Below are 115,343 nucleotides of genomic sequence, written 5' to 3'. Positions count from 1 at the left end.
ACTACTTCCTCCGCTGAACCACCCACGCTCCCGGTGGTCCTCCCGGGCCGGTACGAGCCGCTGTTCACCCGTACGACAGCCGCCTGCCCCGTCCACCTAAGCTGTCCCCACGCGGTGACCGGGGAGGGACAGCGGGTGGATCGGTACAACGTCACGAACACCATCGACGGGGGGACCCAGAAGACGGTCATCCAGGTCGGCCAGGTCGGCTCGATGACGGTCCAGACAGCCCCAGCCCCGGCCGGCACCGCCCCGTCGAGCGACCCGTGGGTCCGCGCCGTCCTGGACTCCGGAATCTGGGCCCACGCGGCGCAGCGCGACACCGAGCCCCACCGGCGACACGCCGCCCGGCTGGCCGAACGACTGGCCGCCGTCCGGGACGGCGCCGAGCAGCACACCGCCGGGGACCCGTGGGCCGACCCCGGGTTCGCCACGCGATTCGCGGACCGCGTGGAGTGGCTGCTCGGTGAGCCCGACGGCGCGCTCGACCTCTACCCGGCCGAGGCCGGGCTGCTCGTCCTGCTGCCCTACCTCTATCAGACCCACCAACTCCTGCTCACGACCTCCCGACTCGAGGCCGACCCCACCGACCTGCGGCCGCGGCGCGGAGCGACCGGATGGCGGGCCGGCTACCAGTCCTTCCTGGCCGGCCACGACCTGCTGGTGAACCGGGCCGAACTGCGCCCGCAGGCAGCGTCGGCGACCGGCTGGTGGCTGTACCGCCACTGGCTCGCGCAGGACGACAAGGGCATGGCGGCCCTGGCCGCCCTCGAAGCCGAACTCACCGCGGACAGCGGTCCGTTGACCGAGGCGGTGGGCATCCGGCGCCTCGCCAGAATCCTCGCCGGCCTACGGATCGGCGCCGACATCTGCAACCCCGAGCACCTCGGCCGGCTGGAGGCCGACGAACTCCTGCCCGGCCCCGGCCGCCAGCGCATCCGCGAACGGCGGGCCGGCCTGCTGCTGGCCGTCGCGTACGGCGCAGCGATCGAACCCGCCGTGCTCCCCGACACGGTGGTCGAGCACATCGGGGTCCCGAACCCGGTCGACCTCGACGGGCTGCGGCGGACCCTGGCCACGACGGCGTGGGGCGGCTCCCCCGAGCTGCCGGTCCTCAAGGCGGTCTGCGAGCACGAGGCCGTCGTGGAGGCCCTGCGCGAGCACGCGGCGCGCCTGGACGGGCTGCTCCTCGCGGTCGGGCGCGCCGTGCCCGACCGGATCGCCCAGCCCATGCCACCCCTGCCCGCGCGGATCTCCGCCGACGGCGTCGTCCCGGCGGAGGGGACCTTCACCAGCGGCGCACGGTTCCGACTCGACGACCGCCGGGTACGCGGCCTGCTGACCGGCACCCAGCTCTACAAGGACTGCGACCTCGCCGTACGCGAGCTGTACCAGAACGCCCTCGACGCCTCCCGCTACCGCAGGGCCAGAACCCAGTACCTGGAGCGCTCCGGCCGGCCCTTCCACCCGTACGAGGGCCGGATCGACTTCGTCCAGGGCGTCGACGAGGACGGCCGCGAGTACCTGGAGTGCACCGACGACGGCATCGGCATGGGCGAGGCGGAACTGCGCGGCGTGTTCTCCAACGCCGGCGCCCGCTTCGCCGAACAGCCCGACTTCCTGCTGGAGCAGGCGCAGTGGGAACGCGTCGACCCCCCGGTCCGGCTCCACCCCAACAGTCGGTTCGGAATCGGCGTCCTGTCGTACTTCATGCTCGCGGACGAGATCCGGGTGGAGTCCTGCCGCATGGGGCTCGACGGCATGCCAGGACCACTGGTCGAGGCGCACATCCTCGGGCCCAACCACCTGTTCCGGATCGGCGAGAAGGAGGAACACGGCAGCAGGCCCGGCACCCGGGTGCGGCTCTACCTGCGGGAGCGGCGCCGCTCCTGGTCCGGGCTGGACGCCCTTGCGAAGGTGCTGTGCATCGCCGAGTTCCCGACGGCGGCGCAGCACGGCGGGCGGAGAAGGGAGTGGGAGCCGGGGGTGTTCGGACCGTCGGGCACCGGAGCAACGGACGGCGCGGTGCACGACCACCTGGTGGAATGGACCGACAGTCCCGAAGGCGCGCAGGTGATCTGGTGCAGGGACGGCGGCCAACTGCTGGTGGACGGCCTTCGGATCGAACCGCACGAACGCATCGGGGTGCTGTCAGGCGACCGAGGTGTCGTGGTGAACCTGAGCGGGGACTACGCCCCGAGACAGCTCAGCACTGATCGCCTCACGGTGCTCGAGGACGTGTCCCCCCGCGTCGAGGAACTGCTGGCGGGCGCGGCACCCGCCCTGGTGGCGCGCGGAGCGAAGTTCTTCACCCCGATGTGGCTGGGGGAAGTCACCAAGAGCAGCCCGCGGACAGCGGATCTGGTGACGGAGGCGGTCTACCAGTCGGGAGCCGGCTTCGGTGAGTACTGGCAACCGAAGGCTCTCCCTGTGACCGGCTGGTTCCCGCTGGACCAGGCGATCCACAACGGCCTCCTGGCAGCAAACAGCCGCACGCCACGACCGACAGCGTCGTCCTTCCAGTCGCTTCCGGACCACATCCTGCTCTGGCGGACGTTGGCCCACGGAAGCACCGATCTTCTGCGTCAACTCATCGAACTGGTACCGGAGTTGGCCGAACCATACGAGGTGGCCAGGGCCTGGCCGTCGGACCTGGAGGTGCTCACGGGAACACGCGATTTCAGTGAAACCAATCGGTCGGACATGTTCGCTGCCGCTCGACGGCTCGGCTGCAGTCCGGCCGGCCCGGCGGAACGGCGGAGGCTCTTCGGAGTGGACGACCTCGTTGTCGCCGAGACTGCCGACTCGGACGACCGGGACGGTTCGGGCATGCGCTGGATCGACGACCGGCACGGTCGCCGCCGCTCGTTCAGGACGGTCGGTGACCTGCTGGAAGTCGGCGCGACGCTCGGAGTGAGCACGGCACAAGCGGCGGCACGACTGCGAGAGTACAGCATAACCGTCGTGCCCGAGGATCTGCCGGAAGGCACCCCTGACGAGATTGACCTCCAACTGCTCTACCAGGACGGCGAGATCGGCGAGTACAGGCAGATCTGGAACGACGGGCCCGTGCCACCCGGCCACGTGGCCCAGGCCGCTCTGCGGACCGGCCTGAGCCCGCTGGAGGTACGGCGTCGACTCGAACGCTATGGCCTGACAGTGGAGCCGTTCGAGTTCCCCAAGCGAGTGGACCACACGTATCTCAACTGGCTCAGCCAGGAACACGACGGGAGGTGGCCGTGGGCGAGTGCTGCCGGGCCACTTCCCCCCTGGCAGCTGATGTCCGCCCGGGAATGGTCGGGCCTGTCCGCCGACGACGTCCGAGCCGAGTACGAGCACCTCGGCTTCACCCTGCCGCCACAGCCGACCTGCCGGGAGTCACTGGACGACTTCGACCTGCTGGCCGGTGAGTGGGAGGTCGACTGGTCGCCCTTCCGGACGGACCGTGCCCCGACCTTCCACCAGCTCATGGAAGTGGCGGAGAACCTGGGGCTCAGCCTGCGGGTACTGACCAGCCGGCTGGCCGCGTACGGGGTGCGAACGGGCATGGTCCTGCCACAGCGCCAGACCGAACTCGATCGCGAGCTGTTCCGCTACGAGGACATGGCCCAGAGCATCTCGGACGAACTGCACGATGTCTGGTGGTTCTGGCTGAGCCCGGACGACGAGATCCCGTTCTACCTGCTGGTCCTGGCCGCCAGGGACCTGGGCCGACGTCCCCGGGAACTGGCGGCCCGGCTGCGCTCCTACGGTCTGCGCGTGTCCCGCGACGACCTACCGTCCGGTCTCACCCAGGGGGCGGCCCTGCGTCTGCTGACGGCCGACGGTCTGGTGATGCCCGGCCCGAAGGACTCTCCGATGCTGCTCGCTCATCTCGTCCGCATCGCCCGGTGTGTCGACCTGCCCGTGCAGGAGACCGCCCGGCACCTCCGCGACCTCGGCGTCCACGTCGGTGACCTCGCGGCCACCGTGCGGGCTGCTCTGGCACGGGTGCCGCTCGCCTGACCGGCCAGGACGTCCCCGGCGTAGCACCGCAGGCCCTGCGCAGGGACCGGCCGGACCCTGCCGAAGTCGGCGTTCGGTGGTGCCATGGAAGTACGGACGGCCGGGTCCACGGACCCGGCCCCGTACCGGGCCAGTCGGATACCGAGAGTCACCGACGGCAACGCCTCACCGGCCGAGGAGGACCACCATGACGTCCGCAAGCTCCGACGACCCCGACGACGCCGACGACGCCGGCGGTCCCGTCGTCCTCGGCGTCGACGCCCACGACACCGGCTCGATGGCCGCCGCCTGGGCCGCCGACGAGGCAGCCCGCAAGGGCCTGCCGCTGCGACTGGTGCACGCCGTGCCGTCGCTGTACCGGGAGTTCCGGCCGTTCGACGAGGGCCGCTACCACAAGGCCCTGCGCGAGCGGGCCGACCGGGCGCTCGACCGGGCCGCCGCCGTCGCCCGGGAGCGCCACCCCGGGCTGGCCGTGACCGCCGTCGTGGCCGAGGACGTCCCGGCGCCCACGCTGTGCCGGGAGTCCCGCCGGGCCTCGCTCGTCGTCCTCGGCTCCCGGCGGCTGAGCCGGATCGAGGAGGCGTTGAGCACGTACTCGGTGGCCGTCCCGGTCAGCGCCCAGGCGCACTGCCCGGTGGTCGTGGTCCGCGACCCCGAGCACACCACCCAGGACCCGCCGTACGTGGTGCTCGGCGTGGACGGCAGCCCGTCCTCGGAACCCGCCGTCGACTTCGCCTTCGCGTACGCGGACGAGCGCCGGGCCGCACTGCGCGTCCTGTGGGTCTGGCAGCGCCCGCCGGCCGGCAGCCCGGACGAGCCCGCCACCGAGCAGTTGCTGCACCGCCTGCTCTTCGAGTCCACCACGGGACGCCACGAGCACCACCCGGACGTGAACGTGACCCACGAGGTCGTGCACGGCCACCCGGTCGAGGAGCTGGCCCGCGCCGCCGAGCACGCCCTCGCCGTGGTCGTCGGCCGGCGCGGCAACGGCGGTTTCACCGGCATGCGCCTCGGCTCCGTGCCCCACGGCCTGCTCCGCCGCGCCCACTGCCCGGTCGTCACCGTGCCCGCTCACCCGCAGTGAGCCCGGATCGGCCGCGCCCTCCGTTCGGCCCCCACTCGCTCCGCCCCTTCCGCCCCTGAGGAGTCCGCCAGTGACCGACCACACCCGCACCCACCTGCTCACGGCCATCGACCTCGCGGCCTCCGCCCGCGCCCACGGCAACCACCCCTTCGGCGCCCTGCTGACCGACCCGTCCGGAGGCGTCCTGCTCACGGCCGAGAACACCGTGCTGACGGACCACGACGTCACCGCCCACGCGGAGACCAACCTGGTCCGGCAGGCCTGCCGCACCCTGGCCCCGCACCTGCTCAACGGGACCGTCCTGTACAGCAGCACCGAGCCCTGCGCGATGTGCGCCGGAGCGATCTACTGGAGCGGCATCCGGCAGGTCGTCTACGCGCTCTCCGCCACCGACCTGAACGCCATCGCCGGAGTGGACCCGGACGAACCGGTGCTCGACCTGCCCTGCCGCCAGGTCTTCGCCGCCGGCGGCAACACCGTGGAGGTCTCCGGCCCGCACCTCTTCGAGGAGGCCTCCGCCGTGCACACGGGGTACTGGGGCTGACGGACGACGGATCGGGAGACCAGCCCCCGGACGGCCGCCCGGGCCGGCGCCCGAAGTGGAAGAGCTTCCTGGGAATCCCGGCGCGGCGAGCGCGGGAGCGCCCGGTTGCCGTCGTGCCGGCCGCGGGCGGCGGCCCGGGTTCTCAGAGGACTCCCAGATTCTCTCCGAAGGCGGCCAGAGCGGGCTGAGAACGTCGGTGCCGGTTTTCCGATGATCGCCGACTGATGTGGAGCCTCGCTGTGGCCACGTTCCTTTCCAGGCTGGGCCGGTTCTCCTTCCGGAGACACTGGCTGGTCGCCCTGCTGTGGGTGGGACTGCTCCTGGGGACGGGGGTGCTGGCCGGGCGGGCCGCCGCGCCGCCGCCGAACGACTTCTCCATGCCGGGTACGCAGGCGCAGCAGGCGTACGACGTACTGAAGGAGGGCTTCCCGGAGCTGAACGCCGACGGTGCGACGGCCCGGGTGGTCTTCCGTGCGCAGGACGGCAAGGTCACCGATCCCGGCGCGAGGGAGGCGATCGGGAGGACGGTCGCGGCGCTCGGCGGCGATCCGCAGGTCGCGCGGGTGACGGACCCGTTCGCCGCCCGGTCGGTGAGCGGGGACGGCACGACCGCGTACGCGCAGGTCTCGTACCAGGTGCCCGCGTCGAAGCTGGAGGACGGCTCGCGGGGCGCGCTGCTGTCGACGGTCGAGCAGGCGCGCTCGCCGGAGTTGTCGGTCGAGGTCGGCGGCAACGCCGTCAACGCGACGCCCGGCGGGCATTCCTCGGAGGCGCTGGGCTTGGCGGTGGCTGCCATCGTGCTCGTCGTCACGTTCGGCTCGCTGCTGGCGGCCGGGCTTCCGCTGCTCACGGCCGTCCTCGGCGTGGGCATCAGCGGGCTGGCCATCCGGGTGCTGGCGCAGCCGCTCGGTCTCGGGTCGACCACGACGGGCCTCGCCACCATGATCGGGCTGGCCGTCGGCATCGACTACGCGCTGTTCGTGGTCTCCCGCTACCGTGCCGAACTCACCCGAAACCGAAACCGAGACCGGGACCGGGACCGGGACGGCGGCCGCAGCCGTGAGGAGGCCGCCGCCCACGCGGTGGGCACCGCGGGCTCGGCGGTGGTGTTCGCCGGTCTGACCGTGGTGATCGCCCTCGCGGGGCTGGGTGTGGTGGGCATCCCGCTGCTGACGCAGATGGGCCTCGCCGCGGCCGGCACGGTCGTCCTGGCGGTGCTGATCGCGGTCACGCTGATTCCCGCCCTGCTCGGGATCTGCGGCCGCCGGATCGGTCCGGCCCGCCCGCGGCGCCGGAGGGCGGAGGTGAACGGCGCGCCTCGGGCGTATCTGGGCGTGCGGTGGGCCCGGTTCGTGGTCAGGCGGCCGGTCGCCGTCCTGCTGGGCGGTGTCGCCCTCCTCGGCGTGATCGCGGTTCCGGCGGCCTCCCTGGAGATGGGCCTGCCGGGCGACGAGAGCAAGCCCGTGTCGACGACCCAGCGACGGGCGTACGACCTGATCTCCGAGGGCTTCGGCCCGGGCTACAACGGCCCGCTGACCGTCGTCGTCCAGGCCGACGGCGGTGCCGGCGCCGAGACTGCCGCGAAGGGCGTCGCCGAGGAGCTCGCGGGCAGGCAGGACGTCGCCGCGGTCGGGCAGCCGAAGCTCAGCGCGTCCGGCGACACCGCCGTCCTGAACGTCGTGCCGGCCTCGGCGCCGGGCAGCACGGAGACCGGCGACCTCGTCCACGCGCTGCGTGATCCGGCGCCGGCCGGAGACGGCGGCGCCCGCGTGCTCGTCGCCGGTTCGACCGCGATGAACGTGGACGTCTCGCAGAAGCTGTCCGACGCGCTGGTCCCGTACCTGGGGCTGGTGGTCGGCCTGGCGTTCCTGCTGCTGATCGCCGTCTTCCGGTCCCTGCTCGTGCCGCTCAAGGCGGCGCTGGGCTTCCTGCTGTCGGTCGTGGCCGGGCTGGGCGCGGTGGTCGCGGTGTTCCAGTGGGGCTGGCTGGGGTCCCTGCTCGGGGTCGCGGAACCGGGGCCGGTGATGTCGATGATGCCGATCTTCATGGTCGGCGTCGTCTTCGGCCTCGCCATGGACTACGAGGTGTTCCTGGTCACCAGGATGCGCGAGGCGCACGTGCACGGGCAGCCGCCGCTGGAAGCCGTGGTCAGCGGGTTCGAGCACAGCGCGCGGGTGGTGACCGCCGCGGCGGTGATCATGATCGCGGTGTTCGCCTCGTTCCTGGGCTCGGACGAGCAGATGCTCAAGACCATCGGCTTCGGGCTGGCCGCGGCCGTCCTCCTCGACGCGTTCGTCGTCCGCATGACGCTCGTTCCGGCCGTCCTGGCCCTGCTCGGCCGGCATGCCTGGCACCTGCCCGGCTGGCTGGACCGCCTCCTGCCCGACCTCGACGTCGAGGGCGAGCGGCTCGGACGGGCCCCGCGCGCGGCCCTGTCCGCGGCCTTCGAGGCGTCACCCGGCGAGAGCCCGGCCGCTGTCGTCGAAGCCTCCGGAAGCGGCAGCCACCGTCCGTCCGGTAGCTGAGCCGTCCGCTCCCCCTCCTCCGGCCGGGCTGCGCCGCCCGCCCGCTCCTCCGGCACGCCACCCCGAATCCCCACCCTCTCAGGAGGCCGCTCATGCCCGTCGCCCCGCCGCGTCCCGTTCCTCCCCGCACGCTCTGGCGCCACGTCCTCGAAGGAGCGCTGTCCACCGTGGCCGCCCTGGTGGCCATGGCCGCCGCCGCCTGGGCGGCACTGACCGCCCTCGGCGCTGGCGCGATCGCTCCGGCTTCCGGCCTGGTGCCCGCGCTCATGGGCATGGCCTTCGGCGGCGACATCACCGTGAAGTCGGCGGCCTCCGCCGGGTCGGGCGGCGACGGCGGGCTCGGCGGGCTCGGATTCGGCGGCGGCCTCGGCGGGTTGCTCGGCGGACTGGGCGGAGGTGGCGGTGGCGGCCTCAACCTCGGACTGACCGGCCTGGTGTCGATGACGCCCCTGACCCTGACCTTCCTGGGCACCGCCGTCCTGGCGATCGGCTTCTTCCGGCCCCTGTACCGGCGGCCGCAGCCCGCCTCGGAGATGCTGTGGGCCCGGTTCGGCGGCGCGGTGTCGGTCGCGGCGGTGGCCTTCCCCCTGCTGGCCGGCGCGGCCCACGGAACGGCCCGGCTGCCGGAGAGCGTGACGGAACGGTTCGGCAAGGGCGGCTCGTCCGGAGCGCTCGGCCGGTTCGGCGGCGCCGGTGGTGGCGGCAGCCTCACCTCGGGGCTGTCCTCGGTGGTCTTCGACACCGACACGGCGGTGACCGTCTTCTTCGGGCTGCTGTGGGTGTGCGCGGTCCTCGGCATCGGCTGCGTCGCGGCCCGGCGGACGACGCTGTCGCGCGCCCTCACCCTGGGCCCGGTGCGGCTGAGGTGGCACGCCGTCACGTCCACGGTGACGGGCATCGCGGCCGTGCTGTGCTGCACGGTCCTGGCCGTCGCCCTCGTGGCCGGGGTCGCGGCCCTGACCGGCCGGGAGCAGGCGGCCAAGGCCGCCGGGGCGCTGCTCCTCCTCGGCCCGAACCTGCTCGCCGTGCTGCTCACCTCCGGACTGGGAACCCCGTGGGAGGCGGGCACGCACCGCCTGAAGCCCCAGGGCGGCGGGATGTTCGGCATGTTCGGCGGGGCGGACCAGGGCGACGCGGCGGGCGCGGACAAGTCCCTGAGCGTCGGTGGCTGGTCGGGCGCGGGTCTGCCGGTCTGGCTGATCGGGCTGCTGCTCGTGCTGCTCCTGGCGGTGGTGGCCGGGTACGTCACCGCCGCCCGCACCCCGGCGCGCACCCGGCGGGAGGAGTCCCGGGCCGTGTTCAGCCGGCACGTCGAGACCGCCATGCGCCTGGGGGTCGCGCTCGGCCTCCCGTTCCTCCTGCTGCCCCTGGCGGCCGGCGGGTCGCTGCGGATCGGCGTCAGCCTCATGGGCAACGAGATGGGGGGCATGACCGCCGGTCTCGACGGACGTCCGGGGCTGTCGGCGCTCGCCGCCGTCGCCCTGGGCGCCCTCGCGGGCTACGGCGGCAGCCGCCTCCACGAGCGGCGGGCCCGCCGCCGCGACCTGGACACCCCTGCCCCCGAGGCCACGCCCCGGCGCGCCGCCCCCACGCCCGCCCGCTCGGCATCCTCCCGAAGCTCCTCCGAACCCGCCTCCTGAGTTCCGTGTGATCTCCTGGGAGAACCCCCACCCGACCCTGTCCCCGAAGGCGGCGATCCACCCCATGGCGGCACCGACACCCCCGGCACGACCCACGGGGGACCGACCGGACCACCTGCTCGTCGTCGACGACGAGCCCACCGTCCGGGAACTGCTGCGCACCGCCCTGCGCTACGCCGGCTTCGACGTCGACGCCGCCGGCACCGGGCGCGAGGCCCTCGACCTCGCCGCACGGCACACACCCGACCTCGTCCTGCTCGACGTCATGCTCCCCGACCTGGACGGCTTCGAGGTGATCCGCCGGCTGCGGGCCCAGCCCCGGGCCCCGCACCCCGGCCGCGGCGGCGACGTGCCGGTCCTCTTCGTCACCGCGCGCGAGGACCGCCAGGACGTCCTGCACGGCCTGAGCCTCGGCGGCGACGACTACATCACCAAGCCCTTCGACCTGGAGGAGCTCATCGCCCGGATCCACGCCGTCCTGCGACGTACCCGCGGCGAGCAGGCGGCCCGGATCACGGTGGGCGACCTGGAGATCGAGCCCGACAGCCACCACGTCACCAGGGCGGGACACAGCGTGCGGCTGTCGCCGACCGAGTTCCGCCTGCTGCACTTCCTGGTGACGAACGCCGGACGGACCGTGACGAAGAGCCAGATCCTGGAGAGCGTCTGGGAGTACGACTTCGGCGGTGACGCCGGCATCGTCGACACCTACATCAGCTACCTGCGCCGCAAGGTCGACACCGAGGAGCCCAAGCTCATCCACACCGTCCGCGGGGTGGGGTACGTGATCAGGGGGCCCCGCCCGTGACGCGGTCCGCACCGCCGTCCCCGGCCGCCGCTCCGGCCCCGGGACCGCGCCTGCCGTCCTCGCTCCGGCGCGGGCTGAACGGACTGTCGCTGCGCACGCGCCTGCTGTGCCTGTCCATCGCCCTGGTCGCCGTCGGCCTGCTCGGCACGGGCCTGCTCGTCACCTCCGCCCTGCACGGTTACCTCCAGGACCGGGTCGACGACCGGCTCGTCCTGACCGGCCAGGTCGCGGCCCGCATCTCGCCGCCCGCCGGCACCGGTACCCCGACGGGCGTGCAGGCCCTGGGCGTCATCGGGGACACCACCGTGACCTACCTCGACGAGGACGGCGCGACCCGCAGGGCGTTCGACGTGAGCCCCTCCCCACCCGGTGGCGGGCCCGAGCTCCCGCCGCTCGACCACGAGGCCGTCCTCGCCCACGGGGGCCGCCCGTTCACCGTGCCCTCGCACGATGGCGAGCACGAGTGGCGGGTGGTCGCCTTCACCCAGCCCGCCTTCACCCAGCCCGTCCCGCCGGACTCCGGTGGCCAGGGCAGCGTGGTCGTGGCGACCGCCCTCGACGAGGTCGACCGCACCACCGCCAAGGCCCGGAACCTCTCGCTGACCATGGGGGCCGCACTGCTCGCGGTGCTGACCGCCGTCGGCTGGTTCGCCGTCCGCTCCGGCCTGCGTCCCCTGACCCGCATCGAGGAGACCGCGACGGCGATCACCGCCGGCGACTACTCCCACCGGGTCCCCGAACTGGCCGCTCCGCACACCGAGGTGGGACGCCTGGCCGCCTGTCTCAACCAGATGCTCACCCGGATCGACACGGCGTTCCGGGCCCGCGCGGAGGCGGAGTCGAGGGCGCGGCGGTTCTTCGCCGACGCCAGCCACGAACTGCGCACGCCGCTGGTCGGGATCAAGGGCTACACCGACCTCTACGGCATGGGCGCGCTGTCCACCCGTGAGGACCTCGACCGGACCATGACCCGGATCGCCGCGGAGTCCCAACGCCTCACCCGGCTCGTCGAGGAGATGTTCCTCCTCGCCCGCCTCGACGAGGACACCCACAACGCGGCCGCCGGTCTCGGCCGGGCGCCGGCCCTCGCCCTCGACCTCGAACCGATGGACCTGCGCACCCTGGCCGCCGACGCCCTGCGCGACGTGCGCGCGCTGGACAAGGACCGCCCCGTCACCCTCACCGGCCCCGGTGGCGGGAAGCCGTCCAACGCCCCCGCCGTGGCCGACGAGGCCAGGCTCCGCCAGGTCGTCACCAACCTGATCGGCAACGCCGTCACCCACACCCCGCCCGGCACCCCGATCCGCATCGGCGTCGGCACCGCCGGTACCCACGCCGTCCTGGAGGTCGCCGACCAGGGCCCCGGCCTCACCCCCACCGAACGCGAACACGTCTTCGACCGCTTCTACCGCACGGACGACTCCCGCAACCGCGCCACCGGCGGCTCCGGCCTCGGCCTCGCCATCGCCCAGGCCCTCGTCGCCGCCCACGGAGGCCGCATCACCCTCGACACGGCCCCGGGCCGGGGCTGCACCTTCCGCGTCCTCCTACCGCTGCCCCCGGCGGCGGACCGTTGAACCGTGCCGCCGCCCTGGATCAGCCGGGCAGGGAGGCGAACGCCACGCTCGCGGACTTCGTCTCCGCGAGCACGAGCAGTTGCTTCGACAGCGTGTCGTAGCGCAGCCCGAGCGACGTGAGGGTGGGCAGCACCTCCTGGGGGACCTCTTCGAGGAGGTCCAGCTCCAGCGCGTCCGCGAGTTCGCGGACCGTGATGCCCGGGGTGCCCTTCCAGCGGGCGGTGAGGACGCGGCCGGTCGGATCCTTGCCGTAGTCGACGGTGAAGGTCAGGAGGTGTTCGGTGCCGTCGGCCAGCGGTACGGCCAGCCGCATCTCCCCGGTGACGACGGTGCTGCCCTTGGTCCGGTCGGCGATGACGGACACGACGACGGACAGGGTGCTGTTGCCGACGGCGACACTGGTGGCACAGGCGAAGGTGAAGTGGCCCTGGGTGTCGAAGGCCACGGCGAGTTCCTCGACGGTCAGGCTCCTGAGCTGCTCGGGCGCGGTGATGCCCAGGTGCTTCAGGAGGTCGGCGGGCTGGAGCCCGACCGCGTGGGCGGCGAAGGCCCACCCGGTGGCGGAGGACCACGTGCCCGTGACGTCCAGGACCCCGGTGCCGAGCCGCCATTCGGCGGTGACGCCGGCGTACTTGAGCCCCACCTGGTGCGAGACGGTGAGGACGACGGCGGCGAGTTCGACGCCGTCGGTGACCTTCCAGACCTCGGTGAGAGCGAGGTCCAGTCCGTAGCCCCGGTTGTTGGCGCCGGCGGCGAGTTCGGCCCACAGTTCGAGCTCGCTGACGGTCAGCGTCTTCGGGACGGGGATGCCGGAGAAGCGCTCCGCCACCAGTTTCCCGAGGTTCACGGGCTCGGCGAGGACGCCTTTCAACGAGCGCTCCGGTAGGCCCACTTCCACCTCGACCGCCACGCTGCCGGGGAACTCGACTCGGCCGCCGAGGGTGGTCAGCAGCTGGGGGTGGGAGAAGGGATCGAGCACGGAGAGGTCGGCTCGGAGGCCCTTCACGGTGACCCCCTCCACCGGTGTCCACTCCCGGCCCAGGATCACCGTCGGCTGGATCGCCAGGATCCGGTCCTTGCCGCCTCCCCCGGAGGTGCCGCCGTCGACGACGCAGCCGATCGCCAGTGCGGTGAGCGCCAGGCCCGCGCCGGGGGCCAGGTCGGAGGGCAGGTCGAATCCGCCCTGGGCCAGCGAGGCGAAGGCGCGGAGGGAGTCGAGCCCGGTGATGGCGACCGGGTCGAACGCGGCCTGGAGCAGCCAGATGTTCCCCTTGGCCGGCGGATACCCCCACACATAGGGCTTGGGGTGGGCCTGGGCGGTGGGGAAGTCGAGCTCGGCTCCCGCTCCGACCAGCGCCTGCTGTGTCCTGTTCACCCCCGGTTCGACGCCGAGTACCAGGTGGAGGGTGCCGAGGCCGAAGCGTTCGAGCGGGACCAGGCCCCTGCGCACCTCCTTCGGGAGTTCCGTCCCGGCGCCGGGAAGGGCGGCGTCGATCCGCACGCCGACCACCGTGGCGCCGGCCGAGTCGGTCAGGAAGCGGACCGTCGACGGTGCCGTGCTCCCGCCGGACAGCGACAGGGGGCCGGCGACCGTGAGCCCGTCGACTCGGACGGGGTCCAGCTGTAGCGCGCCGTCCTTCAGGTGGCTCTTGAACAGGTCGGCGGCCGGGGCGAGTTGGAGGTACTCGGGCTGCATGAGCAGCGAGCCCTTCTTCGCGGCGGCGGCCAGGGTCTCGGTCAGGCTCTTCACTGACAGGGGCATCTCGGGCCTCCTACTGGTAAGAGATCTCGTACGCGCCGGGCTTGTACGATCCGTCCGGTGCCCGGTCGATCCACAGGATCCAGTCCCGGCCGGTCCATTCAGTCGTGGCCTTACCGGTGGCGAATCTCTCTCCGCCGAAGGTGCTGAAGACACCCTTTCCGGTCGCATCCCTGTTCACGAAGCCAGACAGAGCCGCGGTGTTGTTCTGGTAGGTGTAGTCCCAATGCCTCTTGAGCGGTTTCTTCTGCGAGGTGACCTTCGGCTCCGGGATGTTGTGCCTGGTCCTGACGTCCTCCCAGTTCTTCAGGAGCTCCGCATTGAAGTTGCTGTCCGTGCAGGTCGCGCTCTTTCCTGCAAAAATGACCTTTCCGGTGCTGACGAAGAGCCCATCAGGGGTGACGTAGTCCAGCCAGGCCTTGCATGTCGAGGTCTTGCTGCCGTGGTGCCCGACCTTGAGCCACAGGTTTTTCTCTCGCTTCAACAGCCCGTTCGAGTCGTTCTTGATCAGACATTCTTCGTTCACTTTGAGGGCGTCAGCCATCAACAGAACCTTCTGCCGCTGCCCATTGCCGTCGGGTGCGCCGGTGACCAGGAAGACAAGGCTGTTCAGATTGGCGATCTTCTCTTTTGCGGAATGGACGTACTTGGTCCTGGTCGCAGAATCCCTCGAGGAGGGAAGAGCTCCCCCCGCATTCAGATGATAGAGATTCGGAGTGCCGGGAAGATTCGGGAAGAGCATTTCAGGATCCCCCTGAGTCGGCTTCAGCACCGGGTCACTCTCGACACTGTGGTCAGGACTCGCCAAGCTGTTGGGATCGTCAAGAAGCGTCTCCACGAACCGAACTTCGCTCCTCTCCTCCTTGTAGTCGACGGATGACATCGAGTGCCACACGTTCTTCACCGAGTAGCGCAGCTGATGCTCGGAGTCGAGGAAGATCTCCTCCAGGAGGTTGAAGTGGTCCTCATCAGGATGGCTGATGATCAGGTAATCCAGAACTCCGGGATTCTTCAGATCCATCAGACACTTGTCAATCTCTCGCTTCACGTGTTCCGTCATACGCCTCTTGGCGTCGCCCGTCGCCGACGCGCCCGCCGATTCCCGGGGCGCCACCTCACCCCCCGGCTTGGATCCGCAGTCCAGCAGTACGGCCGCATGCGCCTTGGCTGCGCCCGGCTCATAGAAGGTCATCAGCGTGCAGTCACCCTGCCCCACGTTCAAGAACACCACCTTGACCGGCATGTCGTTCCTTTCGCATCGGATTCGTGCACGAAAGACATCCTGCCCCTCGCAATCACACGCCACCCCGGGCATTGACAGCCCTCATCTATCCGACCGAGCCGGGAAACTCAAGTCACATCCACCGATCGGGTGATATCACCCGGCCAAGCACAGGTCGCGGGCAGACAATACGGGCCACGTCGACTACAAAGCGGTGGGGCCACAGAAGCCAACAGTTCGTATCGGATCAGCCTGGGCCATCGGCCTTCCCCCTGGAGGTGACCACGTGACCGACACGCCCCCGACGAAGGGCGGCGCCGCGCTGCGGCTCCTGCTCGTCCGGCTCAACCTGTCGGCCGGCCTGTCCAGCCTGCCCGTCGTGGGCTCGCAGGTGCCGGAGGAGGTCGACGTCCGGCTGACGGGACTGTGTGTCGACGTCGCCAACCGGGCGCTGGTCCTCACCGACGTCCAGCGGGTCAACGCGATGCTGACGGCGATGGGCGGACAGGGCACTCCCCTGCTGCTCGCCGAGGCTTCCTGGCCCGGCAAGGCACGGCTGGCCCTCGACGTGGAACTGGGCGGCAAGCAGCTGCAGTTGGGGACGCAGGACGGTTCGCCGCCGCCGTCCATGAGGGCGATCGGCCGGAACGACCAGGAGACGATCTCCACGCTCGACGGGAAGGACCTCAGCGGCACGCCGTCGACGGCCTGGTACACCGTCGACCGCGTCCTCGGCCCGGTGCGCCTGGACCGCCTCGGGGTGAGCTACGCCGACGGCACCGTGTGGCTCCTGATCGACGCGGGTGTCGACATGGGCGGGCTGAAGTTCTCCGGGAGGGGGATGGGCCTGGGCATCTCGCTGCACGACCCCGCGAGGATCACCCCCCGGCTCGACGGGCTGGGCATCGGCTTCTCCCGTCCGCCGATCGAGATCTCCGGCGCCCTCATCAACCAGGTCCGGAAGGGCTATCTCGTCTCCCTGCTGGGCGCCGCGGTGATCGACGTGCCGAGCTTCAGCCTCAGCGCCGTGGGCGGGTACGCCCAACGCGTCAACGCCCAGCCCTCGTTGTTCGTCTTCGGCCAGCTCGGCTTCCCCGCCGGGCAGGGTGTCGGGCCGCCGCCGTTCCGGGTGACCGGGGCCGCCGCCGGGTTCGGCTACAACAGCACCGTCCGGCTGCCGGACATCTCCGAGATCGACACCTTCCCGTTCCTGCCGTCCGCCGCGGGCGGCGGCACGGACGCGATGACGCTCGCCGACTCCCTCACCAGGTCGGCCGCCGGGAAGGCGCCCTGGGTCAGCGAGGCCCCGGGACGCGTCTGGCTGGCCGCCGGGCTGCGGTTCGACTCCTTCCAGTTCATCCACGCCCGCGCCCTGGTGCTGGGAGAGTTCGGCCTGACCGGCGGGTCGGACATCACTCTCGCGCTCCTCGGCCAGGCCGACGCCGACTTCCCGCTCAAGTCCACCGGCAGCAGCCGCTACGCGCACGTCTCCCTGGCGCTCATGGCGAGCTACACCTCGCGGGAGAACGCGCTGCGGGTGCAGGCGCAGATCCAGCCCGGTTCGTTCCTGGTGCACCCCTCCTGCAAGCTCTCCGGTGACGCCGCCCTCGTCCTGTGGTTCGGCCCGAAGCACGCCGGCGACTTCGTGCTGACCGTCGGCGGCTACCACCCGAAGTTCCAGGTTCCGCTCCACTACCCGGCCGCCAGGCGGCTCGCCATCGAGTGGGACGCCGGGCCCGTGTCGCTGCGCGGCGCCTGCTACGCGGCGCTGACCCCCTCGGCGTTCATGGTCGGCGCCGAACTCGACGTGGCGTTCCACGAGGGCCCCATCCAGGCCTGGTGCCGCGCCGTGCTCGACGCGCTGATCCAGTGGGACCCGTTCCAGTTCCGGGTGACGATGTCGGTGCGGATCGGCGTGCGCATCGACATCCTCATCCCCATCAGCGCGGAGATCGGCGTCGACCTCGACCTGTGGGGCCCGCCCACCGGTGGCATCGCCCACGTGTACGTCGCGTTCGGCTGGACCTTCGACCTCCGCTTCGGGGAGGACCCGCCATCCGAGCCCAAGTCCCTCGGCTGGAGCGACTTCGTCTCCCGGATGCTGCCCGGCCCCGTGGCGCAGGTGGTCGTCGAGAGCGGCAGGCTGCCCGCGGAGCCCGCCGACGGGGCCACCGAGAAGCCCGACGAGATCTGCGAGATGTCCCGCGACGGCTTCACCGTGCTGACCCGGGCGAGCATCCCGGCCTCCCAGGTCGTCCTCGTCACCCCCGGCCACACCGGGAAGACCGACACCGGCAAGACCATCACCGTACGCCCGGCCGGGGTCACGGCGACGTCCGTGCACAAGGTCACCGTCACCCACGACGGCGCCGTCATCGACCCTACCGAGGACCCGTACGGGTGGACGGTCGGCCAGGTCACCGGCAAGGTGCCGCTGGGCCTGTGGGGCGAGCCGCTCAAGTCCGCCGGCCAGGCCCCACAACTGCCGGTGCCCGCGACGAAGCCGGAGCTCGTCGACCGTCTGACCGGCACCCGGATCACCGCCCCGCGCCGTCCCCCCTCGGGCGGCACGGTGAAGGCCAAGGAGGCGGCCGTCGACCGCGAGGAGCGGAGGATCGACGAGAAGCCGCTCCTCGCCACCGCCCAGTCCGGCAGCGCCCCCACCAGGCCGTACGACCGGAGCACGCTCGCCGCCAAGCTCACCGGCACCGACCGCAAGCCCCTCCTGGAGGCGCTCACGGCGTGCGGGGTGGCCGTCCCGCCCGGCGGCAGCCTCACCGACTCCATCACCGGCTACGCCGGGCACATCCACTCCTACCTGCGCGCCGACCCGATGACGCGCGGCACCGAGAGCTGAGGCGGCTCCCATGACGACGGACACCACGGGGGCCGCCCGCGATCTGGCCCTCCACGACTACTGGCCGGGCGTGCCGACCGGCGAGTACGTCATCAGGGTCGAGCACACGGTCAAGGACACGACGAAGGCGCAGCAGGTCGACCAGACGTTCTCCGGCTCCCGCACCCTGCACGTGCGCGGTCCCCGCTTCGCGCTCACCCCGGAGCAGGTGCACGCCTGCTACCCGGCGTCCGGCGCGAGCGGGAACTTCGCCGACGTCCTGCCGCACGTCGTCCTCAGCCCGGCCGTCCTGCCCTGGGAACGCGTCCTCGCCAAGAGCCGGCCCGACGTGCCGTGGCTGGCGCTGCTCGTCCTCCACGAGAAGGACCTGCCCGTCGACGCGGCCACCGGGCGGGCCGACCAGACCTGCCCGGTCAGGGAGTTGCTGCCCGGCACGGGACACGTACAGCCGCCGAAGGTCCTGCTGCCCGCCCTCGCCGCGGAGAAGGACCCCAAGCACCCGGAGACGTGCCGCGTCATCGACGTACCCGTTGCCTGCTTCACCGACGTCCTGCCCCGCTTCGGTGAACTGCCGCTGCTCGGCCACGTCCGGCGCGTCTTTGGCCCCGGAGGCGGTGACCACGCGGTGCTGGTCGCCAACCGGCTGCCGCGCACCGACGGCCGGTACACCGCGCACGTGGTGTCGCTGGAGGGCTTCACCGAGGCCCAACTCTCCGGCAGCGCACCGCTGATGCCCGACCGGACTCCCGCCGAGAAGGTACGCCTGGTGTCCCTGTGGGCCTGGGACTTCACGGTCGAGAGGAAGACCGCGGCACCCGGCTTCCTCGCCGTGGCGCAGCAGGTCGCCACCGGCAGCGCGGGCAGGCTGCCGCTGCGGCTGCCCGACGGCTCCACCGGGAAGACGGCCGTGTCCAAGCGCCTGGCCGACGGCTACGTCCCGGTCGGCCACCAGCTGCCCGACGGCTCGCGCACCTACGCCTGGTACCGCGGGCCGTTCACCCCCGTCGTGCCGCACCCGCTGCCCGTCGACGCCAAGACCCTCGTCTCGGAGGCGCAGGCCCTGATCTACTCGCAGGCGCACGGCGTCTTCGACGTCAGCTACGCCTCGGCGTTCGCGCTGGGCAAGGCCGTCACGCTGGCCAACACCGACCTGGCCCGCTCCCTCGGCGAGATCCGCGGGGCCGCCGCCACGGCCGGCCAGGAACTCGCCAAACGCCTGGCCCGCGGGCTGGACATCAACACCGGCCAGGAGCCGAAGGAGGTGGCCGGCAGGTCCGGGACGGTCAACCCGGCGACCGCCGCCGGACCGCTCGCCACCGCCGCCTTCGCCCGGCTCGCCACGGGCCGCGCCCTGCTCGCCGAACCACCGGCACCCGCCGCGGAATCCGGGGCGGCCGGGGCGGTCACCGGCGAGCCGGACGCCCCGACGCTGGAGCCGGTGGTGAGGGCCACGACGGGCGACCACGCCCGGGCCGCCGTCCGCGCGGTCGTCGCCCAGCACCTCGACCGGGTCACCGGCGCCGGACTCGACCCGGCCAAGCTGCTCGCCGCCGTCCCCTTCGACCACCTGGTGCCCGACCCGAGGCTCCTGCCCGAGGAGAGCGTCCGCTTCTTCCACGTCGACCCCGGCTGGCTCGGGGCCCTGACGGCCGGAGCCAGCAGCCTCGGGCTCAGCACCAGCCTCGACCTTGCCCTGCACGAGGAACTCAACCACCAGGTGCTCGTCACCTCCACACCGCCGGTCGCGGGCATGCTGCTCCGCTCCGCCCTGTGCCGGGACTGGCCCGGCCTGCTGGTCGTCGCCCATCGCAAGAAGCAGGGCGGACAGGGGACGGAGGACGTGCTGAGCGGCTCGCCCCGACTCCTCGCCGCCGACCTCCTGCTGGCCTTCTTCACGGCGGCCCCCGAGAGCGTCACCCTCCGCCAACCCTCGCAGGTGCTCCACTTCGGCCTGGACGACACCGACCGGATCAGCCTGCGCTACGCCCGTTCCGGGGACGGAGAGGTGGGCTCCAGCATGGGCCGGGACCTCACCGGCATCCCCCTGCGGCAGCCGAAGGACCCCTCCCGTCCCCGCGAGGTGCTGGACACCGGCAAGCTCCGGACGGCCGTGCAGGACAAGCTCCGCGAGAGCCCGCCCCGGTGGGACGCCAAAAAGGACCTGCCGCCCTGCGTGCTCGGCCTGCAGCTCCTCAACACCCAGGCCCAACTGGTCATCGAGGCACCGAAGTGACGGCCGGCCGGCCTCCCCACGCCACCGACGAGGAACGCCCCACGGACAAGGCACGCCCCACGGACGAGGAACGCCCTGACGATGAGTGACCCCCAAGCCCTGCTCGTGCCGGTCGAGGTCTCGGCCATGGCCGCCACCGACAAGCTGACCAACGCGAGCGCGGACCCCTTCTACCGATGGGTCCCGAAGTTCTACAAGCGCGAGCGGCCCGCGAACCCGGAGCCGGAGCCCTTCATCACCACCTCCCTGAAGGGCGACGCGGCCCGCGGCGTCTACCTGCACTGGCGACTGCCGGACGCGCTGCTGCGCGGGCGGCTCGACCTCAGCACCGGCCGGGGCCCGGCCGCCTTCCCCGTCTTCCCCACCATCCCCAACCGTTGGCTGGTGCTGCGCCACTTCCGGCCCACGGACACCGGCGCTCCGCTCCCCGCGGCCGGCGGCTGGCTCGTCCACAGCGACTACCTGGACGCGTCGAAGGGCACCGTGCCCTACCTGCACGACAACAAGGCCACCAAACTCGGCACCAGCACCGACCTGGCCGCGCAGGACTGGACGGAGCCCGCGAACCCGCCAACGCCCTTCCTGACCGCCGCCGGCCCCGGACTGCCGGACTTCCCGGTCTTCCAGCCGTACAACGCCGACGTGCTGTCCTTCCACGACCCGCTGACCGGGCTCGTCACCACCGACGGCACGATCAGCTACCTGGTGGCCGGCTGGCACTCGGTGGAGGGCGAGGACCCGCTCTCCGTCCAACAGATCAAGAAGCTGCTGGACTTCCGCGGCGAGTACGGGCACCACACCACCGACCAGGCCAGGTTCGAGGCGGCGCTGGCCGCCCTCGGCTGGCAGTGCCCGGCCGGCACCAAGCCCGTGCACCGCTCCCTGTACGTCGGCACCGCCCTCGGCCTCGCCTGGCGGGTCGACGACCTGCCCGAGTCCGACCTGCCCACGGACCCCAAGGGCGCCCTGACCGTGGCGGTGGGCAACAGCGCCGCCGACGCCCGCTCGGCCCTGCGGGAGGGCGCCACCGCCGAGGACCGGCTGCTCCTGGAGGCCTTCGACCACGGCGTCCTCGACGAACTCGACGACGCCCTGACCGACCACGGGCGCGACATCATGGACGACGCCGCGCACCGGACCTGGTTCGCGCCCTCGCCGGCCGGGTTCAGCTGGCAGATCGTGAACCGCCCGGGCTCCCAGCCACCCCCGACGCCCCCGGCCGAAGCCGCCGCCGAGCTGGTGTGGCTGGCCCAGCTCAACGCCCGCCAGCGGAAGTTCGACGACGGCCTGCGGCGACTCGCCGAGCTGCGGCAACGGCTCTACGACCTGTGGTGGTGGACGTACGACCGCAAGAAGGAGAGCGAGGAGTTCAAGGCCTTCAAGGCGAAGAGCACCATCCAGCTCGACCCGGGCAAGGACGGCCTCGCCAAGGAGACCAGGGCGCAGCAGGAGCTGTGCTTCGGGACGGACGGCAAGGGCGGGCTCCGCGCGGCGATCCCCTGGGGGAACACACCCTCCGACCTGCAGACCGGCATCGACACCTACCGCCGGGACCACAAGCTGTCCACCGGCAAGCCCCTCGCCGCCCACCGCGAGATCAAGCGGACCCCGGCACCGCCCTACCAACGGCCGACCGACCCCGTCGTCCTGATCAGCGGCAAGGGCGCCCGCATGACGGCACCCCGCAGCGGTCCACTGCCCTGCCGCACCGAGAAGCGGCTGCTGAAGGCCGTCGCACTGGAGGGGAGCACCCCCGTCACACCGACGAAGGTTCCGACCGCCCCCGCCAAACTCGCCTCCGTCACCTCGCCGCTGACCTGGGCGCCGGTGACCGCCCTGCTCACCCACTTCGCCGTCCTCGAGGAGGCGGCCCGGCTGGTCTGGCCCACCGGCAGCCCCGACCACCGGCCGCGCGGCCCGCTGCACCTGCTGAAGCACGGGGGCAAGGCGCTGACGGTCACCGATCGCGAGGGCGACGCCGGGGTCTGGCCCGAGTACACCGACCTGTGGCGCCAGCCCTGGCAGCCGCTCTACCTGCTCTGGGCGGTGCGCTGCCACCCACTGCCCTACCGGACCGGCAGCGGGAGCACCGCCGCCACCCACTGGACCTTCGACGGCCGGGCGCACCACTGGGCCGGCGAGGCCCAGAAGCCCGGCCAGACCGTCAAGGGCCGCTCCCGGCTGTCGGCCCTGCCCGGGTTCGCGGTGCGCGGCAGGGCCGAGGAGTACATCAACCGCTACGTGACCGACAGCGCGCTGGCGAAGACGATCCGCGCTCAGGCCGACTCGGAGCACAACCGCAACCAGATCTCCCAGTCCCTCGACGGCCTCGACGCCTGGCTCGCCCAACGCAAGTCCGCCCACCACTTCGACCCGCTCGGCGGTACCGGCAAGGCACTGCTGACCACCGAACCCGTCGTCGCGAACGCCGAGACCGCCGCCTCCCTGCGGCACTTCGACCCGGTGCGCTCCGCCCAGTTCGTCATCGAGGAACTGACCCTCGTCGACCAGTTCGGCCGCGTCTGCAAGGCCGTCAACGAGACCACGGCCGGGCAGGTCCACCCCCGGCGCTCCGCCGCCGTCCGGCCCGACCCGGACCCGGCCCACCCCGGCAAGCCGCTGGTCGCCGACACGGCCGTCGCCGGCTGGGAGTACCGCTTCGTCCAACTGCCGCCCCGGCTCCACCAGCCCGCGCGCGCCCGCCTGGAATGGCTGCGCCGCACCGACGACGACCAGCCCGTACCGGTCGACGTGCTGCCCGTCGACCCCGCGCACAGCCCGGTGTGCGGCTGGCTGGTGCCCAACCCGCGGGAGCACTCGCTGCTGGTGTACGGCAGCGACGGCGCCGGCCTCGGCGAGCTGCACGTGGCGGGCCCCGCCGGCGCCGAACGCGTCGACTGGCTGCCGCTGCCCGGACCCCGCTGGCTGACGCGCGAACAGATCACCGCCACCCCCGACACGTTCACGGCCGCGCACCCGCACCTCGGCGGCCTGCTGCGTTGGCTGCTGAAGAAACCTCAGGGACAGGGCTCCGCCGAGGGGCCGCCCGCCTTCCGCGACCTGCTCGCGGTGATCGACCTCGCCCTGCACACCATCGCGCCCCCGGGTCAACACACCGACCCGCACTGGACGCTGCTCGCCGGGCGGCCGCTGGCCCTGGTCCGGGCGCGACTGCGGATCGAACTGGCCGCGCCGCCGCTGTACGACGCCACCTGGCAGCGACTGCCGGTGGGCCCACAGGCCGACGACGGCAACGTCCTGCGCTCGGCGCGCTGGCCGGTACGGCTGGGCGACGCGCACCGGGCCGGCGACGGCCTGGTCGGCTACTTCACGACGGACCCCGCCGAAGGCACCAGCAAGTCCACCCCGTACCACCGGCTGTTCACCGGACACCGGCCGGCCGACCCGGAGTCCTCGTTCCCGGTCGCCATCGACGCGGCGGCCGACCCGCGCGTCCTGGCCGCCCACGCCGAGGACTCCGCCGCACCGCCCGCCGCCGACACCGCCGCCTGGGCCACGCTGCTGATCGACCCGTGGGCCGCCGTACACGCCCACAGCGGCATCCTGCCGGTCGTCGCCGCCAAGCTGCCCGAGACGTTCGTACGCGGGCCCATGGCCACCCTGTCCCCCGCGCTGCGCACCGGCCCCGTGCTGGCGAGCCTGCTGCCGGGCGGGACGGTGCCGGGTGACGGGAAACCGTCCGGACCGTCCGTCGCCCTGCCCACCTCGGCGGCCTGGCAGGGCGTCTGGTCCTGGGCGGAACGTACTCCCCCGGGCCACGCCGGCCCCTGGGCGGACCTGCCGCTGTCCGACACCAACAGCGGCGCCCACCCGCCCGGCAGCGTGCCCGTGGCACGCACCGGATTCCTCGCGCTCACCCTGGAACAGCAACCGAAGGGCACGACGTGACCAGGACCGCCACCGGCGCCGCCACCACCGCCGCCCATCGGCTGGCCTGCGTCCTCGACACCACCACGGACGGCCTGGTGCACACCGGCGAGGCCCACGCGGCCGTGCCGAGCGCGCTGCGCCTGACGGTGGGCAACCCCGGCACCGAGACACTGCGGTGCGAGCGGATCACACTCTCCCTGCCGGTCGGCGACGGGCCCGACAGCCTCACCGCCGACCTCGGGCGGCTCCGGCTGGCCGAACCGGCGGGCGGCTGGCGGCTGCAGTCCACCGGGCCGTCCCAGGTCACCGTTCTGCCCGCCGCCGACGCCGGTACCGACACCGGTACCGGCGAGCTGGCGGCGGGCGAGACCCGCACGCTGCTCCTCGAAGGGCTGGCGCCGCACGACTCCGTGGGGGCCGTCGCCCTGGGCAGCACCGTGCACTGGACGGCCGTCGTCGGCGGGGGCACCGGCTCGGCCGCCGACACCTTCATCGTGACCAGGACCGACGTGCAGAGCCTGCTGAAGAACTTCCGGCCGAAGTGCTCCGGCATCAAGAACGGCGAGTCCGTCGAGATCAGCTGGAAGGGACTGCCGGAGAAGGACCGCCCGGTCTACCGCCTGTACTTCGACATGACGGAGATCAAGGCGGACGAGAAGACGTACATGGACAAGGACGGCAACGGGACGTACACCACGCCGGCGCTGACCAGGACCACGGCGTTCATGATGCTGGTCAAGTACAAGGGCACCGACTACGGGTGGACCATCGCCGTCACCGTCTCCGAACCCGACCTGACCGTCGGACAGCTCACCAGCAACGGCGTCGTACAGCTGTGGGGCGTGCCGACCACACTGCTCGGGGACACCTCGGGCGCCACCTCGCCCTTCACCAGGACGTACGAGACCGCCGAGACCGACGGCCTGATCGCGGCACGGCTGGACTGCGAGGAGGACGGGAAGGCCGTGGACTTCCACGCCTCCGTCACCTCCGGCTCACCCGCCACCACCCGGACCACCTCGGCCTGCGCCCGCGTGGCCGAGTCACCGGAGAACGTCCTGGTGCCCGTGCCCAAGGGAGCCAGGGTCACGCTGGGAATGAGGGCCGAGGCGGGCAGCTACGGCGGTCAGATCACCTGGTTCCCGCTGGGCACGGGCCGGTTGAAGAGCGAGTAGAGCACGTAGAGCAAGTAGCGAAGCAGACATCCCGACGAGGAGAGGACCGACCGCACATGACCGGCATCACCGCCGCCCTCAGCCTTCCGGCGTCCAGCGCGAACAAGGCGACCTGCTACCTGTTCCAGGGCACCTGGGCCGCCCGGTACGAACAGAACGGCGTCGCCTGGGAGTTCAGGAACCCCTTCGACCTGCCCCAGCACCTCACCTGGTTCTGGCCGGGCCTGGCCGGCACGGCCGGGCACCGCCCCTACCCCGCGGTCTTCGCCGCCAAGGGCGAGATCTACTTCCTGCGCCCCGACCACCTGGTCCGCTACAACATCGCCAAGAACGAGGTGCAGAGCGAAGCCGACGCCAAGCCGGAGAACACCTTCGACGTCGAGGAACTCCCCGACGACTTCCTCACCGGGCTCAGCGGCGCGATGGACACGCCGAAGGGCGTCTACCTCTTCAGCGGCCCGCGCTGGGCACTGTTCAAGCTGCAGGACGGCAGCCTCAAGAAGCACGGCACGCTGGAGAGTTCCCTGCCGAACGGCGTCGACGCCGGCTGCTGGCCCGACAAGTCCGCCAACGGCTACCTCTTCTCCGGCGAGAAGTACCACACGTGCACCACCGACGCCGGCGGCACACTGACGGCCGCACCCGGAGGAGCCATCACCGACCTGTGGCAGCACGCCCCCCTCAAGCGCCCGCTCGCGGACATCTACGCCTCCGGCCTGGGTATGCAGCCCGTACGCTTCCGCACCGCCATCGACCTGAGCACCGACACACTCCCCGGAAAGTCACCGATCACGGCGAAGGGCACCGTGATCAAGGGCGCCGACCTGAGGGCCACGGGCGACCGGTCGAGCTGGAGCATCTCGGGCGACGGCAGGCACGGCTTCCTCGTCAACGACACCAGGATCGTCGCGGTCGACCTGGCCGAGATCACCGGCGACGACCCGGTGATCCGGACGAAGAACATGGACAAGACCCTGTGGGACTGCGCGCTCAGCCGTGACGGCGAGCACCTGTGGACGGGCGGCTTCGAGACCAGGAAGCGGCAGAAGATGCTGCACCGGGTCGACGTCGGCAAGGTGGACTCCCAGGACCTCACGGTGACCTCGTACGACGTCCTGGGGGCGGTGTTCGGAGTCGCCCTGTCAGCGAAGAGCGACAAGGTCTACCCGGGTGTGCTCACCGAGACCAACAGCCTGCAGGTACCGGTGACGAACACCGTCGACGGCTCCCTCATCAACACGCTCTCCGGGGACAACGGGTTCGGCAAGCCCCTCGTGGCCGTCAGCGCGGACGGCGGCACGGTCGCGCTCGTGGTCGGCGACGGCGGCGGCTCGGTCAAGGCGTTCAAGGGGCAGGACGCACCCAGGACGATCCCGGTGGGCAACCAGGTGTACGGCCTGGCCGTGACGCCGGACGGCACCCTGTTGTGCGCGGTGGCCGCCAAGGACAAGTACTCCGCGGCCGTCGTGGACCTGAGCACGGCCACCGGTGAGGTCCGGCACATCGAACTGCCCGGCATCAGGTACCCCCGCGGCGTGGCCATCGACCCCAACGGGCGCTACGCCTACGTGGCCGGATACGTCTCCTCGGACTCCGGCAGCAAGGCGCGGCTCTGGGTCATCGACCTCCCCGTGGCCAAGCACTGCGCGACCGTCGAGGCCGACTGGGGATCGACGGAGACCGAGATCGACGACGTCGAGATCGCCTGGCGCTGGGAATAGCCGGACCACGACAAGCCGGACCACGACAAGCCGGACCACGACGAGCCGGACCACGACGAGAGGGCCCGCCCCCATGACCGACGACCAGCCGCTGCTCGCCTACGCGGCGCCCACCACGCCCTCACCCCTCCCGGTCTCCGTCGCGGGATCCGAGCCCGCCAAGGGAAGCCTGACCGTCACGGTCACCAACAGCTCGGACGCGGAACTCACCTGCAACTCCATCACCCTGGAGCTCTCCCTGGGAGAGGAGGCCGGCGACTTCACCCCGGTCCACAGAGCGGGTGGCATCAAGATCGACCACTCTCCCGGCTGGGCCGTCGAATGGGTGGAGGACGAGCCGGGCATCGCCACGGCGAGCCCCAACGACCAGGGCTCCGCCACCGTCCAGCCCGGAAGTCCGTCACTGTCCTTCGAACTGTCCAACATCGCGGTGAACACCGCGGAAGGGGACGCGAGACTCTCGATCGAAGAGGATCTAGAGGACGAGAACGGCGACAGCCGGACCGGACGAGTCGTCCTGTACTGCACGAAGGGGCCGTCAGGGCTGACCCTCGCCGACTTCCGGCCCCTCCGGCAGGTCGTGCCCACCACCGAGGACGCCGAGGTGGTCTGGCAGTTCACGCCCACCACCGGCAGCACGGTGGAACTGGAGTACTTCGACGCCGGAACCGGCAAGCCGAAGACCGTGGACGTCACCGGCAGCCGCAACCACAGAGTCCGGCTGTACCAGGACACCACCTTCGCCCTGCACGCCTACACCGGCGACAAGGACGCCCCCACGTTCGACTACTGGCTCTTCACCTTCGTGACCGTCTCCGAACCGTATCTGACCACCAAGGACCTGACGGTGGGCGGCGCCCTCTCCCTCCTCGGCCGGCGACAGCCGCACCCGACACAGGTGGAACTCGCGCCGCCACCCACGACCACCACCGTCAGGACCCGGAAGAAGTTCCGCGCGCGGACGGACGGGCTGCTCACCGGTTCGCTACGGACGTTCTACAGACACACCAACGCCAAGCTGACGGTGACCGTGGAACCTCCGGACGCCCCCGACACCGAGCCGCACGTCGCCCAGATCCACTGCGACGGCAGGGTGGACAAGCGGGTGTACGCCCCGGGACCGAGCCTGGCCGTGCCGGTGCCGAAGGGCAGCACGGTCACGATCAAGTGGGACCTGGTCAAGTCCGCCAAGTTCACCGAGCCGGAGAACACCTTCCTCTTCGCCGCGGACCTGCGGTGGCACCCCTTCGGGACCGGTGACCTGGTGCCGCTCTGACCTGCGGCACGAGTCGGCTCCGGCCACCCTCCGCGCCTCACCCGGATGGACTGCCAATGCTGCGGGCACGCACGACCAAGAGCACCGTCGACAGCAGGGGCCATCGATGCCCCACGGCCGGAGCCGCCCAACGTGAACCCCGTGGTTCGTTGCCGGGGAAACGCCTTACGCGGCCCGAGACCGCTCAGCGACGGCCGACCGCACACCCCCACAGGCAGTCGGCCGCACCCACCGCAACGCATGGCCGCAGCAACGCGTGGCTGCAAGGAGACGAGACGACCACGCAGGACCACAACATCGCCCCGGACGACAAGAAGAGCAAGATCGCCAGGATCTACACGGTGGCCGGAAACGGAAAGACCGGCTATTCCGCGCCGCTTCCCTGGCACACCATCATGGCGGCCTTCACCAACACCAAGGACAGTGAGGTCCTCACCCTGGAGATCGAGCGCGCGGTCAACAAAATCGACCAGACGCTCACCACCGGACAGCCCGGGAGGACCTTCACCGTCAAACACGGTGTGCCCTTCCAGGTCACCGTGCGCCGCGAAACCACCGTCCTCGGCCAGCCCGGCTCGCTGTACTTCAGGTATGACGCCGACACCGACAAGCTGAGCTTCGACGCGAAAGCGAGCCAACTGCCCGACGGAGTGACGTGCGACGACAGCTCCGGCAAGAACTTCTTCGGCTTCCTCTGGCACGGCCAGGGATGAGGACGAGGGGGCCCCGCCCGGCGGGCGGGGTCAGCCGAGGTCGAAGGTGTTCGGCAGGCCGAGGCGGTAGCGGGCCTCGTCGACCAGCTTGAGGGGCTCCAGCTCCGGGGGCCGGAACAGGCCCCGGATGTGGCAGCGTTCGGCGGTCGAACCGTCCGCGTCCAGCAGGGCGTTGACGGCGCGGCGCGCGGACTCGTTGGCGCCCTCCATGGTGGCCAGGTCGACCTCGGTGCGGACGTAGTCGCCGGCCAGGAAGAAGTTGCCCACGGCGGTCGTGGCGGAGGGCCGGCGGTAGAGCGTTCCGGCGGGGTGGACGAGCAGCTGCTCGCGGTTGGCCGGCGCGGGCCCGCCCAGGCCGGTGACGGCCGGGTCGAGGAACCACGAGTGCACGTCCGCGTCCGCCGGCCACCCGGCACCGGGCCGGTCGAAGGCCCGCCGGCACTGCGCCCAGACCTCGCGGGCCACCTCCTCGCGGGTGCACTCCTTGGCGGTGCGGCCGTAGAGGATCCCGGGCCGGTCCCACTCCGAGACGCAGACCGACAGGCAGTCACGCACCGTTCCGTCGCCGTAGGCGACCGCGAAGTCCCGGTCCCAGAACTGCGCCTGGCCGACCGCGGTGAGCGACCACGGGGAGTCCAGGCAGACGGCGTGGCCGTGCACCAGCCGCACCGGGCGGCGCAGGTAGAACTGGATGCCCGTCATCCAGTCCGTGCCGATCGCGTCGCAGCGCGCCAACTGCGGGTCGGCGGCGCGCAGTTGCGGACCCCAGGTGGCGCGGGCGTGCTCAACCGGCAGCGCGCTGAGGTAGTGGTCGGCCCGTACGGTCTCGGGGGCGCCGCCGCCGGCCGGTGCCACCCGGACCCCGGTGATCCGGCCCGCGGCGTACAGCACCTCCAGCACCTCGGTCCCGGTGCGGAACTCGACGCCCAGCGAGGCGAGATGGGCCGCCCACGGGTCGATCCAGGCCTCACTGGTGGGGCCGTTCAGCACCCGGTCGGGCTGTCCGTCGCCACCGCGCCCGAGCAGGCCGTTCAGCAGAAAGGCCTCGACGACGGTGCGGGCCACCGTACGGGTACTGGCCTGCTCGGCCCGGGTCGCGACCAGGTCCCGGGTCAGGCCGACCCCGAGCAGGCGCTGGTAGTCGTGGGACATCCGCCCGGCCCCGATGAAGTCCCACCACGGCACCCGCTCCCACTGCTGCTCGCGGCGCAGGTCACAGCTGGTCAGGTGGACCAGGAGCCGGTCCACGAAGTAGGCCAGCTCGTCGGCGGGCAGGTGCAGGACCTCGTCCAGAGCGCCGGCCAGGATCCGCCGCAGGGCGTCCGGGGCGAGGTCGCCCAGGTCGAGCGGCCGGGCGAGGGACCGGAACGGGAGCAGCAGGCCCGGGCGCGGGGCGTCGAAGGCCAGCAGCGCCTGGGTGGCGTCGCGCAGGTTGTCGTGGACGCCGCCGGGGTTACCGGGGACGGGGATGCGGCGCAGGGTGTCCGGCAGGTTGCGGTAGAAGCCGGGGAAGAACCGGAAACCGTGCTCCCCCGGCAGCGCCCGCCGGCCGCCGGCCGCACTGCCCGGCACGTCCATGCTCCGGGCCTTGCCGCCGAGCGCGCCGTGGTACTCGTACACCGTCACCCGGTAGCCGCGCTCGACCAGTTCGTGCGCCGCGCTCAACCCGGAGACCCCGCCGCCGAGGACCGCCACGCTCCGCCCCGGGCCGCCCCGGGCGCCGGTGCCCACCGCATGCGGGAGCGCGGCAGCCGCCTTGGGCGCCACGGCCATGGCGCCGCCCAACGAGGCGGCCCCAGCAAGAAACTGACGCCGCGTCTGCTCTTTCGCCGCGGCCTCCGGCAAGCCTTCCGCCAACCCCATGCTGCGCGCACCTCCCACTCCCTGGCCGCCCCGAACGGCGGGCGCGACCCCCGGTGTGCAACGACCGGGACCGCCGCCGGTCACCCGTCACCGGTCCGGGTGCGGGTCCGCGCTGTTCGCCACCGGGCCGGACGAGCCTCAGGCGGTCCGGCCGGCACAGGCCGCGGTGGTCACCAGGGTGGTGAAGGCGACCTCGGAGGCGTGCTGCCCGACGGGGTCGTACGGGTTACGGGAGAGCATGATCTGGCGCTGCCCGGTGTCGTTGCCGAGCATGACACTGCTGTAGCCGATGCCGTCGACACGGTGGCCCCAGAAGTCCCCGCACGGGGTGGGCGTGCGCTCCAGGCCGAGGCCGTAGTCGGCGCCGCGTCCGAGGCCCGTGGAGTGCTTCATCTCGGCGAGTTCGGCGGGTCCGAGGAGCCGCCCGGCGGTTCCGGCCGCGCCCTTCCAGAGGGTGCGGCCGTCCTCGCTCACCCGACCGAGCGCCGCGGTGGCACCGCCGGGCGCCACCACTGCCCGCAGGCCGGCGTCCAGCTCCGCCCGGTCGACCCGTCGCGACGGGTCCGCCGCCGCGCCTGCGGCGGTCGCGCGGCCTGTGGCCTGCGTGTTCGCCGCGCTCGCCGTCGTCGCCGCGTTCGCCGCGTTCGCCGCCGGCACTATGCCGGCCACCAGGCCCGATCCCGTCCCCGCGCCGCCGTACGGTTTACCGTCCCGGACGAGGAGGTACCGTTCGCCTGGGAACGGTCTGCTCGGGCGGTACGGGGAGCGCTGCGTGGGCCGGAGGCACCCGAGCGGAACTCTCGTCGAGGGGGCAGCGATGCCGACGACCGCCACCACCGGCAGGCCCGGCGCCGGCGAACTCGGGCGCCGGGAGCGCGAGGTGCTCCACGCGGTCGGCTGCGGGCTGAGGGACGACGAGATCGCCGCCGCGCTGGCCACCTCCGAGGACGCCGTGGCCGCGCACCTCGCACGAATCCTCGGGAAGCTCGGGCTGCGCGACCGGGCCGCCGCCATCGTCCACGCCTTCGACTGCGGGCTGGTCGCCCCGGGCCGCGGCCCCCGCGCGCAGCCGGTGCGCCCCGCGCCGCGGAGCGCCGCGAACGGGACGGCCGGACCCGCGGCAACGGCCGGGTTCACGGCAACGTCCGGGCCCGCGGTGCGGATCGCCGTGCTCGGACCGCTGCGAGCCTGGCGGGACGGTCGTTCCCTGGACCTCGGGTATCCGCGCCGGCAGGCCGTGCTGGCGGCACTGGCGCTGCGCGGGGGCCGGGCCCTGAGCCGGCAGGAACTGCTGGACGGCGTCTGGGGGTTGGAGCCACCGGTCGCCAATGTGGTGCCGGTCCACATCTACCGGCTGCGCAAGATCCTGCGCATCGGGGACAGCCCTGACTCGGTGATCGAGCACGACCGGGGCGGCTACCGGCTGGTCTCCGGCGCGGCCGAGGTGGACCTGACGCGGATGGAGGATCTGGTCACCGCCGCCGGGACGGCCCACCGGGCGGGCGACCAGGCCGAGGCGGTCCGCCTCTGTTCCCAGGCGCTGGACCTGTTCCGCGGGGAGCTCCTGGCCGGCCTGCCCGGCCCGCTCGCCGAGCTGGAGCGGCTGCGGCTCGCCGAGCGCCGGATCGCCGTCGCGCAGCGGAAACTGGAGTGGCAGCTGCGGCTGGGCCGGCACGCGGAGGCCGTCGACGAGCTGTTCGCCCTGTCCGCGGAGCACCCGTTGAACGAGCTGGTGGCGGCGATGCTGATGCGCGCGCTGTACAGCGGCGACCGACGGGCGGACGCCCTGGCCGTGTTCGACCGCGCCCGCCGACGGCTGGCCGACGACCTGGGGGTGCCGCCGGGCCGGATGCTGCGGCAGACGTACCGGATGGTCCTGCGCGGAGACGACGCCGGTCCCGACCTCACCGGAGTCGCCAGGTGAGGTCGGGTCGGGCGACTCGGGCGACTCGGGCGACTCAGGACGCGAAGGCCGTCTCCAGCCGGGGGATCAGGTCCCGGAGGTCCTGCTCCCAGCAGCCGCCGTTGTGGCCGCCGTCGCACTGGCTGCCCCAGGTGGAACCGTCGTTGTAGTCGACGTAGTGGTAGGGCATGCCCAGGGCGTCCATGGCGTCCTTGACGTGCTTGGCGGCGCCTTCGAGCCAGAACTCCGGTTGGGTGACCACGCCGCGCCCGTTGCCGACGTAGACGGAGACCCCGACTCCGGCGAGCCGGTCCATGTGCCGGGACGGGGCGACCTCGTTCCACCGCCAGTCCGCGTTGAGCACCGGATAGGGCGAGCCGAACAGGGCGTCGCTGTCCACGGCGGGCCTGTACGGGGAGTTCGCGGAGTCGCAGGAACCCGAGGACAGGCCGCAGATCACGCCCTGCCCGTCGACGAGGGAGGCGACCACGGCCAGCCTCAGGTCCATGGAGTCGATCGAGAGGTCGATGTCTCCGGACAGGGAGGCGGTCTGGCTGAACAGTTCGGGGTGGTCCTGGGCGTAGTGGAAGGCCCCGAAGCCGCCCATGGAGACCCCGGCAACGGCCCTGGCCTTCCTGGTGGCGACGGTCCGCAGGTTGGCGTCGATGAACGGGATCACCTGGCCGAGGTGGAAGTTCTCCCAGTTCTGGGCTCCGGCCGGGGTGTTCTGGTCCCGCCAGTTGGCGTACCAGCCGCGGGCGCCACCGTCCGGGATGACGGTGATCATCGCGTTCGAGGTGGTCAGCGCCGGGTAGGTCTGGTTGAGGGGGTTGTCGGGCGAACCGTGCAGGAAGTACAGCACCGGGTAGCGCCTGGCCGGGTCGTCGTCGTAGCCGCGCGGCAGGATGATCTTGAGGTGGTGCCTGCCCGCGACCTCGGGTGTGGTCACGGTGAGGTAGAAGTCGGTGGGCCCGCCCACGGCGGGGGCGACCTGAGTCAGGCCGAACCCGTCCGCCATCGGCGGCGGCGCGCCGGTGCCGCCGCCGGCCCTCGCCACACCCACCGCCGTACCGGCCGAACCCGTCGCCGTACCCGCCGTCGTGGCCACGGCCAGGGCGGCGGCCACCAGGGCCACCACCAGCCGCCACCGGCCTGCTGTCCTCGTCGCGGTGTTCACGGTGTTCCCCTCCATGAGCCGGCCAACCGAAGTCACCGGACGACCGTCGCAGCGGTCGATGACATCCCGATGACGCCTGCCGCCCGGGTCCACCGGTTTGCGTCGATTGACTGACGTATCGTCATACATGCGTCCGATCAAGGGAGTTCGGACGCGTCCGCCCCGGGGTGAGGTTCGGGATTCCCGCCACGCGGCCGGTGCGGTGGAGCTATGGTCGGCGCACCGACGAAACGCGTCCTGACGCGTGCTGCGAAGGAGCGAGCATGGTGGGCATGGAGCTGGCGGTCGGATTCCTCTTCGCGTGGGCGGTGCGCAAGGCGAAGCGGGTGGCGGGCCGGGTGGACACCGAGGTCGACCAGGCGCTGGACGCCGGGATGGACCGCCTGCACGAGGTGGTGGCGGTCCGCCTGGGCACCGACCCGGCCCTGGAGCGGATGATCGAGGAGGCCGATTCCGGCCTGCCCGAGCCGACCGACCGTACCCGGCAGCGGCTGCGGCTGGCCCTGGAGGAGGCGGCCGAGAACGACACCGGGTTCGCCGGGACGCTGCAAGAAGCCGTGGCGGAGGTCCAGGCCGCCGAGGCCGCCGCCGGTCCGGCCCACGGCGGGAACACGATGACCGGGAACACCTTCCACGGGCCGACCGCGATCGCGGTCGGTGACCACAGCCGCCAGGAGAACCACTTCGGGGCCTCATGACCGGTGCGGAGCCGGGCAGCGGACCGAGCCTCGTCTTCTACGGCCCGACCGCGATCCTGTCGGGCGCCAACAGTGTCCAGAACAACTACTTCACCCTGCGCTTCCCCGATCGGCTGGAGACCGCGGCGCAGCAGCTGGGAAACGTGGTGCTGGCGCAGTGGCGGCAGGAGGCCGCCCTGCGCGGCCTCCACGGGCCGGAGCCGATCCCCGTCCGATGGTGTGCGAGGCCCGGTGGGGAGTTCGGCGACCACCCCGACCTGACGGCGGGTCCCACCGATCCGGCCGGTCCCGCTGATCCGGTCGATGCCGCTGATCCGGTCCGTCCCGCTGATCCCGCTGATCCCGCTGATCCCGTCGAGGGAAGCATCGCGGACCTGGCCTCCTTCGCCGGCGCGTTCCTGCGCCTGCCGCAGCGCAGGTTGGTCGTGCTGGGCGGGCCCGGCAGCGGCAAGACGACCCTGGCCGTGCTGCTGGTGGTCGAACTGCTGCAGCGGATGCGCGAGGGCGAGCCGGTCCCCGTCCTGCTGCCGCTCGCCTCCTGGCGGCCCCGGGTGGAGCACCTGGCCGACTGGCTGGACCACCAACTGCTGCGCGAGTACCCCTACCTGAGCCTGGAGACGGCCCGGCTCCTGCGCCTCGGCCGACGCATCCTGCCCGTGCTCGACGGGCTGGACGAACTGCCCGCCGCCGAACAGTCGGTCGCCCTGGACAAGCTCAACGCCCTCGAGGACGGAACCCCCCTGGTCCTGACCTGCCGGACCGAGAACTACGCCGCGGCGATCGGCTCCACCGAAGTGCTCCGCTCGGCCGCCGTGGTCGAGGCCGAACCGCTGACCGCCGAGGAGGCCGCGCGGTACCTGCTCAGGAGCGCCACGCCCCAGCACCGGCACCGCTGGCGCCCGCTCGCGGACGCGCTGACCGGGGACCCGTCCTGCCCCGCGGCCGAGGTCCTGACGGTTCCGCTGATGCTGTGGCTGTGCCGCACCGCCTACCAGCGCCCGGCCCCGGACCGGCAGCCCGGCGACCTCGCCGACCGGTGCCTCTTCCCCACCCCCGAGGCGATCGAGAGCCACCTGCTGGACTCGCTGGTCCCGTCGGTGTACCCCTCCGGTCCGCTGCCGCCGCCCCAACCCGGCCGCAGGGCTTCGGCCAAGTGGTCGCGGGAGGAGCGGAACCGGGATCCGGAACGGGTGTCCCGCTGGCTCGGCTTCCTCGCCCGGCACCTCGAACGGAACGGCCGTCCCGACCTCGCGTGGTGGGAACTGGACGGCGCCATGCGGCTGGTGCCGCGCATGCTCCTGACCGGGCTCCTGACCGGGGCCTGTGTCGCCCTCGTCATCGGCGCCCTGGACGGGGCCGTCGCCTTCTACGGCAACGGGGACGGGCCCGCACGCGACCTCACGACCAGATTCGCGGACGGGTTCACCATCGCGGTGCTGGACGGACTGATCAACGGCCTTCCGGCCGTCCTGGTCTCCACCCTCGCGCACGGGATCGCCTTCGTGCTCCGAGACGGGGCCCTGCAGCCGTCGCGCGTCCGGATACGACTCGTCGGAAGGACGGCGGGAGCGGGTGCCAGGTCCGGCCCCGAGATCCTCGCGCGTGCCGGGATCGGGCTCGTGGCAGGGCTGGTGGCCGGGGCCGGGGTCGGCCTCCTGCAGGGGATCGGCAGAGCCCTGGCCTCGGGGGATGCGGCGTGGTACAGGGTCGGACCGGTGTACGCCGCGTTCTTCGGTGCCGTGTTCGCCCTCGCCGCCGCGCTCACCGGGGCGCTGATGGCCTGGGTCGAAGCCCCCGTCACCATCGCGTCCGCCCCCGGCCCCCGCGACCTGCTGGATCTGAACCGCAGGACCGTGCTCCTGCAGTGGCTCATGGTCGCGCCGGTGTTCGGATGCCTGGTCGGGCTCGGGAGCCGGCCCCTCCTCGCCCTCGTCCACAACTCCCTCTGGGGCATCCGGCTGATCTGGGATGCCGGGTACGCGCTCAGGTTCGGAGTCCTCGCGGCGTTCGCGATCGGGCTCGGCACCATGCTGAGCCTGACCGCGTGGGGCCAGTGGACGGTCCTCGCGCGGACCTGGCTGCCCCTGACCGGACGACTGCCCCTGGCGGCGATGACGTTCCTCGAGGACGCCCACGAGCGGGGCGTCCTGCGCAAGGTCGGCGCGGTCTACCAGTTCCGCCACGCCCGGCTCCGACAGCACTTCGCCCAGGCACCGGTCCGGCACAGCCGGACTTCATCGCACCATCGGACGACCTGACGAACCTATCCATCACGCCGGCCGGGCGCTAAGCTGCGGGCTTCCGAGCCGGCACCTGACGGGCCGTGCCCCGGTTGGCACTTCGGGCCGCCCCTCACCCGGATCCCGCCAGCCGCGGTGCATCCCGTCCTCTTCGGTGCCGGGGACTCTGAAGGGATCCGAAGGAGGGGCGGATGGAGTCGTATCTCGCACGGGTGGTGCGGTCCGGCAGACGCCGGGCCGACGTCTTCTCCCGCGGCTACCGGCGGGTGGCCCCCGTCGTACTGCGGGCCAGCGTCGGGCTGGTGTACCTCTGGTTCGGGGTACTCAAGTTCATCCCGGGGGCCAGTCCCGCCGAGGACCTCGCCACCCGCTGCATGAGCCTGCTGACCCTCGACCTGGTGCCGCCCGGCGTCTCGCGGCCGCTGCTGGCGGTCATGGAGGTCGCCATCGGGGCCGGCCTGGTCACCGGGCTGCTGCTCCGCGTCGTCCTGGCCGTGTTCTTCGTGCACATGGCCGGAGTGTTCGCGACGCTCGTCCTGCTGCCGAACGACGTGTGGGTGCACGGCGTCCCGCCCGTCCCGACACTCGAGGGGCAGTACATCCTCAAGAACGTCGTGCTGATCGCGGCCTGCCTGACCGTCGCCACCCGGGGAGAGGAGCGGACGCGGTCCGGCCCGGCCTTCAGCCGGGCGCCCGAGCCGGCCCCGCACGACGACGGCCGGCTCGCCGCCGTCACCCTGGCGGCCGCCGCGGCTCCCGGCCCCCGCGCGTCCGCCGTCGACCGTCTGACCTTCTCGCGGCCCGGCGCGTAGGGCCGGCCGGCTCGGCGGGTGACCGGCGTGCCCTCGACCGTTCATCCGTCACCTCCGCTGCGCCGAAGTTCCCGGGGAAGGCGAAAGGCGATCCGGCGCGGTGGCATCCCGCACGCGCGCCGGCGTGACTGAGAGGGCGGACGGATGTCCGGAATGACCCGACGGAGGCTGCTGGGATCGGCGGCCGGTGTGCTGGGGACGGCAGCGGCGGCGAACCTGCTGCCGCCGAGTGTCCAGCGGGCGGTGGCGGCGGGGGTGCCGAGGGCCGGTTCGCTGCGGGACGTGGAGCACGTGGTCCTGCTGATGCAGGAGAACCGGTCCTTCGACCACTACTTCGGCACGATGGCCGGCGTCCGCGGCTTCGCGGACCCGCACGCGCTGCGGATGGAGAACGGGCGCTCCGTGTTCCACCAGCCCGACAGCGCCAACCCGGACGGCTACCTGCTGCCGTTCCACCTGGACACCCGCACCACGAGCGCGCAGGCGATCCCGTCCACCAGCCACGCCTGGTCGGTGCAGCACCAGGCCTGGAACGGCGGGAAGATGGACCGGTGGCTGCCCGCGCACCGGGCCGCCGACGGCGTCAACGGCCCGTACGTGATGGGGTACTACACCCGGGAGGACATCCCCTTCCAGTTCGCCCTGGCCGAGTCGTTCACCATCTGCGACAACTACTTCTGCTCGGTCCAGGGACCGACCTGGCCCAACCGGCTGTACTGGATGACGGGCTCGATCGGCGCCGACGGCGGCCAGGGCGGCCCCGTCACCAGGAACTCGGCACCCGAGCCGCTGACCTGGAAGACCTACCCCGAACAGCTGGAGGCGGCCGGCGTCAGCTGGCAGGTCTACCAGGAGGCCGACAACTACGGCACCAACGTGCTCTCGCTCTTCAGGAGCTTTCAGCAGGCCGCGCCCGGCAGTGCGTTGCACCGCAAGGGCATGACGGCCCGGCCGGCCGGCACCTTCGAGGACGACGCGCGCAACGACCGGCTGCCGGCCGTCTCCTGGATCCTGCCGACCAGCCACCAGTCCGAGCACCCGGACTACCTGCCCGCCGCCGGTGCCGACTACGTCGCGTCCAAGATCGAGGCGGTCGCGTCGAACCCCGAGGTCTGGGCGAAGACGGTGTTCATCCTCGACTACGACGAGAACGACGGCCTGTTCGACCACGTGCCGCCGCCGGTGCCCCCGGCCGGGACCCCGGGCGAGTTCGTCGACGGCCTGCCGATCGGCGGCGGCTTCCGGGTGCCGTGCATCATCGTCTCGCCCTGGACGGTGGGCGGATGGGTCGCCGGTGAGGCCTTCGACCACACCTCGGTGCTGCGGTTCCTGGAGCGGTTCACCGGGGTCCGGTCGGCCACCGTCACCGACTGGCGCCGCCGCACCTTCGGGGACCTGACCTCGGCCTTCCAGTTCCATCGCGGCGTGCGCCGGGCCCCGGCGCTGCCCGCGACCGCCGCGCAACTCGAACTGGCCGAGTACGAGGTGGCGCACTATCCGGCGCCCACCCTGCCGGGCGCGGGCCAGCAGTTCCCCGTCCAGGAACCCGGCAACCGTCCGCACCTGCCCCATGGACCCCACGGGCCCCGGTAGCGCTCGACCGCTTTCGGCCCGGGGCGGGGCCCGGGTCTTGATCCGGGTCCGGACCCGGACCCGGGGCTCGGCTCGCACCGTGCCGCAGGCGTGGAAGCCCCTCGGTTCGCGGGGTGCCCGATCGTCAGTAGGCGGCGTTGGCGCGGTCGTTGAACCAGTCGGGCAGGCTTGCCCACCATTCACCCGCGCCCGCGTCGAACGTCATACCGTCGCCCGACAGGTGCACGACCTGCCCGGAGTAGGCGGCCCAGCTCCTGAGCGAGGAGACCTTGTGGTTGACCAGGACCGGGAAGACCGTCCAGGTCCCGATCTTGAACTCCCAGCAGTCGCCCGAGTAGTTGTAGTCGGTGAACACCTGCCCGTACCCGGCCTGCCCGTAGTGGGTGCAGTTGCCCGCCGCGTGGGCACCGGGCACGGCGGCGCCCAGCGCCGCCACGGTCGCCACGGCGACCATCCCCGCCTTGAGGCGGGGCAGTTTGAACGTCCGGGGCATCTCGGTCCTCTCGTGACATGGTGTCTGCCACAAGTGATGATGACGACGACGTCGGGCCCGCGACCAGTGGGAGGCCCGTACCGGTAGGAGTTCGTGATCCGACTTCGGCGGTTTTCGGACGGCTCTCCGGCCCGGTGTCGGCTCCCCGCCATCCGCAGGTGCCGGCCGGCCGGCTACGAGTCGGTGAGAGCGCCGTCGCTCCCGGCCTGGACGACGCTGGTGCCGAATCGCCACGCATCGATGTCGCGATAGCGGATCGGCCCGGGGCCACGGCCGATGTTGCTGCCGACCAGGTGGAGACGTTCGGTCCACCACGGCCGGCCCACGAACCCGGTGAGACCGGCCGCGGCCAGCGGAACGCTGACGGCGTCGTCGCGGCGGGAGCGTGCCAGCGTCAGATGGGGGCGCAGCGGCCGCTCCCTGAACTCGATTCCGCAGGACCTGACCAGGTCCCGGACGTCGGCGGCGAGCAGGTGCAGCTGCTCCAGGTCTCCGTCGATCCCGCTCCACAGCAGTCGCTGGTCGAAGTGGCCGCCGCCGCGCAGGCGCAGGTTCAGGGCGGGATGCGACGCGGCCGCACCGGCCAGCGCCGATCGCAACGGCGGCACCGCCGTGGACGGCAGCTCGCCGAGGAAGGCCAGGGTGATGTGCCAGTCCTCGATCCGGTTCCACCGCAGTCGCGGGTAACCGGCGTAGGCGGGTTGCAGGGCCCGGGCCAGCTCGTCCTTGGCGTCGTCGGGCGGAGCCAGTGCGATGAAGACGCGCAGGGTCGAGGGTTCGGGGTGATCGTCCACGAGGGGGGAGGGTAGCCGAGGGCGGGTCGACCGTGCTCGCTCCTGCCGGACGGGGCCCGGGCCCGGCCGTGATTCGGCTGGAGGACGGCCTGTCGACCCGGACCACGTCCTGCGTGATCCCGGGCGACGCCGGTAGGCCGCCGCCCGGGCGACGGTGGGCTGAGTAGATCAGCTCAGTAGATCAGGTAACCCGGACGGTGCCCTTCGTCGTCGATCTCCCCGGTGGCCTGGGTCCGCAGTTTGTGGGCCAGTTCCTCCAGGGCCCGGGAGGCCGCGACCTCCTCGCCGATCCTGGCGAGCGGACGGTCGTCCGCGCTCTTCGTGGACTCGCCGTGCGCGCTCAGGCCGGGCGCCCTCGCGCCGGTCAGCCTGGCCTCGCACGTCGTGTGCACGCCGTCTTCGTCGAAGTTCAGCTCCACGTCCCACTGGTTGTGCATGCCACACCTCCTGGCGGCGGCCCCCGTCGCGCTGTCCGGACCGGCACGGACGGAGACCCGCGGCGGCCGCTCTCACCAGCGTGCGCCTGCCCGGCCGATGGCGGCAAGCGCTGCCGGGGGCGCCCGGCGCCCGCCGCGCCGTGTCGTCGCGCGACCGGCCCGGGCACCGGCCCGGCGGTAGGCTGACGGGAGCGGCCGCGACGCCCGACCCACCCCTCGGACTCGTCGGCGCGGCGCGGGCAGCGACAACCTGGTGGTCCCTCCGTGGCGGTCTTCCTCCTCGCTCTCAGTGCGGCCTGCTGTCTGGGGCTCGGCTTCGTCCTCCAGCAGCACGCGGCGCAGCGAGCCCCGCGTTCCGATCTGCTGCACTGGCGGCTGCTGCTCGACCTGATGCGGATGCCGCAGTGGCTGCTCGGCACCGGGTTCATGGTCAGCGGGCTGATCCTCTCCGCGCTCGCCCTCAACCAGGGCGAGGTATCGCTGGTCGAGCCGCTGCTGGCCACCAATCTGATCTTCGCCATGGCGCTGGCCCGGGTGTTGACCCGTCAGACCCTGGGACGCTCCGGCTGGGCCGGGGTGCTGCTGCTGGCCCTCGGGGTGACGGCCTTCATCGTGGCCGGGCAGCCGACGGGCGGCGGGCCGCTCGCCGGGGAGCTGCGGCACTGGCTGGTGGTCGGAACGGTGGTCGGGCTGGTCCTGCTGCTGGTCTCGATGGCCCGGCGGCTGCCGCTGTTCGAGGAGGCGACCCTGCTGGCGCTCGCCGCCGGACTGCTCTACGGCCTCCAGGACGCGCTGACCCGGACCACCACCCAGCGCCTCGACCACGAGGGCCTGGCCGCGGTGCTGCGCAGCTGGCAGCCGTACGCGGTGGTGGTGGCGGGGGTGGTCGGGCTGCTGCTGGTGCAGAGCGCCTTCGAGGCCGCGCCGCTGCGGATGTCCCTGCCGGCGCTGACCGCCGCCCAGCCGCTGGCCGGGATCGCCTGTGCGGTGGGCTTCCTCGGCGACCGGTTGCGGGTGACTCCGGCCGCGCTGGCCTGGCAGGCGGCCGGGATGCTGGCGATCGTGGTCGGGGTGATCGTGATCGGCCGTCATCCGGCGATGCCCGGAACCGCCCGCGACACCCTGGAGAGCATCGGGGCGTTGCCGGAGGAACCGGAGAAGGTCAAGACGGAGGAGAAGGCGGAGGAAGCGGCGGGAGAGAAAGCGCAGGACGAGGCGCGGGGAGACGCGCGGGGAGACGCGCGGGGCGGGCCGGAGGAGAAGCCGACCGGCGATCCCCCGGAGAGCGGCCGCCCCGGGAGCAGCGGTTAGGCCGCGATGTGCTGAAGCGCGCGGGCGGACGCCGTGGCCGGCGGGGTGGTCGCACTCGCGGGGGTGGCGTGCCTGGTCCGTGCCCACCGGGCCGGCCGGCCCGAGCGTCTTCCGCTGGCCGCGCTCCCCCCGGTGCTGGGCCTGCACCAGGTGATCCCGTGTTCGTTCCCGCCGCCGTGTGGTGCGCGACCAGCGGGCCGCCCCGCCGGGTGCGCGCCGCACTCACCCTGCCCGGTGCGGCGGTCGCCGTCCCGCTGGCCGTGGCCGTCGTGTCCCGCCCGGTGACGGCCACCGTGCGCGGCCACACGCTCGGCTACGCGGTCGGCGTACCGAACCCGGCCCTTCTGCTGGCCGGTTACCTCCTCGCCACCATCGGCTGCTTCCTGGTGAGCGGCGACCCGCTGCTCCGCCGTCTCGGTCTCCTCACCGGTGCGGGTGCCGTCGCCTGTGCTTTGCTCCGGCGCCTCGCCTTCGTCTCCACCTGGTGTGCCCTCGCCGTCCTGGCCAGCCCGGTGCTGCTTCACTGGGCGGGCCATCGCCCGGCGGGCGCGCCCGCCCCCGCCACCGGCCGGGCCCGTCAGCCGCGCCGACGGGCGGCTTACGCGCTGTGCGCCGGTTCCGGCTCGGCCGCCGCACCGTCCGCGCTGCCCGCCTCGCCTGCGCCACCCACGTGCCCACGGAGGCGGTCCATCTCGCGCCACTCGGGGCGCAGCCCGGCCAGCGTGGTGGTGGCGAAGTACAGGGCTCCGCTGACGATCAGGCTGGGTATCAGCCCGACCATGGCGACCGCCGCACCGGCGACCAGCCCGCCGAGCGGGATGCCGGCCCAGGCGAGGGAGCCGCTGAGGGCCTGGACGCGGCCCAGCAGGTGGCGGGGCACTCGCTCGAAGAGCACCGCGCCGAGGATCGGGTTGAGGAAGCCCGCGCCGAAGCCGCCGATCGCGAAGACGGTGATCACCAACCACATCGGCGCGCCGAGGGCGAGCACCAGGAAGCGCGGTACGCCGCACAGCAGGAAGCCCGCGAAGAAGACCGTCCGGCGGGGCAGCCGGGAGGCGACGGCCGCCGCTATCAGGCTGCCGACGACGGCGGTGGCGCCCATGACGGCCGCCATCAGGCCGATGGCGGCCGGGCCGTTGCCGGACTCCCGCGCCCAGACGGGGACGAGAACGGTGGTGAAACCGGCGTCGATCAGGTTGGTGATGCCGACCATCACGGTGACGGTGAGCAGCAGCGGCTCCGAGCGCAGGAAGGTGAAGCCCTCGCGGAACATCCGCCAGTAGCCCGCGGGCTGCTCCTCCGCGGCCGGGTCGGCGGCAGCGGCGGGCACCGCCGAGCGCCCCATGCCGCGCGGGAGCGCGACCGCGATGATCAGCGACCCGAGCGCGAAGGTGCCCGCGTTGACCGCCAGCCCGGCGAGCGGGCCGACCAGGGCGACCAACCCGCCGCCGACCGCCGGGCCGACGGTGGAGGCCAGCCGCTCGGCGACACCCGACAGCCCGGTGGCGCGCTCCATCGGCACCCGGGCGCGGTCGGCCGCCTCCGGGACCATGACGGACTTGGCCAAGTCCCCCGGGCCACGCATCGCCCCGATCACCGCGACCATCACCAGCAGCACCCAGAACGGGAGCAGCCCCTGCGCGTGCAGCAGCGGGATCAGCCCGGCCGCGACCGCGCTGACCGCGTCCGTCGTCCAGGACACCGTCCGCGGCCCGAGCCGGTCCACCAAGGGCCCGGTCAGTGCCTTGACCGCCACGTACGGCGCCATCTCGGCGAAGGCGACCAGGCCCGTCATGGTGGCGCTGCCGGTGGTGGCCAGGACGAACCAGGGCAGGGCGATCGCCGAGACGCGGGTGCCCGTCACCGAGACGACGGAGGCGGTCAGCACCCCGGCGAGCGGGCGGAAGTTGCGCCCGGGTTCGTCGGTGGCGGTTCTCGTGGTGGTGGTGCTCGTCATGTGGTTCCCCCCTCGTCGGTGTCGTCGCGCACGTCCGGCAGGACGTGGACGACGACGGACACCTGCTCCGATCCCTCCGGGACCGGCCCCTCGGCGCCCACCCAGCGGTAGCGCCGTATCACTTCGCTCAACTCGCCGGACAGCTGCTCGGCCTCGGCGGGCGTCAACTGCAGTACCAGATCGCTCAGGTTCACCGCCTTGCGCCAAGGCCGCGGCATCGCCTCGAAGGCGTCCAGCGTGCGCTGGGCCGCCAGGGTGTGCGCGGCCAGCACGGACCGCAGGTACCCGGCGGCCTCGCCCAGCTGCTCGTCCGCCATGTCGTCCACCGTCCAGACCGTGAGCCGGTGGGCCGAACGCCACCAGCGCTCGCGGGCGTTGCCGCGCCCCTCGTCCTCCTCGACGAAGCCCGCGGCGGCGAGCTGGCGCAGGTGGTAGCTCGTCGCGCCGGAGTTGATCCCCAGCTCCGCGGCGAGCCGCGTCGCCGTGGAGGGGCCGTACTTGCGCAGCAGCCCCACCACCCGCAGACGTACGGGGTGTGCCATCGCCCGCATGCTCTCGGCGGTGAGGGCGACGGCGCGCTGGTCGTCGCTGTGCTTCCAGCCGTGCTCTTCGGTCATGGCAGGAGACTAGAACCGCAAAGAGTTCTTTGCAAAGGGTTTTTTGCGAAGAACTCTTTGCGGTTCGGCTCTGCGGTTCGACTCTGCGGTTCGACTCTGCGGTCCGGCTTCTGCGGTCCGGCTCCGTGCGGTTCGTCGAACGGGACCGCGCCCGGGCTCCGGCCCCGCCGGTCGGCGGGTACCCGGCCGGCCGCTCGGCGGGGGCCCCGGGACGGACCGCGGACCGGAGCGGGATTGTCACCCGGGCGGCCGAGGGCGCAGGCTGGCAGGAAGGGCCCGGAGGTCGGCCCGCCGCGGTCGGCCGCGGATCGGATGACGGCCGCCGGGGAGCACGAGGGGCAGGGCGATGGCACGCGGGAGGCTCTGGGGCTACGTCGCGTCGGGAGCCCGGGCGCTCGGCGCGCTCGGCGGCACCGTCGGGGCCGTCGGGGCGGGCGGCACCGGACGCCGGGGCGGGCCCGGACGGGTGGGCGCACGGGCGAGGGCCGAGGCCGAGGAGGGCCCCGGCCCGTACTCGCCGGGCGCGCCGGCCGCGCCCAGGGCGCTCAGCCGCACCGAGCTGGAGCGGCTGCGGTGGACCGGCCGGCAGGAGGGCTGCGAGCCGATGGCCCGGCACGTCCAGGTGGCCGAGGTGCTCCGCCGGGTGGTGCGCGGCGGCGACCGGGCGGCGGCCGTGACGGTGCGGGTGGCGCCCGGACTCCCGGTGGTGGCCGGGGACGCCCGCCGGCTGGAGGCCGCCGTCGCCGGCCTGGTCGACCACGCGATCCGGCGCAGCCCGCCGGGCGGCCGGGTGCTGGTCCGGGCCGACGTGGCGGGCGGCGCCTCCGTGCTGCGGGCGCCCGGCAGGACGGCGGAGACCCTCGGCCGGGTGGAGATCCGGGTCTCCGACCAGGGCGCCCACGAGCCCTCCGAGGCACGCGCGTGGCTGATCGGGGGCGGGCGGGCGGACGGCCCGGTGGGGCCCGCCCTGCGGAGCCTGGTGGTGGCCTCGGGCGCCCGGCTCGCGGTGGAGCCCACCCCCGGCGGCGGGCTCACCGTCATCCTGCTGCTGACCGTCGCGTACGACTGACCCCGGGACGACCGACGACCGCGACCCCCCTGTACGGACGCCCCCGGGAGTCCGCCCCCGGGAGACCGGCCCCGTACGACCCGCGGAGTACCGCCAGCCCACCTCCGCTCCACCCGGCGGAGCGCACACCCGGCGGAGCACACACCCGGCAGGCCCATGCCGCCGCCCCTAGACTTGCCCCATGCCCCGGCTCAACGACCAGGTCAGGGAACTGCTCCAGGAGTACGCCGACCTGATCAACATCACCGGCGGGGACGCCTTCCGGGCCCGCGCCTACGAGAAGGCCGCCCGCGCGGTCGGCGGCCACCCCGAGGACCTGGCCGACCTGGACGTCAAGGGCCTGCAGCAGATCCCCGGCGTCGGCAAGTCCACCGCCGAGAAGATCGCCGAGTACCTCGCCACCGGGACCATCCCCGCCCTGGAGGCGCTGCGCGCCGAGATCCCGTCCGGCGTACGGGAGATGATGGCCGTCCCCAGCGTGGGGCCGAAGCGCGCCCTGGCCCTCTACCGCGACCTGGGGATCGCCTCGGTGGACGAACTCGCCGCAGTCGCCCGCGCCGAGAAGCTCGCCGACCTGCCCGGCTTCGGCGAGCGCAGCGGCGAGAAGATCCTGCACGGCATCGATCTGATGCGGCAGTCCGGCGGCCGCACCCTGCTGGACACCGCCACCGAGCTGGCCGAGCAGCTGGTCGCCGCGCTCTCCGCCGTCCCCGGCTGCACCCGCTGCGCGTACGCGGGCTCACTGCGCCGGATGCGCGAGACGGTGGGCGACATCGACGTGCTCGCGACCGCCGAGGACTCCGCCCCGCTGATGGCCGCGCTCACCGAACTCCCGTACGTCGCCGAGGTGATCGGCAGCGGAAGCACCAAGACCTCGGTCCGTACCACCCAGGGCGTACAGGTGGATCTGCGGGTCGTACCGGAGGAGGACTGGGGAGCGGCGCTGGTCTACTTCACCGGTTCGAAGGCGCACAACATCAAGCTGCGCACGATGGCCGTCCGGGCCGGGCTGAAGCTCTCCGAGTACGGGTTGTTCGAGGTGGACGGCGGCGCCAAGGTGGTCTCGGAGACCGAGGACGAGGTGTACGCAGCGCTCGGCCTGCCGTGGATCCCGCCGCCGCTGCGCGAGGACCGGGGCGAGATCGAGGCCGCGCTGGACGGCGGACTCCCGGACCTGGTCCAGGAGTCCGACCTGCGCGGCGACCTGCACACCCACACCGACCTGACGGACGGGCTGGCCACCCTGGAGGAGATGATCGACACCGCCGCCGCCCGCGGCTACTCCTACTTCGCCGTCACCGACCACGCCCCGGACCTGGTGATGCAGCGGATGACGGACGAGAAGATGCTCGCCCAGCGCGAGCAGCTGCGGCAACTCGGCGACCGGCACAAGAAGTTGCGACTGCTGCACGGCACCGAGCTGAACATCGGCCCGGACGGCGGGGTGGACTGGCCGCCCGGGTTCCTGGCCGGCTTCGACGTCTGCGTCGCCTCCGTCCACTCGCACTTCGCCCTGGACCGGGCCGCCCAGACCCGTCGGCTGATCCGCGCCTGCGAGAACCCGTACGTGCACGTCATCGGCCACCTCACCACCCGCCGGATCGGCCGGCGCGGGCCGATCGACGTCGACCTGGACGCGGTGTTCGAGGCCGCCGCGCGCGCCGGCACCGCGATCGAGATCAACAGCTCCCCGCAACGGCTCGACCTGCGCGACGAGGACATCCTGCGGGCCAGGCGGCACGGCGTGCGCTTCGCCGTCGACAGCGACGCGCACGCCACCGGCCACCTCGCCTACCCGCGCTACGGCATCGGCACGGCGCAGCGCGGCTGGCTCACCGCCGAGGACGTGATCAACACCTGGACCTGGCAGAAGCTGAAGCACTTCCTCCGCAAGGACGCGGTGCCCAAGTAGCTCCGGGCCCCCAGTAGCTCCGAGCCCCACGTAGCCCCGAGGCCCGGGTGGCTCCGGGACGCCAGTAGCGCCGGGCCCGAGCGACCCCGGGCCCGCACCCGCGACCGCGCTCGGCGGAAGCCCGCCGAAACGTCACTCCCCGCCCCAGGAGGCACCGGGCGAGGCCAGCACCCGGGCCGCGCCGCGGTGCCCGAGCCCGACCGCGTGCCCGAGGTCCCCGGTGTCCAGGAAGCCGGCCAGGAACCCCGCCGCGAAGGCGTCCCCGGCCCCCGTGAGGTCCCGCACCTCGGCCACCGGCGGCACCGGCACCACGAGCAGCGGCTCACCGGGCACGTCGACGGCGGTCGGCCCGGCGCCCGCCTTGGTGACGACCGTGGTGACCGCCAGCCGGGCGCGCTCCGGCCCGGGCAGACCGTCCACCAGCAACCCGAGGAACTCCGACTCGGAGCGGTCGGCGAACACGAAGGTCGGCGCCAACCCGGCCAGCAGCGCGAGGAACCGCTCCCGGCCGAACCTCTCCAGCATGCCGGTCGAGGAGGCGTCCACCGAGGTGGTGCCGCCCGCCCGCCGGACCCGGGCGAGCGCGTCGACGGCCGTGCTGCCGACCGGCTCGCCGTCGAAGGAGTAGGCCGGCACGTGCAGGTGGGTCAGCCCGGTCAGCCACGCGTCCGGGACCCGCTCCAGCAGCGTGGCGGCGCCCCGGTCGGGCAGCATGGTCCGCTCGCCGTCCTGGTCGATCAGCACCACCACGCTGCCGGTCCGGCCGCGCCGGGAGACCCGTACGTCGACGCCGTGGCCGGTCAGTTCGGCGACGAGCCTGTCCCCGACCGCGTCCGCGCCGACGCAGCCGAGGAAGCGCGCCGGGTACTGCCCGGCGGCGAAGCAGGCGACGTTGGCCGCGCTGCCGCCGCGCCGGCGGAACACCCGGGCGCCGGAGTCGGTGCCGCGGCGCAGCGGGCCGTCGGCCCAGACCACGATGTCCTCGACGAGGTCACCGAGCACCCCCAGCACGGCTCAGGCCCCGGTCTCGGTGGGGACGGCCGAAGCGGTGCCACCGGCGCCGGCGGCCATGCCACCAGCACCACCCGCCGCCAGCGCGGTCGCGATCTCCCCGCCGAGCCGGACGTTGCCCCGGTACACCTCGACGTTGACCTCCAGGCTGCGCCCGCCGGTGTCCCGCCGGATGAAGTCGAGCAGGAACGGCGTGGAGGCCTTGCCGGTGACGCCCTGCCGCTCGGCCTCGGCCCGGGCGCGCGTCAGGATGCCGTCCAGCTCCTCCGGCGGCAGCTGCTTGCCCGGGTCGACCGGGTTGGCGATCAGGACGGCCTGCGGCAGGGCGAGCCGGTCGCGGGCCTCGATGACCCTGGCGGCCTGCTCGGGCGACTCCACACTGAAGTTGATCTCGTGGCCGGAGTCGGTGACGTAGAAGCCCGGGTACTTGCGGGTGCGGTAGCCGATGACCGGGACGTTGTGGGTCTCGAAGCGCTCCAGGGTGGCCCGGATGTCGAGGATGGACTTCACGCCCGCGCTGATCACGGTGACCGGGGTGGCGGCCAGGGTGGTGATGTCGGCCGACTCGTCGAAGCTCTCCGAGGCGCCGAAGTGCACGCCGCCCAGGCCGCCGGTGGCGAAGACCCGGATGCCGGCGCGGTGGGCGAGGAAGGCGGTGGCGGCGACGGTGGTGCCACCGTGCCGGCCGAACGCGGCGACCACCGGGAGGTCGCGCAGGCTCACCTTCTCCAGGCCGTCGGTGGTGGACAGTTCGGTGATCTGCTCGGTGCTCAGCCCGACCGTGGGCACCCCGGCGTGCACCCCGATCGTGGCCGGGACGACGCCCACCGCCCGCAGCCGCTCCTCCGCCTCCAGCGCGACGGCCAGGTTGCGCGGCCTCGGCAGGCCGTGGGTGAAGATGGTCGACTCCAGGGCGACCACCGGCCGGCCGTCGGCGAGGGCCCGGGCGACCTCCTCGGACACCTCGATGGCGGAGGTGGCAGAGGTGGCGGAAGCGGCAGGAACGGCGGGGCGAAGTCCGGTCATGATGCGAACTCTCTGTGAGGATGCCACTACGGCGGAGCAGGATGCCGCTCAGCGTATGGACGGTTCGCACCGGCAGCCAGGGTGCGTCCCCGGGGTCGCACTCGCCGGCCTCGACGAAAGCGGGCCGCCACGCCGCCGGAGGCGCGGCGACGGACGGACGCCATCCCTTGACGCTGGCATGCCACCCCCGGAAGGATTCCCGGATCATCCGACCGGCCCGCGGCACCCGTCCGCGGGCCGCCCGACCCCGGGAACCCGCCTTGGCCCTGCGCCCGTTGCTCCGCCGCGCCGCCGGTCTGGTCGGCGCCGCCGTCCTCACCCTGGCCGGCACCCTCACCGCCGCCGGTCCGGCCCACGCCGACTTCGGCACCGACTACCACGACCCGGTCACCGCCACCAAGCCGCTCACCCGCCCCGACACCCGCTCCTGCACCGTCGAGGTGATGCACGAGCGCGAGTTCCGCAACGGGTACGGCAACCCGCCGGACACCCCGTACACCACCACCCTCACCCCGCCCGCCGACTGCGCCGGCCCCTGGTCGGCGGTGGTCCTGGACCTCCACGGGCAGGTCGCCGGGCGGCAGTTCGACCGCATCTTCAGCGTCCGCGTCGGCGGCGTCCAGGTGCTGCTCTCCTCCACCCCGGAGCCGTCCAAGGACGGCATCGCCTGGAACGTCGAGCACGACGTCACCCGCTACGCCCCGCTCCTCGCGGACGGCCCGCAGGACTTCTCCTTCGACCTCGCCAACGTCACCGACGCCACCTACACGGGCGTCTTCACGATCAGCGCGAGCCTGAGCTTCTACACCGCGGACGAACACTGGCCGGCCGCCCACACCGCCGACCGGCTGCTCACCACCGGCCCGTTCGGGCTCACCCAGGCCGCACCCACCGCCGGACGGGACCTCACCTTCCCGCGGAACCTCGAACGCCTCACCGCCGAGGTCTACGCCCGAGGCGGCGGCGCCTGCGAGGAGTTCGCCTACGCCTCCGCGCCGGACGCCTTCGCCGCCGCCAACCCGGGCACCGGCATCTGCGGCAAGGGCCCGTTCCGCGAGCTGCGGCTCACCGTGGACGGCCGGGTGGCCGGAGCCGTCTGGCCGTACCCGGTGATCTACACCGGCGGCTGGGACCCGCTGCTCTGGCGGCCCGTGCCCGGTGTCTTCGCCTTCGACCTGCCCGCCTACCGGCTCGACCTCACCCCGTACGTCGGACTGCTGCTGGACGGCCGGCCGCACACCGTGGGCGTCACCGTGAACGCCGCCGAGGCGCAGAGCAACGACGTCTGGACCGGCCAGGTCAACCTCTTCGCCGAGACGGACCACGGCGCCGCCCGCACCACCGGACAGCTCACCGACCACCGGGTCGCCCCGGAGGCCACCGTCGCCACCGACCTCGCCGACCACGGCGGCGGCAGCGGCGACTGGACGGTCACCGCCACCCGGAACGACCTCGCCCGGGGCTGGGTGCAGACCTCGCACGGCCGGATCACCACCGAGGTCCGCGACGAACTCGCCTTCCGCTCCACCCAGCGGCTGCGCGACGGCGGCAACGACCTGACGCTGCGCAACGGCACCGATCTCACCCGCACCACCTCCACCTGGGGCGGCGGCCCGCACCGCACCACCACCGTGCACGAGGGCGAACCGCTGGACGTCTCCTACCGGGCGAACCGGGACGCGGCCGGCAACAGCGACCAGAGCACCGCCATGGAACTCGGCTACCACCGCGAGGCCACCGCGGCGACCGGCGGCCACGTCACCGAGCGCTCCACCGTCGACCACACCCTGCGCCCCACCGCCGTGCGGCACGACGGGGACCGCACCGTCCGGACCGGCAGCAGCACCGAGGAGTACCGCAGCACCGGGCCCGAGGGGCCGTACCAGCGGACGCTGAGCTTCGTGGACGGCTGGCCGCGTACCTGAAACCCGCATGACCGAAGCCCGCGCAGCCGAAGCCCGACTGCCCGGGTTGTGAAAATTGCCCGGATTCGTGCCGTACACCCCTGGTGCACGGCTCGTGGGAGGCGCATCATGGGAGATGGACCTGTGAGGCAGCTGAAATAGTTCGACCGCAGGAGGCAGTGGCGACAGATCGAGACGGATCAGGGTCTGCCGCTGGGCACTACCTCGGTCGACGATCGAACTACAGGCCGGAGGACACCACGTCCGGAGGCCACCCCAGTCTCACAGGTTCCACGCGTCCACGGAGCATCCCCTCGGCCCCGTGGACGCGTTCCCGTCCCTTCCCTTCCGTGGTCCCTCCCGTGGCCGTCACCGCGCCCGTGGCCGTTCCTGGGCCCGTGGCCGTTACCGAGCCGCCCAGCCCATCTCCCAGGCGTGCACCGCGATCCCGACCCGGTTCGCCACCCCGAGCTTGCGCTGGATGCTGGCGACGTGGGTCTTCACCGTGCCCGGTGAGATGAACAGCTCCGCGGCGATGTCCGCGTTGGTGCGGCCCGCCGCGACGTGCCCGGCGATCTCCACCTCCCGCTCGGTCAGCGACACCACCGGCGCCGCCTGACGGCGGTCCGGGCGGCGGTCCGGGCGGCGGTCCTGACGGCGCGGCACCGTCACGTGCCGCAGCAGCCGGACGGTGACCGACGGGCTGATCAGGCTCTCCCCGTCCGCGGCCGCCCGTACCGCCTCGGCCAGCAGGGACGGGCCGGAACGCTTCAGCAGGAAGCCGGACGCCCCGTGCCGCAGGGCCGGGTACACGTACTCGTCCAGGTCGAAGGTGGTCAGCACCACCACCCGCACCGGCTCCGCCACCCCCGGGCCGGCCAGCCGCCGGGTCAGCTCCAACCCGTCCATCCGCGGCATCCGGATGTCCACCAGCGCGACGTCCGGCCGCAGTTCGGCCGCCAGCTCCAGCGCGGCCAGCCCGTCCGCCGCCTCGCCCACCACCTCGATGTCCGGCTGGGCCGTCAGGATCCTTCGCACACCGCGCCGGACGGCCTCCTGGTCGTCCGCGATCAGGGTGCGGATCACCCGCCGGCCCTCGCCGTTCACACTCGTCACGCCCAGCAGTGTGGCGCACGGGTGAGCCGCGGGAAAGTTCACGCGGCGGACCGTGCGCGGTTCACCTTCGTCCGGTGGGCTGGCCGCCATGAACGAATCCAGTGGACGTCTCTCCGTCAGCCGCCGCGGCCTCCTGGCCGGTGCGACCGGCGTCGGCCTCGGTGGCGCCGTGTCCCTCTCGGGCCTCTCGGCCACCCCCGCCGCCGCCTCCCCGGTGCTGTGGCAGCGGCCGGGCCGCTCCGGCGCGCCGCGCGTGGCGGGCCTGCACCTCCAGTTCGGTTCGGACGCCTCGCGCGAGGTGGTGGTCTCCTGGCACACCACCAGCTCGGTCGGCAACCCCCGCGTGATGTACGGGACTTCGAACAACGGCTTCGGCCGGACGGTCCAGGCCGCGACCCGCACCTACCGGGACGCCGCCTCCGGCACCGAGGTCCGGGTGCACCACGCCCGGCTGACCGGCCTGCACGCCGACACGGACTACGTCTACGCCGCCGTCCACGACGGCGCCACCCCCGAGCTCGGCACCGTCCGCACCGCCCCGCGCGGCCGCTCCGCCTTCACCTTCACCAGCTTCGGCGACCAGGGCACCCCCACCCTGGGCAAGAAGACCGCCAACGGCTACGTGAACGACAACCTCGGCAGCCCCGCCGCCGGCGACACCACCGCCGGGGTCGAGCGGATCGCCCCGCTGTTCCACCTGCTCAACGGCGACCTCTGCTACGCGAACATCGCCACCGACCGGGTCCGCACCTGGTCCGACTGGTTCGAGAACAACAGCCGCTCGGCCCGCCACCGCCCCTGGATGCCGGCGGCCGGCAACCACGAGAACGAGAAGGGCAACGGCCCGATCGGCTTCGGCGCCTACCAGGCGTACTTCGAGCTGCCGGACGCCCGCTCCGACGCCGAGACGGCCGGCCTCTGGTACTCGTTCACGGCCGGCTCGGTGCGCGTGATCAGCCTCAACAACGACGACGTGGCCTACCAGGACGGCGGCAACAGCTACGTCCACGGCTACTCCGGCGGCGCCCAGCAGCGCTGGCTGGAAAGGGAGTTGATCGTGGCCAACGCCGACCCGGAGATCGACTGGATCGTGGTCTGCATGCACCAGGTGGTGATCTCCACCGCCGACAAGTTCAACGGCGCCGACCTCGGGATCCGCGAGTCCTGGGTGCCGCTGTTCGACAAGTACGGCGTGGACCTGGTGGTCTGCGGCCACGAGCACCACTACGAGCGCTCGCACCCGATCCGCGGCCAGCAGCCGACCGACACCCGCACGCCGATCCCGGTCTCCACCGACACCCGGACCATCGACACCACCAAGGGCACCGTCCACATGGTCATCGGCGGCGGCGGCACCTCCGCCCCGTCCAACCAGCTCTTCTTCGACCCGCCCAAGGCCCGGGTGATCACCGGCGTCGGCGCCGTCGACCCGGCCACCGGCAAGCGCCCGCCGGTGTACGTGATCGAGGACGCCCCCTGGTCCGCCTTCCGGGACGCCGACAACCCGTACGGCTTCGCGTCCTTCGACGTCGACCCGGGCGGCCACAACGGGCAGACCACCATCGGCGTCACCTACTACTCCGTCAGCGGCCCGTACGGGGACCTCGTCCCGGTCGACCGCTTCACCCTGACCCGCCCGCGCGGCACCCGCGGCGGCGGCCGGGGCCACTGACCCACCGCACCCGCCCCCGAGGCACGCCTCAGCGTCCCGGCAGGGAGCAGCTGACCCGCCAGCCCGCGGGCGTGCCCGGGCCGGCGGTCACCGAGCCCCCGTGGGCGGCGGCGCGGGCGGCGAGTCCGGCCAGGCCGGTGCCGCCGGCGCCGGGGCGGCGGCGCAGCAGCGGCCTGTGGGCGGGGCCGCCGCCGTCGGTGACGGTCAGCTCGACGGCGCCGTCCGGGCCGGGGGCTACCCGGACGGTGACCTCGGTGGCCTGCGGGGCGTGCCGGCGGATGTTGGTGAGGGCCTCCAGGACCACGGCGTACGCGGTCGCCTCGGCCTCGGCGGACAGCCGGCCGGCGGTGTCGGGTGCCAGGTCGGCGGTGGCCCGCAGGGCGCCGGTGGCTCCGGTGGCTCCGAAGCGGGCGACCAGCTCGGGGAGGTCGGTCAGGCCCAGCCGGCGGGTGGTCGCCACCGAGGAGCGCTCCCCCTGCCCCGGCCCGCCGCCCCCGCCGTCGGGCTCGCGCAGGGCGCCGACCATCTCGTCCATCGAGTCCAGCGCCCGCAGCCCGGCCTCCTCCAGTCGGCGCAGCAGCTCGGTGGTCTCCTCCGGTTCCTGGCCGGGGAGTTGGCCGGCCTGGGCCTCCAGCACGATGCCGGTGATCTCGTGCGCGACGAAGTCGTGCAGCCCCCGGGCCACCTCCAGGCGCTGCTCGCGCCGTGCCCGGGCGACGGCACGCTCCCGGCGGGCGTCCAGGACCCGCAGGTAGAGGGCCGCCGCCGCGACACCGAGCAGCGGCAGCAGCGAGAGCAGCACCCCGACCACCGGCCCGGCCGCGCCGCCCTGCGGCGTGCGCAGGGCGAACCGCAGCGGCAGCAGCACGGCCGCGAGCCCGACCAGGCCGCCGACCGGGCCGGCCCAGCGGTCGGGCAGTCGGCGGACGGCCCTGAAGAGCAGCCCGAGCAGGGCGAGCCACTCGAAGGGCAGCCAGAACGCGGGCAGCCGGTACGGCCCCGGGTAGACCACGTCGACCAGCAGCGAGACCGCGGCCACCACCGCGGCGGCCGGACCGAGGGTGATCCGCCCGGCCGGCCACGGCAGCAGCGCCGCCACCGCGGCGAGCACCGCCGTCAGGGCGAGCAGCGCGGCCGCTCCCCGGGCACCGGGCTGCGCCAGCAGGACGGGCGGCAGCAGGACGAGCGCGGAGACGGCGGCGAGCGGTCGGCGGATCCGGGCCGGCCGCGGCCGCACGGGGTCGGTGGCCTCGGAGCGGGCGAAGGGAGAGTCGGTGCGCACCCGGCCGAGCCTAAGGGCAGCTCTCCCGGGGGAGGCGGGCTCCTCCTCCGGAGGGAGCGGTCCGCCGCCAACTCCCCTCCGCAGCGGGAGGTCCGGCCGGTCGGGCGGGAGCAGGATCGGTGGCGCCGGAACAACGGCGCGGAACCAGCCGCGCCGGAACGCCCGCACCGAAGGGGAAACGAACCGCCATGAACCGCCGTCTTGCCACCACCGCCGTCTCGCTGCTCCTCCTGGCCGCGACGGCCGCCACCGCCGCACCGGCCGCCGTCGCCGCGACGACCCCCGCCGCACCGCCATCGACTGCGGAACCGGCCGCCGCCGCGAGCGACTTCGGGCCGGTCAGCGTGCGCGGCACCGGCAACACCGTCCTCACCGCCTCGTTCCACGGCTTCGAGGGCGACCCGGTGCAGATCTCGGTGGACGCCCGCGCCACCACCAACACCGACCCGCGCAGCACCGCGGGCCACTTCCACGTCCGCCACGTGCACACCGACGGCCGGCTGGTCGCCGACTTCGAGGGCGACATCACCTGCCTGGCCGTCGGCGGTCGGGAGGCGATCGCCACCGGGGTGGTCACCAAGGGCGAGGCTCCGTGGTTCCCGGGCCTGGAGCTGACCGGCCAGAAGGTCGCGCTCTCGATGGAGGACAACGGACGGCGCGGGGACCGGATGGGCTGGGTCTGGGGCGTGTTCGGCCAGCCGGTCTCGGACTGCCAGGGCACGGTACCGTTCATCCGCACGACCGGTGGCGACTTCTCCGTGCGCGGCTGACACCCGGCCGACCGGGCCTGCCAGGGCCTCTCGGATCCGACCGGGGCCGACGGGGGCCGCGCGCCACCGTCCGAGCACCCGCAGACCTGGAGGCACCGTTGTCCCTCGACCGCCCGACCGCCCCGTCACGCGCGGGAGCGGTGCTCAACGACCGCACAGGGGACGGCCGTTGAGCACCGCTCCCGACCGGCGACCGCCCGACTACGCCCGACTCGCGGCCGTCGGGCCGTACTTCGCACTGGACACCTCGCCGGACGGACGGCCGCCCGAGGGCTTCCGGCCGCTGGCCGAGCTGTACGGCACCGGGCCCGACGCGCCCTTGGCGGCGCGGCTGCCGGTGGTGGCACGGCGGCTCGGCACGGGCGAACCGCGGGTCGCCGCCTCGATCCTGCACCTGGGGCTGGCCGCCCGCTTCTGGTCGGTGGGGCTGGGCTCGGCCGTGCTGCTGGGTACGGTCCCGACGTTGGAGGACGCCTGGGTACGGATCCCGGACCAGGGCCCGCTCGACCTGTGGATCCCGCCGGAGCCCGCCCGGCCCGGCGACGGGCCGATCGGCGGACCGACCGAAGAACCGACCCCTGGGACGCTCGCCGACCGACTCCACGAGGCCGTTCTGCTCGGCCAGTTGGAGCCGCTGGCGGCGGCCGTCCGGGCCTTCGCCCCGCTCCCCCCGCGCCTGCTGCTGGGCAACGCCGCGTCCGCGCTGGCCGGGACACTGCGGGTGCTGGACGCCCACGCACCGGTCGCCGCACGGGCGTTGGCGGCGGAGCTGCTGGAACGTCCGCCGCTGGCCGGCGCGGGCACCCTGCGCACCGGGCCGCGCGGCACGGCGTTCCGGCGGAACAGCTGCTGCCTCTACTACCGGGTCGGACCGGGCGCCGGGCTCTGCGGGGACTGCTGCTTCAGCACGCCGCCCGGGCGCGGGAAGCGGAACGACTAATACCTTCACAAATGAAGGTCATACCGGACCCGGGGGCCGCACCGGTCAGCCCGCACCGGTCGGCACCGGTCAGCCGGCCCCCTCAGCCCCGCACCACCGTCCAGTTCGGTGAGTACCGCGTCGACGGCGGCGGCGACCTGCCGGGCGCACCGCCGGACGGCGGCGAGCCCGGGGGCGGCGGGCAGGGTGGCGCTGGACGCGCTGGTCATCGGGGGCTCCGGCGGCGGTGAGGGTTCCGGGACGGCGGTACGGCCCCCGGCTCAGCCGTCGTCCGCCAACTCCAGGTGGCGCCGGACCAGATGGTGCACACAGGCCACCGCGTGCGCCTCGGCGGCGGCCCGGGCGCCGGCCGCGTCGCCGGCCAGCACGGCGACCAGGATCTCCCGGTGCTGCTCGGCGAACCGCTCCTGGTCCGGCCCGTACGGGGCGGGCAGCCAGAGCAGCGGGCCGAGCTCGGCCTGCAGCCGGACGGCGAGCTGGGTGAGCCGCACCGACTGGGCGGCGACGGCGAGTTCGATGTGGAAGCGGGCGTCGGCCCGGCGCTGCTCGGCGGGCCCGGCGGCGTCCCGCAGGTCGTGCACCAGCCGGGTCAGCCTGGGGCCGAGGTCCGCCGGGGCGCGTTCGGCGGCGAGTCGGGCGGAGGTGCCGAAGACGGCCAGCTCCTCGTCGCCGAGGTCGCGCAGGTCGACGGTGGCGAGGTCGCGCAGCCGGGCGAGCTGGAGGTGCTGGGAGCCCTCGACGGGGGTGCGGACGAAGCTGCCGCCGTTGCGGCCGCGCCGGGTCTCGATCAGTCCGGCCTCGCGAAGCAGCGCGAGGGCCTCGCGGACGGTGCCGTTGGCGACGCCGAGTTGGTCGGCCAGGTCGTTCTCGCTGGGCAGTTGGTCCCCGTCGGCGACCAGCCCGAGGGCGATCGCCTCGGTGATCCGGCGGGCCACCGCGTCGGCGCGCCCGAGGTCGGCGAGCGGCGCGAGGACGGCGCTGAGCAGCGGGGTCGCACTGCCGATGATCGTCATGCCTGCCCCTCCTCGTTCACCGCCGCCGAGCCGCCACCAAGCCGCCGCCCGGTCGTCACCGGGCACGTCGCCCGGCTCGCCACCTGGTCACTGCCGAGTCGCCGCCGGTTCACCGTCCGACCGGATGTTTCCCGCAGGGTACCTCCCGGTCGAGCGCGCACTCTTGCCGCTAGAAACCCAATCTCGTATGTTTTCCCGCAACCTCGGCCCGCACAGCACCCCGCACCCCCGTAGCGCTCCCCACGCATCACGACACGTTCCCAGGAGCAGGTCATGACCGATGCCCGTGCCCGTGCCACCCTCCACTCCCCTGACCCGGACGCCGAACGGCTGGCCGCCCTCGGCTACACCTCCGAGTTCAAGCGCGACATGAGCCTCTGGGCGAACTTCTCGCTCGGCTTCACCTACCTCTCCCCCGTCGTCGGGGTGTACACACTCTTCGCCTCCTCGCTCCGGACCGCCGGGCCGCCGATGGTCTGGAGCTTCCTGATCGCGGGCCTCGGCCAGCTGCTGGTGGCCCTGGTGTTCAGCGAGGTGGTCGCCCAGTTCCCGGTGGCCGGCGGGGTGTACCCGTGGGCGCGCCGGCTCTGGGGCCGCACCTGGGGCTGGCTGACCGGCTGGGTCTACCTGCTGGCGCTGATGTCCACCATCGCGGCGGTCTCCTACGGCGCCGGCCCCTACGTGGCCGTCCTGCTGGGCGTCGAGCCGAGCACCGCGACGACCGTCTGGTGCGCGCTCGGCCTGCTGGCCCTCGCCACCGTGATCAACCTCAAGGGCACCCGGGTGCTGTCGGCTGCGGCGATGATCGGCTTCGCCGCCGAGCTGCTCGGCGCCCTGGCGGTCGGCGCCTGGCTGCTGCTGACCCACCGCTACCACGGCCTCGGCGTGGTCTTCGACCGCTTCGGCGCGGGCGGCGACGGCGACTACGCCGACGCCTTCCTGGCCGCCGGGCTGATCGCGGTCTTCCTCTTCTTCGGCTTCGAGGCCTGCGGCGACGTCGCCGAGGAGGTGCCCAACCCGGGTCGACAGATCCCCAAGTCGATGCGGCGCACCATCTACGTCGGCGGCGCGGCCGCGATCGGCGTCAGCCTGGCCCTGGTGATGTCGATCCGGGACATCGGGGCGGTGGTCTCCGGCGACGACACGGACCCGGTGGCCACGGTGCTGCACGAGGCCTTCGGCGCGGCCGGCGCCCGGGTGGTGATCGGCGTGGTGCTGATCTCCTTCCTGTCCTGCGTGCTGAGCCTCCAGGCGGCGGCGAGCCGACTCACGTACTCCTTCGCCCGGGACCGGATGATCGTGGGCAGCCGGCTGCTGGCCACGGTCTCGGACCGGCTGCGGGTGCCGCCGTACGCGCTGCTGCTCGCCGCGGCGCTGCCCGGCGTGATCATCGTGGGTGCCTCGGCGCTCTCCGAGGGCGCCCTCACGAAGATCATCTCCTTCTCCAGCATCGGCATCTACCTGGCCTTCCAGATGGTGGTGCTGGCCGCCCTGCGGGCCCGGCTGCGCGGCTGGCGCCCGAGCGGGGACTTCCGGCTCGGCCGCTGGGGCCTGGCGGTGAACGTCGGCGCGCTGGTCTACGGCGTCGCCGCGATCGTCAACATCTGCTGGGGCCGCACCCCCGACGCCGCCTGGTACGACAACTACCTGGTACTGCTCTCGGCGGTGGTGGTGCTCGCGGCCGGCGGCCTCTACCTGCTGCTGGCCCGCCCGCACCTGCGTGGCGACGCCCCCTCGGGCGACGCCACGGCCGCGGACGGCGCGACGGCCACCGCCGGAGCGACCGGGGGCCGGACGTGACCGGGCTCCCGCTGGACGGCGTCCTGGTCGCCGACTTCGGCCGGGTCCTCGCCGCGCCGTACCTGACCATGCTGCTGGCCGACCTCGGCGCCGACGTGATCAAGGTCGAGCAGCCCGGCACCGGCGACGACACCCGCGCGTGGGGCCCGCCGCACGCCCAGGGCGAGGCCACCTACTTCCTCTCCGTCAACCGCAACAAGCGCTCCCTCGCCCTCGACCTGCGCGACCCGGCCGACCACGCCCGCGCCGTCGAACTCGTCCGCCGCGCCGACGTGCTGGTGGAGAACTTCCGCCCCGGCACGATGGCCCGCCACGGCCTCGGCCCGGACCGCGCCCAGGCCCTCAACCCGCGCCTGGTCTACTGCTCGATCACCGGCTTCGGTTCCGGCAGGGGCGCCGAACTGCCCGGCTACGACCTGCTGGTGCAGGCGGTCGGCGGCCTGATGTCGGTGACCGGGCCGGCCCCCGGCGAGCCGGTGAAGACCGGCGTCGCGATGGTGGACGTGCTGACCGGGCTGCACGCGGCGGTCGGCGTGCTGGCCGCGCTGCGCGAGCGCGAGAGCACCGGCCGGGGCCAGCTGGTGGAGCTGAACCTGCTCTCCACGCTGCTCTCCGGCCTGGTCAACCAGTCCGCCGGCTACACGCTGGCCGGCGCCGTGCCGGGCATCCTCGGCAACCGCCACCCGTCCATCGCCCCGTACGAGGTGTTCACCGCCGCCGACCGCCCGCTGGTCGTCGCGGTCGGCAACGACCGGCAGTTCGCCGCGCTCTGCCAGGGCGTGGGCGCCCCCGAACTGGCCGACGACCCGAGCTTCGCCACCAACTCCGACCGGGTCGCGCACGTGACCGCGCTGGCCCGCGAGCTCACCGCCAGGCTCGAACGCCGCACCGCCGCCGAGTGGTTCGCCGTGCTCACCCCGCTCGGCGTGCCCTGCGGCCCGGTCAACGACCTGGCCGAGGCCTTCGACCTCGCCGACTCACTCGGCCTGCACCCCCGGGCGCCGCTGCCCGGCCCGGACGGACGGCCGCTGGACCTGGTCGCCAACCCGATCGGCCTCTCCCGCACCCCGCCCCGCTACCAGCTGCCCCCGCCCCGGCTCGGCGAGCACACCGCCGAGCTGGCCGCCTGGCTGGACGCCCCGTACGACGCGCCCGCGCACGACGGGCCCACGCACGACAAGGACCACCCATGAGCACCCCGCACAGCACCGGCACCGCCCTGGCCGACCCGCTCGACCTGATCGACTTCGCTACCCTGCTCACCGACGAGGAGCGCGAGATCCACACGCTGGTGGTCGGCCAGGCGCTCACCGGGCAGGCCGCCTACCGGTAGAACCCGCCCCAACCGGGCACCCGTTCGGCCGCCCGGTCGACGGAACCCGTCCGGGCACGTGCCGAGGCCCGCGTCCGGCTTGTCCAGAGCCGGGCGCGGGCCTCCGATCCCCACCTTCGGTGCCGATGCCCGTGGCACCGGGTGAAGCTCCTCCGAGGGGCGCGGTCAGACCGCGACCGCCTCCTCCATCTCCTCCTCGGCCTCCTGCGGCGTCTCCACCGGACGGCGCCCTCGGCCCTCGTACATCGCCGCGGCCACCACGGCCGCCCCGCCGAGCAGCAGCCAGACCAGCAGGGTCACGACGTTCCCGCCGAGGCCCGCGCCGCCGTCGAAGTACAGGACGCTGCGCGCGCCCTCCAGGAAGCCGGCGCCCGTCCAGAAGCCGTGCAGGCCGCCGAAGAACCCGTTCTGCAGCTCGGGCCGGTAGATGCCGCCGGAGGAGGTGAAGTTCAGCATCACGAAGAGCACCATGATGACCAGCGTGGTCCACTTCCGCAGGAAGCTGTGCAGACCGATGCCGATCAGCACGATGCCCGCCGAGTAGAGCCAGCCCAGCGCCCAGACCGCCGCGAGGTCGTGGTCGACCACGTGGAAGACCGGCCCGGCGGTGACGATCCCGATCACACTGACCGCCAGCGAGACCGCCAACCCGACCAGCGCCCGGACCTTCATGCTCAGCCCGGCGCCGGCGGCACCGATCACCGCGACGCTGGCGTAGGAGCCTATGCTCAGCGCGACCAGCAGGAAGAACAGGCCCTGTCCGGTCGGGTCGCCCTCGGCCGGGGTGGTCAGGTCGGTGACGTGCAGCGGTACGCCCTGCCGGTCGGTGACGTTGGTGAACACCGCCGTGGCGGCCACCACCGAGGTCTCCGAGTTCCCCTTGGCGACGATCAGTTCGGGGTTCCTGGCGTCCGGTACGAAGGCGCCCACCAGGTCCCGGTCGCGCAGCTGCTGCTCGGCGGCGGCCCGGTCGGCCACGGTGCGGACGTCGAGCGCATCCCCGGCCTTGCCCTGGATCGCCTGCGCCAGGCCCTGCGCCTGCTGGGTGGTGCCGACCACGGCCACCTTGAGGTGGTGCGGCTCGGGCTGGTGGAAGGCGCCCAGGTAGGCGAGTGCCATGCCCAGGCACATCAGCAGCGGGGTGATCAGGTGGATGGCCAGGTGCTTGAGCGAGTGCCCCAGGGTGGGCGCTGCGGCGGGGTTCCGGGGTGTGCTCATGGCGTTCGTACCGTCCTCCGGTGGTGTCTCTCGATGGCAGAAGGTGGCAAATGCAACCAATATGGGTGGTGAATGCAACCAACTATCGATGTAGCTTACAACCATCCGGCGATGATCGGAAGCCGGGCCCCGCACGCCGACCGACGCGGCCCGGCTCCCTCATCCGCACTCAGCCCAGGTCGAACACCCCGTACGAGAACCCGTCCGCCCGCAGCTCGCCGTCCGCGAGTCGCACGCCCTGGACGTCCAGCGGCCGGAGGCCCCCCGGCCGACCCGACGGGTCCGAGAGGCCCGACAGGCGCACGGAAGCCGGCTCCCGGCGCGGGTTGACCGCCACCAGGTACCGCCCGGCCCGGGTGTACACCAGCGGGTAGCCGGCGTGCCGGACCTCCACCCCGCCGGCCGAGCCCAGCCCCGGGTGCGCCCGGCGCAGCGCGATCAGCCGCCGGACGGTGTGCAGCAGCGAGGTCGGATCGGCGCGCTGGGAGAGCACGTCCGGGCGGTGCGGGTCCGGGTCCACCGGCAGGTACAGCCGCTCGGGCGGGGCACTGGAGAAGCCGGCGGTGGGGCCGGGCATCCACTGCATCGGGGTGCGTGAGCCGGCCCGGTTGAACCGCGGTCCGAGCACGCTGCCCTCGGTGTCGGGAAGGCCCGGCAGGTAGCGCATGCCGATCTCGTCGCCGTAGTAGACGGCCGGGAGGGTGGGCCAGGTGAGCAGGAACGCGAAGGCGGGAGCGAGTTGCTCCGCGGTGCGCGGGCCGGTGGCCAGGCGGGAGAAGTCGTGGTTGGCGGTGGGCAGCACCACGTGCCCGCTGCCCTCGGTGAGTTCGGCGGCGCAGCGCCAGGCGTCCAGGAAGGGCTGCGGGGTGCCCCGGCCCTCGGCCTCGAAGTAGCAGGCCTCCTGGTGCCAGAACTCCTCGACCGTCCCGCCGTTGTTGTTCCAGAGCGATCGCAGGGGCAGGCCGTCGTCCTCCCCGCCGAAGTGCAGGAAGAAGTCGGCGTGGAAGCCGGCCGCGACGGCGGCGGCCGGGTCGCCCCACTCGGCGAGCAGGACGGCCTCGGGGTGGGCGCGGTCCAGCCAGTCCCGCAGCTCGGTCCAGAGCTTGGCGGTCTCGGCCTTGCCCGGGTCGTCCTTGACCAGCGAGTAGGCCATGTCCACCCGGAAGCCGGACACCCCGAGACCGAGCCAGTGCGCCATGATCGCGCGCAGCGCCGCCCGGTTGGCGCGCGGGCCGTCCGCGTCCACCGCCTGGCGCCAGGGCTCCTCCGAACTGCTGCGCGCGTAGCCGAAGTTGAGCGCGGGCTGGAAGTCGAAGAAGTTCGGCCGGTACCAGCCGGGCCGGCTGCCGGGCGAGGCGACGAAGCCGTCCACCGGGCGGTCGGACCAGATGTACCGGTGGTCGGACGGGTCCCCGGCGGAGGCCAGGAACCAGGGGTGGCGGTCGGAGGTGTGCCCGGCCACCAGGTCCAGCAGGACCCGGATGCCCCTGCGGCGGGCGGCCTCGACCAGGGCCGTCAGGTCCTCGGCGCTGCCGTAGCGCGGGGCGGGGGCGAGGTAGTCGGTGACGTCGTACCCGGCGTCGCGGAACGGCGAGGCGAAGCAGGGGTTGAGCCAGACGGTGTCGACGCCGAGCCAGGCGAGGTGGTCCAGGTGCTCGGCGATGCCGGCGAAGTCGCCGATGCCGTCGCCGTCGGAGTCGGCGAAGCTCTGCGGGTAGATCTGGTACAGCACGGCGTCGGCGAGCCAGTCGGGGCCGGGGCGGGTCGAGGTCATGGGCGGTTCCTCCTACCGGGGTCCGGGGGGCCGGGGCCTGGCCGGGCGGGGCTGAGCCGGGACGGGCTCGGCCGGGGCCGAGCCGGGGCGCCCCCGATTCTCGTCCAATCCCGGCCGTCCCGACAGCCCGCCTCGCCCCGCCGCCGCCTGCGCCTCGGGGCCCCCACCGCGGCGAGGCCCGCACCGGGCCGCCGCGAGCCCGCCCCCCTACGAGAACGCCCCCGCGCAGGCCGCCGTGAACACCCGGGCCCGCCGGGTGATCTCGGCCCAGTCCCCCGCCGCGACCACGTCCGGCGGCACCACGTCCGTCCCGGCGCAGACCGCGAGCGCGCCGTGCGCCAGGAACTCGGCGGCGTTGCCCGCGTTCACCCCGCCGGAGGCCACCAGCGGCACGTCGGGGTACGGGCCGCGCAGGTCCCTGAAGTAGCCGGGGCCGAACGACCGGGCCGGGAAGATCTTCACGGCGGCGGCGCCGAGGTCCACCGCGTGCGCCACCTCGGTCGGGGTGAGCGCCCCGAGCACCACCGGCACCCCGGCGGCGGCCGCCGCCTCGGCCACCTCGGGGCGGCAGCCCGGGGTGACCAGGAAGGACGCCCCGGCCTCGACCCCGCGCCGGGCCTGCTCGGCGGTCAGCACCGTCCCGACGCCGACCCGCCGGCCCGCCCTCGACGCCCTGAGCAGATGCTCCGTCACATCCGGCGTGGTGTAGGTGAATTCGGTCAGGGTGATGCCGCCCTCAGCGAGGGCGTCGCAGAGCGCGGCGGCGTCCGGGATCCGGGGCGCGCGGACCACCGCGATCACGGGTTCGGCGCGCAGCAGCTCGCGCAGCGGCTCACGCGGCGGCTCGCTCGACGGCTCACCCGGCGGCTCGCTCGGCGGCTTGCTCGACGGCTTGCTCGACGGCTCACGCAGCGGCGAGGGATCGGTCGGGGCGGAGAGCTCGGTCATATGGCCAGGGTTCCTCGGTCGGTTCGACGCAGGGCGCGCCCCGGCCGGGCGCCGGTGGTGCGACCCTGCCGGACGACGGCGGTGCCGTTGACGTACACGTACTCGATGCCCTCGGCCGGCAGCCGGGGGTGCTCGAAGGTGGCGGCGTCCCGGACCTTCCCGGGGTCGAGGAGCACCAGGTCGGCGTGGTGGCCGGGGGCGATCCGGCCGCGCCGGTCCAGCCCCAGCCGGGCGGCGGGGCGCCCGGTCATCCGGGCGATCGCCTCCTCCACCGTCAGTACGCCCAACTCCCGGCTGTAGTGGCCGAGGTAGCGCGGGAAGGTGCCCCAGGCGCGCGGGTGCGGCCGGGCGCCGACCAGCAGCCCGTCGCTGCCGACGGTGTGCGCACGGTGGCGCATGATCGCCCGGACGTTCTCCTCGTGCCCGACGTGCTGGAGGATCGTGGTGGCCAGCTCGTCCCGGCGCAGCAGGTCCAGGAACACCTCGGTGCCGGTCCGCTGCTCCTCCTCGGCCAGTTCGGCGACGGTGCGGCCGACCGCCCCGGCGAGCGAGGCCGCGCGCACACCGGAGATCTGGATCGTCGTCCAGTCGGTGACCACCCCGTGGCAGCCGTCGCTGCCCTTCTCCTCCACCTCGTACCGGATCTTCGCGCACTGCGCCGGGTCGGTGAGCCGCTCCAGCGTCGCGGCCGGGCCGCCCTCGGTGGCCCAACTCGGCAGCAGCGCGGCCAGGGTGGTGGATCCGGGCAGGTAGGGGTAGCTGTCCAGGGTGAGGTCGACTCCGTCGGCGAGCGCCCGGTCGAGGAGCTCCAGCAGTTCGCCGGCCCGGCCCCGGTTGAGCCCGAAGTTCATCGTGGCGTGGGTCAGGTGCAGCGCGCACCCGCTCTGCCGGGCGATCTCCACCATCTCCGCGTAGCCCTCCAACGCCCCCGCACCGTACGAGCGTTGGTGCGGCGCGTGGAAGCCGCCGTAGGCCGCGACGACGGTGCACAGCTCGACCAGCTCGGCGGTGTCCGCGTACATCCCGGGGGTGTAGCTGAGCCCGCTGGACATGCCGACCGCGCCGTCCAGCAGGCTCTTCGCCAACACCTGCCGCATCCGGTCGAGTTCGCCGGAGGTGGGCGGTCGGTTGGCCCAGCCCATGGCGAGCATCCGCAGGGTGCCGTGCGGGACGAGGTAGCAGGCGTTGACGGCGACACCGGTGCGGTCGATCCGGTCCAGGTAGCCGGCGACGTCCCGCCAGTCCCAGTCGAATCCGTCCGGATCGCCGTTCCAGCCCGCGAGTTGGCGGCGCAGCGCGGGCAGCGTGGTGTCGTCCGCCGGGGCGTAGGACAGGCCGTCCTGGCCGAGCACCTCGCAGGTGACGCCCTGGGTGACCTTGGCCGGATGCTCCGGTTCGAGCAGCAGGGCGAGGTCGGAGTGGGCGTGCATGTCGATGAAGCCGGGGGCCAGCACCAGCCCGTCGGCGTCCACCGCCTCGGGGGCGTCGAGGCCCTCGCCGATCTCGGTGATCAGGCCGTCCGCGATCCGGACGTCCGCCCGGTAGCGGTCCGCGCCGGTGCCGTCCACGACGGTGGCACCGCGGAAGACCGTCGCTCCCCTGCCGCGCCCCGCGTCCGGGCGGGCCGTTCTCTCCCCGGGCATCAGAAGAACGTCCTGACCAGGCCGGTGACCTTCGGCTCGGCCGCGTCCGCGGAGTCCAGCACCGGGATCGCCGTCCACTTGTCGAAGGCCGTGCACGGGTGGGAGACGCCCAGCCGCAGCACCGCGCCGATCGGCGCGAGGTCGCCCGCGTCGCGGAGGAAGGCGTGCTGGTCGTTGAGCGCGGTGATCCGGGCCGTCGTGCCGGTCAACTCGGCTCCGCCGCGTACCCGTTGCGGCTCGGGCAGGCCCTCGTCGAAGGGCAGGTCGCGCTTGCCGGCGTCCAGCAGCGCGAGCTGCGGCTCGGGCCGGGAGACCACCCGGGCCCAGCCGTGCAGCGCGCCATGGAACGGCGTCCGCCCGCCGTGCCGGGCCAGCGGGGAGATGCCCCGGTAGAAGCCGTCGTCGTGGGCGATGTACGCGCCCGAGCGCAGCACCACGAAGGCCTCCGGCAGCTTCGCCAGCTCCTCGGCCACCAGGTCGAAGTAGGCGCTGCCGCCGGCCGAGACCATCGGCCGGGTGTCCTGCGGGTAGGCGTCCGCCAGTCGGCCGTACAGCTCGCCGAGGTCCCGCAGGTAGCCGCGGACGGTGGCCAGCGCCTCGGCCGAGGCGTCGTGCGCGAGCGCGCCCTCGTACCCCCCGACGCCCGCCAGGCGCAGGGTGGGGGCGCGCAGCACGGCGGCGGCGACCTCGGCGGCGGCGTCCACGCCGCGGGCACCGGTCCGCCCGCCCGGACCGCCCAGCTCGACCAGCACCTCGACCGGCCGCTCGGCGCCGGCGGCGCGCAGCGCCTCGTCCATCAGCCGCACGCTCTCGGCGGAGTCGACCCAGGAGAGGAAGGCGAAGTCCGGGTCGGCGGCGAGTTCGTCGGCGAGCCAGGCCAGTCCGGCGGGTTCGAGCAGGGTGTTGGCGAGCAGGATGCGCTGCACCCCGAAGGCCCGGGCGATCCGCACCTGGGGCAGGTTGGCGAGGGTGATGCCGTGGCTGCCGGCGTCGAGCTGGGCCTGCCAGAGCGCGGGCGCCATGGTGGTCTTGCCGTGCGGGGCGAGCGCGACGCCCGCGTCGGCGCACCAGTCGGCCATGGTGCGGACGTTGTGGTCGAGGGCGGAGCCGTCGAGGGTGAGCAGCGGGGTGCCGAGCGTGGAGAGGGTGGGGCCGGTGGCGAGCCACTCCCGCGTGGTGCGGCCCCACGACTGCGGCGGAGCGGCTTTGAACCGCCAGTCGAGCGGCTCGTCGGCCAGGGCGGCCACCGCCCCGCGGGCGATGCCCGGCCCGGTGCCGTTGCTTGCGAAGGTCTGCTCCACCGTCTTCCTCCATCCGCACAAGTTGCAGCATGTGCAACGAGGGTTGCACATGCTGGCAACACGGTTCTAGCATCGGCGCCGGATCACGGTCAACGGACCTGACTCCCGGTCAACGGGGTCGACTCACGTCCGGCGCTCACCGACGACGCGGCGCCGACGTGCAACGAGTCGGCCCGGTGAGCCCGCTCTCGACGGAACGGCCGCAGACGAGGAGCCCCACACATGCCGCGACAGGACACCCAGGGCCCGACCCGCCCCGGTCCTCCCCCGACGGCCGTGTGTGTGGGCGAGTCGATGGCCGTCCTGCTGCCGGACCGCCCGGGCCCACTGGAGTCGGTGGAGAGCTTCCGGCTGTCCGTCGGCGGCGCGGAGTCCAACGTGGCGGGCGCGCTGGCCGCGCACGGCGTGCCGACCGCCTGGATCAGCCGGGTCGGCGACGACGGCTTCGGCCGCCGGCTGCTCGCCGAGGTCGCCGCCCGAGGCGTGGACGTCTCGGCGGTCGCCGTCGACCCGCACCGCCCGACCGGCCTCTACCTCAAGGAGGTCGGTGGCACCACCGGCGACCGCCACGACCTCGGGCCCGGCCGCAGCCGGCTGCACTACCACCGGCGGGGCTCCGCGGCCGCCGCGCTCTCCCCGGACCTGCTCGCCGACCCCGCCGCCGCCGCGCTGCTGGTCGGCGCCCGACTGCTGCACCTGTCCGGCATCACCGCCGCCCTCTCCGACGGCTGCCTGGCCCTGCTGCGCGGCCTGCTCGCCGAGCGCCGCCCGAACCGGACGGTCAGCTTCGACCTCAACTGGCGTCCCTCGCTCTGGCGCGAGCGCGACCCGGCCGTGCTGCCACCGCTGCTGAACGCCGCCGACCTGCTGCTGCTCGGGGCGGACGAGGCCGAGGCCGCCTTCGGCACGGGCGACCCGGCCGCCCTGCGCCGCCGCTTCCCCGGCCCGGCCACCGTCGTGGTCAAGGAGGCCGCCCGGCAGGTGACCGTCCTGGACCGGGACGGTACGGCGGTCACCGAGCCGGCCCTCGCGGTCGAGGTGGTCGAGGCCACCGGCGCGGGCGACGCCTTCGCGGCCGGCTACCTGGCCGGCACCGTCCGGGGCCTGGACCAGCGGCGCCGGCTGCGGCTCGGCCACCTGAGCGCCGCCTGCGCCCTGACCGCCCACGGCGACCAGGCCGAGTTGCCGGACGCCGCCGTGGTGACGGCGCTGCTCGACGCCACCCCCGCCCAGTGGGCCGCCACCCGGGTCACCGCGGCGGGCATCACCGGCCCGGCCCTGCCCGCCGGCCACCGGCGCCAGACCGACCGGGCGCCGTCCACCGACCGGACCCGGGCACAATGAGCAGGAACCCCAGCCCTCGAAGCGGAGCACGATGAGCCAGACCGTCACCCGCGCGCTGCGCATCCTCGCCGAGCTCGGCGAGGGCGAGCGCTCCCTCGACCAGCTCGCCGAGGTGCTCGGCGTCCACAAGACGACCGTGCTCCGACTGCTGCAGAGCCTCGAAGAGGAACGATTCGTCTATCGCGACGTGGCCTACCGCTACCACCTGGGCGCCGGCCTCTTCGCACTCTCCGGCCTGGCCCTGGAGCAGCGCGGCGTGCGCCGGATCGCCGCCCCGCACCTGGCCGAGCTGAACGCCGCCACCGGCCAGACCGTGCACCTGGCCGCGTACGAGGGCGGCGAGGTGGTCTACATCGACAAGTTCGACTCCCGCCACCCGGTCAGGATGTACTCCCGGATCGGCCTGCGCGCCGCCCTGCACAGCGCCGCCGTCTCCAAGGTGCTGCTGGCCGACCTGCCGCTGCCCGAGCGGCGCCGGGTGGTGGCCGGGATCGACTTCACCCCGCACACCGAGCGCACCCTGACCACGCCCGAGGCGCTGCTCGCCGAGCTGGAGAAGGTCGCCGCCCAGGGCTGGGCGCAGGACCACGCCGAGCACGAGGCCTTCATCAACTGCGTGGCCGCGCCCGTCCGGGACGCCAGCGGACGGGTGGTCGCCGCCGCCTCGATCTCCGTCCCGGACATGGTCCTGCCGTACGAGCAGGTGCTGGACCTGCTCCCCCAGCTGCTCGCCACCACCCGCGCCGTCTCGGCCGACTGCGGCCGCCCCGACCACAACTGACGAACCGTCAAGCACAGCAAAGGAACCCGATGTCCTCCGAGCACCCGCAGACCGACGAGCACTCCCGGACCGACAGGAAGGTCGAGATCCGCACCGACGGCGCCCCCGCCCCCGCCTGGATGTTCTCCCAGGGCGTCCGCAAGGGCCCGATCCTCCAGGTCTCCGGCCAGGGCCCGCAGGACCCGGCCACCGGTGAGTACCTCCACCACGGCGACGTGAAGGCGCAGACCCGCCGCACGCTGGAGAACGTCAAGGCCATCGTCGAGGCCGGCGGCGCCACCATCGAGGACGTGGTGATGTTCCGCGTGTACCTCACCAAGCGGGCCGACTTCCCGCTGATGAACGAGGTCTACGCCGAGTTCATCGACGAGAACATCAAGCCCGGCGGCGTGAAGCCGTGCCGCACCACCGTCTTCGTCGAGCTTCCGCAGGAGCCGATGCTGGTCGAGATCGACGCCCAGGCCGTGGTCGGCTGACCGCCCCCGCCCCCGAAGGGCCCGGACGCCTGCCGCGCGTCCGGGCCCTTCGGCCTGTCCGGCCGCCACGCCCCCGACCACCCGCCCACCACACCCCGATCGCCCGCTTGCCACACCTCCAGTCGGACATTAGGTTAGGCTCACCTAACTAACTGGAGGTCCGCCCATGAGCCTGCCCACCGGCGACACCGAGGCCCCCGAGCCCACCACCGCCGAACGGATCCACAGCCTGCTCAGCACGACCTCCTCGCTCACCGTCCGAGCCCTGGGCGAGCACCACCACCTGGACACCCCGGTCTCCGTCCACGGTTCCCGGCTGCGGCTGCGCACCGCCCTGGACGACCCGCTCACCGCGGCCGCCGCCGGCGCCACCGACGGCCTCGCCGTCGTCCTCGACGTCACCGACGTCTCCCCCGTCGCCGTCCGCGACCGGGTCCGTGCCCGCCTGACCCTGGCCGGCCGACTGCACCTGGCCCACCTCGCCGACGACGGCCTCAGCGTCCACCTGCGGGTGGACGTCGCCCACGCCGTCCTCGCCACCCCGTACGGCACCGGCGCGGTCACCGCCGCCGACCTCGCCGTCGCCGTCCCCGACCCGATGGCCCGGCACGAGGCCGCGATGCTCACCCACTTCGCCGACGACCACGCCGAGGCGCTCGACGTCCTCACCCGCCTGCTCGACCCGGCCGTACTGGTCCACGGCCCGGAGGTCCGCCCGCTCGCCCTGGACCGCCACGGCCTGGTGCTGCGCCTGGACCACCCGTACGGTCACCGCGACGTCCGCCTGGTCTTCTCCGAACCCGCCCGGGACACCGAGGAGTTCGGCCACCGGATGCACGAGCTGCTGGCCGCCGCCCAGTACGGCCTGCCGGTCCACCGGCACTGACCCCCCGTCCCGTCACCGCTCGACCGCGTCCTCCAGCACCACCCGCCCGATCCGCACGTACAGTTCCGGCCGCCACCGGCGCACCGCGAGCGCCAGCGCCACCCCGCCCGCGAACACCCCGATCACCAGGTACGGGATCAGCCGGAACAGCAGCGTGTGCGCCGCCGCCCCGGCCGCGGCGTCCTTGTTGAGCACCAGCAGCACCACCACCCCGGCCATCGCCACCCCGCCCACCAGCGGCGCGACCAGCGTCCGGAACCAGTGGGCGGTCTCCGGGTGCCGCCCCCGCACGTGGAAGTACCCGACCACGGCGAAGGAGCAGAGCGTCTGCACGACCAGGATCGCCATCGTCCCGAGCAGCGCCAGCAGCGTGTACAGGTGCGCGTACGGGTCCATCCCGGCCGCCAGGAACCCCGCCACCAGCCCCACCGCGATCACCGACTGCACCACCGAGGCGACGTGCGGCGAGCCGTGCCGCGGATGGGTGCGGCCGAGCCCCCGGTGCAGCAGCCCCTCCCGCCCAATCGCGTACAGGTAGCGGGCCGCGCACTGGTGGAAGGCCATCGCGCAGGCGAACGAGCCGGTGACGACCAGCCATTGGAACACCTTCACCGCCCAGGCCCCCAGGTGCGCGCCGAGCGGGTCGAAGAACAGGCTGTTGCCGTCCTTGCCCGGCACCGCGCCGTTCGCCACCGCGATCGCCCGCTCGACCCCGTTGCCGGACACGATCATCCAGGACACGAAGACGTAGAGCAGCCCGACCCCGATCACCGACACCAGCGTCGCCCGCGGCACCACCCGCTTCGGGTCGCGGGACTCCTCGCCGTACATCGCGGTGGACTCGAACCCCACCCAGGACCAGAACGCGAAGAACAGGCCGAGCCCCGCCGCGGCCGCCGAACTCCCCACCCCCCTCAGCGCGTTCAGCGGGTTCACGGCCGCGAGCACGATCCCGTCCGGGCCGCCGCCGGAGAACAGCACGGCGAACGAGACCGCACTCAGCACCCCGATCTCCAGCACCAGCGCGACCCCGAGCACCTTGGCCGTCAGGTGCAGGTCGAACCAGGCCATCACCCCGATCACCGCCGCCCCGGACAGCGCGTACCAGCCCCAGCCCAGCTCCACCCCCAGCTGCGAACGGACCAGCCCGCGCAGCGAGTACGCGAAGAAGCCGAGGGCCGAGGCCTCGGTGACGACGTACGCGAGCACCGCGAGCAGCCCCGAGGCCATCCCGACCACCCGGCCCAGCCCGTGCGAGACGTAGCCGTAGAACGCGCCGGCCGCGGTGATGTGCCGGGCCATCGCCACGTAGCCGACCGAGAACACCGTCAGCACCACGGTCGCCACGACGTACGCGGCGGGCGCGCCGACGCCGTTGCCCTGCCCGACGATGATCGGCAGGTTGCCGGTCATCGCGGTGATCGGGGCGGCGGTGGCGAGCGCCATGAACACCACGCCGACCAGGCCGACCGAATCGGCCTTCAGCCGGTCGACCCCGTCCTCCCCGGGTCGCTCCCGGCCGGCCGTCCTCCCCGCCACGCCCCCACTCCGGACCGCCATCCGCCCTCCTCGCCTCCGGACCCGCCCGCCCGGCCGGACCGACCGGGCGCTGACCGTCCGCCAGCATGACGTGCCGCGGCCACCCGGCGATGCTCCCGAACCCCTCCGTGACACCGGAGTTGACGCCGCGTTCGACCCGTCCGAACGAACCCGGGAACAGCCGGGCGGCGCGGAAACGGCAGTGGCCGGCCCGGCCGCACGAGGAGTCCTCGTACGGCCGGGCCGGCCTGGGCGTGTCCCGCGCCCATGTCCGCCGTGCGGCGATCACCCGGTCGAGCGGTCACCCGACATGACCATCCCGGAGGATCGTTTCGCCCCGCAGCGACGGTGGTTCCGGAAACCCTCGGAGTTCAGCCGTGGGTCAGAGCGCGACGCCGTGCGCGCGCAGGTAGGCGACCGGGTTGATGTCCGAGCCGTACTCCGAGCCGTTGCGGATCTCGAAGTGCAGGTGCGGGCCGGTCACGTTGCCGGTGGCGCCGGAGAGGCCGATCTGCTGGCCGACGGTGACGGCCTGACCGATCCTCACACCGATCGAGGAGAGGTGCGCGTACTCGGCGTAGTGGCCGTCGGCGAGCTTGATCTCGACCTCGTTGCCGTAGGCGCCGCCGTTGCCGGCCTTGACCACGACACCGTTGGCGATGGCGCGCAGCGGGGTGCCGGTGGAGGCGACGAAGTCCTGGCCGGTGTGGTGGCCGGAGGCCCACATCGAGCCGGCCACGCCGTAGGCGGTGCCGAGCCTCGGGTTGGCCAGCGGGGCGACGAAGCCGGAGGTGGCGGCGGCGACCGGAGTGGCGGTCACGGCCTGGGCCGGGGTGGCGACCTGCAGCTGGGTCTGCAGCTGCGCGGACGGCTTGGCGACCTCGGTCCGCACCTGAACCTGGTCCTGCGCCTTGGCGGCCTGGGTCGCGGGAGCGGCCGGGGCGGCCGGGGCGGCGGGCTTCGCCGGAGCGGAGTCGGCCGACGGCGCGACGGCGTGGCCCGGCAGCGCGAGCTGCTGGCCGGCGAAGATCAGGTTCGGGTTGGCACCGACGACCGAGCGGTTCCGCTCGTACAGCGCGTGCCAGCCGCCCTCGACGTTCTTGACCTCGGCGATCTTGGACAGGGTGTCACCGCTGACGACGCGGTAGCTCTCCTGCGCGGCCCGGGCGGCCGGAGCGGTGGCCGGAGCAGCGGCCGGAGCGGCCGACTCGGCGCCGGCGGAGGCGGCGGCCTGCGCGACCGGCGCGGCCGGAGCGGTGTGGGCCTGGGCACTCATCGCGGTGACGAGCGGGAGGGCGAAGGAGACACCGGTGACGGCGGTGGCGATGCCGATGCGGGCGGCGCGGGGCAGGGCGATACGACGAGCCTGAGCAGGCATGGAAGTTTCCTCTCCGACGCCTGCGAGGTGAGCTGTCGGGTTCGGGCTGGAGTTGCCCGGCCGCATGCGCGGCTTCACCCCTAGCCGGTCCTGGACGCCCGCGCCCTGAGGCGCGAACTCCGGTCCGGCGACTTACCTGTGGGTCCCCCGCTCCTGCCGTACAGAGTTCGTTTCGAACCACCGGGCAGCGGCAGGACTCGGCGTTCCACCCGGCGGATCCGTCCGGACTGGCCGGGCGGTCGCTGAACTAAAACCCATCCGTTCGGGTGAAGCAATGTCGATCTTTGAAAGCGCAACCATTCCCCCTCCCCCGGTGACCCTCCGCAGGCCGGAGCCCACGATCCGTACACAATCCATTCACCCCCCGCCACTGATCCACGACCCTGCGCCGAGATCCGCGACGCTGCGCAGCCGCCTACTCACACCCCGCCCACCGTCAACACACCCACCGGTGACCCTTGTCACGTGCGCCCCGGCAGCGCAGGATTCGCCCGTGGCCACCTCAGAGGCCGGCACCCTGCGCCTGAGCACCGCGCAGGGCCGCTGGGTACTACTGGCGACGGTGCTCGGCTCCAGCATGGCGATGCTCGACGGCACCGTGGTGAACGTCGCCCTGCCCCGGATCGGCGCCGACCTCGGCGCCTCCCTCGCGTCCCTGCAATGGACCCTGAACGCCTATCTGCTCACCCTGGCGGGCCTGATCCTGCTCGGCGGCGCACTGGGCGACCGCTACGGGCGGCGCAAGGTCTTCCTGATCGGCGTGGTCTGGTTCGCCATCGCCTCCGCCGCCTGCGCCGCCGCACCGAACATCCACGTGCTGATCGCCGCCCGCGCCGTCCAGGGCATCGGCGGAGCACTGCTCACCCCCGGCTCGCTCGCCATGCTCCAGGCCGTCTTCCACCCTGACGACCGCTCGGCGGCGGTCGGCCTCTGGTCCGGCCTGGGCGGGGTGTCGGCCGCGGTCGGCCCGTTCCTCGGCGGCTGGCTGGTGGACGGACCCGGCTGGCGCTGGATCTTCCTGCTGAACCTGCCGCTCGCCGCCGCCGTGATCGCCGTCGCCACCCGGTCGGTGCCGGAGAGCCGGGACAAGGACGCCTCCGGCCGCTTCGACGTGCTCGGCGCCGTGCTCGCCGCCCTCGCCCTCGGCGCGATCACCTATGCGCTGACCGCGGCCGGCGAGGGCCTGTCCCCCACCGTCTGGGTCAGCGGGGTGATCGGGGTGGCGCTCGGCGTCGCCTTCGTGGCCGTCGAGCGCCGCGCACCCGAACCAATGCTGCCGCTCGGCCTCTTCTCCTCCCGGCTGTTCACCGCGGTGAACCTGGTCACCCTGTGCGTGTACGCGGCGTTCAGCGGCGTCTTCTTCCTGCTGGTGGTGCAGCTCCAGATCGTGTCCGGGTTCTCGCCGCTGGTCTCGGGCTTCGCCCTGGTGCCGATCACCGTGCTGATGCTGCTGCTGTCCGCCCGTGCCGGGCGCCTCGGCAAGCGGATCGGCCCGCGCATCCCGCTCACCGTCGGCCCGATGCTGTGCGCCGCCGGGGTGCTGCTGATGCTGCGCATCGGCCCGGACTCCTCGTACTGGGTGGACGTGCTGCCCGCCGTCACGGTGCTGGGCTGCGGCATGACGCTGCTGGTCGCACCGCTGACGGCGACCGTGCTGGCCGCCGTCGAGGTCCGCCACGCGGGCATCGCCAGCGGGGTCAACAACGCCGCCGCCCGCGCGGCCGGCCTGCTCGCGGTGGCCGCCCTGCCGGCGCTGGCCGGGCTGAGCGGCGACGCCTACCGGGTGCCCTCCTCGGTCGACGCCGCCTTCCACACCGCCATGCTGATCTGCGCGGGCCTGCTGGTCGCCGGCGGGCTGATCGCCTCCGCGACCGTACGGGGCAACGTGCTCGCCCCCGAGGAGCAGCCGGTGGCCGAGCCGAACTGCGACTGGCCGTGCGGGCCCACCGCCCCGCCGCTCGACCCGGGCCACGTCCCCGTGACGCGCGAGGGCCCCGCCACCGGTCCGGCGGCGGGGCCCTCACCCAAGGGCTGACGCTACGTCAGAAGGCGCTTCCCGTCAGGGAATGCCACCCGTCAGAGAATGTCGGCGGGCGCGTACTTGGCGGCCTCCGGGTAGGCGGCCGCGACGGCCTCCACCTGGCGGACGACCTCGGCGACCTGGGCGCCGGCCGCGCCGGTGAAGGACAGCTTGTCGGCCAGCAGCGCGTCCAGGGCGGCCCGGTCCAGCGGGATCCGCTCGTCGGCGGCCAGCCGGTCCAGCAGCTCGTTCTCCCGGGCGCCGGCGCGCATCGCCAGCGCGGAGGCGACGGCGTGCTCCTTGATGACCTCGTGCCCGGTCTCCCGGCCGACGCCCGCGCGCACCGCGCCCATCAGCACCTTGGTGGTGGCGAGGAACGGCAGGTAGCGGTCCAGCTCGGCCTCGATCACGGCGGGGAAGGCGCCGAACTCGTCGAGGACGGTCAGGAAGGTCTCCAGCAGGCCGTCGAAGGCGAAGAACGCGTCCGGCAGCGCGACCCGGCGCACCACCGAGCAGGAGACGTCGCCCTCGTTCCACTGGTCGCCGGCCAGCTCGCCGGTCATCGAGGCGTAGCCGCGCAGGATGACGGCCAGGCCGTTGACGCGCTCGCAGGAGCGGGTGTTCATCTTGTGGGGCATCGCGGAGGAGCCGACCTGGCCCTCCTTGAAGCCCTCCGTCACCAGCTCGTGGCCGGCCATCAGGCGGATGGTCTTGGCCAGGCTGGACGGCGCGGCGGCCAGCTGGACGAGGGCGGTGAGCACCTCGAAGTCCAGCGAGCGCGGGTAGACCTGGCCGACGCTGGTCAGCACGTGGTCGAAGCCGAGGTGCCCGGCGACCCGGCGCTCCAGCTCGGCGAGCTTCTCGGTGTCCCCACCGAGGAGGTCCAGCATGTCCTGGGCGGTGCCGACCGGGCCCTTGATCCCGCGCAGCGGGTAGCGGGCGATCAGCTCCTCCAGGCGGCGGAAGGCGACCAGCAGCTCGTCGGTGATCGAGGCGAACCGCTTGCCCAGGGTGGTGGCCTGCGCGGCCACGTTGTGCGAGCGGCCGGCCATGACCAGCTCGGAGTGCTGGGCGGACAGCTTGGCCAGACGCACCAGCACGGCCACCGTGCGGTCCCGCACGTGCTCCAGGGACTGGCGGATCTGGAGCTGCTCGACGTTCTCGGTCAGGTCCCGGGACGTCATGCCCTTGTGGATCTGCTCGTGCCCGGCGAGCTCGCTGAACTCCTCGATGCGGGCCTTCACGTCGTGGCGGGTGATCCGCTCACGGGCGGCGATCGAGCCGAGGTCGACCTGGTCGATCACCCGCTCGTAGTCGGCGACGGCCGTCGCCGGCACCTCGACGCCGAGGTCCTGCTGGGCCTTCAGGACGGCCAGCCACAGGTGGCGCTCGAGGACCACCTTGTGCTCGGGGGACCACAGCTGGGCCAGGGTCGCCGAGGCGTACCGGGAGGCCAGGACATTGGGGATCTGGGGCTTCGCGCTCACGCTTCGCAAGGGTAACAGCCGAGGTCACGCCGGACGTCGGCGGATGGGGTAGGCTGGGTCAATTGAGCGCCCTTCAGATGACACTTCAAAGCCTCCTCACCGCCAGGATATCACATCGATGAGCGAAGCACCAGCGGCCACGGGGAACCCCGGCGATGCCCTCGCCGCGGCCCTGCGCACCGAGCAGGCCCGTCTCACCCGGCTCTACGCCCGACTGGACGCCGTCCGCGAACGCGCCCGCCGCACCGCCGACGGCGCCCACGACCAGGCCGCGCCCGGCGGCACCCACCAGGCCCGGCTGGAACGCGAGGTGCGCGCCCGCGAGGCCGCCCGTCACGCCGCCCGGCTGGACGCGGTCGAGCGCGGCCTGTGTTTCGGCCGGCTCGACGAGCGCGACGGCACCGTCCACTACATCGGCCGCACCGGCCTGACCGACGAGGCGTACGAACCGCTGCTGCCCGACTGGCGGACCCCGGCCGCCCGCCCCTTCTACACCGCGACCCCCGCCCACCCCGGCTCCGTGGTCCGCCGCCGCCACCTGCACACCCGGGGCCGCACCCTCACCGGACTGGACGACGAGGCGCTCGACCTCGCCGGACTGGACGAGTCCGGCCGGCGCGGCCTGGTCGGCGAGGCCGCCCTGCTCGCCGCCCTCGGCCGCGAGCGCACCGGCCGGATGGGCACCGCCGTCGCCACCATCCAGGCCGAGCAGGACCGGGTGATCCGCTCCCCGCTGCCCGGCGCCCTGGTGGTCCAGGGCGGCCCCGGCACCGGCAAGACGCTGGCCGCCCTGCACCGCGCCGCCTACCTGCTGTTCACCCACCGCGCCGCGCTGGAGCGCCGCGGCGTGCTGGTGATCGGCCCCAACCCCGGCTTCCTGCGGTACATCGACGAGGTGCTGCCCGCCCTCGGCGAGACCGAGGTGGTGCTGCGCACCGTCGGCGAACTCCTCCCCGGCGTCACCGCCACCGGCACCGACGCCCCCGCCACCGCCTTCGCCAAGGGCGGCCCCTGGATGGCCGGGGTGCTCCGGCGCGCCCTTGCCGCCCACCAGACGGCCCCGGCCGACGGCCTGGACCTCGGCGAGGGGCTGAAGGTCTCCGCCCGGGCCTGCGCCGAGGCCCGCGACGCCGCCCGCGGCCTGCGGCTGCCCCACAACCGGGCCCGCGGTTTCTTCCTCGGCACCCTGCTCGACGCCCTCGCCATCGCCCAGGCGCTCACCCTAGGCCGCCCCTACGACGACGAGGAGGCGCACTACGCCCCGCGCGAGCTGTGGGAGCGGACGGACGTCCGCGCCGCCCTCGACCCGCTCTGGCCCCGGCTCACCCCGCAACAGCTGCTCGAACGGCTGCTCACCGACCGGGAGTTGCTCACCACAGCGACCCCCGAACACGCGGCCGCCCTGCTCCGCCCGCCCGGCTCCGGCTGGACGGTCGAGGACGTCCCACTGCTCGACGAGGCCGCCGAACTCCTCGGTACGGCAAGGGAATCCGCCGCTACCGACCAGGATCCTGACGAACTGGCCTTCGCCCAGGGCGTGTTGACCATCACCGGACAGACCGGCGATGCCCTGCTGGACTCCGCCGCGCTGGCCGGGCGCTTCCGCGACGACGGCCCGTACCGCTCGACCGCCGAACGCGCCGCCGCCGACCGCACCTGGGCCTACGGCCACGTCGTCGTGGACGAGGCCCAGGAGCTGTCCGCGATGGCCTGGCGCGCCGTCCTGCGGCGCGTCCCGACCAACTCGCTCACCATCGTCGGCGACCTCGCCCAGACCGGATCCCCCGCCGGCGCCCGCAGTTGGGCCGAGATGCTCGACCCGCACCTGCCCGGCCGCTGGCGCGAGGAGCGGTTGACCGTCAACTACCGTACGCCCCAGCCCTTCATGGCCCTCGCCTCCGCCGTGCTGCGCGCCGCCGCACCCGGCCACCGGCCGCCCGAGTCCATCCGCCCGGGCACCGAGCGACCCCGCGCCGTCCACGTCCCGGAGGGCGACTTCGCCGCCGCGCTCACCCGGCTGCCCGCCGGCCCCGGCACCCTGGGCGTGATCGCACCGGACGCCCTGGCCGCGGAACTGGACGCGCTCACCGTGGCGAACGCCAAGGGGCTGGAGTTCGACGCGGTCGTGGTGGTCGAGCCGGCCGGACTCGCCCCGCGCGACCTCTACGTCGCCCTGACCCGGGCCACCCGCTCACTCACCCTGCTCCACCACCGACCGCTGCCGCCGGAGTTCGCCGGGCTGCTCTGACCGGCGCAAGGGACGGGCGGCGCGGGCGGCACTGGCGGCGCGGGGTCCTACTGCGCGCCGCCCGTACGGGCCAGCACCGGCAGCACCTGGGAGCAGATCGAGTGCAGCGCGATCCGCTGCTCGTCGGTCATCGCCTCGAAGGCCTGGTGGGTCCGGGCCATCTCGCCCCGGATGCGGTTCAGGATCTCCCGGCCCTCGGCCGTGATCACCACGATCTTCACCCGGCGGTCACCGGCCGCCGCCTCCCGGTTGGCCAGGCGCAGCGACTCCAGCCGGTCCACGATCCCGGTCACGTTCGACGCGTCGCAGCCCAGCCGCCCGGCCAGCGCCCGCATCGGCACCGGCTCCTGCACCGCGCCCAGCGCCTTGGCCTGCGAGGAGGAGAGGCCGTGCCGGGCGGCGGCCGCCGCGAAGTCCTGGAAGTACGCGGCACCGACGGCGGCCAACACCTCCATCAACTCGGCGTTGGTCGGTACGGTCGTCGTCGCTGTCGAACCCATGGGGTCAGCGTACGACCAGGTGCTTCAGTAACTCAAGCTTTGACCACGGCAACCGTCGGCGAGCCGCCTCACACCGCCCCGGAGTCAGAGCACCAGCTGGTCGAACAGCCGCCGCAGCTCCGCCTCCGGGTCCGCGGTCAGCCCGGTGTGCACGGGCCCCGGCTGGACGATCGCGCTGCGCGGCGCGGTCAGCCAGCGGAACCGCTGCCCGGGGCTGTCCCCCGCCGCCGGACCGGCCTGCGGGCCGCCCTGACAGACCGCCTCGATCCCGTGCAGCGCCCGCCGCACGCCCTGGACGTCCGCGACCGGGTCCAGTGCCAGCAGCCGGGCCTGGTCCAGGTGGGTCCGGGCGGCCAGGTGCGAGCTCTGCCGGCAGTACAGCAGCACCCCGACGTTGACGCACTCGCCGCGCTCGACCCTCGGCACCGCGCGGATCACGGCGTACTCGTAGTCGTGCAGCTCGACGGTGACCGGCAGCGCGGACAGCACGGGCTCGGTCATGCGGGCACCTCCGGAAGCCAGTCGCGCGGACCGGCCAGTCGTTCGGTCAACTGGGCGCGGTACGCGGCGCGCACCTCGTCGGGCGAGTCGAAGCCGAACTCGTCCGCCAGCCAGACCTCGGGGATCTGCGCCACCGCGCCCTCGATCGCCGCCTCGGCGAGCGGCGCGAGCGCCTTGTCGGCCGCCGCCAGGTCCGGCCGGGCGCGCAGCAGCGCATGGTCGGAGGCGTCGTACGGACGGCGGATCCAGGCGGCGGCGCCGGACCAGTTGTGGTGGAAGATCAGGCTCGCGCCGTGGTCGATCAGCCGCAGCCCGCCGGTCGCCACCAGCAGGTTGGGGTTGCGCCAGGAGCGGTCGACGTTGCCGATCAGCGCGTCGAACCAGAGCACCTGCCCGGCCAGCTCGGGGTCCACCTCGAAGCAGAGCGGGTCGAAGTTGAGCGCGCCGCTGACGAAGGCCATCCCCAGGTTGGTCCCGCCGCTGGCCCGCATCTGGTCCTGGATCTGGTGGTCCGGCTCGCTGCGCGCGAGCACCGGGTCCAGGTCGACCGTCACCAGCTCCGGCACCGGCAGCCCGAGCCGCCGGCCGAGCTCCCCGGCCAGCACCTCCGCGACCAACGCCTTGCGGCCCTGCGCCGCACCGACCCATTTCAGCGCGTACAGCCGCCGATCGTCGGCCTCGACCAGGCCCGGCATCGAGCCGCCTTCTCGCAGTGGCGTCACATAGCGGATCGCCGTCACCTCGGGTAGCACGGCCGACAGCCTATCGGTGTCTGCGCCCCTTCCTCTCCCTTCACCTCCGCACCTCCCCCCGGCACCTCCCTTCCCTCCCCACCCCCACCCCCCGCCCCGGTGGCAGCCCCCGCACCTCCGACCCCACCTCCCCCACCACTCCCTCCCCACCCCCACGGCCCCGCCCCGGTGGCAGCCCCCGCTGCTCCGTGCGAGTGTGGCGGACAGTAAATGGGGACCTTCACGGCAAAGGGATGAGCGATGGAACGACCTCGGATCCTGATCGTGGGCGGTGGCTTCGCCGGTCTGGAGTGCGCCCGCCGCCTCGAACGCAAGCTGTCACCGTCGGAGGCCGAGATCTCGCTGGTCACACCGTTCAGCTACCAGCTCTACCTCCCCCTCCTCCCCCACGTCGCGGCCGGCGTCCTCACCCCGCAGTCCGTGGCCGTCTCGCTGCGCCGCTCGCTGCGCCGCACCCACATCGTCCCGGGCGGCGCCATCGGCGTGGACCCGGCCTCCAAGGTGTGCGTCGTCCGCAAGATCACCGACGAGGTGGTCGCGCTGAAGTACGACGTCCTGGTACTCGCCCCGGGCAGCGTCACCCGCACCTTCGACATCCCCGGCCTCACCGACTACGCCCGCGGCATGAAGACGCTCGCCGAGGCGGCCTACGTCCGGGACCACGTGATCGCCCAACTCGATCTCGCCTCCACCACCCTGGACCAGAAGGAGCGCGAGTCCCGGCTCCAGTTCGTGGTGGTCGGCGGCGGCTACGCGGGCACCGAGACGGCCGCCTGCCTCCAGCGGCTGACCACCGCCGCCGCCCACCGCTACCCGCGCCTGGACGCCCGGCAGATCAAGTGGCACCTGATCGACATCGCCCCGAAGCTGATGCCGGAACTCGGCGACCCGCTCGGCGAGGCCGCCCTGGAGGTGCTGCGCGACCGCGGCATCGAAGTGTCGCTGGGCGTCTCGGTCGCCGAAGTCGGCGCCGAGACGGTCAAGTTCACCGACGGCCGGGTGCTCCCCTGCCGCACCCTGATCTGGACGGCCGGCGTGGCCGCGAGCCCGCTGATCGGCACCCTGGACGCCGAGACGGTCCGCGGCCGGCTCGCCGTGACGGCGGAGATGCGGGTGCCGCAGTTCGAGGGCGTGTTCGCGCTCGGCGACGCCGCCGCCGTCCCCGACCTCGCCAAGGGCGACGGCGCGGTCTGCCCGCCGACCGCCCAGCACTCCGCCCGCCAGGGCCGCGCGGTCGCGAACAACGTGATCGCCTCGCTCCGCAACCAGCCCCTGGAGCCGTACTACCACAAGGACTTGGGCCTGGTGGTCGACCTCGGCGGCAAGGACGCGGTCTCCAAGCCGCTCGGCGTGGAACTCCGCGGCGTGCCCGCGCAGCTGGTGGCGCGCGGCTACCACCTGATGGCGATGCGCACCAACGTGGCCAAGTTCCGGGTGGGCACCAACTGGCTGCTCAACGCGACCGCCGGCGACGAGTTCGTCCGCATCGGATTCCTCGCCCGCCAACCCGCCCGGCTGCGGGACTTCGAGTACACCGACTCCTACCTGACGAAGGATCAGGTCCGCGCGCACGCCCAGTCGCTGCTCGCCAAGGGCTGAGCACGGCAGACCGACGGAACGGCGCCCCCGCCGCCAGGACCGGCCGCGGGGGCGCCGAACCGCGCCGTCACCGTACGATCACCGCGCGGCCAGGTACATCCCGCTCGCGTCCTGCCCGGCCGTGTTGCGGCACGCGTAGTCACCGCTCGGGCGCGCCCACAGCAGCGTCAGGCAGCGCCCGACCGCCTGCTGGCCGTAGTAGTTGGGGTGCATCGACTCCTGCAGCGCGCCCTGGGTGGAGTTGAGCCCGCCGTCCAGGAAGCGCGCCCACTCGCTGGTGGTCGCGGACGGGCCGGAGCTCGCGGTCGGCTGCCTGGTGGCCGTCGAGCAGACCTCGCGGCCCTGCAGCATGTCCGACAGGTCCAGGAACTGCGCACCCTTGGCGGCGGCGACGCCCGCCAGCGCCTGGGAGATCTGCGGCACCATCGAGTCTCGGGCCCAGTCGGCGTCCCCGTCCCAGAACGGGCAGCCGCCGGTGTTGGAGCGGGTCCAGCCGCTCTCCGGGTAGCGCATCTCGGCGCTGCGCGGGATCGGCGACGGGTAGGACTGCAGCACCAGGCGGTAGTCCGACGGCGCGTAGCCGGCGTCGGCCATCACCGCGCGGATCTCGTCGATCGACTTGCCGACCCCGGCCATCGCCGCGGGCATCCGGCCGTCGATCTGGGACTGCGCGGAGTCGTGGCAGTAGGAGTACCAGATCAGGTAGTCCTTGACGCAGGTGGAGATGACGTCCGAGAAGCCCAGGTCGTTGCCACCGATCGACAGGGTGATCAGCTTGACGTTGTTCTGCCGTGCCACGGTGGCGAGTTGGTCGGCCTGCGGGGCCTCGCCCTTGAGGGACTGGCCGCCGTTGGAAGCGCGGAAGACGTTCGCGGTGACGGCACCGGAGCAGGCCAGGTCGATCTCGTTCTGGGCCCCGGTCGAGGCGCTGAGCACCTCGGCGACGTCCGAGCGGTCGCACCCGCTCGCGGCGGTGGCGCCGTAGACCCGCGAGGCGTCGTACGAACTGCCGGTCCAGGCCCGGTCGGTGCCGTTGCGGCTGCCGCTGGTACCGGCCGAGTTGCCCTTCCAGCGGCCGGCCTCGCCGGAGATGTAGCTGTCGCCGAGCGTGACGCTGGCGGTGGGCCCGGACGGCACGACGGCCGGTGCGGGCGTCGCGGCGGAGGCCGGGGAGGCGACGGCCAGGCTCGCGACGGCGAGCGGGAGGGCGAGGGCTGCGGCGAGCAGCCGGCGGCCGGGTCGCGGGGTGCTGCGGGTGATGCTCGAACGGTTCTCGGGCACTGCGGAACTCCTGCGGCTCGGTCTTCCCGAGGATCGGGGAACGGGAAGACGCCTGGGTGAGGGTGGGCCGCCGGCCGGTGGCGCGATGAAGATGACATGCCCGCGCGGGCCGCCGCTAGGAGTCTGCGGCAGGTTTCCGCTTTTGTTACCGACGGGTTCAGACCAGGCGGGCGAACGACGACCGGATGCCGCCCGCGGTTCACACCCGCCACATCCGCCCCACGACCTCCCGCCTCAAGCCCCCGCCGCACGCCCGTCCGCCCCGCGGAGGCCCCGCTCCCGACGCCCGCCCCGGACTCACACCAGCCGCGACCCGCCCCCACCCGCCCCCAGCACCGCCGCCAGATCCTCCGCCAGCTCCCGCGCCTGCGCCGCCTCCAGCCGCGCCGTGGTGAACCGCAGCCCGGGCGGCGACTGGATCCGGTACCGCGCGCCCGGCGCCGCGACCCAGCCGCGCTGCACCAGCGCCGCCAGCACCGAGGTCTCGTCCGGCACCGGTACCCAGACGTTCAGCCCGCTCCGCCCGTGCGCGGCGATCCCACGGGCCGCCAGCTCGCCCAGCAGGGCGTCCCGCCGGGCCCGGTAGGCGGCGGCCACCCGATCGGCCGGCGCGGCGTCACCGGCCCACAGCTCCGCGACGGTGCGCTGCAGCAGGTGGCTGACCCAGCCGGCACCCAGCCGCAGCCGGCCGGCCACCCGTCCGATCGTCTCCTGGTCGCCGACCGCCACCGAGACCCGCAGGTCCGGCCCGTACGCCTTGGCCGCCGAGCGCACCACCGCCCAGTGCCGGGTGTCGGCACCGACCAGCGAGTGGTACGGCTGGTCGACCATGCCGTGCCCGTGGTCGTCCTCGATCAGCAGCACCCCGGGGTGCTCGGCCAGTACGGCCTTCAGCGCCTCGGCCCGCCGTGCGGTGAGCGCCGCCCCGGTCGGGTTCTGCGCCCGGCTGGTGACCACCACGGCCCGCGCGCCCTCGGCCAGCGCCGTGGCCAGCGCGTCCGGCAGCGGGCCCTCGTCGTCCAGCCGGACGGGCGCCTGCTTCAGCCCCAGCGCGGGCAGCAGGTCGAGCAGGCTGCCCCAGCCCGGATCCTCGACGGCCACCGCGTCGCCGGGGCGCAGCCGGGCGCCGAGGATGCGTTCGACGGTGTCCAGCGAGCCGGAGGCGACGGCGATCGGGCCGCCGGGCAGGCCGTCGGCCTCGAAGGACGCGCGGGCGAGCGTGAGCAGCAGCGGGTCGACGGCGGCGTGCCCGTACAGCACCGGGTCGGTGCGCGCGGCCTCGGCGGCGGCCGCGAGGGCCGGGGCGAGGTCGGGCAGCAGGGCCGGGTCGGGGTTGCCGGTGGACAGGTCGCGGGCGTGCGGCGGGACGGGGATGCGGATCTGGTCGCGCGGGGTGAGGGCGGGCCTGGGCAGGATGCGGCTGCCCTTGCGGCCGGCGGTCTCGATCACGCCGCGGTCGCGCAGCAGCCGGTAGGCGGCGGCGACGGTGTTGGGGTTGACGCCCAGTTCGGCGGCGAGGTCGCGCAGCGGGGGCAGCGCGGTTCCGGGGGCGAGCTGCCCACTGCTCACGCCCTGCTCGATGTGGGCCGCGATTTCGCTGGCGCGTCGCCCTTTCAGCGGATAGTCTCCTAGCACAAAGCAAATTATGCACTAGTACATAGAGGATGTCATGTCAGCCAGCGCGGAGGGTTCGCCCAGCTACTCCCGTACCCCGAGGACCACCCCCACCCGCTACCGGGACCGGGCCACCTGGGAGCAGGAGGCGATCCACGCCATCCTCGACAGCGCCTACATCTGCCACCTCGGCTTCGTCGTCGACGGCGCCCCCGTGGTCCTGCCGACGATCTTCGCCCGGGTCGGCAGCCGGCTCTACGTCCACGGCTCCACCGGCAGCCGCCCGCTGCGCAACGCCTCCGGCGAGCAGGGCATGCCGGTCTGCGTCACCGTCACCCAGGTCGACGCGCTGGTGCTGACCAAGTCCGCGTTCAACCACTCGGTGAACTTCCGCTCGGTGGTCGCCCACGGCACCGCGCACCAGGTCACCGACCCCGAGGAGCTGGACGTCGCGCTCGCCGCCCTGGTCGACCACGCGATTCCGGGGCGCTCAGCCGAGGTCCGTCCGGCCAACGCCAAGGAGCTCGCCGCCACCGCCGTCCTCCGGCTGGAGCTGGACGAGGTCTCGGCCAAGACCCGCGAGGACGGCGCCGACGACGACCCCGAGGACGCCGACCTGCCACACTGGTCCGGTCTGATCCCGGTCACCACCGTGCACGGCACCCCCGAGCCGCACCCCGGCACCGCCGTCCCGCTCCCCGCGCACCTGCGCGGCTACCCCCGCTGACGGGAGGAGCTCCCGTGCTGATCAGATCCTGGGACCGCGGCGACGAGCAGGAGTGGCGCGCCTGGCTGGCCGAGGGTCGCGACTTCGGCCTGCTCGCCGCCAACGGCGGCCCCGGCGAGGGCCCGGTGCTCGTCCCGACGCACTTCCTGCTGGACGCCGAACGCGGCGAGATCCTGCTCCACCTCGCCGCGCCCAACCCGCTGCTGGCCGCCGTCCGGGCCGACCCCCAGGTCACCCTCGCGGTCACCGACGGCTACACGTTCGCCCCCGGCCACTGGCGCGGCGAACCGGGCACGCCCACCAGCTACTACGCCTCGGTCCACTTCCACTGCACCGCCGAGGTGGTGGAGTCCGCGGCCGGCAAGGCGGAGATCCTCAACCGCCAGCTGGCGCACTTCCAGCCCGAGACACCGGAGGTGCGGGTGGTGCCCGGCGAGGGCACCTTGGCCCGGCAGCTGCCCGGGCTGCGCGGGCTCCGGCTGACGGTGAACGAGGTACGGGCCAAGTTCAAGTACGACGACAAGAAGCCCGCCGAGGAGCAGTACGCCATCGCCGACCGGCTCGCCGAGCGCGCCGACGGCCCGGGGCGCGGCCACGACCAGTACGCCGCCGCCCGTACCCAGCTGCTCCGCCGTCACCGACGGCGCACCGCCTAGCCGGGCACCGCGAACGCCGCAGGGCACCGACGCCCCCCAGGGCCACGCCCCGCGCGTCGACCACTCGCGCACCGGCGGCCCCGCGCACCGGCGGCCGCGCACCGGCGGCTGACTCCGGGTCACCCGGTCGGCCGCCAACTCGGGCAGGTCGGCCGCGGCGCTGCTCGAATGTGAGACGAGCCCTGCCCACTCACCGTCGGAGCGGGCCCGTCCACCCCCGGGAGCGCGTGTGTCCTCAGTCAACAGCCAACGGGCGTCCGGCGAGGCCCACCTCGGCCACGTGGTGTTCATCTCGGCGGCCGCCGCCATGGGCGGTTTCCTGTTCGGCTACGACAGCGCGGTGATCAACGGTGCCGTGACGGGCATCCAGAAGCACTTCGCGGTCGGCCACGGCACCACCGCGTTCGTGGTGGCCATCGCGCTGCTCGGCTCGGCGGTGGGCGCGGTGCTCGCCGGCCGGCTCGCCGACCACCTCGGCCGGGTCCGCACGATGCTGCTGGCCGCCGCACTGTTCGCGGCCAGCGGCATCGGCTCGATGTTCCCGCCGAACATCGAGACCCTCGCCGCCTGGCGCGTGATCGGCGGCATCGCGATCGGCATCGCCTCGGTGATCGCCCCGACGTACATCGCCGAGGTCGCCCCGACCGCCTACCGCGGCCGGCTCGCCTCCTTCCAGCAGATGGCGATCGTGCTCGGCATCACCGTCTCCCAGCTGGCCAACTGGGCGCTCAACCAGGCCGCCGGCGGCGAGTCCACCAACCACCTCGGCGGCATCCAGGCCTGGCAGTGGATGCTCGGCGTCGAGGCCATCCCGGCCCTGGTGTACGGGCTGATGGCGCTCGCCATCCCGGAGTCGCCGCGCTACCTGATCGCCGACCACCGCGAGGAGCAGGCCCGCCGGGTGCTGGTCGAGGTCGAGGGCGAGGGCGTGGACCTGGACGCCCGGGTGGCGGAGATCCGCTCGGTGCTGTCGTCCGCCCGCAAGCCCCGGGCGAAGGACCTGATGGGCGGCCGGTTCGGCCTGCTGCCGATCGTCTGGGTCGGCATCGGCGCCTCGGTGTTCCAGCAGTTCGTCGGCATCAACGTGATCTTCTACTACTCGTCCTTCCTGTGGCAGTCGGTCGGCATCAACGAGGCCAACTCCCTGCTGATCAGCCTCTCCACCTCGATCATCAACGTGATCGGCACGGTGATCGCGATGGTCCTGGTGGACCGGATCGGCCGCAAGCCGCTGGCCCTGGCCGGCTCGATCGGCATGGCGGCCGCGCTGGGCACCGCCGCCTGGGCGTTCTCGTACCGGGAGGGCACAGGCGCCACCGCCACCCTGGACAACACCCACGCCACCGTCGCCCTGGTCGCCGCGCACGTCTTCGTGCTCTGCTTCGCCTTCTCCTGGGGCGTGGTGGTCTGGGTTCTGCTCGGCGAGATGTTCCCCAACCGGATCCGCGCGCTGGCGCTGTCCGTCGCCGCCTCGGCGCAGTGGATCGCCAACTGGGCGATCACCGTCAGCTTCCCGGACCTCGCCGACTGGAACCTCTCCGCGACGTACGTCATCTACGCGGCCTTCGCGCTGCTCTCCATCCCGTTCGTGGCCTTCTGCATCAAGGAGACCAAGGGCCGCGCCCTGGAGGAGATGGGCTGACCCGGCCCCGTCCACCGCCCCCGCCGCAGGCGGCCCGCACCGCCGGCCCCCGCCGCTCGCGGCCCGACCCACCGAGAGGAAGCCATGCCTGACCAGGGCGGATCCCGGCAGAACGTCACCTTCCCGAGCAACGGCCGCACCGCGCACGGCTACCTGGCCCGGCCGCCGCAGGGCGTCGGGCCCGGCCTGGTGGTTGTCCAGGAGTGGTGGGGGCTCACCTCGCACATCGCCGACATGGCCGACCGCTTCGCCGCCGAGGGCTTCACCGTCCTCGCCCCCGACCTGTTCGGCGGCGCCACCACCCACGACGGCGCCGAGGCGGCCCGGTTCAGGCGCGAGCTCCCGGTCGAGCGGGCGGTGGAGGACCTGGCCGGAGCCGTCGACCACCTGCTCTCACTGGACGCCGTGGTCGGCGACGCCGTCGGGGTGGTCGGCTTCTGCATGGGCGGCGGCTTCGCCCTGCTGCTGGCCGCCCGGGCCGGCGACAAGGTGGCCGCCGTGGTCCCGTTCTACGGCCTGCCGCCCGATCCGGACTTCGACTACCGCGGCCTGACCGCCCACGTGCTCGGCCACTTCGGCGAGTTGGACGGCTCGATCCCGATGGCCGCCGTGGACGAGGCGGCGATCCGGATCGGCGAGGCCACCGACGTCCGCCCGGAGATCCACTTCTACCCGGCCGGGCACGCCTTCATGAACGACGAGAACCTGATCGGCACCTACGACGCGCTCCAGGCCCGGATCGCCTGGCGCCGGACCCTCACCTTCCTCCGGGGCCACCTCGGCTGACTCCCCTCCCGCCCGCGCTCCGGTGTGACAACGGGATGGACACCTGTACGACCTTTCGGCATAGTCTCCGGGTGCCGACCCCACCTCCGCGCCGCTTCGCCTGGGCGAGCCGCAACTTCCGCATCCAGACCGCCGCCACCGTGATCAGCGGCCTCGGCAACGCCGGCGCCCCCATCGCCACCGCCTTCGCCGTGTTCGGCACCGGCGGCACCACCGCCGAGGTCGGCTACGTCACCGCCGCCCGGCTGGTACCCACCGTGCTGCTCCTGGTGGTCGGCGGCACCCTCGCCGACCGGTTGCCGCGCCACCTGATCATGGTCGCAGCCAATGTGTTCAGCGGGGTCTCCCAGGCCGTCCTGGCGGCCCTGGTGCTGACCGGGGACGTACGGCTCTGGCAGATGCTGGCGCTCTCCGCGGCCGGCGGAGCCGGCTACGCGCTCTACACCCCGGCCTCCGGCGGCATGATCATGCAGGCCGTCCCCCAGGAGCACGCCGCCCGCGCCTTCGCGGTCTTCCGGATGGGCCTCAACGCCTCCCAGATCGGCGGCGCCGCCCTCGGCGGCGCGCTCACCGCCGTCGTCGGCCCCGGCTGGGTGCTCGCCCTGGACGCCCTGTGCTTCCTGGTCGCCGCCGCCCTCCGCTTCTTCCTGGAACCGGAGCAGGCCCCCGCGCCCTCCGGCGGCAGCATGCTGCGCGACCTGCGCGAGGGCTGGCGGGAGTTCGCCTCCCGCCGCTGGCTCTGGGTGATCGTGCTCCAGTTCTCCGTCCTGGTCGCCTGCATCAACGCGGTCGAGTCGGTGTACGGGCCGACGGCCGCCGAGCAACGGCTCGGCGGCGCGGGCGCCTGGGGCCTGGCGATGTCCGCCTACGGGGTCGGCCTGGTGGCCACCGGCGTGCTGATGACGCGCTGGCGGCCGCGCCGGATCCTGCTGGTCGGCAACTGGGGGGTCTTCCTGTTCGGCGTGCCCGCCCTGGCCCTCGCCGCCGAGGTGCCGCTGCCGCTGCTGGTCGTCGCGATGTTCCTGTCCGGCGTCGGCGTCACCGTCTTCGGCGTCAACTGGATGGTCGCGCTCCAGCAGGAGATACCCGCGGAGATGTTCTCCCGGGTCACCGCGTACGACGAACTCGGCTCCTACTCGCTGGCCCCGGTCGGCACCGCCCTGGCCGGCCCCGCCGCCGTGGCGCTCGGCCTGTCCGGCGCGCTCTGGACGTGCGCCGCCGCCTGCCTGGTGCTCAGCGCGCTCGTCCTGCTGGACCCCCAGGTGCGCCGACTGAGCCGTCGGAGCACGGCGGACGCACCGGTGCCCGCCGGTGAGCCCGCGCCCACCCCGTGAGCGCCCCGCGCGCCCGGCGTGCGCCCGTCCGGGAGCAACCGGAGACGCGCGAGTGTCGTCCGGACAGTCGGGAAACACCACGAGTCTCTGGGGGCCACCGGTGCCGAAGCCACTGCTGTTCCTGGACGTCGACGGCGTCCTGAACCCGGTCCGTCCGCACCCGGACACCGAGTTCGACTCGCACATCCTGTTCGGCTACACCGTCCTGCTGTCCACCCGGCACGGCAGCTGGCTGCGCGAGCTCGCCGGAACGTACGACCTGGTCTGGGCCACCACCTGGGAGGAGAACGCCAACACCCACATCGCCCCGGCGATCGGCCTGGACCCGCTGCCGGTGGTCGCCCTCGCCGGCTACGTCCCGCAGCCCGGCGACCCGCGCGTCCCGCTGATGGAACTGTTCTCGGCCGCCAAGTGGGCCCCACTGCTGCGCTACGCCGGGGGCCGGCCGTTCGCCTGGGTGGACGACGTCATCCCGCCGCGCCTGGTCCGCCGCTCCCTGTGGCGCCGGGACCGCCTGCTGCTGCCCGTCGATCCGGGCCAGGGCCTGGAGCGCCGGCACGTCGACCGGCTGCTCGCCCGTCCGCCGCGCGGCCGGGCGCCGTCGGTCAGGGGGTCGGCAGCCAGCTGACGTGCCCGGCCAGCAGCGCGTACCCGACGAAGGCCACCGTGTCGATCAGGGCGTGCGCCGCCACCAGCGGCATCACCCGCCCCCAGCGCCGGTACAGCAGGCAGAACACCACGCCCATCACCATGTTGCCGACCATCCCGCCGACCCCCTGGTACAGGTGGTACGAGCCGCGCAGCACCGAACTCGCCGCCACCGCCGCCGGCCAGGACCACCCCCACTGTTCCACCCGACGCAGCAGGTAGCCCAGGACGACGACCTCCTCCAGGACGGCGTTCTGGCAGGCCGACAGCACCAGCACCGGCACCCGCCACCACACGTCCGGCAGCCCGGACGGCGCCACCGTCAGGTTGTACCCGGCCGCCTGCGAGGCCAGGTAGAGCGCCAGCCCCGACCCGCCGATAGCGGCCGCGACGGCGGCGCCCCGCCCCAGGTCGCGCAGCTTCTGCCCGAGATCGAAGCCCAGCACCCGCAGCGCGACGCCCTCGCGCACCAGCAGGTAGCCGACCAGCACCACCGGCATCAGCCCGCGCCCGATGTAGTACAGCTGCCACACCAGGTCCAGCCAGGGCCGCCGGGGCGCCCGCGAACCGTTCAGGGTGGCGACCTGCTGGCCGAGCTTGAGCGGTTCGGTGAGCGAACCGGTGAAGCTGATCAGCGCGCTGATCCCGCTGGCCCCGAGGGAGAGGCCGAGGACGATCAGCAGTTCCACGCCGAGCAGCCGACGGGTGGGCTTCGCGGTCTCCGGCGCGGTCGGGACGGTGGTCACGGGGGCTCCAGCGGACGGGGCGGTCGCTCCGGCCGTCGGCCGACCACCGGAGCGATCATCCTGGCACAGCCGCGCGGCCGCCCCGGAGGGGAGGTCTCAGCCCACCGGCCAGGTGTGCACCGGCTCGCCGCCGCGCATGAGTTCGGCGTAGCGCCTGGTCATCGCCGCGAGCGCGGCCGGCCGGTCCATCCCGTACTGCTCGCGCAGCCGGTGGAAGGTCGCGGTCTGCCAGGACGCTCCGTTGGTGCGGCGCAGGCAGCGCTGCTCGATGATGCCCAGGTAGCGGTCCCGGTCGGCGGGCTCCACGCCCCACTCGTCGAGGCCCTGGTAGGCCATCGGCAGCAGCTCGTTCAGCACCAGGTCGACCGCGGACACGGTCTGCAGCCCGCCGCCGCGCCCGGCCCGCCCCGAGCGCGGCCACTGGAACACCGCGTCGATGCCGTACCGGGCGCCCTGCTGGAAGTTCTCGTCCGCCCGCTCGAACGGCAGCCGGGTCCAGATCGGCCGGGGCTGCGCGGCGAGCACCCGCACCAGTCCGTAGTAGAAGGCGGCGTTGGCCAGCGTGTCGGCCACCGTCGGCCCGGCCGGCAGCGCCCGGTTCTCCACCCGCAGGTGCGCGACCCCGCCGGCGACGTCGTACACCGGGCGGTTCCAGCGGTAGATGGTGCCGTTGTGCAGCCGCATCTCGGCGAGCCTGGGCGCACCGCCGGAGGCCAACACCTTCAGCGGGTCCTCGTCGTCGCAGATCGGCAGCAGCGCGGGGAAGTACCGCAGGTTCTCCTCGAACAGGTCGTACGCGGAGTCCACCCAGCGCTCGCCGAACCAGGTGATCGGGCGCACCCCCTGGGCCTTGAGCTCCGCCGTACGGGTGTCGCAGGCCTGCTGGAAGAGCACCGGACGGGTCTCCCGCCACAGCTCCCGCCCGAACAGGAACGGCGAGTTGGCGCCGAGCGCGAGCTGCGGCCCGCAGATCGCCTGGGCGGCGTTCCAGACCGAGGAGAACCGTTCCGGGGTCACCTGGAGGTGCAGCTGGAGCGAGGTGGCGGCGGCCTCGGCCACCATGGTGATCGACTCCAGCTGGAGGTGCTCGACCCCCTCGATGTCCAGCGCGATGTCCTCCCCGCGGGCGGCCAGGATCTGGTCGCTGAGCAGGCTGTACCGCTGGTTGTGGCTCATCGCGTCCAGCCCGGTGTGGGCGTGCTCCAGGGTCGGCAGGATGCCCACCATGACGATCCTGGTGCCCGCCTCGGCGGCCCGCCGGTCGGCGTAGCGCAGCCCGGTGTCGATCTCCTCGCGCAGTTCCTCGAAGACGTGCCCGCAGAGCCGGTGGGGCGTGATGTTGACCTCGATGTTGAAGCGGCCCAGTTCGGTCTGGAAGTCGCTGGAGCCGATCGCGCTCAGCACCTGCGCGTTGTTCATGGCCGGCAGGCCCTGCTCGTCGGCCAGGTTGAGCTCGATCTCCAGGCCCATCACCGCCCGCGGACGGTCGAAGCGGTCCTCCCGGATCATCCGTCCGAGTGTTTCGAGACACGTGTGGAGCTTGCGCCGGTACTGCTGCCGGTCCGCCAGTTCCGCCCGAGTAGCCACGACCTTCTCGCCCACGGTCCCCTCCTCCAGAGCCACCCCGTCGAGCACCCGGTCGACCGACCGTGCAAGCATCATGCCCACCTCGAAGATCGATACCCGAACGCTTGTACTGGCTTGCATTGCAAGGCATCTGACGGAAAATCAGACGAACTGTAGACTTGCCCGGCACCACAGCCTGTGATAAACAGATCACCCTGCGCACCTGTTCGAATTGGCACAGCGCTCCGGCCGGTCCGCCCCGCCCAGAAGCCCTCGTCGACGGCGGCGACCGTGCCGGCTCCGCGATCCTGCACAACCGGACACGGCCGGGCCCCGTCACCGAAGACGCGTCGCCTCGCCACGCCGGTATGACGCACTCGCACGCCGATCTCGCTTGGAGAGGCGGACCCGCCATGACTCTGCAAACCCCCCAGCCCCCGCCGAGCGCGCTGCGCGCGGTCCTGGGCGCGCTCGACTCGGAGACCGCGCTGCGCCAGCCCGCCGCCGCAGCACTGCGCCATCCGACCGGCCCACTGCTCCCCGCCCACCCGCTCGCGGTGCACGTCCTGAACGGCCCGCGCCCGGAACTCCCGGCCGCCCGCCGCACCGGCTGGCGCTTCCTGATCAAGGACGGGCCCGAGGTGGCCGCCGCCGCCGAGGTGGTGCAGAGCGCCGAGGGCCACAGCTTCTCCCACTTCACCGCGGGCCCCTACCTCGACTCGACGGTCCGGGCACTGCGCGAGGCCTGGCAGCTCGCCCAGAACTCCCGGACCCGCCGGCAGCCCCGACTGCTGACCTTCCCCGGCCAGTACGCCACGGCGCTCTGGCTGCACAGCCCCGACGGCGGCCCGGCCGCCGACCTGCTGATCCCCCTCGCCCCGGCCCCGCTCGGCGTCACCGCGCACCGCGCCCGCCCGGCCGCCGAACTGCTGCCGCTGCTCGCCCGCGCCCCGCTCGCCAGGCCGCTGCTGCTCGGCTCCTCCTGACCCGGCCGGTGCCCCACGGGCCGCCGGGCCCACCCGCCCGGCGGCCCCCACCCCTGCCCGCGCCCGTGCGCCCGTGCGCCCGCGGGCCCTCACCCGAACGGCGACCACCCGCTCGGACCATCCGGCATGGCCCCATCGGGTCATGCTCCGGCTGACCCACTGGTGCGCTCTTTCCCGTCGGCCCCACCTGAACGGGTGATCTCTACCCGGGAGTTGTGGCGCATGTCACGAAAACCCTGCGCGCGGGTCCCAGGATGCCGACACTGGGAACCAGCGTGGAAGGACCACCTGTCCTACCCACTTGAGCGCCGGTCCACACTTGGCCGGCGTGCGGACAGGATCCGACCACCGCGGCGGTCCCGGACGGCACCACCTCCGGCGACCGCATCACGGGGAGGATCGCAGAGCGAAGCGAGGGTACGCGTATGTGCCAGCACCGTCCTGAGTGCCCGTCGGCCGAGTCCGAGGACCGCGAGGCGGCCGTCTCGGTGGCCCGCCACCCGGAGCAGGGCTGGAGCCTGCTCTGCAACGGCGTCGTCCTGTTCGAGGACACCGGAGAACTGCTGCCCGACGGCCGGGTGATCGCCCCGCGCCGTCCCGTCGCCCACGCGGCCTGACCGAACGGTCCGGCCGGACGGCGGGGGCAGCCGCCGACTCGGCCGGCGAAACGGGCAGGGCCCCGGCGGAAGACTCCGCCGGGGCCCTGCCGTCCGATCCGGGCCTGCGGGCCCGGTCCGGTCAGACGCCGTACTCGTCCAGCGGCGGGCAGGAGCAGACCAGGTTGCGGTCGCCGTACGCGCCGTCGATCCGGCTGACCGGCGGCCAGTACTTGTCCGCCGGGTTCACGCCCGCCGGGAAGACGGCCTCCTGCCGCGAGTAGCCGTGCGCCCAGTCGCCGGCCAGCGTGGCGGCGGTGTGCGGGGCGTTGCGCAGCGGGTTGTCGTCGGCCGCCCACTCGCCCGAGCCGACCTTGTCGATCTCGGCGCGGATGGTGATCATCGCGTCGCAGAACCGGTCGATCTCGTGCAGGTCCTCGGACTCGGTCGGCTCGATCATCAGCGTGCCGGCCACCGGGAAGGACATCGTCGGCGCGTGGAAGCCGTAGTCGACCAGGCGCTTGGCGATGTCGTCCACCGTCACGCCCGTCTCCTTGGTCAGCGGACGCAGGTCGATGATGCACTCGTGCGCGACCAGCCCGCCCGGGCCGGTGTAGAGCACCGGGAAGTGCGGTGCCAGGCGCTTGGCGATGTAGTTGGCGTTCAGCACCGCGACCTGGGTCGCGTGCTTGAGGCCCTCGCCGCCCATCAGCCGGACGTACGCCCAGGAGATCGGCAGGATGGCCGCCGAGCCCCACGGCGCGGCCGAGACCGGGCCGACACCGGTGGCCGGGCCGGCCTCCGCCTGCAGCGGGTGGTTCGGCAGGTACGGCGCCAGGTGGGCGCGCACCGCGACCGGGCCGACGCCCGGGCCGCCGCCGCCGTGCGGGATGCAGAAGGTCTTGTGCAGGTTCAGGTGCGAGACGTCCGCGCCGAACTTGCCCGGCTTGGCCAGGCCGACCAGGGCGTTCAGGTTGGCGCCGTCCACGTAGACCTGGCCGCCGGCCTCGTGCACCAGGGCGCAGATGTCGGTGATCTGGGTCTCGTACACGCCGTGGGTGGACGGGTAGGTGACCATCAGCACGGCGAGGTTGTCGCGGTGCTGCTCGATCTTGGCCTTCAGGTCCTCGACGTCCACGTCGCCGTCGGCCAGGGTCTTCACCACGACCACGCGCATGCCGGCCATCACCGCGGAGGCCGCGTTGGTGCCGTGCGCCGAGGACGGGATCAGGCAGACGTCGCGCTGGGTGTCGCCGTTGGCGTGGTGGTAGGCGCGCACGGCCAGCAGACCGGCGAACTCGCCCTGGGAACCCGCGTTCGGCTGGATCGACACGGCGTCGTAGCCGGTCACCTCGACCAGCTGCTGCTCCAGCTGGCGGATCAGGGTCAGGAAGCCCTGGGCCTGGTCGATCGGCGCGAAGGGGTGCATCTGGCCGAACTCCGGCCAGGTCACCGCCTCCATCTCGGTGGTCGCGTTGAGCTTCATGGTGCAGGAGCCCAGCGGGATCATGCCGCGGTCCAGCGCGTAGTCCCGGTCCGACAGGCGGCGCAGGTAGCGCAGCATGGCGGTCTCCGAGCGGTGGCTGTGGAAGACCGGGTGGGTCAGGTACTCGTCCTCGCGCAGCAGCGCGGCGGGCAGCGTCTCGGCGGCCTCGGCGACCTCGCCGGCGGGAACGCCGAACGCGGCCCAGACGCCGGCCAGGTGCTCGCGGGTGGTGGTCTCGTCGGTGGAGACGGAGATCCGGTCCTCGCCGTCCTGGTACACGTTGATGCCGTTGGCGCGGGCGGCGGCGGCGATCTCGGCGGCGCGGCCCGGGACGACGGCGGTGACGGTGTCGAAGAACTCGCCGTGCAGCAGCTCGACGCCGCCGGCCCGCAGGCCCTCGGCGAGGGCGGCGGCGTAGCGGTGGGTGCGGCGGGCGATGTCGGCCAGGCCGTCCGGGCCGTGGTAGACGGCGTACATCGAGGCCATCACGGCGAGCAGCACCTGGGCGGTGCAGATGTTGCTGGTGGCCTTCTCGCGGCGGATGTGCTGCTCGCGGGTCTGCAGCGCCAGGCGGTAGGCGCGGTTGCCGTCGGCGTCGACGGAGACGCCGACCAGGCGGCCGGGCAGCGAGCGGGCGTACTCGGTACGCACCGACAGGTAGCCGGCGTGCGGGCCGCCGAAGCCCATCGGCACACCGAAGCGCTGCGTGGTGCCGCAGGCGATGTCGGCGCCCAGCGCGCCCGGGGACTTGAGCAGGGTCAGTGCCAGCAGGTCGGCGGCGACGGCGACGATCGCGCCCAGGCCGTGCGCCTGCTCGATCACCGGGGCGAGGTCGCGGACCACACCGGTGGCACCCGGGTACTGGAGCAGCACGCCGAAGACGCCGCGCTCGGCGATCTCGGCCGGGATGCCCTCGGACAGGTCGGCGACGACGACCTCGACACCGGTCGGCACGGCGCGGGTGTTGATCACCGCGAGGGTCTGCGGCAGGGTCTCGGCGTCGACCAGGAAGACACCGCCCTTGACCTTGGTGACACGGCGGGCGAGCGCCATCGCCTCGGCGGCCGCGGTGCCCTCGTCCAGCAGCGAGGCGCCGGAGGTCGACAGGCCGGTCAGGTCGGAGACCAGGGTCTGGAAGTTGAGCAGCGCCTCCAGGCGGCCCTGCGAGATCTCCGGCTGGTACGGGGTGTAGGCGGTGTACCAGGCCGGGTTCTCCATGACGTTGCGCAGGATCACCGGCGGGGTGAAGGTGCCGTAGTAGCCCAGGCCGATCATCGGCTGGAGCACCTGGTTGCGGTCGGCCAGCTCGCGCAGCTCGGCGAGGACCTGGGCCTCGGTCCGGCCCGCGGGCAGGTCCAGGGCGGTGATGGAACGGATCGCCTCGGGCACCGCGGTGGCGGCGAGCTCGTCCAGCGAGCCGTAGCCGACGGACGCCAGCATCTTCTCCTGCGCGGCGGCGTCGGGGCCGATGTGGCGGTTCTCGAAGGGACTGGCCAGCTCAAGCTCGGTGAGGGTCGAGGCGCCGGTGGGGCGTCCCGCGTTCGGCTGGGCGTTCATGGTGGTCGAGGCCTCCTGGTCACGGACCGGCGGGGGTACGCACGCCGGCCGGCCTCGCCGCTGCGGGCGGCGGACAAACCTGGGCGGGCGGACCCGACAGGCCTCCCCCTCTGTCATCGGGACCTGAGAGCTTCACCCGCACGGGGCGCTGTGGGCGCTCCGCCGGCTTGCACCGTCGGTGAGGGTGGTGATCGCCGGCTTCCGTGCCGACGCTCCTGCCCTGCTTTCCAGAGTGACCTACCCCACACGGTACGGATGCCTGAGAGATTCCGGGGAGGAGTTGCTCCTTCGGCGCCCCGACCAGCGGTTTTCGTTGTCGGAGACTCTCCCGAGCGGGCTCTGCGGTCGCCGCCCAGGGTACCAGCGGGAGGCCTCCCGATCACGGGTGCGTCGGGTCACTCGAGGTCTACGCGCGTCCCCCGGACGGCCGATCGCACGACCCCGTCCGGCGCACCCCGCTCGCGCCCGTCCGATTCATGGCATTTGGTGTGAAGTGGCGGACGGGACGGGTGCTCCGGCCGCCCTGCTGCGGGAGTTCCGCAGGCCCAGCGCACGCGGGAGGAAAGAAGTGCAGACCGACATCGACCCCCGGGACCTCATCGGTCACAAGGCCGTCGACCGCAACGGAGACAAGATCGGCACGGTCGACGAGGTCTACCTGGACGACGCCACCGGCCGGCCCGAGTGGGCCGCGGTCCGGACCGGCATCTTCGGCCGGGACGCCTTCGTCCCGCTGACCACCAGCGAGTTCGCGGGCGACGAACTGCGGGTGCCGTACGACAAGTCGCTGGTGAAGGAGTCACCGGACTTCGGCGTCGGCCAGCACCTGTCCCCCGCCCAGGAGCTCCAGCTCTACCGCTACTACGGGCTCGACACCCCGATGGACAGCCGTCCACACGGGAACGGGAGCCGGGCCAAGCAGCCCGACCTCGACTTCGGCACCACGGCGGCCGCTGCCGCCGCCACCACGACCGCCGCGGCCCCGGCCAAGCCACTCACCTTCCACAGCCCCGAGCGATCCCCCGAGCACGCCCCGGCGAGGCCCCCCGCTGCCGCCGCCACGCCCGTCACCCCCGACAGCGCCAGGACCGCCCCGGAGGCCGACACCCGGACCCCCGGCACCCCCGCGGCCGCCACCCCGCCGACGGCGGCGCCCGCCCCCGCCGCACCCGCCATGGAACCGAAGCAGTCGCAGCCCGCCCCCATGCCCACCCCGGCGGCGGCCACCACGACCGCCACCGCGCACTCGGGCACCCCCACGGCCGCCCCGAGCAGCCCGGTCGAGATCACCTGCCGCGAGGAGCGGCTGGAGGTCACCACCGAGTGGCACGTCCTCGGCACCGCGAAGCTGCGCAAGTACGTGACGACCGAACAGGTCGAGCGCCGCGTTCCGGTGGTCCGCGAGCGCGTCCGGGTCGAGCGGACGCCGATCAGCGAGGCCGAGCGCGCCACGCTCACCGACAAGGAGATCGCCGAGACCGTCCAGGAGGTCACTCTCCGTGAGGAACGTGCGGTGGCCCGCAAGTACCTCGCGCCCGTCGAGCGGATCCGCCTGGTCGTCGAGCGGTACACGACCGAGGAGGTGATCCGGGAGGAACTCCGTCGCGAGCACGTCGAGGTCCACGACACCACGAACCCCCACACCCCACCGTCCGCCTTCACTCCCGACACCCCCCGCCCGGCCCCAGCACGCCCGCTCGCCTGACCGCCCCCACCAGCAAGGGCCCCGGACACCGTCCGGGGCCCTTGTCGCGTACCCGACCCTTCGACTTTGCCAAAGCTTAACCACTCGATATTTGACACTCTGAAGTATCTCCCTGCATGGTTACTTCAGTTCATTCACTATGTACGGGAGGAAGCAACCGTGAGTGAGGCACCACAGCCCACCACCGCGGCCGAGAAGCAGAGCAGCGCCCGGGTCCTGCCGGCCCTCATCCTGGCGATGCTGTCGTTCAGCGTGGTGCAGACCGCGGTCGTCCCGATCCTGCCCTCGCTGGCCAAGGAACTGAGCGTCTCCGCCTCCAGCATCACCTGGCTGATGACCGCCAACCTGCTCTCCGCAGCCGTGCTGACTCCCCTCCTGGGCCGTTTCGGCGACCTCCGGGGCCGTAAGCCGATGCTGCTGATCTCGCTGGCCGGCCTGGTCGCCGGTTCGGCGCTGGCGGTCAGCACCCACTCCTTCACCTGGCTGGTCGTCGCCCGTGTCCTCCAGGGCGCCGGCGGCGGTGTCCTGCCGCTCGCGATCAGCATCGTCCGTGACGAGCTGCCCAAGCAGAAGGTGACCGGCGGCGTCGCCGCCATCAGCGCCTCGATGGGCGTCGGCTCCGGCCTCGGCCTGGTCGCCACCGGTCTCCTGCTGGAGCACTGGGACTACAAGTCGATCTTCTGGATGGGCCTGGTCTTCGGCCTGATCGCCATCGCCCTGGTCGCCTTCCGCGTGCCGACCGACCCGGTCACCGACAAGGAGGGCGGCGCCGACCCGCTGGGCGCCCTCACCCTGGCCGGCTGGCTCTCCGCGCTGCTGGTCGCGGTCAGCCAGGGCAACCACTGGGGCTGGACCTCCAACAAGACGCTCGGCCTCTTCGCCGTCGCCGCCGTGGTCGCCCTGGTCTGGGGGATCATCGAGACCAAGGTCGCGCACCCCCTGGTGGACATGAAGATGATGGCCCGTCCGGCCGTCGCCTTCACCAACGTGGCCGGCCTGCTCATCGGCTTCGGCATGTACGGCTCCTTCATGGTCATCAGCAACTTCGCCCAGACCCCGGAGAAGCTGACCCACTACGGCTTCACCGCCACCGTGCTGCACGCCGGCATCATGCTGCTGCCGTCCGCGATCGGCTCGATGGTCGCCGCCCCGGTCGGCGCCCTGCTGATCGCCCGTCGCGGCCCGCGCCTGCCCCTGGTCCTCGGTGGCGTCCTCGGCGCCGTCGCGATGGCCTACCTCGCCGTGCGCCACGGCCGAGAGGGCGACATCTACACCGCCTCGGCGATCTTCGGTCTCGGCGTCGGCCTCGCCTTCGCCGCGATGCCGGCCTACATCAACGGCGCCGTCCCGGCCGAGCAGAGCGGCATCGCCAACGGCATGAACTCCGTGCTGCGCACGGTCGGCGGCGCGATCGGCACCGCCGTCATGGCCGCCATCCTGACCGGCGACACCCTGAAGCTGCCGCCGCAGATCCCGCTCTCCCTGCCCACCCTGGACGCCTACAAGCACGCGTTCTGGACCGCGGCCGTCGTCTGCATCGTCGCCGGCGTCGTCCCCTTCCTGATCCGCGGCGCCAAGTCGGCCGCCACCCCGACCGTCCTCGGCGGCTCGGCCCAGCAGGACTCCAGCCCCGCGCTGGCCAAGACCGACGCCTGACGAGGCGTCCGGCCCCCGCGCCCAGGGACAGGGCGCGGGGCCCCGGTCCCCGTACGTCGCGAGGGCATCACGAACGTACGGGGTCCGGCACGGTGATCGGCCCCACCCGGTACTCCCCCACCGGGTGGGGCCGCTTCGCGTTCCGGGCCCGCTCCGCAGGCCCGCCTCCCCGCCCGCTCAGCCGCCCCCGTCCGACGCGCCGTCCCCGCCCTCGTCCCCGCCCTCCTCCCGGCGCAGCGGCAGCGGCCGGGAGGGTTCGAGCGCCGGGTCGTCCACCGCGAAGGTCCGCACCCGCCCCGGCCCGCTCCACGGCGTCTCGAACCGCACGGTGACCCGCCCGACGCCACTGCCCTGCACCCAGCCCGGCCCGAACTCCTCGTGCCGGACATCCTGTCCGGGCATCCAGCGCCGCACCACGACGACCTCGGGCTCCTCCTCGGCCTGCTGCGCCGCGGCCGCGACCTCGGCGTGCTCCGCGGCCTCCTCCCGCAGCGCCTGGGCGAACAGGTCCTCCTGGGTGTAGTCGGCGAGTTGGGCGACGCCCACGCCGAGCAGCCGGACCCCGCCGGTGATGTCCACCTGCTCGGCCAGCCGGCGCGCGGTCGCGGTGATCACCGCCTCGTCGTCGGTGGGTCCGCCGAGCGTCTCCGAGCGGGTCAGCGTCGAGAAGTCGAACCGCCGGACCTTGAGCACCACCGTCCGCCCCGAGCGCCCGGCCGCCCGCAGCCGCCGTACGCACCGGCCGGCCAGCGCCTCGACCTCGCGCAGCACCCGCTCCCGGTCGGCCAGGTCGACCTCGTAGGTGTCCTCCACCGACACCGACTTGGCGTCCTGGTCGGCGATCACCGGCCGGTCGTCCAGGCCGGTGGACATCTGGAAGATCCCGGCGCCGTGCGCCCGTCCGACCAGCTGCACCAGCTCCGCCTCCCCCGCCTCCGCGAGGTCGGCCACCGTGTTCAGCCCGGCCCGGCGCAGCACCTGCTCGGTGGCCGGCCCGATCCCGGGCAGCGCCCGCACCGGCATCGGCCCCAGCACGGCCCGCTCCTGCCCGGGCTCGATCATGACCAGCCCGTCCGGCTTGGCCCGCTCGGAGGCGATCTTGGCCATCAGCTTGGATCCGGCCGCCCCGACCGAGCCGGTCAGCCCGGTCAGCCGCCGGATGTCCGCCCGCAGGTCCTCGGCCAGCGCCAGGACCAGCCGCTCGCCAGTCTCGTGGTCCGCCTCCAGCAGCGCGGGACCGTACGCACCGGCCTCCAGGTCCACGAAGGCCTCGTCCAGGCTCAGCGGCTGCACCAGCGGGGACAGCTGCCGCAGCAGCCCCATCACGATCTCGCTGTTCCGCCGGTAGGCCTCGAACCGCCCCGTCAGGAAGGCGGCGTTGGGGCAGAGCCGGCGCGCCTGCGCCATCGGCATCGCCGAGTGCACCCCGAACCTCCGCGCCTCGTACGAGGCCGTGGAGACCACCCCGCGACCGCCGAGCCCACCGACGACCACCGGCTTGCCGCGCAGGCTCGGCTTGGCCGCCTGCTCCACCGCCGCGAAGAAGGCGTCCATGTCGAGGTGGATGATGCTCGGCAGAGATCGCACCCGCCGATCATCGCGTACGGGTCCGACAGTGCGTACGACCCGGGCCGGACGGCCCGCGACGGGCCACCGGCGGCACGGGACGGGCGCTACTTCCCCGCCGCCTCCGCCAGCGCCTTCGGAATGCCGTCCTCCTTGGGCCCGAGGAACAACGGGTCCGGCCGCAGCCAGGCGTTGGCCGCCGCCTTGCCCGCCCCGGCGACCTCCCGCAGCCCGCCGTACAGCCAGGTCGCGTCGTGCCACTCCGGCACCCCGACCGCGTACGAGCGGATGCCCGCCGCCTCGCACAGCGCCAGCGCCCGGCGGACGTGGAAGTCCTGGCTGACCAGCACCGCGTGGTCCACCCCGAAGATCCGGCGCGCCCGGGTGCAGGAGTCCCAGGTGTCGAAGCCGGCGTAGTCCCGGACCACCCGGTCCTCGGGCACCCCGTGCTGGGTCAGGTACGTGTACATCGCGTCGGGCTCGTCGTACTCGACCCGCCCGTTGTCCCCGGTCACCAGGATCGCCTGCACCTTCCCCTCCCGGTACAGGTCCAACGCCGCGACCAGCCGGTGCTCCAGGTACGGCGAGGGCTTCCCCTCGTCCAGCCCTGCGCCGAAGACCACCGCGACCGGCGCCGCGGGCGCGCTCTCCACCGTGCCCACCCGGTCGCCCGCGGAGAACCACACCCAGGCGCTCGGCGCCAGCGCCAGCGAGCAGAGCACCGTCCCGAGCTGGAACAGCCTGCGCTGCGTCCGCCGCTGCCGCAGCCGCGCCCCCAGCAGCCCGGCCCTGCGCCGCAGCAGCCCCGATATCCCGGTGCCGTCTCCCACGTGCCCTCCCTCGATCACGCCAGTTCAGGGAACACGACGGGGCCGCGGGTCCGAACGGTTCCCCGTCCGGGCCCGCGGCCCCGTCGAACTCCTGCTCAGACCGCCCGGTTGCGCCGCTGCGCCAACTCGTCGGCCGGGTCGTGCCCGACCAGCGTCTCGCCGGTGTCGGTGCGCTCCGCGTGCAGCCTCCCGAGGGTGAGCTCCAGCTCCTGCCAGACCGCTCCGACCGCGATGCCGAAGACCCCCTGACCGCCCTTCAGCAGGTCCACCACCTGCTGCGGCGTGGCGCACTCGTACACCGTCGCGCCGTCGCACATCAGCGTCATCCCGGCCAGGTCGGCCTGGGCGGCGCCCTGCAGGTGGGCGACCGCCACCCGGATGTTCTGCAGCGAGACACCCGCGTCGAGCAGCCGCTTCACGATCTTCAGCAGCAGGATGTCGCGGAAGCTGTAGAGCCGCTGGCTGGTCGACGGGTACGCGGTGCGGACGCTGGGCTCCAGCAGTCCGGTGCGGGCCCAGTAGTCCAGCTGGCGGTAGGTGATGCCGGCCGCCGCGCAGGCCGTCGGGCCGCGGAAGCCGAGCAGCTCGGACGTCGGCGCCAGCCGTTCGATGCTCGGCTGACCCGGTTGTACGGCCGGGAACCTGCCCATCCGGGGGAGATCCGTGACGGTGCGAGCGGTGCGCGGCATGTGCACGGCGCACCGGCCTCCCACGGCCGCGTCATCGCCGGTGCTGCTCATGCCTGCCTCCGTCCACTTGTGCTGCGGGCAACCCGACTGCGGGCATCGGCCACCCGGACAGCCACTCCTGACGGTAGGCAGTCCCCTATGACCCGTCAACGATCGCCACGCCGGACCGGACAAACCACATCACTCAGGAGAGTGGTTTTTCGTGCCCCTAGTGTGGGTAGATGGACGGTTTTTGGCAAAACGGTAGGCCAAACGGCCGCGCGCCCGGCCCCCGCTACTGCGGGCCGCTGCCCCCGAAGTCCTCGGGCGAGACCTGGTCGAGGAACTCGCGGAACTTCTCGACCTCGTCCTCCTGCTCGTCCGGGATCGCGATGCCCGCCTCGGCGAGCACCTCCTCGCTCCCGTAGATCGGCGTGCCGGTGCGCAGCGCCAGCGCTATGGCGTCGGACGGCCGGGCGCTCACCTCGACCCCGCCGGCGAACACCAGCTCGGCGTAGAACACGCCCTCCCGCAGGTCGGTGATCCGGACCTCGGTGAGCTGCTGGCCGAGCGCCTCCAGGACGTCCTTGAACAGGTCGTGCGTCAGCGGGCGCACCGGGGTCATGCCCTGCTGGGCGAAGGCGATCGCGGTCGCCTCGCCGGGGCCGATCCAGATCGGCAGGTAGCGATCTCCCCCGACCTCCCGCAGCAGCACGATCGGCTGGTTGGAAGGCATCTCCACTCGGACACCCACGACGTCGAGCTCATTCACACAGGCAACCCTATGGCTCCGCTCCCGGATATGAAAGCGCAGAGCCGACGCCGCTGGTCAGCGAGGTGCGGCCGGTGCCGCAGGGCGTGTCGGACGCGCCCGGCCACGTCGGGAGCCGCTATCCGCGGGCCCGCAGGCCGGCCTGGACCATCGCCGCGTGCAGCCGTACGGACAGCGTCGCGAGCTCCCGGGCGGTGGCCTCCGCGTGCGCCCTGGTCTGTGGGTTCCGGTGTCGGCGCAGCGGCGCCACCACCTGCTCCACCAGCGCGATCTCGCGGTCCGCCGCGGCCTTCATGGCCCGCAGGTGGCGGGGCTCCAGCCCGTACCGGCCGAGCTCCGCGACCAACCGGGCCACCTGGAGCGCCTCACCGTCGTAGCCGCCGTCCGGGCCCGGGGCGACCAGCCCGTAGGACTCCCACTCCGCCAGCTCCTGCTCCCCGGCCTCGGCCGCCGCCAGCAGCTCGGCGCGCCCCAGCCGGACGCCGGAGGGCACCTCGCCGGCGGCCACCAGCTCCCGGTCCGCCTCCTCCAGCGGTCCGGGCCGGGTGTCGGCGGAGGGCAGCGCGGGCGGGTTCTCGCCGCGCTCGATGGCGTCCAGGTGCTCCCGGATCACCCGCAGCGGCAGGTAGTGGTCCCGCTGCATGCGCAGGACGTAGGCCAGCCGCTCGACGTCGGCCGGGCTGAACTTGCGGTACCCCGAGGGCGTGCGCTGCGGCTCGACCAGTCCCTCCGTCTCCAGGAAGCGGATCTTGGAGATCGTGACCTCGGGGAAGTCGTCGCGCAGGAAGGCCAGCACCGCGCCGATGCTCAGCAGCTCGTCACCGCCGCGCCGGCGGCCAGCGGGCCGTTCGGCCCGGACCGGCTGCCGCGGGCCCGCGACCACCGCGCGCCCGCCGCGGTCCGCCTGCGGACCGGACGGGGTTGGGGTGGCCGCCCCGAGAGAAGAGGAAGGGGTATTCGTATTCACTCGGGCTCCCGCCGACGTCGTTTTCAGTACCCCCGGTGGTGGCCGGCGAAGAACACCAGCCGGTACTTCCCGATCTGCACCTCGTCGCCGTTGTTCAGCGACACCTCGTCGATCCGCTCCCGGTTCACGTAGGTGCCGTTGAGGCTGCCCACGTCCGCGACACTGAAGCCGGCCGGGGTGCGGCGGAACTCCACGTGCCGGCGCGAGACCGTGACGTCGTCCAGGAAGATGTCACCCTGCGGGTGACGACCCGCCGTGGTGATGTCCGAGTCCAGCAGGAAGCGGCTGCCGGAGTTCGGGCCGCGCTGCACGATCAGCAGGGCCGAGCCCGGCGGCAGCGCGTCGATCGCCGACAGCACCTCGGCCGACAGGGCCGGCGTGGCGCCGGTGCCGGTCGTGGCGCTGGGGTCGTACGACTCCAGGCCGGAGATGGAGATGGTCGACGTGGTCTCCGCAGCCCCCTCCGGGAGCAGGCCGCCGCGCAGCGCCGTGCCGCAGTTTGAACAGAACCGGGCCGAGGCCGGGTTCTGGTTGCCGCACCTGGGGCACGGAGTGGGGCCAGCCATGTTCACAGCCTCCTGGCGGGGCACACCCGACGGGTTGTGCCCGGCGTACGGATCCGGGGCAAACCCTCCACCGGAGGTTGAGGGTCCTGACGGGAAACCTATGCGCGGCTCGCCGGAAGGGTCAACCGACGCGCCGTAGCCCGCCGGATTGGCCGCATACTGGGCGGCGCCGCCGTCCCGGTAGAGCTGCTGGCCGTACGGCGCGGCCTCGGGGGCCGGACGCATGCCCGGCACCGCGGGCTCGTCCTCCGACCGGCGGTGACGCGCGGTGGGCGCCTCGACGGCGGCCGCGTCACGGCCCTTGTTGCGACCGAACAACTTCGAGAAGAAACTCACGGGCGAATCCCCTTGCGTGTGACAGACCCGCCCGCGGGGCAGGGTGAGAACCTCGGACATGCTGCGAGCCCGATCCTTGCGGCTCGCCGGAGTGGTACTTCGTCGGTTGGTGCTGCGGTTGTTGCTCCGGAGCGTACTGGTGCGAACCAGTCTCGCCCATGTGACGGCGGCACCCCGCAGCGGGTGCCGCCCGCCCTTGACGGGCCGTTCGTCGGGCGCCCCGTCACTTCGAAGCCGGCTTGGCGTACTGCGGCGACTTCGGGTCCACGAGGGCGTCGACGACCACCTTCTGCTGCGGGGCGATCGTCGCCCGCGCCTGGTGGCTCTCCAGCGTGCGGACGACACCTCCCGGGATGTTCAGCGCGGGTGTCAGATCCTGCGGGTTCCCCACGACCGTGAAGCGGTAGGGCTGCGAGACCTTCTTCCCGTCGATCTGCACCCCACCGGCCGACAGGTCGGTGAAGTAGGTGTTGACCACCACGCGCACATCGTTGATCTGAATCGCCTCCGCCCCCGCCGCTCGAAGTTCTTGCAGGGTGTCCAGCAGCATATCTGCCTTCACCTGCCCTTGGGGATCATCGACCGTGAGTACGATGCCCGGACCAGTGGCTTTGGCGGTGCCGGCGAGCACACCGAGCTCCGTCATCTTCTTCCTGGTCTGCTCCTGGGCCTCCTTGGCCTGGTTGGAGCTGTTCTCCAACTTCGCCAGGGACTGCTCCAGCTCCGCCTTCTCCTGCTGGAGACGCTGCTGCCGGCTGTCCAGTTCGTCGAGGATCCGCACCAGGTCCTCCTGGCGGGCCCCGCGCAGCTGACTGTGATGGTCGTTGGTCGACCGCACCTGGATCGCCAGCCCCAGACCGAGCGAGAACAGCAGCAGTGCCACCACCAGCTGCCCGCGCGACAGCCGCGGCGGCCAGATCGCCGCCTTCAGCCGCCGTCGGCCGGCGTTCCGGTCCGCGGCGGGGTCAGGCTCGGCTTCCGGCTCCGGCTCCGGCTCCGGCGATGCTTCCGGCTTGTGCTCGGGCTCGGCGACAGGCACGGGTGCCGGCGCGGACTTCGCCGCGGGCTCGGCCACGGACTCGGCGTCCGGCTCGGCCTCGGGCGCCGGCTCGGCGGGCTTCGTGAGCCGCAGCGTCGGCTCAGGCCCCGTACCGGCGTCAGGCTCGGCCTCGGCGTCGGGCTTCCCCTCCGACGCCTCCCCGGACTCCTCGGACTCGGCGGCCTCCCCGGCCGTCTCGACAGCCCCGCTGGCCTCCGCCGCCCCCGCCGCCCCGGACCGCGCGTCCGGCTCCGGCTCGGGTCCGTTCGCGGCCTTCTCGACAGGCTTCTCGACGGCCTGCTCGACGGGCTTCTCGCCCGACTCCTCGCGCGGCTTCCCGGCGGTCGGCTCCACCGCCACCGCCTCCCGCTTCTCCTCCGCCGCCCCGCGGCCCGGCTCAGGCGCGGAAGACATGGCGCCGGATCGCGGCCGCGTTGGAGAAGATGCGGATGCCGAGGACGACGACCACGCCGGTGGACAGCTGCGAGCCGACCCCCAGCTGGTCGCCGAGGAAGACGATCAGTGCCGCGACCACCACGTTCGACAGGAACGAGACGATGAACACCTTGTCGTTGAAGATCCCGTCGAGCATCGCCCGGACGCCGCCGAACACGGCGTCCAGCGCCGCCACCACCGCGATCGGCAGGTAGGGCACGACGGCGTCCGGCACCTCGGGTTGGACGAAGAGGCCGACGACCACCCCGATCACAAGACCCAGTACGGCAATCACGGTCTGGCTGCTCCTGTCCCTGTCGTGGTCTTGGTGGCTCCGGTCGTCGGACGCCGTTTGGGGGTGGGGGTACCGCCGGACGCGGCCGACGACCCGGAGGCGGAAGGCGAGGCCGATGGTGAGACGGACGCGCCGGGGCTCTCCTGGGTTCCGGCTCCGGCCGAGGGCGTACCGCCCGGGGCCGCCGGGGGCGACGCCTCGGGCGTCACCGGCTGCGCGGTCCGCAGCGTGAGCCCGACCGCGGCCGGCAGCGTCAGGTTCTTCTGGACGGAGAGCGTCGACTTGATGCCGTACTGCTCCTGGAGCAGCCGCAGGTACTGCCCGGCCATGTCCTTCTCGAAGGCCGTGAGGAGCTTCGAGCCGTCCCCGATCGCCTGGATGTTGTAGGGCGGCACCAGCGGCCGGTTGTCCACCAGCACCGCCTCGCCCGCAGCCCGGATCGCGGACAGCGCGGTCAGCCGCTGGCCGTTGATCGCGATCGCCTCGGCCCCGGATCCCCAGAGGCCGTTCACCACCAGCTGGAGGTCACGGTCCCGCAGCCGGCCGCTGTTGGAGAAGCCCTGCCCGGCCCGCGGGTCGACGTTGCCGCCGAGGCCCGTACCGGCGGCGTCCTCCAGGACGAGCTTCACGCCCGGCCCGGTGACCTGGCCCAGGCCCACCGCCTCGGCCATCCCCCCGGTGTCGCCCGCCCCCGACGCGAGCGCCTGCTGCTGCGTGGTGTCGACCTTGAGCCGCAGCTCCTGCACCTGCTTCTGCAGCCGGTCGGCCGAGGTGTTGCTGTCGTTGATCCGGTGGATCAACGCATCCCGCTCCTTGGCCAGCGAGGGCTCGGCCTTGTGCGCGTTCACCGCGCCCACCGTCACCACCGCGCCGACCAGCGACAGTCCGGCGCCCAGCGTGAGCAGCCCCTGCCAGGTGCCGGGTATCCGACTGTCGCGGGCACCGCCGCGGGCAGCGGCCGCCTCCGCGTAGCCCTCGTCCAGGCTGTGGTCCATGACGTTGGTCAGCAAGGACATCGAGGCATCCGGACGGTTGTACCGTCCGTCCGGGGCACTCGGTGTCGGCGTCGCTGGCATGGAGACCATCGTCCCACGTCGCCGAGAGGGCCATTGCACGGCCCCTGAGCTGCACACACGCTGCACACATGACGGCGAGTGACGGATTGTTCCGAATGATGTGAAAACGGACAGCGGGGCGCACGGATCACACCGTGCGCCCCGCCGTTCGAGGCAGCTCCGAGCCCGGTTCCCGACCGTGCCCGGCTCAGGTCCTCGGCTCGGCCGGGGCCGTCACCGCCCCGCCCCGTCGACCACGGCCGCCCACTCGTCCAGCAGCGCCTCGGTGGCCTCGTCGTCGGGGCCCTCCGCCCACAGGTGGGTGACCGCCTCGGCCGGGTCCGGTAGCACCAGCGTCCAGCGCCCGTCCGCCTCGACCACCCGGACGCCGTCGGTGGTGTCCAGCCGACGGCTTCCGGCCGCCTCCACCACCGAGCGCATGACCATGCCCTTGGCCGCCCACGGCGTCGCGATGTCCCGGCGACGGATGTGCGCCTGCGGGATCCGCGCGTCGATCTGGCTCAGCGTGAGCTGGGTCCGCGCCACCAGGCCGACCAGCCGGACGAACGCCGCGGCGCCGTCCAGCACCCCGCTGAACTCGGGCACCACGAAGCCGCCGCGCCCGTCCCCGCCGAACACCGTGCCCTCGGCGGAGGCCGCCTTCGCGAGGTCGTCCGGCGTCGTCGTGGTCCAGATGACCTGGGTGCCGTGGTACGCGGCGACCTGCTCGGCGATCCGCGTGGTGGTCACCGGCAGTGCCACCTGCCCGCTGCGCCGCTCGGCCGCGACCAGGTCGAGCAGCACCAGCAGCGCCCGGTCGTCGTCGATCACCCGACCGAGCTCGTCCACGAACGCGACGCGCTCGCCCACCGGGTCGAACCGCACCCCGAAGGCCGCCCGCGAGGAGGCGACCAGCTCGCCGAGCCTGGCCAGGCCGGCCCGGCGCTCCTCCGCGTCCTCGGTCGGCCGCGCCTCGTCCAGCCCGGTGGAGACGGTGAGCGCCTCGACCCCGAGCCGGCCGAGGATGCTCGGCAGAACGAGGCCCGCGCTGCCGTGCGCGGTGTCCACGACCACCTTCAGCCCGGCCTCCCGGACCCCGGTGGTGTCCACCGTCCTCAGCAGGTTGCCGGCGTAGGAGTCGAAGACGCTGGACGGGAAGGTGAGGTCCCCGATCTCACCGGGGAAGGCCCGACGGAACTCCTGGCGCGCGTAGACCCGGTCGAGCTTCCGCTGGCCGGCCTGCGAGAGGTCCGCCCCGCGCTCGTCGAAGAAGAGGATGTCCAGCGAGTCCGGCACGCCGGGCGTGGTCCGCAGGAAGATCCCGCCCGCGCTCCCCCGTGCCGTGTGCTGCCGGGCCACCGGCATGGGCACGTTCTCGAGGTCGCGGACGTCGATCGCGGAGGTCTGGAGCGCCGAGATCATCGCCCGTTTGAGCGCACGCGCGCCACGCGAGTGGTCACGCGCGATGGTGACGGTGGCGCCCTTCTTGAGCGTCGTCGCGTACGCCCCGGCGAGCCGCACGGCCAGCTCCGGGGTGATCTCGACGTTCAGGACGCCCGAGACGCCGCGGACCCCGAAGAGGTGCTCCTGGCCGCGCGACTCCCAGATCACCGAGGTGTTGACGACGGCGCCGGCCTCGATGGTCTTGAACGGGTAGACCCGGACGTTCGCCCCGATGATCGACTCCTCGCCGACCAGGCACTCGTCCCCGATCACCGCGCCGTCCTCGATCCGCGCGGCCCGCATCACGTCGGTGTTCTTGCCGACCACGCAGCCCCGCAGATTGCTCTGCGGCCCGACGTACACGTTGTCGTGCACCACCGCCTTGTGCAGGAACGCGCCGCGCTTGACGACCACGTTGCTGCCCAGCACGGTGTGCTCGCGGATCTCCACGCCGGCCTCGACCTTGGCGTAGTCCCCGATGTACAGCGGCCCGCGCAGCACCGCCTCTGGGTCCACCTCGGCGCCCTCGGCGACCCAGACGCCCGGGGAGATCTCGAACCCGTCGAGCTCGACGTCGACCTTTCCCTCCAGGACGTCCGCCTGGGCCTTGCCGTAGCTCTCGTGGGTGCCCACGTCCTCCCAGTAACCCTCGGCGACGTAGCCGTAGACCCGCTTGCCCTCCTTCAACAGCTGTGGGAAGACATCGCTCGACCAGTCGACGGACTCACCCGCCGCGACGTAGTCGAAGACCTCGGGCTCCATCACGTAGATACCGGTGTTCACGGTGTCGGAGAAGACCTGCCCCCAGGTCGGCTTCTCCAGGAAACGCTCGACCCTGCCCTCGTCGTCCGTGATCGTGATGCCGAACTCCAGTGGATTCGGCACCCTCGTGAGGCAGACGGTGACCAGAGCGTTCTTGCTGCGGTGAAAGTCGATCAATTCCGAGAGGTCGAAGTCGGTCAGCGCGTCACCGGAGATCACCAGAAAGGAATCGTCCTTGAGCGCGTCCTCTGCGTTCTTGACACTCCCCGCAGTGCCCAGTGGCGTCTCCTCGTGGGCATAGGTCAGATGCATGCCCAACTCTTCGCCGTCGCCGAAATAGTTCTTGACCAGCGACGCCAGGAACTGCACGGTGACGACGGTGTCGGAGAGACCGTGCCGCTTCAGCAGCCGAAGCACGTGCTCCATGATCGGCCTATTGGCGACCGGAAGCAGCGGCTTCGGCATGCTGGAGGTCATCGGGCGGAGTCGGGTGCCCTCGCCCCCTGCCATTACAACGGCTTTCATTACGGGTGCGTCCTCCTTCGCGGTGGTGGACCAGCAGGTCCATCAAAGCGTTCCAGAAGGTTCTCTACCCGGAAGGTCTCGTCCGACGCACCGATGAGGCGTGGGGCTTCTCTCAGATCATGTCTCAGACTGTGGACGCGGAGCCCGCGGCGCTCGCCCGGACGATCCGCCTCGCCTGAACCGCGTAAAGAATCGCGGCCCACCAGTACAGCGTCGTCCCCCACCAGATGAACGCCCAGCTCACCACCTCGGCCGGCCGCGCGATCCAGCTGTCCACGCTGCCGAGCAGCAGAAGCGGAAACGCGTACATCAGATTGAACGTCGCGGCCTTCCCCAGGAAACTCACCTGGAGCGGGCCGTAGCCGTGCCGGTTCAGAATCGGCAGCAGCGCGGCGATGAATACCTCACGGGCCAACAGGATCGCGGTGAGCCACCACGGCAGAATCTCACGCCAGGTCAGTCCGACCAGCGTGGAGAGCACATAGAGCCGGTCGGCCAGCGGATCGAGCAGCTGCCCCACCCGGCTGATCTGCCCCCACCGCCTGGCGAGCTTTCCGTCCAGGTAGTCGCTGACCCCGCTCAACGCGAGGATCAGCAGCGCCCAACCATCGTTGTTGGGCCCGTCGAAGACCGGCCACAGGATGAGCCAGAGAAACAGCGGAACACCGACCAGCCGGCCCATGCTCAGCATGTTGGGGATGGTGAGGACGCGATCGGTCTGGACCCGCGTCTCCTGGACCTCCACCCGGGGGCCTCCTGTCCCGTGTGACGACAATTGCATGTTGACCCTACAACAGAGAAGCCCCCGACCGGTTCGCCCGGCGGGGGCTTCTCTAGAAGAATTGTTCGGCGGCGTCCTACTCTCCCACAGGGTCCCCCCTGCAGTACCATCGGCGCTGTGAGGCTTAGCTTCCGGGTTCGGAATGTAAC

The 115,343-nt window shown here is 73.2% G+C and carries 88 protein-coding genes, 1 rRNA gene, 2 pseudogenes and 2 riboswitches (1 of these 93 running past the window's edge); of the genes and pseudogenes, 48 read left to right on the top strand and 43 right to left on the bottom strand.

The window, feature by feature from the left end:
* From ACGF0D_RS19085 to ACGF0D_RS19050, 8 genes are all read left to right on the top strand, one after another.
* Positions 1 to 17, top strand: the 3' portion of a protein-coding gene (locus ACGF0D_RS19085) for a hypothetical protein (RefSeq protein ID WP_392917649.1). It extends 928 nt beyond the left edge of the window; only the last 17 of its 945 coding nucleotides appear in the window; its start codon lies beyond the left edge, outside the window; the stop codon is at positions 15 to 17.
* Positions 18 to 135: 118 nt separating this feature from the next.
* Complete coding sequence (locus ACGF0D_RS19080) at positions 136 to 4,005, top strand: ATP-binding protein (protein ID WP_392917648.1); 3,870 nt, start codon at positions 136 to 138, stop codon at positions 4,003 to 4,005.
* A gap of 187 nt (positions 4,006 to 4,192) precedes the next feature.
* The gene (locus ACGF0D_RS19075; protein ID WP_392917646.1) at positions 4,193 to 5,089 is read left to right on the top strand and encodes a universal stress protein; all 897 of its coding nucleotides are present in this window, start codon (positions 4,193 to 4,195) and stop codon (positions 5,087 to 5,089) included.
* A gap of 70 nt (positions 5,090 to 5,159) precedes the next feature.
* On the top strand, positions 5,160 to 5,633 hold the full coding sequence (locus ACGF0D_RS19070) for a nucleoside deaminase (protein WP_392917644.1): 474 nt from the start codon (positions 5,160 to 5,162) through the stop codon (positions 5,631 to 5,633).
* 239 nt (positions 5,634 to 5,872) lie between these two features.
* On the top strand, positions 5,873 to 8,158 hold the full coding sequence (locus tag ACGF0D_RS19065; protein WP_392917642.1) for an MMPL family transporter: 2,286 nt from the start codon (positions 5,873 to 5,875) through the stop codon (positions 8,156 to 8,158).
* Between the two features lie 92 nt (positions 8,159 to 8,250).
* Positions 8,251 to 9,798 (top strand): streptophobe family protein, encoded by a 1,548-nt coding sequence (locus ACGF0D_RS19060; RefSeq protein ID WP_392917640.1) that lies wholly within the window; start codon positions 8,251 to 8,253, stop codon positions 9,796 to 9,798.
* A gap of 64 nt (positions 9,799 to 9,862) precedes the next feature.
* Positions 9,863 to 10,606 (top strand): response regulator transcription factor, encoded by a 744-nt coding sequence (locus ACGF0D_RS19055; RefSeq protein WP_392917653.1) that lies wholly within the window; start codon positions 9,863 to 9,865, stop codon positions 10,604 to 10,606.
* A complete protein-coding gene (locus ACGF0D_RS19050; protein ID WP_392917638.1) occupies positions 10,603 to 12,183 on the top strand; it encodes an ATP-binding protein in 1,581 nt (526 codons plus the stop codon). Before ACGF0D_RS19055 ends, ACGF0D_RS19050 begins: the two co-directional genes overlap by 4 nt.
* 19 nt (positions 12,184 to 12,202) lie before the next feature.
* Here ACGF0D_RS19050 and ACGF0D_RS19045 read toward each other — a convergent pair whose 3' ends face one another.
* Together ACGF0D_RS19045 and ACGF0D_RS19040 are read right to left on the bottom strand one after the other, a co-directional pair.
* The gene (locus ACGF0D_RS19045) at positions 12,203 to 13,945 is read right to left on the bottom strand and encodes a hypothetical protein (protein WP_392917636.1); all 1,743 of its coding nucleotides are present in this window, start codon (positions 13,943 to 13,945) and stop codon (positions 12,203 to 12,205) included.
* A 10-nt stretch (positions 13,946 to 13,955) separates the two neighbouring features.
* Complete coding sequence (locus tag ACGF0D_RS19040) at positions 13,956 to 15,185, bottom strand: ComEC/Rec2 family competence protein (RefSeq protein WP_392917634.1); 1,230 nt, start codon at positions 15,183 to 15,185, stop codon at positions 13,956 to 13,958.
* A gap of 265 nt (positions 15,186 to 15,450) precedes the next feature.
* On the opposite strand from ACGF0D_RS19040, the gene ACGF0D_RS19035 reads away from it, so the two are divergent.
* From ACGF0D_RS19035 to ACGF0D_RS19005, 7 genes are all read left to right on the top strand, one after another.
* A complete protein-coding gene (locus ACGF0D_RS19035) occupies positions 15,451 to 18,021 on the top strand; it encodes a DUF6603 domain-containing protein (RefSeq protein WP_392917632.1) in 2,571 nt (856 codons plus the stop codon).
* 10 nt (positions 18,022 to 18,031) lie between these two features.
* Positions 18,032 to 20,254, top strand: coding sequence for a hypothetical protein (locus tag ACGF0D_RS19030; RefSeq protein ID WP_392917630.1), 2,223 nt, complete (start codon positions 18,032 to 18,034; stop codon positions 20,252 to 20,254).
* Positions 20,255 to 20,335: 81 nt separating this feature from the next.
* Positions 20,336 to 24,163, top strand: coding sequence for a hypothetical protein (locus ACGF0D_RS19025; RefSeq protein ID WP_392917628.1), 3,828 nt, complete (start codon positions 20,336 to 20,338; stop codon positions 24,161 to 24,163).
* Complete coding sequence (locus tag ACGF0D_RS19020) at positions 24,160 to 25,320, top strand: hypothetical protein (protein WP_392917626.1); 1,161 nt, start codon at positions 24,160 to 24,162, stop codon at positions 25,318 to 25,320. Before ACGF0D_RS19025 ends, ACGF0D_RS19020 begins: the two co-directional genes overlap by 4 nt.
* 56 nt (positions 25,321 to 25,376) lie before the next feature.
* Positions 25,377 to 27,041, top strand: a complete 1,665-nt coding sequence (locus tag ACGF0D_RS19015; RefSeq protein WP_392917624.1) for a YncE family protein — start codon at positions 25,377 to 25,379, stop codon at positions 27,039 to 27,041.
* A 73-nt stretch (positions 27,042 to 27,114) separates the two neighbouring features.
* Entirely contained in the window at positions 27,115 to 28,317 is a 1,203-nt protein-coding gene (locus tag ACGF0D_RS19010) for a hypothetical protein (RefSeq protein ID WP_392917621.1), read from the top strand.
* A 56-nt stretch (positions 28,318 to 28,373) separates the two neighbouring features.
* Positions 28,374 to 29,030 carry a hypothetical protein gene (locus tag ACGF0D_RS19005; protein ID WP_392917619.1) on the top strand — a complete coding sequence of 219 codons (657 nt, stop codon included), beginning with the start codon at positions 28,374 to 28,376 and terminating at the stop codon, positions 29,028 to 29,030.
* Between the two features lie 30 nt (positions 29,031 to 29,060).
* Here ACGF0D_RS19005 and ACGF0D_RS19000 read toward each other — a convergent pair whose 3' ends face one another.
* Positions 29,061 to 30,803, bottom strand: coding sequence for an FAD-dependent oxidoreductase (locus ACGF0D_RS19000; RefSeq protein ID WP_392917617.1), 1,743 nt, complete (start codon positions 30,801 to 30,803; stop codon positions 29,061 to 29,063).
* 228 nt (positions 30,804 to 31,031) lie between these two features.
* Positions 31,032 to 31,562, bottom strand: coding sequence for a hypothetical protein (locus ACGF0D_RS18995; RefSeq protein ID WP_392917614.1), 531 nt, complete (start codon positions 31,560 to 31,562; stop codon positions 31,032 to 31,034).
* Between the two features lie 148 nt (positions 31,563 to 31,710).
* Between ACGF0D_RS18995 and ACGF0D_RS18990 the strand changes: the two genes are divergently transcribed.
* A complete protein-coding gene (locus ACGF0D_RS18990; RefSeq protein WP_392917611.1) occupies positions 31,711 to 32,817 on the top strand; it encodes a BTAD domain-containing putative transcriptional regulator in 1,107 nt (368 codons plus the stop codon).
* Between the two features lie 34 nt (positions 32,818 to 32,851).
* On the opposite strand, the gene ACGF0D_RS18985 is transcribed toward ACGF0D_RS18990, so the two are convergent.
* Positions 32,852 to 33,973: an alpha/beta hydrolase gene (locus tag ACGF0D_RS18985; protein WP_392917608.1), complete on the bottom strand. Its 1,122-nt coding sequence runs from the start codon at positions 33,971 to 33,973 to the stop codon at positions 32,852 to 32,854.
* Between the two features lie 263 nt (positions 33,974 to 34,236).
* On the opposite strand from ACGF0D_RS18985, the gene ACGF0D_RS18980 reads away from it, so the two are divergent.
* The 4 genes from ACGF0D_RS18980 (at position 34,237) to ACGF0D_RS18965 (ending at position 39,316) form a co-directional block, all read left to right on the top strand.
* A complete protein-coding gene (locus ACGF0D_RS18980) occupies positions 34,237 to 34,671 on the top strand; it encodes a hypothetical protein (RefSeq protein ID WP_392870317.1) in 435 nt (144 codons plus the stop codon).
* Positions 34,668 to 36,929, top strand: a complete 2,262-nt coding sequence (locus tag ACGF0D_RS18975) for an NACHT domain-containing protein (protein ID WP_392917605.1) — start codon at positions 34,668 to 34,670, stop codon at positions 36,927 to 36,929. Before ACGF0D_RS18980 ends, ACGF0D_RS18975 begins: the two co-directional genes overlap by 4 nt.
* Before the next feature lie 173 nt (positions 36,930 to 37,102).
* Complete coding sequence (locus ACGF0D_RS18970) at positions 37,103 to 37,723, top strand: DoxX family protein (RefSeq protein ID WP_392917602.1); 621 nt, start codon at positions 37,103 to 37,105, stop codon at positions 37,721 to 37,723.
* A gap of 144 nt (positions 37,724 to 37,867) precedes the next feature.
* Entirely contained in the window at positions 37,868 to 39,316 is a 1,449-nt protein-coding gene (locus tag ACGF0D_RS18965) for an alkaline phosphatase family protein (protein ID WP_392917599.1), read from the top strand.
* A gap of 124 nt (positions 39,317 to 39,440) precedes the next feature.
* Here the strand turns inward: ACGF0D_RS18965 and ACGF0D_RS18960 are convergent, their stop codons facing one another.
* From ACGF0D_RS18960 to ACGF0D_RS18950, 3 genes are all read right to left on the bottom strand, one after another.
* Positions 39,441 to 39,809: a hypothetical protein gene (locus ACGF0D_RS18960; RefSeq protein WP_392917596.1), complete on the bottom strand. Its 369-nt coding sequence runs from the start codon at positions 39,807 to 39,809 to the stop codon at positions 39,441 to 39,443.
* 173 nt (positions 39,810 to 39,982) lie between these two features.
* Complete coding sequence (gene thpR, locus ACGF0D_RS18955; RefSeq protein WP_392917593.1) at positions 39,983 to 40,603, bottom strand: RNA 2',3'-cyclic phosphodiesterase; 621 nt, start codon at positions 40,601 to 40,603, stop codon at positions 39,983 to 39,985.
* 173 nt (positions 40,604 to 40,776) lie between these two features.
* Positions 40,777 to 41,040, bottom strand: coding sequence for a dsRBD fold-containing protein (locus tag ACGF0D_RS18950; protein WP_392870299.1), 264 nt, complete (start codon positions 41,038 to 41,040; stop codon positions 40,777 to 40,779).
* 264 nt (positions 41,041 to 41,304) lie between these two features.
* Between ACGF0D_RS18950 and ACGF0D_RS18945 the strand changes: the two are divergent.
* A pseudogene (locus tag ACGF0D_RS18945) lies at positions 41,305 to 42,144 on the top strand (DMT family transporter); the annotation flags it as partial.
* Between the two features lie 240 nt (positions 42,145 to 42,384).
* Positions 42,385 to 42,848 (top strand): annotated as a pseudogene (locus tag ACGF0D_RS18940) (DUF6629 family protein); the annotation flags it as partial.
* Positions 42,849 to 42,949: 101 nt separating this feature from the next.
* Here ACGF0D_RS18940 and ACGF0D_RS18935 read toward each other — a convergent pair.
* On the bottom strand, positions 42,950 to 44,308 hold the full coding sequence (locus ACGF0D_RS18935) for an MFS transporter (protein ID WP_392917590.1): 1,359 nt from the start codon (positions 44,306 to 44,308) through the stop codon (positions 42,950 to 42,952).
* The gene (locus ACGF0D_RS18930; protein ID WP_392870293.1) at positions 44,305 to 44,925 is read right to left on the bottom strand and encodes a helix-turn-helix domain-containing protein; all 621 of its coding nucleotides are present in this window, start codon (positions 44,923 to 44,925) and stop codon (positions 44,305 to 44,307) included. The genes ACGF0D_RS18935 and ACGF0D_RS18930 overlap by 4 nt, the downstream gene beginning before the upstream one ends.
* Before the next feature lie 346 nt (positions 44,926 to 45,271).
* On the opposite strand from ACGF0D_RS18930, the gene ACGF0D_RS18925 reads away from it, so the two are divergent.
* Together ACGF0D_RS18925 and polX are read left to right on the top strand one after the other, a co-directional pair.
* Positions 45,272 to 45,994 (top strand): sensor histidine kinase, encoded by a 723-nt coding sequence (locus tag ACGF0D_RS18925; RefSeq protein WP_392917587.1) that lies wholly within the window; start codon positions 45,272 to 45,274, stop codon positions 45,992 to 45,994.
* A 181-nt stretch (positions 45,995 to 46,175) separates the two neighbouring features.
* The gene (gene polX / locus ACGF0D_RS18920) at positions 46,176 to 47,906 is read left to right on the top strand and encodes a DNA polymerase/3'-5' exonuclease PolX (RefSeq protein ID WP_392917585.1); all 1,731 of its coding nucleotides are present in this window, start codon (positions 46,176 to 46,178) and stop codon (positions 47,904 to 47,906) included.
* 132 nt (positions 47,907 to 48,038) lie between these two features.
* On the opposite strand, the gene ACGF0D_RS18915 is transcribed toward polX, so the two are convergent.
* Together ACGF0D_RS18915 and ACGF0D_RS18910 are read right to left on the bottom strand one after the other, a co-directional pair.
* Complete coding sequence (locus ACGF0D_RS18915) at positions 48,039 to 48,917, bottom strand: carbohydrate kinase family protein (RefSeq protein WP_392917582.1); 879 nt, start codon at positions 48,915 to 48,917, stop codon at positions 48,039 to 48,041.
* Between the two features lie 3 nt (positions 48,918 to 48,920).
* Positions 48,921 to 49,943 (bottom strand): pseudouridine-5'-phosphate glycosidase, encoded by a 1,023-nt coding sequence (locus ACGF0D_RS18910; RefSeq protein WP_392917579.1) that lies wholly within the window; start codon positions 49,941 to 49,943, stop codon positions 48,921 to 48,923.
* A 260-nt stretch (positions 49,944 to 50,203) separates the two neighbouring features.
* Here ACGF0D_RS18910 and ACGF0D_RS18905 point away from each other — a divergent pair, with 260 nt between their 5' ends.
* Positions 50,204 to 51,868, top strand: coding sequence for a peptide-N4-asparagine amidase (locus tag ACGF0D_RS18905; protein ID WP_392917576.1), 1,665 nt, complete (start codon positions 50,204 to 50,206; stop codon positions 51,866 to 51,868).
* Between the two features lie 384 nt (positions 51,869 to 52,252).
* On the opposite strand, the gene ACGF0D_RS18900 is transcribed toward ACGF0D_RS18905, so the two are convergent.
* Positions 52,253 to 52,963, bottom strand: coding sequence for a response regulator (locus tag ACGF0D_RS18900; RefSeq protein WP_392917573.1), 711 nt, complete (start codon positions 52,961 to 52,963; stop codon positions 52,253 to 52,255).
* Between the two features lie 88 nt (positions 52,964 to 53,051).
* On the opposite strand from ACGF0D_RS18900, the gene ACGF0D_RS18895 reads away from it, so the two are divergent.
* Complete coding sequence (locus tag ACGF0D_RS18895; RefSeq protein WP_392917570.1) at positions 53,052 to 54,635, top strand: purple acid phosphatase family protein; 1,584 nt, start codon at positions 53,052 to 53,054, stop codon at positions 54,633 to 54,635.
* A 28-nt stretch (positions 54,636 to 54,663) separates the two neighbouring features.
* Here ACGF0D_RS18895 and ACGF0D_RS18890 read toward each other — a convergent pair whose 3' ends face one another.
* Positions 54,664 to 55,917 (bottom strand): sensor histidine kinase, encoded by a 1,254-nt coding sequence (locus ACGF0D_RS18890; protein ID WP_392917567.1) that lies wholly within the window; start codon positions 55,915 to 55,917, stop codon positions 54,664 to 54,666.
* A 188-nt stretch (positions 55,918 to 56,105) separates the two neighbouring features.
* On the opposite strand from ACGF0D_RS18890, the gene ACGF0D_RS18885 reads away from it, so the two are divergent.
* Positions 56,106 to 56,687, top strand: a complete 582-nt coding sequence (locus ACGF0D_RS18885; RefSeq protein ID WP_392917564.1) for a hypothetical protein — start codon at positions 56,106 to 56,108, stop codon at positions 56,685 to 56,687.
* A 169-nt stretch (positions 56,688 to 56,856) separates the two neighbouring features.
* On the top strand, positions 56,857 to 57,627 hold the full coding sequence (locus ACGF0D_RS18880; protein ID WP_392917561.1) for a (2Fe-2S)-binding protein: 771 nt from the start codon (positions 56,857 to 56,859) through the stop codon (positions 57,625 to 57,627).
* Positions 57,628 to 57,887: 260 nt separating this feature from the next.
* Here the strand turns inward: ACGF0D_RS18880 and ACGF0D_RS18875 are convergent, their stop codons facing one another.
* Complete coding sequence (locus ACGF0D_RS18875; protein WP_392917559.1) at positions 57,888 to 58,640, bottom strand: FadR/GntR family transcriptional regulator; 753 nt, start codon at positions 58,638 to 58,640, stop codon at positions 57,888 to 57,890.
* 273 nt (positions 58,641 to 58,913) lie between these two features.
* On the opposite strand from ACGF0D_RS18875, the gene ACGF0D_RS18870 reads away from it, so the two are divergent.
* The 3 genes from ACGF0D_RS18870 to ACGF0D_RS18860 are packed head-to-tail and all read left to right on the top strand — an operon-like array spanning position 58,914 to position 61,773.
* Positions 58,914 to 60,440 carry an APC family permease gene (locus ACGF0D_RS18870; protein WP_392917556.1) on the top strand — a complete coding sequence of 509 codons (1,527 nt, stop codon included), beginning with the start codon at positions 58,914 to 58,916 and terminating at the stop codon, positions 60,438 to 60,440.
* Positions 60,437 to 61,633 carry a CaiB/BaiF CoA transferase family protein gene (locus ACGF0D_RS18865; RefSeq protein ID WP_392917553.1) on the top strand — a complete coding sequence of 399 codons (1,197 nt, stop codon included), beginning with the start codon at positions 60,437 to 60,439 and terminating at the stop codon, positions 61,631 to 61,633. The genes ACGF0D_RS18870 and ACGF0D_RS18865 overlap by 4 nt, the downstream gene beginning before the upstream one ends.
* The gene (locus ACGF0D_RS18860; protein WP_392870257.1) at positions 61,630 to 61,773 is read left to right on the top strand and encodes a hypothetical protein; all 144 of its coding nucleotides are present in this window, start codon (positions 61,630 to 61,632) and stop codon (positions 61,771 to 61,773) included. The genes ACGF0D_RS18865 and ACGF0D_RS18860 overlap by 4 nt, the downstream gene beginning before the upstream one ends.
* Positions 61,774 to 61,938: 165 nt before the next feature.
* On the opposite strand, the gene ACGF0D_RS18855 is transcribed toward ACGF0D_RS18860, so the two are convergent.
* From ACGF0D_RS18855 to ACGF0D_RS18835, 5 genes are all read right to left on the bottom strand, one after another.
* Complete coding sequence (locus ACGF0D_RS18855) at positions 61,939 to 62,991, bottom strand: hypothetical protein (RefSeq protein WP_392917550.1); 1,053 nt, start codon at positions 62,989 to 62,991, stop codon at positions 61,939 to 61,941.
* 169 nt (positions 62,992 to 63,160) lie between these two features.
* Positions 63,161 to 64,765 (bottom strand): alpha-amylase family glycosyl hydrolase, encoded by a 1,605-nt coding sequence (locus ACGF0D_RS18850; protein ID WP_392917547.1) that lies wholly within the window; start codon positions 64,763 to 64,765, stop codon positions 63,161 to 63,163.
* Between the two features lie 207 nt (positions 64,766 to 64,972).
* Complete coding sequence (locus ACGF0D_RS18845) at positions 64,973 to 65,713, bottom strand: bifunctional 4-hydroxy-2-oxoglutarate aldolase/2-dehydro-3-deoxy-phosphogluconate aldolase (RefSeq protein WP_392917544.1); 741 nt, start codon at positions 65,711 to 65,713, stop codon at positions 64,973 to 64,975.
* The gene (locus ACGF0D_RS18840; RefSeq protein WP_392917541.1) at positions 65,710 to 67,356 is read right to left on the bottom strand and encodes an amidohydrolase family protein; all 1,647 of its coding nucleotides are present in this window, start codon (positions 67,354 to 67,356) and stop codon (positions 65,710 to 65,712) included. Before ACGF0D_RS18840 ends, ACGF0D_RS18845 begins: the two co-directional genes overlap by 4 nt.
* Positions 67,356 to 68,657, bottom strand: a complete 1,302-nt coding sequence (locus ACGF0D_RS18835; protein WP_392917539.1) for an amino acid deaminase — start codon at positions 68,655 to 68,657, stop codon at positions 67,356 to 67,358. The genes ACGF0D_RS18840 and ACGF0D_RS18835 overlap by 1 nt, the downstream gene beginning before the upstream one ends.
* 222 nt (positions 68,658 to 68,879) lie before the next feature.
* On the opposite strand from ACGF0D_RS18835, the gene ACGF0D_RS18830 reads away from it, so the two are divergent.
* From ACGF0D_RS18830 to ACGF0D_RS18815, 4 genes are all read left to right on the top strand, one after another.
* Positions 68,880 to 70,001, top strand: a complete 1,122-nt coding sequence (locus tag ACGF0D_RS18830) for a sugar kinase (RefSeq protein WP_392917536.1) — start codon at positions 68,880 to 68,882, stop codon at positions 69,999 to 70,001.
* 31 nt (positions 70,002 to 70,032) lie between these two features.
* Positions 70,033 to 70,782 (top strand): IclR family transcriptional regulator, encoded by a 750-nt coding sequence (locus ACGF0D_RS18825; RefSeq protein ID WP_392870237.1) that lies wholly within the window; start codon positions 70,033 to 70,035, stop codon positions 70,780 to 70,782.
* Between the two features lie 29 nt (positions 70,783 to 70,811).
* Positions 70,812 to 71,258, top strand: coding sequence for a RidA family protein (locus tag ACGF0D_RS18820; RefSeq protein WP_392917533.1), 447 nt, complete (start codon positions 70,812 to 70,814; stop codon positions 71,256 to 71,258).
* Positions 71,259 to 71,424: 166 nt separating this feature from the next.
* Complete coding sequence (locus tag ACGF0D_RS18815; RefSeq protein WP_392917531.1) at positions 71,425 to 72,144, top strand: DUF2470 domain-containing protein; 720 nt, start codon at positions 71,425 to 71,427, stop codon at positions 72,142 to 72,144.
* Positions 72,145 to 72,156: 12 nt separating this feature from the next.
* On the opposite strand, the gene ACGF0D_RS18810 is transcribed toward ACGF0D_RS18815, so the two are convergent.
* Together ACGF0D_RS18810 and ACGF0D_RS18805 are read right to left on the bottom strand one after the other, a co-directional pair.
* Entirely contained in the window at positions 72,157 to 73,704 is a 1,548-nt protein-coding gene (locus ACGF0D_RS18810) for an APC family permease (protein WP_392917528.1), read from the bottom strand.
* Positions 73,705 to 74,065: 361 nt separating this feature from the next.
* The gene (locus ACGF0D_RS18805; RefSeq protein WP_392870229.1) at positions 74,066 to 75,061 is read right to left on the bottom strand and encodes a peptidoglycan DD-metalloendopeptidase family protein; all 996 of its coding nucleotides are present in this window, start codon (positions 75,059 to 75,061) and stop codon (positions 74,066 to 74,068) included.
* A gap of 2 nt (positions 75,062 to 75,063) precedes the next feature.
* A riboswitch (cyclic di-AMP (ydaO/yuaA leader) is annotated at positions 75,064 to 75,201 on the bottom strand.
* A 353-nt stretch (positions 75,202 to 75,554) separates the two neighbouring features.
* Here ACGF0D_RS18805 and ACGF0D_RS18800 point away from each other — a divergent pair.
* Entirely contained in the window at positions 75,555 to 77,096 is a 1,542-nt protein-coding gene (locus ACGF0D_RS18800; protein WP_392917526.1) for an MFS transporter, read from the top strand.
* A gap of 41 nt (positions 77,097 to 77,137) precedes the next feature.
* Here ACGF0D_RS18800 and purB read toward each other — a convergent pair whose 3' ends face one another.
* Positions 77,138 to 78,568: an adenylosuccinate lyase gene (purB, locus tag ACGF0D_RS18795; RefSeq protein WP_392917523.1), complete on the bottom strand. Its 1,431-nt coding sequence runs from the start codon at positions 78,566 to 78,568 to the stop codon at positions 77,138 to 77,140.
* 118 nt (positions 78,569 to 78,686) lie between these two features.
* Here purB and ACGF0D_RS18790 point away from each other — a divergent pair, with 118 nt between their 5' ends.
* Positions 78,687 to 80,816, top strand: coding sequence for a HelD family protein (locus ACGF0D_RS18790; protein WP_392917520.1), 2,130 nt, complete (start codon positions 78,687 to 78,689; stop codon positions 80,814 to 80,816).
* Positions 80,817 to 80,863: 47 nt separating this feature from the next.
* On the opposite strand, the gene ACGF0D_RS18785 is transcribed toward ACGF0D_RS18790, so the two are convergent.
* The 3 genes from ACGF0D_RS18785 to ACGF0D_RS18775 all read right to left on the bottom strand — a co-directional run bounded on the left by ACGF0D_RS18785 (position 80,864) and on the right by ACGF0D_RS18775 (position 82,569).
* Complete coding sequence (locus tag ACGF0D_RS18785) at positions 80,864 to 81,316, bottom strand: MarR family winged helix-turn-helix transcriptional regulator (RefSeq protein WP_392870217.1); 453 nt, start codon at positions 81,314 to 81,316, stop codon at positions 80,864 to 80,866.
* 84 nt (positions 81,317 to 81,400) lie between these two features.
* Positions 81,401 to 81,817, bottom strand: a complete 417-nt coding sequence (locus ACGF0D_RS18780) for a DUF3037 domain-containing protein (protein WP_392870214.1) — start codon at positions 81,815 to 81,817, stop codon at positions 81,401 to 81,403.
* Entirely contained in the window at positions 81,814 to 82,569 is a 756-nt protein-coding gene (locus ACGF0D_RS18775) for a HipA family kinase (RefSeq protein WP_392870212.1), read from the bottom strand. The genes ACGF0D_RS18780 and ACGF0D_RS18775 overlap by 4 nt, the downstream gene beginning before the upstream one ends.
* A gap of 240 nt (positions 82,570 to 82,809) precedes the next feature.
* On the opposite strand from ACGF0D_RS18775, the gene ACGF0D_RS18770 reads away from it, so the two are divergent.
* On the top strand, positions 82,810 to 84,168 hold the full coding sequence (locus tag ACGF0D_RS18770; RefSeq protein WP_392870209.1) for an NAD(P)/FAD-dependent oxidoreductase: 1,359 nt from the start codon (positions 82,810 to 82,812) through the stop codon (positions 84,166 to 84,168).
* Positions 84,169 to 84,246: 78 nt separating this feature from the next.
* Here ACGF0D_RS18770 and ACGF0D_RS18765 read toward each other — a convergent pair whose 3' ends face one another.
* Together ACGF0D_RS18765 and ACGF0D_RS18760 are read right to left on the bottom strand one after the other, a co-directional pair.
* A complete protein-coding gene (locus ACGF0D_RS18765; RefSeq protein ID WP_392917518.1) occupies positions 84,247 to 85,449 on the bottom strand; it encodes a GDSL-type esterase/lipase family protein in 1,203 nt (400 codons plus the stop codon).
* A 297-nt stretch (positions 85,450 to 85,746) separates the two neighbouring features.
* The gene (locus tag ACGF0D_RS18760) at positions 85,747 to 87,084 is read right to left on the bottom strand and encodes an aminotransferase class I/II-fold pyridoxal phosphate-dependent enzyme (RefSeq protein ID WP_392917515.1); all 1,338 of its coding nucleotides are present in this window, start codon (positions 87,082 to 87,084) and stop codon (positions 85,747 to 85,749) included.
* 34 nt (positions 87,085 to 87,118) lie between these two features.
* Here ACGF0D_RS18760 and ACGF0D_RS18755 point away from each other — a divergent pair, with 34 nt between their 5' ends.
* The 6 genes from ACGF0D_RS18755 to ACGF0D_RS18730 all read left to right on the top strand — a co-directional run bounded on the left by ACGF0D_RS18755 (position 87,119) and on the right by ACGF0D_RS18730 (position 92,836).
* Positions 87,119 to 87,790 (top strand): pyridoxamine 5'-phosphate oxidase family protein, encoded by a 672-nt coding sequence (locus tag ACGF0D_RS18755; protein ID WP_392870201.1) that lies wholly within the window; start codon positions 87,119 to 87,121, stop codon positions 87,788 to 87,790.
* A 14-nt stretch (positions 87,791 to 87,804) separates the two neighbouring features.
* On the top strand, positions 87,805 to 88,446 hold the full coding sequence (locus ACGF0D_RS18750; protein ID WP_392870198.1) for an FMN-binding negative transcriptional regulator: 642 nt from the start codon (positions 87,805 to 87,807) through the stop codon (positions 88,444 to 88,446).
* A gap of 229 nt (positions 88,447 to 88,675) precedes the next feature.
* The gene (locus ACGF0D_RS18745) at positions 88,676 to 90,088 is read left to right on the top strand and encodes a sugar porter family MFS transporter (protein ID WP_392870195.1); all 1,413 of its coding nucleotides are present in this window, start codon (positions 88,676 to 88,678) and stop codon (positions 90,086 to 90,088) included.
* A gap of 84 nt (positions 90,089 to 90,172) precedes the next feature.
* Positions 90,173 to 90,874 carry a dienelactone hydrolase family protein gene (locus ACGF0D_RS18740; protein WP_392870192.1) on the top strand — a complete coding sequence of 234 codons (702 nt, stop codon included), beginning with the start codon at positions 90,173 to 90,175 and terminating at the stop codon, positions 90,872 to 90,874.
* Between the two features lie 71 nt (positions 90,875 to 90,945).
* Positions 90,946 to 92,208 (top strand): MFS transporter, encoded by a 1,263-nt coding sequence (locus ACGF0D_RS18735; RefSeq protein ID WP_392917512.1) that lies wholly within the window; start codon positions 90,946 to 90,948, stop codon positions 92,206 to 92,208.
* A gap of 100 nt (positions 92,209 to 92,308) precedes the next feature.
* Positions 92,309 to 92,836 carry an HAD domain-containing protein gene (locus ACGF0D_RS18730; protein WP_392917509.1) on the top strand — a complete coding sequence of 176 codons (528 nt, stop codon included), beginning with the start codon at positions 92,309 to 92,311 and terminating at the stop codon, positions 92,834 to 92,836.
* Here ACGF0D_RS18730 and ACGF0D_RS18725 read toward each other — a convergent pair.
* Positions 92,814 to 93,602, bottom strand: a complete 789-nt coding sequence (locus ACGF0D_RS18725) for a CPBP family intramembrane glutamic endopeptidase (RefSeq protein ID WP_392917507.1) — start codon at positions 93,600 to 93,602, stop codon at positions 92,814 to 92,816. The two genes, ACGF0D_RS18730 and ACGF0D_RS18725, sit on opposite strands and share 23 nt — an antisense overlap.
* 96 nt (positions 93,603 to 93,698) lie before the next feature.
* Positions 93,699 to 95,204, bottom strand: a complete 1,506-nt coding sequence (locus tag ACGF0D_RS18720) for a glutamate--cysteine ligase (RefSeq protein ID WP_392871630.1) — start codon at positions 95,202 to 95,204, stop codon at positions 93,699 to 93,701.
* A gap of 377 nt (positions 95,205 to 95,581) precedes the next feature.
* On the opposite strand from ACGF0D_RS18720, the gene ACGF0D_RS18715 reads away from it, so the two are divergent.
* Positions 95,582 to 96,154: a hypothetical protein gene (locus ACGF0D_RS18715; RefSeq protein WP_392870181.1), complete on the top strand. Its 573-nt coding sequence runs from the start codon at positions 95,582 to 95,584 to the stop codon at positions 96,152 to 96,154.
* A 425-nt stretch (positions 96,155 to 96,579) separates the two neighbouring features.
* On the top strand, positions 96,580 to 96,771 hold the full coding sequence (locus tag ACGF0D_RS18710) for a DUF5999 family protein (protein ID WP_097235094.1): 192 nt from the start codon (positions 96,580 to 96,582) through the stop codon (positions 96,769 to 96,771).
* Positions 96,772 to 96,892: 121 nt separating this feature from the next.
* On the opposite strand, the gene gcvP is transcribed toward ACGF0D_RS18710, so the two are convergent.
* Positions 96,893 to 99,793: an aminomethyl-transferring glycine dehydrogenase gene (gene gcvP / locus ACGF0D_RS18705; protein ID WP_392917505.1), complete on the bottom strand. Its 2,901-nt coding sequence runs from the start codon at positions 99,791 to 99,793 to the stop codon at positions 96,893 to 96,895.
* A 237-nt stretch (positions 99,794 to 100,030) separates the two neighbouring features.
* A riboswitch (glycine riboswitch) is annotated at positions 100,031 to 100,134 on the bottom strand.
* Positions 100,135 to 100,361: 227 nt separating this feature from the next.
* Here gcvP and ACGF0D_RS18700 point away from each other — a divergent pair.
* Both ACGF0D_RS18700 and ACGF0D_RS18695 read left to right on the top strand, forming a co-directional pair.
* Positions 100,362 to 101,498 carry a PRC and DUF2382 domain-containing protein gene (locus ACGF0D_RS18700; RefSeq protein ID WP_392917502.1) on the top strand — a complete coding sequence of 379 codons (1,137 nt, stop codon included), beginning with the start codon at positions 100,362 to 100,364 and terminating at the stop codon, positions 101,496 to 101,498.
* Between the two features lie 159 nt (positions 101,499 to 101,657).
* Entirely contained in the window at positions 101,658 to 103,154 is a 1,497-nt protein-coding gene (locus ACGF0D_RS18695; RefSeq protein ID WP_392917499.1) for an MFS transporter, read from the top strand.
* Positions 103,155 to 103,331: 177 nt separating this feature from the next.
* On the opposite strand, the gene ACGF0D_RS18690 is transcribed toward ACGF0D_RS18695, so the two are convergent.
* The 12 genes from ACGF0D_RS18690 to rrf form a co-directional block, all read right to left on the bottom strand.
* Complete coding sequence (locus ACGF0D_RS18690) at positions 103,332 to 104,741, bottom strand: DNA polymerase IV (RefSeq protein ID WP_392870169.1); 1,410 nt, start codon at positions 104,739 to 104,741, stop codon at positions 103,332 to 103,334.
* A gap of 86 nt (positions 104,742 to 104,827) precedes the next feature.
* The gene (locus ACGF0D_RS18685; RefSeq protein WP_392917498.1) at positions 104,828 to 105,550 is read right to left on the bottom strand and encodes a vancomycin high temperature exclusion protein; all 723 of its coding nucleotides are present in this window, start codon (positions 105,548 to 105,550) and stop codon (positions 104,828 to 104,830) included.
* Positions 105,551 to 105,645: 95 nt separating this feature from the next.
* Positions 105,646 to 106,290, bottom strand: a complete 645-nt coding sequence (locus ACGF0D_RS18680) for a MerR family transcriptional regulator (RefSeq protein ID WP_392870164.1) — start codon at positions 106,288 to 106,290, stop codon at positions 105,646 to 105,648.
* A 223-nt stretch (positions 106,291 to 106,513) separates the two neighbouring features.
* Positions 106,514 to 106,990 carry a bifunctional nuclease family protein gene (locus ACGF0D_RS18675; RefSeq protein WP_030303568.1) on the bottom strand — a complete coding sequence of 159 codons (477 nt, stop codon included), beginning with the start codon at positions 106,988 to 106,990 and terminating at the stop codon, positions 106,514 to 106,516.
* A 118-nt stretch (positions 106,991 to 107,108) separates the two neighbouring features.
* Positions 107,109 to 107,801: a MerR family transcriptional regulator gene (locus tag ACGF0D_RS18670; protein WP_392871627.1), complete on the bottom strand. Its 693-nt coding sequence runs from the start codon at positions 107,799 to 107,801 to the stop codon at positions 107,109 to 107,111.
* Positions 107,802 to 107,980: 179 nt separating this feature from the next.
* Positions 107,981 to 108,859, bottom strand: a complete 879-nt coding sequence (locus ACGF0D_RS18665; RefSeq protein WP_392870160.1) for an FHA domain-containing protein — start codon at positions 108,857 to 108,859, stop codon at positions 107,981 to 107,983.
* A 223-nt stretch (positions 108,860 to 109,082) separates the two neighbouring features.
* On the bottom strand, positions 109,083 to 109,934 hold the full coding sequence (locus ACGF0D_RS18660) for a DUF881 domain-containing protein (RefSeq protein WP_392917652.1): 852 nt from the start codon (positions 109,932 to 109,934) through the stop codon (positions 109,083 to 109,085).
* Between the two features lie 361 nt (positions 109,935 to 110,295).
* A complete protein-coding gene (locus tag ACGF0D_RS18655) occupies positions 110,296 to 110,628 on the bottom strand; it encodes a small basic family protein (protein ID WP_030062488.1) in 333 nt (110 codons plus the stop codon).
* Positions 110,625 to 111,644, bottom strand: a complete 1,020-nt coding sequence (locus tag ACGF0D_RS18650; RefSeq protein WP_392917495.1) for a DUF881 domain-containing protein — start codon at positions 111,642 to 111,644, stop codon at positions 110,625 to 110,627. Before ACGF0D_RS18650 ends, ACGF0D_RS18655 begins: the two co-directional genes overlap by 4 nt.
* 273 nt (positions 111,645 to 111,917) lie before the next feature.
* On the bottom strand, positions 111,918 to 114,413 hold the full coding sequence (locus tag ACGF0D_RS18645) for a sugar phosphate nucleotidyltransferase (RefSeq protein ID WP_392870151.1): 2,496 nt from the start codon (positions 114,411 to 114,413) through the stop codon (positions 111,918 to 111,920).
* A gap of 124 nt (positions 114,414 to 114,537) precedes the next feature.
* Positions 114,538 to 115,158: a CDP-alcohol phosphatidyltransferase family protein gene (locus ACGF0D_RS18640; RefSeq protein WP_392870148.1), complete on the bottom strand. Its 621-nt coding sequence runs from the start codon at positions 115,156 to 115,158 to the stop codon at positions 114,538 to 114,540.
* A 99-nt stretch (positions 115,159 to 115,257) separates the two neighbouring features.
* A 5S ribosomal RNA gene (rrf, locus tag ACGF0D_RS18635) occupies positions 115,258 to 115,343 on the bottom strand; the annotation flags it as partial.

Source organism: Kitasatospora sp. NPDC048298 (assembly GCF_043201465.1).
Lineage (GTDB): Bacteria > Actinomycetota > Actinomycetes > Streptomycetales > Streptomycetaceae > Kitasatospora.
The sequence above is the reverse complement of the archived record's forward strand: the minus strand, read 5'-3'. Positions and strand labels throughout refer to the sequence as shown.

What these genes read in the sequence shown, in the direction of transcription:
- ACGF0D_RS19075 (WP_392917646.1), top strand. Translation starts at nt 4,193, where the DNA reads ATGACGTCCGCAAGCTCCGACGACCCCGACGACGCCGACGACGCCGGC.
- ACGF0D_RS19010 (WP_392917621.1), top strand. Translation starts at nt 27,115, where the DNA reads ATGACCGACGACCAGCCGCTGCTCGCCTACGCGGCGCCCACCACGCCC.
- ACGF0D_RS18805 (WP_392870229.1), bottom strand. Translation starts at nt 75,061, where the DNA reads ATGCCTGCTCAGGCTCGTCGTATCGCCCTGCCCCGCGCCGCCCGCATC.
- ACGF0D_RS19030 (WP_392917630.1), top strand. Translation starts at nt 18,032, where the DNA reads ATGACGACGGACACCACGGGGGCCGCCCGCGATCTGGCCCTCCACGAC.
- gcvP (WP_392917505.1), bottom strand. Translation starts at nt 99,793, where the DNA reads ATGAACGCCCAGCCGAACGCGGGACGCCCCACCGGCGCCTCGACCCTC.
- ACGF0D_RS18845 (WP_392917544.1), bottom strand. Translation starts at nt 65,713, where the DNA reads ATGACCGAGCTCTCCGCCCCGACCGATCCCTCGCCGCTGCGTGAGCCG.
- ACGF0D_RS18895 (WP_392917570.1), top strand. Translation starts at nt 53,052, where the DNA reads ATGAACGAATCCAGTGGACGTCTCTCCGTCAGCCGCCGCGGCCTCCTG.
- ACGF0D_RS18785 (WP_392870217.1), bottom strand. Translation starts at nt 81,316, where the DNA reads ATGGGTTCGACAGCGACGACGACCGTACCGACCAACGCCGAGTTGATG.
- ACGF0D_RS19005 (WP_392917619.1), top strand. Translation starts at nt 28,374, where the DNA reads ATGCTGCGGGCACGCACGACCAAGAGCACCGTCGACAGCAGGGGCCAT.
- ACGF0D_RS18870 (WP_392917556.1), top strand. Translation starts at nt 58,914, where the DNA reads ATGACCGATGCCCGTGCCCGTGCCACCCTCCACTCCCCTGACCCGGAC.
- ACGF0D_RS18780 (WP_392870214.1), bottom strand. Translation starts at nt 81,817, where the DNA reads ATGACCGAGCCCGTGCTGTCCGCGCTGCCGGTCACCGTCGAGCTGCAC.
- ACGF0D_RS19060 (WP_392917640.1), top strand. Translation starts at nt 8,251, where the DNA reads ATGCCCGTCGCCCCGCCGCGTCCCGTTCCTCCCCGCACGCTCTGGCGC.
- ACGF0D_RS18650 (WP_392917495.1), bottom strand. Translation starts at nt 111,644, where the DNA reads ATGTCCTTGCTGACCAACGTCATGGACCACAGCCTGGACGAGGGCTAC.
- ACGF0D_RS18875 (WP_392917559.1), bottom strand. Translation starts at nt 58,640, where the DNA reads ATGACGATCATCGGCAGTGCGACCCCGCTGCTCAGCGCCGTCCTCGCG.
- ACGF0D_RS18830 (WP_392917536.1), top strand. Translation starts at nt 68,880, where the DNA reads ATGCCGCGACAGGACACCCAGGGCCCGACCCGCCCCGGTCCTCCCCCG.
- ACGF0D_RS19025 (WP_392917628.1), top strand. Translation starts at nt 20,336, where the DNA reads ATGAGTGACCCCCAAGCCCTGCTCGTGCCGGTCGAGGTCTCGGCCATG.
- ACGF0D_RS18710 (WP_097235094.1), top strand. Translation starts at nt 96,580, where the DNA reads ATGTGCCAGCACCGTCCTGAGTGCCCGTCGGCCGAGTCCGAGGACCGC.
- ACGF0D_RS18770 (WP_392870209.1), top strand. Translation starts at nt 82,810, where the DNA reads ATGGAACGACCTCGGATCCTGATCGTGGGCGGTGGCTTCGCCGGTCTG.
- ACGF0D_RS18815 (WP_392917531.1), top strand. Translation starts at nt 71,425, where the DNA reads ATGAGCCTGCCCACCGGCGACACCGAGGCCCCCGAGCCCACCACCGCC.
- ACGF0D_RS18860 (WP_392870257.1), top strand. Translation starts at nt 61,630, where the DNA reads ATGAGCACCCCGCACAGCACCGGCACCGCCCTGGCCGACCCGCTCGAC.
- ACGF0D_RS18645 (WP_392870151.1), bottom strand. Translation starts at nt 114,413, where the DNA reads ATGAAAGCCGTTGTAATGGCAGGGGGCGAGGGCACCCGACTCCGCCCG.
- ACGF0D_RS18850 (WP_392917547.1), bottom strand. Translation starts at nt 64,765, where the DNA reads ATGACCTCGACCCGCCCCGGCCCCGACTGGCTCGCCGACGCCGTGCTG.
- ACGF0D_RS18840 (WP_392917541.1), bottom strand. Translation starts at nt 67,356, where the DNA reads ATGCCCGGGGAGAGAACGGCCCGCCCGGACGCGGGGCGCGGCAGGGGA.
- ACGF0D_RS18715 (WP_392870181.1), top strand. Translation starts at nt 95,582, where the DNA reads ATGACTCTGCAAACCCCCCAGCCCCCGCCGAGCGCGCTGCGCGCGGTC.
- ACGF0D_RS18935 (WP_392917590.1), bottom strand. Translation starts at nt 44,308, where the DNA reads ATGACGAGCACCACCACCACGAGAACCGCCACCGACGAACCCGGGCGC.
- ACGF0D_RS19015 (WP_392917624.1), top strand. Translation starts at nt 25,377, where the DNA reads ATGACCGGCATCACCGCCGCCCTCAGCCTTCCGGCGTCCAGCGCGAAC.
- ACGF0D_RS18755 (WP_392870201.1), top strand. Translation starts at nt 87,119, where the DNA reads ATGTCAGCCAGCGCGGAGGGTTCGCCCAGCTACTCCCGTACCCCGAGG.
- ACGF0D_RS18910 (WP_392917579.1), bottom strand. Translation starts at nt 49,943, where the DNA reads ATGACCGGACTTCGCCCCGCCGTTCCTGCCGCTTCCGCCACCTCTGCC.
- ACGF0D_RS18975 (WP_392917605.1), top strand. Translation starts at nt 34,668, where the DNA reads ATGACCGGTGCGGAGCCGGGCAGCGGACCGAGCCTCGTCTTCTACGGC.
- ACGF0D_RS18965 (WP_392917599.1), top strand. Translation starts at nt 37,868, where the DNA reads ATGTCCGGAATGACCCGACGGAGGCTGCTGGGATCGGCGGCCGGTGTG.
- ACGF0D_RS18970 (WP_392917602.1), top strand. Translation starts at nt 37,103, where the DNA reads ATGGAGTCGTATCTCGCACGGGTGGTGCGGTCCGGCAGACGCCGGGCC.
- ACGF0D_RS18960 (WP_392917596.1), bottom strand. Translation starts at nt 39,809, where the DNA reads ATGCCCCGGACGTTCAAACTGCCCCGCCTCAAGGCGGGGATGGTCGCC.
- polX (WP_392917585.1), top strand. Translation starts at nt 46,176, where the DNA reads ATGCCCCGGCTCAACGACCAGGTCAGGGAACTGCTCCAGGAGTACGCC.
- ACGF0D_RS18885 (WP_392917564.1), top strand. Translation starts at nt 56,106, where the DNA reads ATGAACCGCCGTCTTGCCACCACCGCCGTCTCGCTGCTCCTCCTGGCC.
- ACGF0D_RS19000 (WP_392917617.1), bottom strand. Translation starts at nt 30,803, where the DNA reads ATGGCCGTGGCGCCCAAGGCGGCTGCCGCGCTCCCGCATGCGGTGGGC.
- ACGF0D_RS18790 (WP_392917520.1), top strand. Translation starts at nt 78,687, where the DNA reads ATGAGCGAAGCACCAGCGGCCACGGGGAACCCCGGCGATGCCCTCGCC.
- ACGF0D_RS18930 (WP_392870293.1), bottom strand. Translation starts at nt 44,925, where the DNA reads ATGACCGAAGAGCACGGCTGGAAGCACAGCGACGACCAGCGCGCCGTC.
- ACGF0D_RS18825 (WP_392870237.1), top strand. Translation starts at nt 70,033, where the DNA reads ATGAGCCAGACCGTCACCCGCGCGCTGCGCATCCTCGCCGAGCTCGGC.
- ACGF0D_RS18925 (WP_392917587.1), top strand. Translation starts at nt 45,272, where the DNA reads ATGGCACGCGGGAGGCTCTGGGGCTACGTCGCGTCGGGAGCCCGGGCG.
- ACGF0D_RS19040 (WP_392917634.1), bottom strand. Translation starts at nt 15,185, where the DNA reads ATGCCGGTCAAGGTGGTGTTCTTGAACGTGGGGCAGGGTGACTGCACG.
- ACGF0D_RS18810 (WP_392917528.1), bottom strand. Translation starts at nt 73,704, where the DNA reads ATGGCGGTCCGGAGTGGGGGCGTGGCGGGGAGGACGGCCGGCCGGGAG.
- ACGF0D_RS18990 (WP_392917611.1), top strand. Translation starts at nt 31,711, where the DNA reads ATGCCGACGACCGCCACCACCGGCAGGCCCGGCGCCGGCGAACTCGGG.
- ACGF0D_RS19045 (WP_392917636.1), bottom strand. Translation starts at nt 13,945, where the DNA reads ATGCCCCTGTCAGTGAAGAGCCTGACCGAGACCCTGGCCGCCGCCGCG.
- ACGF0D_RS19055 (WP_392917653.1), top strand. Translation starts at nt 9,863, where the DNA reads ATGGCGGCACCGACACCCCCGGCACGACCCACGGGGGACCGACCGGAC.
- ACGF0D_RS18855 (WP_392917550.1), bottom strand. Translation starts at nt 62,991, where the DNA reads ATGAGCACACCCCGGAACCCCGCCGCAGCGCCCACCCTGGGGCACTCG.
- ACGF0D_RS18680 (WP_392870164.1), bottom strand. Translation starts at nt 106,290, where the DNA reads ATGAGCAGCACCGGCGATGACGCGGCCGTGGGAGGCCGGTGCGCCGTG.
- ACGF0D_RS18950 (WP_392870299.1), bottom strand. Translation starts at nt 41,040, where the DNA reads ATGCACAACCAGTGGGACGTGGAGCTGAACTTCGACGAAGACGGCGTG.
- ACGF0D_RS18980 (WP_392870317.1), top strand. Translation starts at nt 34,237, where the DNA reads ATGGTGGGCATGGAGCTGGCGGTCGGATTCCTCTTCGCGTGGGCGGTG.
- ACGF0D_RS18820 (WP_392917533.1), top strand. Translation starts at nt 70,812, where the DNA reads ATGTCCTCCGAGCACCCGCAGACCGACGAGCACTCCCGGACCGACAGG.
- ACGF0D_RS18740 (WP_392870192.1), top strand. Translation starts at nt 90,173, where the DNA reads ATGCCTGACCAGGGCGGATCCCGGCAGAACGTCACCTTCCCGAGCAAC.